Source organism: Baekduia sp. (genome assembly GCF_035318805.1).
Classification (GTDB): domain Bacteria; phylum Actinomycetota; class Thermoleophilia; order Solirubrobacterales; family Solirubrobacteraceae; genus Baekduia.
In genome coordinates this window covers 1-93,174 of the sequence record NZ_DATHDY010000017.1, presented here as the reverse complement: position 1 = coordinate 93,174, position 93,174 = coordinate 1, and the positions used below count along the sequence as shown (strand labels likewise).

At 73.8% G+C, this 93,174-nt stretch carries 83 protein-coding genes; 57 read left to right on the top strand and 26 right to left on the bottom strand.

Annotated elements, in window-relative coordinates:
• The first annotated feature begins 386 nt into the window (after nt 1-386).
• The 23 genes from VK501_RS04335 to VK501_RS04225 all read left to right on the top strand — a co-directional run bounded on the left by VK501_RS04335 (nt 387) and on the right by VK501_RS04225 (nt 22,471).
• A complete protein-coding gene (locus VK501_RS04335; protein WP_324335003.1) occupies nt 387-2,381 on the top strand; it encodes a chemotaxis protein CheA in 1,995 nt (664 codons plus the stop codon).
• Between the two features lie 13 nt (nt 2,382-2,394).
• Entirely contained in the window at nt 2,395-2,979 is a 585-nt protein-coding gene (locus tag VK501_RS04330) for a chemotaxis protein CheC (protein ID WP_324335001.1), read from the top strand.
• A gap of 2 nt (nt 2,980-2,981) precedes the next feature.
• Nucleotides 2,982-3,497 carry a chemotaxis protein CheD gene (locus VK501_RS04325; protein ID WP_324334999.1) on the top strand — a complete coding sequence of 172 codons (516 nt, stop codon included), beginning with the start codon at nt 2,982-2,984 and terminating at the stop codon, nt 3,495-3,497.
• A gap of 102 nt (nt 3,498-3,599) precedes the next feature.
• Complete coding sequence (locus VK501_RS04320; protein WP_324334997.1) at nt 3,600-4,577, top strand: flagellar motor switch protein FliM; 978 nt, start codon at nt 3,600-3,602, stop codon at nt 4,575-4,577.
• Nucleotides 4,578-4,623: 46 nt separating this feature from the next.
• The gene (locus VK501_RS04315; RefSeq protein ID WP_324334995.1) at nt 4,624-5,493 is read left to right on the top strand and encodes a FliM/FliN family flagellar motor switch protein; all 870 of its coding nucleotides are present in this window, start codon (nt 4,624-4,626) and stop codon (nt 5,491-5,493) included.
• Entirely contained in the window at nt 5,493-5,852 is a 360-nt protein-coding gene (locus VK501_RS04310) for a response regulator (RefSeq protein ID WP_349260970.1), read from the top strand. The genes VK501_RS04315 and VK501_RS04310 overlap by 1 nt, the downstream gene beginning before the upstream one ends.
• Nucleotides 5,853-5,952: 100 nt before the next feature.
• Nucleotides 5,953-6,777: a flagellar motor protein gene (locus tag VK501_RS04305; RefSeq protein WP_324334993.1), complete on the top strand. Its 825-nt coding sequence runs from the start codon at nt 5,953-5,955 to the stop codon at nt 6,775-6,777.
• A gap of 9 nt (nt 6,778-6,786) precedes the next feature.
• On the top strand, nt 6,787-7,677 hold the full coding sequence (locus VK501_RS04300) for a flagellar motor protein MotB (RefSeq protein ID WP_324334991.1): 891 nt from the start codon (nt 6,787-6,789) through the stop codon (nt 7,675-7,677).
• The gene (locus tag VK501_RS04295) at nt 7,677-8,120 is read left to right on the top strand and encodes a flagellar basal body-associated FliL family protein (RefSeq protein WP_324334989.1); all 444 of its coding nucleotides are present in this window, start codon (nt 7,677-7,679) and stop codon (nt 8,118-8,120) included. Before VK501_RS04300 ends, VK501_RS04295 begins: the two co-directional genes overlap by 1 nt.
• 20 nt (nt 8,121-8,140) lie before the next feature.
• Nucleotides 8,141-8,521 (top strand): flagellar motor switch protein FliN, encoded by a 381-nt coding sequence (gene fliN / locus VK501_RS04290; protein WP_324334987.1) that lies wholly within the window; start codon nt 8,141-8,143, stop codon nt 8,519-8,521.
• A gap of 129 nt (nt 8,522-8,650) precedes the next feature.
• Nucleotides 8,651-9,214 (top strand): flagellar biosynthetic protein FliO, encoded by a 564-nt coding sequence (locus tag VK501_RS04285; RefSeq protein ID WP_324334985.1) that lies wholly within the window; start codon nt 8,651-8,653, stop codon nt 9,212-9,214.
• On the top strand, nt 9,211-9,876 hold the full coding sequence (fliP, locus tag VK501_RS04280; protein ID WP_324334983.1) for a flagellar type III secretion system pore protein FliP: 666 nt from the start codon (nt 9,211-9,213) through the stop codon (nt 9,874-9,876). The genes VK501_RS04285 and fliP overlap by 4 nt, the downstream gene beginning before the upstream one ends.
• Nucleotides 9,876-10,145, top strand: coding sequence for a flagellar biosynthesis protein FliQ (gene fliQ, locus VK501_RS04275; RefSeq protein WP_324334980.1), 270 nt, complete (start codon nt 9,876-9,878; stop codon nt 10,143-10,145). The genes fliP and fliQ overlap by 1 nt, the downstream gene beginning before the upstream one ends.
• Nucleotides 10,146-10,952, top strand: coding sequence for a flagellar biosynthetic protein FliR (locus VK501_RS04270; protein ID WP_324334979.1), 807 nt, complete (start codon nt 10,146-10,148; stop codon nt 10,950-10,952).
• A gap of 3 nt (nt 10,953-10,955) precedes the next feature.
• Nucleotides 10,956-12,023, top strand: a complete 1,068-nt coding sequence (gene flhB / locus VK501_RS04265; RefSeq protein ID WP_324334978.1) for a flagellar biosynthesis protein FlhB — start codon at nt 10,956-10,958, stop codon at nt 12,021-12,023.
• 12 nt (nt 12,024-12,035) lie between these two features.
• On the top strand, nt 12,036-14,099 hold the full coding sequence (gene flhA / locus VK501_RS04260) for a flagellar biosynthesis protein FlhA (protein WP_324334976.1): 2,064 nt from the start codon (nt 12,036-12,038) through the stop codon (nt 14,097-14,099).
• Nucleotides 14,099-15,811: a hypothetical protein gene (locus VK501_RS04255; protein WP_324334974.1), complete on the top strand. Its 1,713-nt coding sequence runs from the start codon at nt 14,099-14,101 to the stop codon at nt 15,809-15,811. The genes flhA and VK501_RS04255 overlap by 1 nt, the downstream gene beginning before the upstream one ends.
• The gene (locus VK501_RS04250) at nt 15,808-16,449 is read left to right on the top strand and encodes a PilZ domain-containing protein (RefSeq protein ID WP_324334972.1); all 642 of its coding nucleotides are present in this window, start codon (nt 15,808-15,810) and stop codon (nt 16,447-16,449) included. The genes VK501_RS04255 and VK501_RS04250 overlap by 4 nt, the downstream gene beginning before the upstream one ends.
• 2 nt (nt 16,450-16,451) lie before the next feature.
• Complete coding sequence (locus tag VK501_RS04245) at nt 16,452-16,847, top strand: hypothetical protein (RefSeq protein ID WP_324334970.1); 396 nt, start codon at nt 16,452-16,454, stop codon at nt 16,845-16,847.
• Between the two features lie 11 nt (nt 16,848-16,858).
• Nucleotides 16,859-17,050 carry a hypothetical protein gene (locus VK501_RS04240; RefSeq protein WP_324334968.1) on the top strand — a complete coding sequence of 64 codons (192 nt, stop codon included), beginning with the start codon at nt 16,859-16,861 and terminating at the stop codon, nt 17,048-17,050.
• A 129-nt stretch (nt 17,051-17,179) separates the two neighbouring features.
• Nucleotides 17,180-17,986, top strand: a complete 807-nt coding sequence (locus VK501_RS04235) for a flagellin (protein ID WP_324334966.1) — start codon at nt 17,180-17,182, stop codon at nt 17,984-17,986.
• Between the two features lie 113 nt (nt 17,987-18,099).
• Nucleotides 18,100-18,726, top strand: coding sequence for a CHAP domain-containing protein (locus tag VK501_RS04230; RefSeq protein ID WP_324334964.1), 627 nt, complete (start codon nt 18,100-18,102; stop codon nt 18,724-18,726).
• A 49-nt stretch (nt 18,727-18,775) separates the two neighbouring features.
• Nucleotides 18,776-22,471, top strand: a complete 3,696-nt coding sequence (locus VK501_RS04225; RefSeq protein WP_324334962.1) for a glycosyltransferase — start codon at nt 18,776-18,778, stop codon at nt 22,469-22,471.
• Between the two features lie 128 nt (nt 22,472-22,599).
• Here the strand turns inward: VK501_RS04225 and purM are convergent, their stop codons facing one another.
• Genes purM through VK501_RS04210 form a run of 3 tightly spaced genes read right to left on the bottom strand, consistent with a single transcriptional unit; the run spans nt 22,600 to nt 25,146 of the window.
• A complete protein-coding gene (gene purM, locus VK501_RS04220) occupies nt 22,600-23,667 on the bottom strand; it encodes a phosphoribosylformylglycinamidine cyclo-ligase (protein ID WP_324334960.1) in 1,068 nt (355 codons plus the stop codon).
• A gap of 47 nt (nt 23,668-23,714) precedes the next feature.
• Nucleotides 23,715-24,488: an undecaprenyl-diphosphate phosphatase gene (locus VK501_RS04215; RefSeq protein WP_324334957.1), complete on the bottom strand. Its 774-nt coding sequence runs from the start codon at nt 24,486-24,488 to the stop codon at nt 23,715-23,717.
• Nucleotides 24,478-25,146 (bottom strand): DedA family protein, encoded by a 669-nt coding sequence (locus VK501_RS04210; protein ID WP_324334955.1) that lies wholly within the window; start codon nt 25,144-25,146, stop codon nt 24,478-24,480. Before VK501_RS04210 ends, VK501_RS04215 begins: the two co-directional genes overlap by 11 nt.
• A gap of 84 nt (nt 25,147-25,230) precedes the next feature.
• Here VK501_RS04210 and VK501_RS04205 point away from each other — a divergent pair, with 84 nt between their 5' ends.
• The gene (locus tag VK501_RS04205; protein WP_324334953.1) at nt 25,231-26,616 is read left to right on the top strand and encodes a glycosyltransferase; all 1,386 of its coding nucleotides are present in this window, start codon (nt 25,231-25,233) and stop codon (nt 26,614-26,616) included.
• Here VK501_RS04205 and VK501_RS04200 read toward each other — a convergent pair.
• Nucleotides 26,600-27,943 (bottom strand): glycosyltransferase, encoded by a 1,344-nt coding sequence (locus tag VK501_RS04200; protein WP_324334951.1) that lies wholly within the window; start codon nt 27,941-27,943, stop codon nt 26,600-26,602. The two genes, VK501_RS04205 and VK501_RS04200, sit on opposite strands and share 17 nt — an antisense overlap.
• Before the next feature lie 74 nt (nt 27,944-28,017).
• Here VK501_RS04200 and VK501_RS04195 point away from each other — a divergent pair, with 74 nt between their 5' ends.
• Nucleotides 28,018-29,730 carry a glycosyltransferase family 4 protein gene (locus tag VK501_RS04195; protein ID WP_324334949.1) on the top strand — a complete coding sequence of 571 codons (1,713 nt, stop codon included), beginning with the start codon at nt 28,018-28,020 and terminating at the stop codon, nt 29,728-29,730.
• Nucleotides 29,731-29,784: 54 nt separating this feature from the next.
• On the opposite strand, the gene VK501_RS04190 is transcribed toward VK501_RS04195, so the two are convergent.
• From VK501_RS04190 to rfbH, 3 genes are read right to left on the bottom strand one after another with little or no spacing between them, the layout of a single operon-like run.
• Entirely contained in the window at nt 29,785-30,513 is a 729-nt protein-coding gene (locus VK501_RS04190) for an NTP transferase domain-containing protein (RefSeq protein WP_324334947.1), read from the bottom strand.
• The gene (locus tag VK501_RS04185) at nt 30,510-32,189 is read right to left on the bottom strand and encodes a hypothetical protein (RefSeq protein WP_324334945.1); all 1,680 of its coding nucleotides are present in this window, start codon (nt 32,187-32,189) and stop codon (nt 30,510-30,512) included. The genes VK501_RS04190 and VK501_RS04185 overlap by 4 nt, the downstream gene beginning before the upstream one ends.
• Nucleotides 32,190-32,202: 13 nt before the next feature.
• A complete protein-coding gene (gene rfbH / locus VK501_RS04180) occupies nt 32,203-33,531 on the bottom strand; it encodes a lipopolysaccharide biosynthesis protein RfbH (protein WP_324334943.1) in 1,329 nt (442 codons plus the stop codon).
• A gap of 97 nt (nt 33,532-33,628) precedes the next feature.
• Here rfbH and rfbF point away from each other — a divergent pair, with 97 nt between their 5' ends.
• Genes rfbF through VK501_RS04150 form a run of 6 tightly spaced genes read left to right on the top strand, consistent with a single transcriptional unit; the run spans nt 33,629 to nt 39,796 of the window.
• A complete protein-coding gene (gene rfbF, locus VK501_RS04175) occupies nt 33,629-34,516 on the top strand; it encodes a glucose-1-phosphate cytidylyltransferase (RefSeq protein WP_324334942.1) in 888 nt (295 codons plus the stop codon).
• Entirely contained in the window at nt 34,513-35,313 is an 801-nt protein-coding gene (locus VK501_RS04170; protein ID WP_324334941.1) for a transketolase, read from the top strand. The genes rfbF and VK501_RS04170 overlap by 4 nt, the downstream gene beginning before the upstream one ends.
• Nucleotides 35,310-36,254, top strand: a complete 945-nt coding sequence (locus tag VK501_RS04165) for a transketolase family protein (RefSeq protein ID WP_324334939.1) — start codon at nt 35,310-35,312, stop codon at nt 36,252-36,254. Before VK501_RS04170 ends, VK501_RS04165 begins: the two co-directional genes overlap by 4 nt.
• Nucleotides 36,251-37,300 (top strand): NAD(P)-dependent oxidoreductase, encoded by a 1,050-nt coding sequence (locus VK501_RS04160; protein WP_324334937.1) that lies wholly within the window; start codon nt 36,251-36,253, stop codon nt 37,298-37,300. The genes VK501_RS04165 and VK501_RS04160 overlap by 4 nt, the downstream gene beginning before the upstream one ends.
• Nucleotides 37,293-38,480, top strand: coding sequence for a class I SAM-dependent methyltransferase (locus tag VK501_RS04155; RefSeq protein ID WP_324334935.1), 1,188 nt, complete (start codon nt 37,293-37,295; stop codon nt 38,478-38,480). Before VK501_RS04160 ends, VK501_RS04155 begins: the two co-directional genes overlap by 8 nt.
• Complete coding sequence (locus tag VK501_RS04150; RefSeq protein WP_324334933.1) at nt 38,477-39,796, top strand: glycosyltransferase family 2 protein; 1,320 nt, start codon at nt 38,477-38,479, stop codon at nt 39,794-39,796. The genes VK501_RS04155 and VK501_RS04150 overlap by 4 nt, the downstream gene beginning before the upstream one ends.
• 7 nt (nt 39,797-39,803) lie before the next feature.
• On the opposite strand, the gene VK501_RS04145 is transcribed toward VK501_RS04150, so the two are convergent.
• Nucleotides 39,804-40,931, bottom strand: coding sequence for a class I SAM-dependent methyltransferase (locus tag VK501_RS04145; protein WP_324334931.1), 1,128 nt, complete (start codon nt 40,929-40,931; stop codon nt 39,804-39,806).
• Between the two features lie 101 nt (nt 40,932-41,032).
• Here VK501_RS04145 and VK501_RS04140 point away from each other — a divergent pair, with 101 nt between their 5' ends.
• Complete coding sequence (locus tag VK501_RS04140; protein WP_324334930.1) at nt 41,033-42,079, top strand: glycosyltransferase; 1,047 nt, start codon at nt 41,033-41,035, stop codon at nt 42,077-42,079.
• Nucleotides 42,066-43,598: a hypothetical protein gene (locus VK501_RS04135; RefSeq protein WP_324334928.1), complete on the top strand. Its 1,533-nt coding sequence runs from the start codon at nt 42,066-42,068 to the stop codon at nt 43,596-43,598. Before VK501_RS04140 ends, VK501_RS04135 begins: the two co-directional genes overlap by 14 nt.
• 93 nt (nt 43,599-43,691) lie before the next feature.
• Here VK501_RS04135 and rfbG read toward each other — a convergent pair whose 3' ends face one another.
• On the bottom strand, nt 43,692-44,771 hold the full coding sequence (gene rfbG, locus VK501_RS04130) for a CDP-glucose 4,6-dehydratase (RefSeq protein ID WP_324334926.1): 1,080 nt from the start codon (nt 44,769-44,771) through the stop codon (nt 43,692-43,694).
• Nucleotides 44,772-44,876: 105 nt separating this feature from the next.
• On the opposite strand from rfbG, the gene VK501_RS04125 reads away from it, so the two are divergent.
• Together VK501_RS04125 and VK501_RS04120 are read left to right on the top strand one after the other, a co-directional pair.
• A complete protein-coding gene (locus VK501_RS04125) occupies nt 44,877-45,968 on the top strand; it encodes a DegT/DnrJ/EryC1/StrS family aminotransferase (protein WP_324334924.1) in 1,092 nt (363 codons plus the stop codon).
• A 4-nt stretch (nt 45,969-45,972) separates the two neighbouring features.
• A complete protein-coding gene (locus VK501_RS04120) occupies nt 45,973-46,971 on the top strand; it encodes a DUF354 domain-containing protein (protein ID WP_324334922.1) in 999 nt (332 codons plus the stop codon).
• A 237-nt stretch (nt 46,972-47,208) separates the two neighbouring features.
• On the opposite strand, the gene VK501_RS04115 is transcribed toward VK501_RS04120, so the two are convergent.
• Complete coding sequence (locus VK501_RS04115) at nt 47,209-48,198, bottom strand: Gfo/Idh/MocA family protein (RefSeq protein WP_324334920.1); 990 nt, start codon at nt 48,196-48,198, stop codon at nt 47,209-47,211.
• Nucleotides 48,199-48,314: 116 nt separating this feature from the next.
• Between VK501_RS04115 and VK501_RS04110 the strand changes: the two genes are divergently transcribed.
• Genes VK501_RS04110 through VK501_RS04080 form a run of 7 tightly spaced genes read left to right on the top strand, consistent with a single transcriptional unit; the run spans nt 48,315 to nt 57,421 of the window.
• Nucleotides 48,315-50,261 (top strand): nucleoside-diphosphate sugar epimerase/dehydratase, encoded by a 1,947-nt coding sequence (locus VK501_RS04110; protein ID WP_324334919.1) that lies wholly within the window; start codon nt 48,315-48,317, stop codon nt 50,259-50,261.
• Between the two features lie 13 nt (nt 50,262-50,274).
• Nucleotides 50,275-51,381 carry a LytR C-terminal domain-containing protein gene (locus tag VK501_RS04105; protein ID WP_324334917.1) on the top strand — a complete coding sequence of 369 codons (1,107 nt, stop codon included), beginning with the start codon at nt 50,275-50,277 and terminating at the stop codon, nt 51,379-51,381.
• Nucleotides 51,382-51,395: 14 nt separating this feature from the next.
• Nucleotides 51,396-52,148 carry a phosphosulfolactate synthase gene (locus VK501_RS04100; RefSeq protein ID WP_324334915.1) on the top strand — a complete coding sequence of 251 codons (753 nt, stop codon included), beginning with the start codon at nt 51,396-51,398 and terminating at the stop codon, nt 52,146-52,148.
• Complete coding sequence (locus tag VK501_RS04095; protein WP_324334912.1) at nt 52,145-52,678, top strand: histidine phosphatase family protein; 534 nt, start codon at nt 52,145-52,147, stop codon at nt 52,676-52,678. Before VK501_RS04100 ends, VK501_RS04095 begins: the two co-directional genes overlap by 4 nt.
• The gene (locus tag VK501_RS04090) at nt 52,675-54,537 is read left to right on the top strand and encodes a FlgD immunoglobulin-like domain containing protein (RefSeq protein ID WP_324334910.1); all 1,863 of its coding nucleotides are present in this window, start codon (nt 52,675-52,677) and stop codon (nt 54,535-54,537) included. The genes VK501_RS04095 and VK501_RS04090 overlap by 4 nt, the downstream gene beginning before the upstream one ends.
• Complete coding sequence (locus tag VK501_RS04085) at nt 54,516-56,030, top strand: O-antigen ligase family protein (protein WP_324334908.1); 1,515 nt, start codon at nt 54,516-54,518, stop codon at nt 56,028-56,030. Before VK501_RS04090 ends, VK501_RS04085 begins: the two co-directional genes overlap by 22 nt.
• On the top strand, nt 56,027-57,421 hold the full coding sequence (locus tag VK501_RS04080) for a hypothetical protein (RefSeq protein WP_324334906.1): 1,395 nt from the start codon (nt 56,027-56,029) through the stop codon (nt 57,419-57,421). The genes VK501_RS04085 and VK501_RS04080 overlap by 4 nt, the downstream gene beginning before the upstream one ends.
• A gap of 35 nt (nt 57,422-57,456) precedes the next feature.
• Here VK501_RS04080 and VK501_RS04075 read toward each other — a convergent pair whose 3' ends face one another.
• Nucleotides 57,457-58,512 (bottom strand): hypothetical protein, encoded by a 1,056-nt coding sequence (locus VK501_RS04075; protein WP_324334904.1) that lies wholly within the window; start codon nt 58,510-58,512, stop codon nt 57,457-57,459.
• Between the two features lie 55 nt (nt 58,513-58,567).
• Here VK501_RS04075 and VK501_RS04070 point away from each other — a divergent pair, with 55 nt between their 5' ends.
• Entirely contained in the window at nt 58,568-60,010 is a 1,443-nt protein-coding gene (locus tag VK501_RS04070) for a lipopolysaccharide biosynthesis protein (protein WP_324334902.1), read from the top strand.
• Between the two features lie 407 nt (nt 60,011-60,417).
• On the opposite strand, the gene VK501_RS04065 is transcribed toward VK501_RS04070, so the two are convergent.
• Nucleotides 60,418-61,593: an AfsR/SARP family transcriptional regulator gene (locus VK501_RS04065; protein ID WP_324334900.1), complete on the bottom strand. Its 1,176-nt coding sequence runs from the start codon at nt 61,591-61,593 to the stop codon at nt 60,418-60,420.
• Between the two features lie 296 nt (nt 61,594-61,889).
• Between VK501_RS04065 and VK501_RS04060 the strand changes: the two genes are divergently transcribed.
• From VK501_RS04060 to VK501_RS04020, 9 genes are all read left to right on the top strand, one after another.
• Nucleotides 61,890-62,486 (top strand): sigma-70 family RNA polymerase sigma factor, encoded by a 597-nt coding sequence (locus VK501_RS04060; RefSeq protein ID WP_324334898.1) that lies wholly within the window; start codon nt 61,890-61,892, stop codon nt 62,484-62,486.
• On the top strand, nt 62,483-65,713 hold the full coding sequence (locus VK501_RS04055; protein ID WP_324334896.1) for a hypothetical protein: 3,231 nt from the start codon (nt 62,483-62,485) through the stop codon (nt 65,711-65,713). The genes VK501_RS04060 and VK501_RS04055 overlap by 4 nt, the downstream gene beginning before the upstream one ends.
• Nucleotides 65,714-65,837: 124 nt before the next feature.
• Nucleotides 65,838-66,290 carry a hypothetical protein gene (locus VK501_RS04050; protein ID WP_324334894.1) on the top strand — a complete coding sequence of 151 codons (453 nt, stop codon included), beginning with the start codon at nt 65,838-65,840 and terminating at the stop codon, nt 66,288-66,290.
• Between the two features lie 100 nt (nt 66,291-66,390).
• Nucleotides 66,391-67,830 (top strand): DUF3492 domain-containing protein, encoded by a 1,440-nt coding sequence (locus VK501_RS04045; RefSeq protein ID WP_324334891.1) that lies wholly within the window; start codon nt 66,391-66,393, stop codon nt 67,828-67,830.
• Complete coding sequence (locus tag VK501_RS04040; RefSeq protein ID WP_324334889.1) at nt 67,827-69,146, top strand: hypothetical protein; 1,320 nt, start codon at nt 67,827-67,829, stop codon at nt 69,144-69,146. Before VK501_RS04045 ends, VK501_RS04040 begins: the two co-directional genes overlap by 4 nt.
• An 8-nt stretch (nt 69,147-69,154) precedes the next feature.
• Nucleotides 69,155-69,919 (top strand): spherulation-specific family 4 protein, encoded by a 765-nt coding sequence (locus VK501_RS04035; RefSeq protein ID WP_324334887.1) that lies wholly within the window; start codon nt 69,155-69,157, stop codon nt 69,917-69,919.
• Nucleotides 69,916-70,629: a hypothetical protein gene (locus tag VK501_RS04030; RefSeq protein ID WP_324334885.1), complete on the top strand. Its 714-nt coding sequence runs from the start codon at nt 69,916-69,918 to the stop codon at nt 70,627-70,629. The genes VK501_RS04035 and VK501_RS04030 overlap by 4 nt, the downstream gene beginning before the upstream one ends.
• A gap of 90 nt (nt 70,630-70,719) precedes the next feature.
• Complete coding sequence (locus tag VK501_RS04025; protein WP_324334883.1) at nt 70,720-71,652, top strand: hypothetical protein; 933 nt, start codon at nt 70,720-70,722, stop codon at nt 71,650-71,652.
• A 66-nt stretch (nt 71,653-71,718) separates the two neighbouring features.
• Nucleotides 71,719-71,898, top strand: a complete 180-nt coding sequence (locus VK501_RS04020; RefSeq protein WP_324334882.1) for a hypothetical protein — start codon at nt 71,719-71,721, stop codon at nt 71,896-71,898.
• Here the strand turns inward: VK501_RS04020 and VK501_RS04015 are convergent, their stop codons facing one another.
• From VK501_RS04015 to acpS, 9 genes are all read right to left on the bottom strand, one after another.
• Nucleotides 71,899-72,459: a hypothetical protein gene (locus VK501_RS04015; protein ID WP_324334880.1), complete on the bottom strand. Its 561-nt coding sequence runs from the start codon at nt 72,457-72,459 to the stop codon at nt 71,899-71,901.
• Nucleotides 72,456-74,030 (bottom strand): PKD domain-containing protein, encoded by a 1,575-nt coding sequence (locus VK501_RS04010; protein ID WP_324334878.1) that lies wholly within the window; start codon nt 74,028-74,030, stop codon nt 72,456-72,458. Before VK501_RS04010 ends, VK501_RS04015 begins: the two co-directional genes overlap by 4 nt.
• A 112-nt stretch (nt 74,031-74,142) precedes the next feature.
• The gene (locus tag VK501_RS04005) at nt 74,143-75,081 is read right to left on the bottom strand and encodes a glycosyltransferase (protein ID WP_324334876.1); all 939 of its coding nucleotides are present in this window, start codon (nt 75,079-75,081) and stop codon (nt 74,143-74,145) included.
• A gap of 8 nt (nt 75,082-75,089) precedes the next feature.
• A complete protein-coding gene (locus VK501_RS04000; protein WP_324334874.1) occupies nt 75,090-77,510 on the bottom strand; it encodes a glycosyl hydrolase 2 galactose-binding domain-containing protein in 2,421 nt (806 codons plus the stop codon).
• Complete coding sequence (locus VK501_RS03995; RefSeq protein WP_324334872.1) at nt 77,494-78,474, bottom strand: DUF1839 family protein; 981 nt, start codon at nt 78,472-78,474, stop codon at nt 77,494-77,496. Before VK501_RS03995 ends, VK501_RS04000 begins: the two co-directional genes overlap by 17 nt.
• A complete protein-coding gene (locus tag VK501_RS03990; RefSeq protein WP_324334870.1) occupies nt 78,471-79,415 on the bottom strand; it encodes an amino acid--[acyl-carrier-protein] ligase in 945 nt (314 codons plus the stop codon). Before VK501_RS03990 ends, VK501_RS03995 begins: the two co-directional genes overlap by 4 nt.
• A gap of 1 nt (nt 79,416) precedes the next feature.
• Nucleotides 79,417-80,592 carry an acyl-CoA dehydrogenase family protein gene (locus VK501_RS03985; protein WP_324334868.1) on the bottom strand — a complete coding sequence of 392 codons (1,176 nt, stop codon included), beginning with the start codon at nt 80,590-80,592 and terminating at the stop codon, nt 79,417-79,419.
• The gene (locus VK501_RS03980) at nt 80,589-80,834 is read right to left on the bottom strand and encodes an acyl carrier protein (protein WP_324334865.1); all 246 of its coding nucleotides are present in this window, start codon (nt 80,832-80,834) and stop codon (nt 80,589-80,591) included. The genes VK501_RS03985 and VK501_RS03980 overlap by 4 nt, the downstream gene beginning before the upstream one ends.
• A 48-nt stretch (nt 80,835-80,882) precedes the next feature.
• Nucleotides 80,883-81,260 (bottom strand): holo-ACP synthase, encoded by a 378-nt coding sequence (gene acpS, locus VK501_RS03975; RefSeq protein ID WP_324334863.1) that lies wholly within the window; start codon nt 81,258-81,260, stop codon nt 80,883-80,885.
• 118 nt (nt 81,261-81,378) lie between these two features.
• On the opposite strand from acpS, the gene VK501_RS03970 reads away from it, so the two are divergent.
• From VK501_RS03970 to VK501_RS03955, 4 genes are read left to right on the top strand one after another with little or no spacing between them, the layout of a single operon-like run.
• Nucleotides 81,379-82,506 carry a glycosyltransferase family 4 protein gene (locus VK501_RS03970; RefSeq protein WP_324334861.1) on the top strand — a complete coding sequence of 376 codons (1,128 nt, stop codon included), beginning with the start codon at nt 81,379-81,381 and terminating at the stop codon, nt 82,504-82,506.
• A complete protein-coding gene (locus tag VK501_RS03965; protein ID WP_324334859.1) occupies nt 82,503-83,606 on the top strand; it encodes a glycosyltransferase in 1,104 nt (367 codons plus the stop codon). Before VK501_RS03970 ends, VK501_RS03965 begins: the two co-directional genes overlap by 4 nt.
• Nucleotides 83,603-84,205: a sugar transferase gene (locus VK501_RS03960; protein ID WP_324334857.1), complete on the top strand. Its 603-nt coding sequence runs from the start codon at nt 83,603-83,605 to the stop codon at nt 84,203-84,205. Before VK501_RS03965 ends, VK501_RS03960 begins: the two co-directional genes overlap by 4 nt.
• Nucleotides 84,202-85,203 carry an ATP-grasp domain-containing protein gene (locus VK501_RS03955; RefSeq protein ID WP_324334855.1) on the top strand — a complete coding sequence of 334 codons (1,002 nt, stop codon included), beginning with the start codon at nt 84,202-84,204 and terminating at the stop codon, nt 85,201-85,203. Before VK501_RS03960 ends, VK501_RS03955 begins: the two co-directional genes overlap by 4 nt.
• A gap of 54 nt (nt 85,204-85,257) precedes the next feature.
• Here VK501_RS03955 and VK501_RS03950 read toward each other — a convergent pair whose 3' ends face one another.
• The 4 genes from VK501_RS03950 to VK501_RS03935 all read right to left on the bottom strand — a co-directional run bounded on the left by VK501_RS03950 (nt 85,258) and on the right by VK501_RS03935 (nt 89,626).
• Nucleotides 85,258-85,974 carry a DUF3105 domain-containing protein gene (locus VK501_RS03950; protein ID WP_324334853.1) on the bottom strand — a complete coding sequence of 239 codons (717 nt, stop codon included), beginning with the start codon at nt 85,972-85,974 and terminating at the stop codon, nt 85,258-85,260.
• A 160-nt stretch (nt 85,975-86,134) separates the two neighbouring features.
• Complete coding sequence (locus VK501_RS03945; RefSeq protein ID WP_324334851.1) at nt 86,135-86,983, bottom strand: alpha/beta hydrolase; 849 nt, start codon at nt 86,981-86,983, stop codon at nt 86,135-86,137.
• Between the two features lie 13 nt (nt 86,984-86,996).
• On the bottom strand, nt 86,997-87,584 hold the full coding sequence (locus tag VK501_RS03940; protein WP_324334849.1) for a PadR family transcriptional regulator: 588 nt from the start codon (nt 87,582-87,584) through the stop codon (nt 86,997-86,999).
• 56 nt (nt 87,585-87,640) lie between these two features.
• Nucleotides 87,641-89,626 carry an FAD-dependent oxidoreductase gene (locus VK501_RS03935; RefSeq protein ID WP_324334847.1) on the bottom strand — a complete coding sequence of 662 codons (1,986 nt, stop codon included), beginning with the start codon at nt 89,624-89,626 and terminating at the stop codon, nt 87,641-87,643.
• Nucleotides 89,627-89,709: 83 nt separating this feature from the next.
• Here VK501_RS03935 and VK501_RS03930 point away from each other — a divergent pair, with 83 nt between their 5' ends.
• Nucleotides 89,710-90,594 carry an SDR family oxidoreductase gene (locus tag VK501_RS03930; protein ID WP_324334846.1) on the top strand — a complete coding sequence of 295 codons (885 nt, stop codon included), beginning with the start codon at nt 89,710-89,712 and terminating at the stop codon, nt 90,592-90,594.
• 187 nt (nt 90,595-90,781) lie between these two features.
• Here VK501_RS03930 and VK501_RS03925 read toward each other — a convergent pair.
• Nucleotides 90,782-93,174: GAF domain-containing sensor histidine kinase (locus VK501_RS03925; RefSeq protein ID WP_324334843.1), on the bottom strand; the 2,393-nt coding region annotated here is incomplete at its 5' end.

Sequence of the window (93,174 nt, the reverse complement as noted above, 5' to 3'; positions counted from 1 at the left end):
CTCGTCGCCGCCGGGTGCGGCGGCCAGATTCAGCCGGGCGAGGAACAGTCTGTGACGACGGCGCCGCCGTCCACGACCACGGCGACGACCACCGCCGCCATGATGACGCCCGCGAGCGGCCGGAGACGTCGCCCCGCGCGGCGGCGTCCCGGTTCGAGGACGCTGATGCGTGGCGGCGGCTGGGCACGGCGGGGCGGCAAGGCTGTGAGCGATCTTATGTTGCCGGCGCAACCGATCCAACTGGCGAAAGGCTCAGTTCGGCCCCGCGAAGTGCGCTCTGACGCTCGATTTCGCGGGTTCGCGGACCTTTTGTCGTGAAACCGTTCCAGTTCTTGCCGACTCCGGCCGATGCTCGGAACGTGGACCAAGTTTCCGAGTATCTCCCGATGTTCCTGGCTGAGGGCCGCGAGCATCTCCAGGAGCTCAACCTCGCGGTCGTGCGCATCGAGGAGACCCCGGATGACCGACAGACGGTCGACGAGATCTTCCGCATCGCGCACTCCCTCAAGGGCATGAGCGCGACCATGGGATTTGCCGGCATGGCGGCGCTCACACACGAGATGGAGGACGTCTTCGAACTCCTCCGTCAGCGTAAGCACGGCCTGCAGCGGGCCGAGATCGACGTCTGCCTGGAGTGCCTCGACGCACTCGAGGCCGCAGTCGACGCGATCGAGACCGGCGGCGCCGAGGAGATCACTCCCGAGCCGCTGATCGAGCGCCTGCGGGCGCTCATCCGCGACGACCACGAGTCACCCGAGGAGAGCGCTCCGCCCAGCGCCCTCGATCCGCCGACCGACCTGAGCGAGATGGCCCAGGGCCGCCGCGTGGTGCAGATCGCCGTGACGCTGCGCGCCGACGTCGACATGCCGTCGGTGCGGGCGTACATGGTGCTCGCCGCTGTGGCCAAGCTGGGGGAGACGCTCGCGTGCGTCCCGTCGCCCGCCGACGTCGACACCTTCGTCGGCCGCGACGTCATCGCGTGGGTCGTGAGCGAGAACACCGACGGTGAGCTGCACTCGGCCGCCGTCGGCGTTCCGGACGTCGCGACGTGCGAGGTCACCGAGGCCGTCGCCGACGCCGCCGTCGACGGGGTCGAGGAGTCCGACGCCGTGGCCGCCAGCGCCGCCACGCCCGCGAGCAAGCCCGACAACACCAACCGTCCGCACCACGGCTCGTCGACCGTCCGCGTCGACGCCGAGCGCCTCGATCAGCTGATGCACGCGATGGGCGAGCTGGTCCTGAACCGCACCCAGGTCGAGGTGCTCGCCACGCAGGCTGATGTCCCGGGCCTGCAGCAGGCGATCCAGGGCCTCACGCGCACCTCACACGCCCTCCAGTCGATGGTGATGCAGGTCCGCATGATCCCGGTCGAGGCCGTGCTGCTGCGCTTCCCGCGGCTCGTCCGCGACCTCAGCGTCAAGCTCTCCAAGCAGGTCGAGCTCGAGCTCATCGGCAAGGACACGGAGCTCGACCGCAGCGTCGTCGACTCGCTCGGCGACCCGCTCGTGCACCTGATCCGCAACTCGCTGGACCACGGCCTGGAGCCGCCCGCCGACCGCATCGCCGCGGGCAAGCCGCCGACGGGCACGCTGACGATCGCCGCCCGCCACGCGGGCGGGTCCATCGCCATCACCGTCAAGGACGACGGCCGCGGCATCGACCCCGCCCGGGTCGCCGCGGTGGCCGTCGACCGCGGGCTGATCACCCGCGAGCAGGCGCAGCTGATCGACATGCGCGGCGCGATCGAGCTCCTCTTCGCGCCCGGCTTCTCCACGGCCGCCGAGGTCGGTGCCCTGTCGGGCCGCGGCGTCGGCATGGACGCGGTGCGCGAGAAGATCCGCGAGCTGGGCGGCGAGGTCACGGTGACCTCCGTCCAGGGGGAGGGCACGGTCAACGAGATCCGCCTCCCGCTGACGCTGGCGATCATGTCCGCCCTGCTCGTCGAGGCGGGCGCCCGCCCGTTCGGCATCCCGCTGCAGCGGGTCGAGCGCACGATGCGCCTCGACGACCACCCCGTCCGCTCGGTCGCCGGGCGCAAGATGCTCGTCCTCAAGGACGAGGCCCTGCCGCTGCGCCGCGCGGTCGACGTGTTCGGCGCCGCCGCCGGCACCGCGGCCGACGCCGAGGCGCCCGACACACACGTCGTCATCGTCCGCGGCGTCGAGGGCTCGATCGCCCTCTCGGTCTCCAAGCTCATCGGCCAGCGTGAGCTGGTCACCCGCCCGCTGCCTCCGAACGTCGCCCAGAAGGCGGCGGTCTCGGGTGCCGCGGTGCTCTCCAACGGCGACATCGTCCTGCTCGCCGACTGCGACGCCCTGACCCTGAACACCCATCCGGCGCTGTCTGCGGGTGAGCGTCCCACGCTCGCCGCCGCCGTCTGAACCGTAGGAAGCCATGAACGCCTTCACCGACATGCAGCTCGACGCGCTGCGCGAGCTCGCCAACATCGGATCCGGCAACGCCGGCACCGCGCTGGGCTCGATGCTCGGCAAGACCGTCGACATCTCCGTCCCGACCGCCGCGGTCATGCCGCTGGCCGACGCCGTCGCGGTCGCCGGGCGGCCCGACGAGCTGCGCCACGGCGTCGTCGTGCCGGTCGCCGGCGAGATGGAGGCGGTCGTCGTCCTGCTGTTCCCCGACCCCGACGCCCGCACCCTGTGCGGCATCTACGGCATCGAGCCGTCGACGCCCGACGGCAAGTCGATGCTCGGCGAGGTCGGCAACATCCTCGGCACCAGCTACATCAACGTGCTCGCCCAAATGGTCGGCATGGAGCTCGAGCCGCGCCCGCCGCAGGTCGTCGAGGACATGCTCGGCGCCATCCTGGAGTCGGTGCTGCTGGGCCGCGGCGAGGACGTCGACCAGGCGCTCATCCTCGACTCCGACCTGATGGTCGAGGACGAGGAGTGCTCGCTCTCCTTCCTGCTGCTGCCCAACCACGGCGGGATCAAGCTGCTGCTGGAGAAGCTGGGCCTCTGACCATGGAGACCGTCGTCCGCATGGGCGAGGCCTCTGCCTCCAACACGCCCGCCGACGTGCTGGCGTGCATCGGCCTGGGCTCCTGCATCGGGCTGGCCCTCGTGGACCGCTCCAAGGGCGTGGCCGCGCTGGCCCACGTCATGCTGCCCGAGTCGGCGCAGCCCGATCCGCCGCAGCCCCACAAGTTCGCCGACCTCGCCGTCCCGGCGCTGGTCGACCTCGCGCTGGCGCACGGCGCCGCGAGCCGGCGCCTCGAAGCCGCCGTCGCGGGCGGCGCCGCCATGTTCCAGCTCGGCGGCAGCGGGCAGGACATCGGCGCGCGCAACGCGCACGCCGTCGCGCGCCTGCTCGACGCCGCCGGCATCCCCGTCCGCGCGACCGCCACGGGCGGGAGCACCGGCCGCACCCTGCGCATCCACGTCGGCAGCGACATCGCGATCACCGTCCGCGAGGCCGGAGGTCGCGAGGAGCAGCTGCTCGGCGACACCACGCACACCGGAAGGCTCGTGATCGCATGAGGTCGAACGTTGCCGTCGCCGTTGGTACGTCATGCCTGAGGCACGTTCGATGAGGTCGAACGTTGCCGTCGCCGTTGGTACGTCATGCCTGAGGCACGTTCGATGAGCGGTTTCCTCGACGCAAACGAGATCGAGAAGCTCTTCGCCCGCGCCAGCGAGGGCAACATGCCGGTCGAGTCCGAGGAGCGCCAGGGCCGCCGTGCCCGCTGGCTGCGCACCGTCGACTTCACGCGGCCGACGAAGTTCTCGACCGACCAGGAGCGGCGGATCCGCCGTGCCATGGACACGTTCACGGAGCGCGCCGCGACCCGGCTGGTCGCCGAGCACCGCACGTCGATCGAGCTCGAGGTGATCGACGTCGGGCAGTTCACGTGGGCCAACGCGTTCGCCCAGGTCCCCGACCACTCGGTCCACATCCAGATCGACACGGCGCCGCACGAGGCCCGGATGCTGCTCAGCGCCGAGCTGCCCGTCGTCCTCGTGGCGCTCGAGCGCATGCTCGGCGGGCGCCCCGAGACCGCGTCGCGCGACCGCGAGCTGACCGACATCGACCTCATGGTCGTCCAGCGCCTCTTCGGCACCATCGTCGAGACGCTCTCCGCGGTCTGGTTCGACGTCGCGGAGATGACGCTGGGCATCGCCACCGTCGACACGCAGTCAGAGACCGTCCAGGTCGCCGCGGGCTCCGAGCCGACGCTCGCCCTCACGCTCGAGGCGCGCCTCGACGGCCTGTCCTCGACGATGACGCTGCTCGTGCCCTACGCGGCCATCGCGCCCGTCGCCTCCGCGTTCTCGCGCCACGACGATGCCGAGACGACGCGCGACGCGCGCGTGGCCGCCGCGGTCAACCACGGCCTCAGCATGGTCGACGTCTCGCTGCGCGCCGAGGTGGCCGACTGCCACCTCACGCTGGCTGAGGTCCTGGCGCTCGCGCCGGGCGACGTCGTGCGCCTCGACGCCGAGGCCGACGCCGAGGTCACGCTCTTCGCCGACCGCACGCCGGTCCAGCGGGCCCGCGGTGGTCGGAGTGGGAACCGCCGCGCGGTGCAGATCGTCGCGCCGGTGCAGATCGAGCCGTGATGGCCGACAACCGGGACATGAGCAATCCGTCCACGGGGATGGAGCGATGAACGCCGAGCAGGCGCTGCTCCGCCTCGGGTCGTCGACCTCCGAGGCGGTGCAGGGCGTCCTGGCGATGTTCTCGCCCGACGGCGTGGCTCCCGGCTCGGTCCGGGTCGTCCCGCCGGACGAGTCCCCGTTCGCCGAGGCGATGATGCCGGCGATCGCCGCCGACGTCTCCTACGTCGACGGCGTGACCGGCGGCAACGTGCTGGTCATCGGCATCGAGGGCGCGCGCCGCATGGCCGCGGCCATGATGGGCATGGATCCCAACGCCGTCGAGGCCGGAGGCGACCTCTCCGAGCTCGAGTTCTCCGCCGTCGGCGAGGCGATGAACCAGATGATGTCGGCGGCCGCGATGGCCACCAGCAAGGTGCTCGACGAAGAGGTCGAGATCGCGCCGCCCGACGTCCGCCAGATCGCCTCCGTGCAGGAGGGCGGCGCCGCCTGGGAGCACCCGGGCCACGCCACGGCCGTCACCTTCACCTTCTGCGGCGCGCCGTGCCTGCTCGTCCAGCTCGTGCCCAACGCGTTCATCGTGCGGATGACGCGCGCGCTGGACGAGATGACCGAGTCGCACGACGACACGCCGCTGGGCGATGCGCTGCGCGACGTGACGATCCGCGTGTGGGCCGAGCTCGGCCGCACCCGGATGTCCTCCGGGCGCGTCGTGTCCCTGCCGGGCGGCGCCGTGGTCGAGCTCGACCGCGAGGTCGACGCCCCGATCGACCTCTACGCGGACGGCATGCGGTTCGCCACCGGGCGCCTCCTCGTCACCGAGGACGGCGGCCTGGCCGTGCGCATCGAGCAGGTGCTCGGCACGTCGTCCCCCGCTTCCCCTTCCCCTGACCCGACTCCCACGGAGGTTGCAGTCTGATGGCTCGCGTGCTCGTCGTAGATGACGCCGCGTTCATGCGCAAGATGGTCGGCGACGCCCTGAGCGGCGGTGGCCACGAGATCGTCGGCGAGGCCGCCAACGGTGCCGAGGCGGTGCAGCGCTTCCACGAGCTGCGCCCCGACGTCATGACGCTGGACATCACCATGCCCGAGAAGGACGGCCTCACCGCCCTGCGGGAGATCATCGCCGTCGACCCGGGCGCGAAGGTGATCATGTGCTCGGCGCTGGGTCAGGAGTCCAAGGTGCTCGAGTCGATCAAGCTCGGCGCGAAGGACTTCGTCGTCAAGCCGTTCCAGGCCGATCGTGTCCTGTCTGCGATCGAGAAGGCGCTGGGCTAGGGACCCAGCGCTTCGCTCGTCCGGCGCGCGACCAGGAGGTCAAACGGGGCTTCGGTGCCCCTGAAGATCGCGCGCGCACAGCCGACTTACGAGAGAGACCATGAAGGCCGCTTCCGCCATCGGCATCGTCATCGCCCTGCTCGCCATCGTGGGCGCGGGGATCATGGAGGGGGTCGCCCCTCCGGCGCTGCTGAACGTCAACTCCCTGATCATCGTGTGTGGCGGCACGGCCGGCGCGATCTTCGCCGGCGTGGGCATGAAGCGCTTCATGTTGGTGCCCAAGCTGTACGTCAAGGCCTTCACCACGGCCCCGCCGGAGCTCGGCGAGCGCGTCAAGGCGCTCGTCATGTTCGCCGAGCGGGCCCGCAAGGACGGCCTGCTGGCGCTCGAGGAGGAGATCGAGGCGATCGAGGACCCCTTCATGCGCAAGGGCATGCAGCTGGTGGTCGACGGCACCGACCCCGACCTCCTGCGCGAGATCCTGGACGCCGAGATCGACAGCATGGCCGCGCGCCACAGGCAGGGCTACACGGTCTTCGAGAAGGCCGGCGGCCTGGCGCCGACCATCGGGGTGCTCGGCACCGTCGTGTCGCTCATCCACGTGCTCGGCAACCTGAGCGCCCCCGAGACGCTCGGGCCGGCGATCTCCGGTGCGTTCATCGCGACGCTCTACGGCGTCGGCTCGGCGAACGTGATCTACCTGCCCGTCTGCTACACGCTCCAGATGCTGAGCGGCCAGGAGGTCGACGAGCGCACGCTGATCGTCGAGGGCATCCTCGCGATCCAGGCCGGCGACAACCCGCGCATGGTCCAGCAGAAGCTGCTCAGCTACCTGGCGCCCGAGGACCGCGAAGCGGTCGAGAACCCCGGCAAGTCTCCCGAGCTCAAGGCCGTCCCCGAGCCTGAAGCGGCCGAGGCGGCCTAGGTCTCCGCGATGGCCGGCCACGGCAAGAAGAAGACCCGCGAGCAGCACCCCGAGCACGTCGACGAGCGCTGGCTGCTCACCTACTCCGACCTGATCACGCTGCTGATGGCGCTGTTCATGGTGCTGTTCTCGATCTCCTCGGTCAACACGTCGAAGTTCGAGGGCCTGCAGCACTCGCTCCAGGAGGCGTTCTCCGGGAAGGTCATGACCGGCGGCAAGTCGATCCTCGAGTCCGGCGGCGCCTCCGAGGTCGTCACCCCGTCCTCGGCTCCGCCGATGACCAACCTGCAGCCCTACGTGGGGGCCAACCCCAAGGAGTCGACCAAGGCGGACGCGGCCAAGGCGGCTGCCGCGAAGGCGGCCGAGGAGGACCAGTTCCGCAAGCTCAAGCAGAAGCTGGACAGCGCCGCGGCCGCCAAGGGGCTGTCGACCAAGGTCAAGACGACCATCACCGACGAGGGCCTGCTGATCCGGCTGCTCACCGACGACCTGCTGTTCGACAGCGGCTCGGCCACGGTGCGCCCGGGCTCGCTGCCGCTGCTCAAGCAGGTCGCGGCGCTGCTCGGCACGCAGTCCGGCCACCAGTTCCTGGTCTCCGGCAACACCGACTCGCAGCCGATCCACAGCGGCGCGTTCCCCGACAACCTCGCGCTGTCGGGCGCGCGCGCCGAGTCGATCGTCCGCACGTTCCAGGCCGACGGCCTCTCGCCCGGCCGCATGTCGGCGATGGCGCGCGGCCAGTACCGGCCGATCACCTCCAACCGGACCGCGGCGGGGCGCAGCCTCAACCGCCGCGTGGAGATCCTCGTGCCCCGCGTGGCCACCGCCACGGCCGCGCAGGCCCCCGCCGACCCCGTCTCCATCCCCTCGATCAAGCCCGACTTCGCGAAGACCCCATGATGGCCAAGCTCAAGTTCGTCCTGCCCGTCCTGCTGGTGGTGCTCGGAGGGGTCTACAAGTTCGTCCTCGCCAAGCCGGCGCCGGTGCACAAGCCCAAGATCGCCGGTGAGGTGTACATCCTGCAGAAGGACTTCCTCATCAACCTCAAGGGCGGCCGCTTCGCCAAGCTCAACGCGGCGCTGGTCCTCAAGGAGGGCTACGCCGTCGCCGGCGCGGCCGGCCACGGCGCGGCGCCGGCCGCGCCGCCCGACGGCTACGGCGCCATGCCGCAGGAGGCGGTGGTCCGCTCGATCGTCACCGACACGCTCACCGACGCCACGGCGGAGAAGCTCCAGCGCGAGAAGTCGCGGCAGAAGATCCAGAAGGCGATCCTCAAGCGGATCACCACCGAGACCGACGTAGAAGCCGAGAACGTCCTGTTCACGGACGTGGCGATCCAGTAGGCCGACAGGAGATTCTTGCGATGAACGACGTCGAATTCACCCACCTTCCCGACGATGCGGGCGCCGGCGCCGGCCACGTGCCGGACGCCGACCTCACGCGCCTCACGGCCGTCACGGTCGAGCTGACCGTGGAGGTCGGCCGCACCCACATGTCGCTGGGCGAGACCATGAGCCTGGGCCAGGGCTCGGTCGTCACGCTGGACCGCCTCGCCGACAAGCCCGTCGACCTGCTCGTCAACGGCCGGCCGATCGCCCGCGGCGAGGTCGTCGTCATCGACGAGCAGTTCGGCCTGCGCATCACCGAGGTCATGGGCGCCGAGCGCAGCACCGCCGCCGCGCCGGTCGCCTTCACGCCGGAGGCCATCCCCGGCGACCCGGCCGCGCTGGACCACGCGGCGTAGCGCGCGAGGCAGACGTTCGGGTCCGGACCGCTCGTACCGTCGTCCAGACTCGTCCCTCAAGTCCCCCGGCCGTGCGCCGATCTAAGGGACTGGCTGGTCGCCCCTCCCGACCTACCGAGTCCCTCCACAGTGAAGCCACATCGTGCCCTCACGGCCGCTCTCGCGGTCGCACCCCTCTGCGTCCTCCTGGCGCCGGCCACCGTGCTGGCCGCCGCGAAGGACCCCTACGGCGAGAACCAGGCGCTGAACCTGCCTGCCGACTCCGCCGCGCACACCGCCAACGTCGGCGGCAGCGGGAGCGGATCGCTCGCCCGCACCTTCATCGGCCTGGCCGTCGTGGTCGCCGTCATCTACGGCCTCACCTGGGTCCTGCGCCAGATGAAGAAGTCGTCGGCCGAGGACGCCCGTGCCATGGGCTTCGGCCTGAGCACCGAGGCCAGCATGCCGCTCGGCCCCGGCCGCTCGGTGCACCTCATCCGCGCCGGCCGCGAGCTCGTCCTCGTCGGCAGCGCCGAGCACGGGATCGTCCCGATCCGGACCTACACCGAGGACGAGGCGCACGCGCTCGGCCTCCTGGCGCAGCCCGGCGACGACGTCGACGCGCCGGCGCCGCGCGGCACCGGCCCGGCCGACCGCGTCAAGTACGCGCTGGTCGACGTCGTCGACAAGCTCCGCGACCGGACCGCGCGATGATCCTCGCGCAGGCCGCCCAGAACGGCCTCAGCCAGGACGGCAGCAACGCCGTCCAGCTGCTCGTGCTCGTCGGCGCCGTGACGCTGATCCCGGCGCTGCTGTTCTGCGTCACCGGCTTCACGCGCATCCTCGTCGTGCTCGGCTTCATCCGCACGGGCCTGGGCACGCCGACCGCGCCGCCGAACCAGGTCCTCGTCGGCATCGCGCTGTTCCTCACCATCTTCGTGATGGCGCCGACGTTCACCAAGGTCAAGACGGACGCCATCGACCCGCTGTCCAAGAACGAGATCTCGCAGGCCGAGGCGTTCAAGCGCGGGCAGCTGCCGCTGCGCGAGTTCATGTTCCGCCAGACGCGGACCAAGGACCTGGCGCTGTTCGTGAAGCTCTCCAAGCTCGAGCGCCCCAAGACGCGTGCCGACGTCCCGACCTACGTCCTGATCCCGGCGTTCATCATCTCCGAGCTCAAGACGGCGTTCCAGATCGGGTTCCTGATCTTCCTGCCGTTCCTCGTCATCGACCTGGTGGTCAGCTCCACCCTCATGTCCATGGGGATGATGATGCTGCCTCCGGTCTTCATCTCCCTCCCGTTCAAGATCCTGCTCTTCGTCCTCGTCGACGGCTGGGATCTCGTCACCCGATCGCTCGTGGAGTCCTTTCACTGATGAACCAGGACGTCGTCATCTCCCTCGCGACCCAGGCCATGAGCCTGGCGCTGAAGATCTCCCTGCCGCTGCTCGGCGTGGGGCTGCTGGTCGGCGTGGTCATCTCGATCATCCAGGCCGTCACGCAGATCCAGGAGCAGACCCTGGCCTTCATCCCCAAGGTGCTGGCCATGGCGGCCGTCCTGGTGATCGGCGGCCCGTGGATGCTCAACCAGCTGCTCTCCTACACGTCCGAGCTCTGGCTGTCGATCCCGAGCATGGTCGGGTAGGTGGGACCGCAGCTCCAAAGCTCGGCGCAGCAGCTGATCTCCGAGTTCGGGGAGCAGCGGGTCCTCGCCTTCTTCCTCGTCCTCGCGCGCATCTCGCCGCTGTTCATCCTGGCGCCGCTGTTCTCGAGCAAGCTCGTGCCGATGCGCGTGCGCGGGATCTGCGCGGTCGGCCTGGCCATCGGGCTGTCGCCCGTCGTGACCGCCGGGCACGCGGCGCTGCCCACCGACGTGATGGGCATCGGCTCGCTGATCGTCAAGGAGCTGCTCATCGGCTCGGCGTTCTCCTACGCCCTGGCCGCGACGTTCGCCGCGCTCGCCGTGGCCGGCTCGCTGCTGGACACCACGATCGGCTTCTCCTACGGCGGGCTGGTCGATCCGGTCAACGGCAACCAGTCCGCGGTCCTGAGCACGGCCTACTCGATGATCGGGTTGATGGTGTTCATCGCCATCGGCGGCGAGGCGTGGGTCATCCAGGGGATGGCGCGCACCTACGACATCGTCGGCCTGCTGGACTACCCGTCGCTCGGCCACCTCGTCGCCGGCACCGGTGCCGCGTTCGTGCAGATCTTCGCCAGCGCGATCGAGGTCGCGGGCCCGGTCCTCCTCTCGCTGATCCTCACCGATGCGGCCTTCGGCGTGCTCACGCGCGTCGTGCCGCAGCTCAACGTCTTCCAGGTCGGCCTGCCGGCCAAGGTCGTCATCGGCCTGGTGCTGATCGGCGCGACGATGCCGTTCGTCGCCGGCTGGATCGCCGATCAGCTGCAGGCCGACGTCGGCGCGGCGCTCCAGACCCTGCGGGTGGCGTGAGCCATGTCGCAGTCCGACAAGACCGAGAAGGCCACACCCAAGAAGAAGGAGGAGGCGCGCGCGAAGGGCCAGGTCGCCCGGTCGACCGACCTCAACGGCGCGGTCATCCTGCTGGCCGGCCTCTTCACGCTCGGCCTGACCGGCTCCACGATCGCCCAGCGCCTCGGCGACGCCCTGCACGACGCGCTGGCCGCCGGCGCCGGGCGCGACCCGGTCACGGTCGACTCCGTCGGCCAGCTCATGTTGAGCTCGGGCAACACCGCGGTCGCGTGCCTGGCGCCCGTCGTCGCGGTGTGCGCCGCGGCGGCGATCGTCGTCAACGTCGCCCAGGTCGGCATCAAGACGAAGAACAAGGCGCTCAAGCCCGACGTCAAGCGTCTGAACCCGGTGCCCGGCATCAAGCGCATCGTCGGCAAGGAGGGGCTGGTCGAGCTCGTCAAGAATCTCGCCAAGATCGGCGTCGTCGGCTACGTCGTGCTCAGCGCGCTGATCCCCCACATCACCGACTACGCGGCGATGGTCGGGATGTCGCCGCTGCAGTTCGGCGGCTCGATCGCCGTGCTCGTCAAGAGCATCGCCATGCGCGCGGCGTTCGCCTACCTCTTCATCGGCGTCATCGACCTCTTCTACCAGCGCCACAAGATGGAGAAGTCGCTGCGGATGGAGAAGCAGGAGGTCAAGGACGAGTCCAAGGGCCAGGACCTCCCGGCCGAGGTCAAGAGCGCCATTCGCCAGCGCCAGCGCGAGGCCGCGCGGGCGCGCATGATGGCCGACGTCCCCACCGCGGACGTCATCGTCACCAACCCCACCCACTTCTCCGTCGCGCTGAAGTACGACGGCGTGTCGGCCGCCCCGATCGTCGTCGCCAAGGGGCAGGACCTCATCGCGCTGCGCATCCGCGAGCTGGGCGCCGACGCCGGCGTGCCGATCGTGCCCGACCCGCCGCTGGCGCGCTCGCTGCACGGCTCGGTCGAGGTCGGCCAGCAGATCCCCGAAGAGCTCTTCGAGGCCGTGGCGCAGATCCTGGCCTACGTCTACCGCGTCGCCGGCCGTCGCCGGCTGGCCGCCTAGGAACCCCCTCCGATGAACGTGTTCGCCAAGCTGGGCAAGTACACCGACCTGATCGCCGCCGGCGTGGTGGTCCTGGTCGTGGTGATGTTGATCATCCCGCTGCCGCCGATGTTGCTGGACCTGTTGATCACCCTCAACATCTCCTGCGCGCTCGCGATCGTCGTCACCACCCTGTACGTCAAGAAGGCGCTGGACTTCTCCGTCTTCCCGGCGCTGCTGCTGATCACCACGCTGTTCCGCCTGGCGATCAACGTCAGCGTCACGCGCCTGATCCTGCTGCACGGCGACGCCGGCCACGTCGTCGAGGCCTTCGGGCACTTCGTCGTCGGCGGCAACGTGGTCGTCGGCCTGGTCGTCTTCCTCATCCTGGTGGTCATCCAGTTCGTCGTGGTGACCAACGGCGCCGGCCGCGTCGCCGAGGTCGGCGCGCGGTTCACGCTCGACGCCATGCCGGGCAAGCAGATGGCGATCGACGCCGACCTCAACGCCGGGCAGATCACCGAGGAGGAGGCGCGCCGGCGCCGGTCGGAGATCTCGGAGGAGGCCGACTTCTACGGCGCGATGGACGGCGCCTCGAAGTTCGTCAAGGGCGACGCCATGGCCGCCGTGCTGATCACGGCGATCAACCTCATCGGCGGCATCGTCGTCGGCGTGCTGATGCAGCACCGCCCGTTCGGCGAGGCCGTCTCGCACTTCTCCCTGCTGTCGGTCGGCGACGGCCTCGCCGCGCAGATCCCGGCGCTGCTGATCTCGGTCGCCACGGGCATCATCGTCACCCGCGCGGCGAGCAGCGAGGACCTCGGCACGCAGGTCGTCAGCCAGATCGGCGCCCAGCGCCGCGCGCCGATGGTCGCCGGCGCCGTGATCGCCTGCTTCGCGCTCATCCCGGGCCTGCCCAAGATCCCGTTCCTGATCATCGGCGCGGCGTTCTTCTTCGGCGGCCGCGCGATGGCCAAGGCCGCCGACGCCACCGCGGCCGTGGAGGCCAGCGAGGCCGCCGCCGCCCTGGCGCTGCCCGCCGTGCCCACCTCGCCGCGCGACCAGGTGCAGGACGCGCTGAGCCTCGACCCGCTCGAGCTGTGCATCGGCTTCGGCCTGGTGCCGCTCGTGGACGGCTCGTCGGGCGGCTCGCTGCTGCAGCGCGTCAGCGCCGTGCGCCGCCAGATCGCGGCCGAGGTCGGCACGATCATCCCGTCGGTCCGCATCCACGACGAGGTCGGGCTCCAGAGCCACGAGTACGTCGTCAAGGTCCGCGGCACCGAGGTGGCGCGCGGCACGATCATGGCCGGTCACCAGCTCGCGCTGGACCCGGGCGACGCGGTGGGCCAGCTCGACGGCATCCCGACGCAGGACCCCGCCTACGGCATGGCCGCGGTGTGGATCACCGACGCCGGCCGTGCCGAGGCCGAGGCGCTCGGGTACACGGTCGTGGACGCCGAGAGCGTCGTCGTCACGCACCTGACCGAGACGATCCGCAAGCACACCGCCGACCTGCTGACCCGCCAGGACGTGCGCACCCTGCTCGACAACCTCAAGGAGCACAACGCCGCCGTGGTCGACGAGGTCGTCCCCGACCTGCTCTCCGTCGGCGAGCTGCAACGCGTCTTGCAAGGGCTCCTGCGCGAGGGCGTGTCGATCCGCGACCTCGGCGCCGTCGTCGAGGCGGCGGGCGACCGCGCCCGCGTCACGCGCGATCCGGAGCTGCTGGCCGAGTACGCGCGCCAGGCGCTGGGCCGCACGATCGTCTCCCCGTACCTCGACGCCGAGCGCACGCTGCGGGCCATCACGCTGGATCCGCACCTCGAGCAGGAGGTGTCGGACGCGATCGCCCAGACGCCCGACGGGGAGTACCTCGCGATGGATCCGTCCCGCGCGCAGGCATTGGTGGCCTCGTTGTCGAACCATGTCGAGCAGGCCGTGACGCGCGGCCGGCGGCCGGTGCTGATCTGCTCCTCTCGCGTCCGGCGGCATCTTCGCCGGCTCTGCGAGCAGGCGCTGCCCCAGCTCTCGGTGTGCGCTTACAACGAGATCGCACCCGGGATCGGCGTGGAGACGATCGGAGTGGTGACCGCCTGATGACCCCGCAAGACGACTCGGAGACCTTCACCTACCGCGGGCGCTCGCTCGAGGAGCTCGTGCCGCGCATCCGCCAGGATCTCGGCGACGACGCCGTGATCGTGTCGCGGCGCGAGACCACGTCCGGCGGCGTGGGCGGGTTCTTCGCCAAGCGCGAGGTCGAGGTCGAGGTCCGGCCCGGCCAGTCGGCGCCGAACGTTGCCGCCGCCTTCGCGCAGCAGCTCGCCCAGGCGCACGAGCGCCAGCAGCAGGCCGGCCAGTCCGGCCAGTCCGGCGGCGCGGACGCGCTGCGTCCGGCGACGTCGCCCGAGGTCGACGCGCTGCCCGGCTCGTCGGACGTGACCGTCGACGACCTGTTCCCGCATCCCGCGCCGTCGCAGTCGCAGGGGCTGGCCGCGCTGTTCAACGCCGGCCTGGCGCCGGCGCCCGACGAGCCCGCCGCCGCGCAGGCCGAGGCGGCGTACGTCTTCGAGGAGGACGAGGTGGGGACTGTCCCCCTCGACGAGGACGAGGGTGACCCCGAGGTGGGGACTGTCCCCCTCCCCGAGGACGAGGGTGACCCCGGCGCTGCGAAGTTGGGGACTGTCCCCCTCGACGAGGACGAGGACGAGGGCGGGATGGTGACTGTCCCCCTCCCCGAGGACGAGGGCCACCCCGAGGTGGGGACTGTCCCCCTCCCCGAGGACGAGGGTGACCCCGGCACTGCGAAGTTGGGGACTGTCCCCGCCGTCGAGGCGCCCCAGGCTGACGAAGTCCCCGCCGTCGAGCAGCCGACCGGCGGCTTCGACTACCTGGGGGGCGGTCCGGTCGAGCCCGAGCCCGAGGCGGCTGCCGAGGTCGCCGAGGCGCCGGTGGCCGAGCCCGACGGCGTCCCCGCGCCCGAGCCGACCCCCGAGCCCGAGCCCGCGCCCGTCGCCGCCGTCGCCGCCGACGCCGCCGCGCCGCAGGCCGGCCTGCCGCCCGCGGCGCGCGAGGCCGCCGACCGGCTCGTCGCCCGCGGCCTGCGGCCCGGCCTGGCGGAGGCCATCGCCGAGGAGGCCATGGCCGGCCTCGCGCCGCTCGTCCTCGGCGCGGATCCCAAGGACCTCGTCATCGACGCCCTCGCGCGGCGCATCCCCATGCACCCGCTGCGTCGCGGCCCCGGCGTGATCGGCTTCGTCGGCCCGGGTGGCGCGGGCAAGACGCGCTGCGTCGCCCGCCTCGCGGCGGCCCACGCCCGGCACGGCGTGCTGCCGGTCGCCGTCGTCGCGCTGCGCTCGCCCGACGGCGGCGCCGAGCTGCGCCGCCTGCTGGCGCCCTACGGCGTCGCGCTGCACGCGGTCGAGAGCGGCGCGGAGGGCGCCGCCCGCATCGCGACGCTGCGCAGCGAGGGCCTCGTCATCGTCGACACGCCGGGCGTCAGCCCGCGGTCGGCGGGCGAGCTGCGCGCGCTGGGCTTCGAGCTCGACTCGCTCGCGCCCGACGAGCTGCACCTGGCGGTGCCCGCGACCATCGGGCCCGACGCCGCGCGCGAGCTGGTCGGCGGCGTGCGCGAGCTCGGCGTCGGCGCGCTCGTGCTGACCCACACCGACGAGACCGAGATGCTCGGGACCGGCATCGGCCTGGCGATCGACTCCGGGCTCCCGCTCTCCTACCTGGCCCGCGGCCAGGCCGTCGAGGCGGGCCTGCGCCCGGCGTCGGCGGCCGAGCTGGCGGCCGACCTGGTGCCATGAACCGGCTGCTGCCGTGCGTCGGCGACGAGCTGCTGCTCGCCGTCCCGCACACCGAGCATGTGCTCGTGCGCGTCGCGTCCGACGGCCCCGGCTTCTTCGACCTCGCGCTGCTCGAGCAGCCGCTCACCCCCCAGCCGCAGCTGGAGCGCAGCGCGCTGATGATCGAGTTCATCAACGACGACGGGATCGCCCGCATGCACGGCCGGCTCGACGTGCCGCAGCACCGCCGCGGTCGCGGCAGCGGCTACGGGCACGAGGACACCGTGCGCTTTGCGCACCGCGGCAGCCCGCAGCTGCTGAAGCGCCGCGAGTTCGTGCGGGCGACCGTCGAGCTGCCGCTCACGGTCGGCGGGGCCGAGGCCGATGAAGAGGGTGTGACCGCACACGCCCAAGCCCTCGATCTGTCCGGTGGCGGCATGCTCGTGCGCGGGCTGCCCAACCCCGTGCTCGGCGACGAGCACGACTTCGCCCTCGAGCTCGCCGACGGCGAGCCGATCCGCGGCCGCGGGCGCGTCGTGCGCATCGTCGGCATCGACCGCGCCGGGCTGCAGTTCACCGACGTCGAGCAGGAGGACCGCGTGCGGCTCATGCACGTCGCCTTCGCGATGTCGCGCGATCAGCGCCGGAGGTTCGGCTAGCCATGGCCCGCGGCAAGAAGGGCGCCGAGGGCGCGCCCGAGCCCGGCGGCATCCGCCTCAGCTCCCACCCGCGCGCCCGGCGACAGATCCGCATGGCCAAGGGCTGGAGCGGCCTGCTCTGCTTCGGGCTCGTGCTGTACCTCTCCCGCGGGGCCGGCCTCCCGTTCGCCGACGCGCTGCTGCGCGGCGTGTTCGGTGGGATCGCCGGCTACCTCGCCGCGTGGATGATCGCCGTCACGGTCTGGCGCCACCTCGCCCTGGCCGAGCTCGAGGACCTGCGACTCCGCCTCCTGGCCAAGATGGAGGCCCAGGCCGCAGCGGCCGAGGCCGCCGCCGCGGAGGCCGCCGCCCGCAGCGGCGACGCCACGAAGCCCCCGACGATGGTGTCGCAGCGCTAGGCGGCTGACCCGTGGGCGATCGCATCGACCCGATCACCCCGCGTCCGCCCACCGCTGCGGCGATCCACTCCATCCGCCGCAGCGACGGCTCTCCCGAGAAGCGCGACCGCGACGGCTCCGAGCCGCGCAGGCGCAAGCCGCCGCCGCCCCCGCCGCCGCCACCACCGGACGACGGCCGGCCGCACATCGACGTCCGCGTCTGACACCCGTCCAGAGCGCCATGGACAGCCCTCAAGCGCACGGAGGGCCCCGCCGATCACCGGCGTAGAAGCAAGGAGCGACATGGAGTCGCTCCGGGACCAAACACCCATCGTCATCAAGGAGATCGACGCATGTCCCTTCGCATCACCCACAACGTGGAGGCGTTCAACGCCTACCGCAACCTCAACGCGACCTCGACGCAGATCAGCAAGTCGATGGCGCGTCTGTCGTCCGGCTACCGGATCAACTCCGCTGCCGACGACGCCGCCGGCCTGGGCATCTCCGAGGGCATGCGCTCGCAGATCCGCGGCCTGGCCCAGGCTCAGCGCAACACGCAGGACGGCATCTCGATGGTGCAGACCGCGGAGGGCAACCTCGACGAGGTGCACTCCATGCTGCAGCGCGTCCGTGAGCTCGCCGTGCAGTACAAGAACGGCTCGCTCGACGCGACCGCCCGCACCGCCATCCAGGGCGAGGTCAACCAGCTGGCGTCCGAGATCAGCCGCATCGGCTCCTCGGCGCAGTTCAACGGCCTCAACCTGCTGAGCGGCGCGAGCACCGTGTCGTTCCAGGTCGGCGCCAACGACGGCCAGCAGATCGGCGTGGGCCTGATCGACCTGGCCACCAAGGTCGGCACGTCCTACTCGTCGCTGTCGACGACGGGCGCGTCGGACATCTCCGAGATCGACGGGGCGATCGCCAACGTCAGCGCGGCGCGAGCCGACTTCGGCTCGGTCCAGAACCGCCTCGAGCACTCGCTCGCGGTGTCGGCCTCCTACCAGGAGAACCTGACGTCGGCCGAGTCGCGGATCCGCGACGTGGACATGGCCGACGAGATGGTCTCGTTGACCAAGAACCAGATCCTCTCGCAGGCCGGCACGGCCATGCTCTCGCAGGCCAACCAGGCCCCGCAGAGCGTGCTGCGCCTCCTGGGCTAGCACGCCAGGATCTCAGTACCAGCATCGGCGCGGGGCGGTCTTCGGACCGCCCCTTCGTCGTTCTCATGACCCGCCGCTGAAGGATCGGCGAAGGAAGCCGATCACCTTGGGGAATGAGCGTCGAGAACGTGATGGCTCGCATCGCCGAGCTGGACCGCTCGCTGGTCCGGCAGCCGGCCCCCGCCACCGGGGCCGGATCGACGTCGTTCGCCACGATGCTCCAGGGCCAGGCGCTCTCCTCCACGCCCGCCGGCGCGGCGGGCGCGACCGGCGCCGCCCTCGGGTTCTCCGGCGGCACCGCCGGCCAGCGCGCGCTGGCCTTCGCCCAGGCCGAGGTCGGCGTCACCGAGCAGCCGCCGGGCTCCAACGACGCGCCGCGCATCGCCCAGTACCGCCAGGCCACGGCCGGCAGCGGCATCGGGCCGTGGTGCTCCTACTTCGTGTCCTGGGCCGCCCAGCAGGCGGGCGCGCCGCTCGGCGAGGCCGGCCAGGGCTTCGGCTCCGTCGACGCCGTGGCGTCCTGGGCGCAGCGGACGGGGCGCTTCAACGCGGCCGGCTCCGGCGTGCCGCCGGCCGCCGGCGACCTCGTCGTGTGGGGCGGCCGGCACATCGGGATCGTCGAGTCCGTCGACCCCGACGGCACGATCCACACCATTGAGGGCAACAGCTCCAACATGGTGACGCGCCGCACGCACGGCGCCGACGGCGACGGCGCCACGGGCTACGTGCGCCTCGGCTAGGACATCCGTCCTCAAGCTGGGCCGGAGCGCGACCGATCCACTCGTCTGGATGACTCCCTCCCCGCGCGTGACGCTCGGTGTCGCCACCTACTCCCGCGACACCTACCTCGCCGAGGCCGTGGCCTCGTGCCTGGCCCAGGACTACGAGGACCTCGAGGTCCTCGTGGTGGTCGACGGCTCCGTCAACCCCCGCATCGACGAGATCCTCGCGACGTTCGACGACCCGCGCCTGCGCGTCGTGCGCCACGAGGTCAACCGGGGGATCGCCGAGGCCTACAACACGATCATCCGCGAGGGGCGCGGCGAGCTGATCGCCATGCTCGGCGACGACGACGTCAGCCTGCCCGACCGCATCAGCCGCTCGGTCGCGATCTTCGACGCGCACCCCGACACCGGCATCGTCCACGGCAACGCCACGATCGTCGACGAGCGCGGTGTGCAGCGGGGGCGGTGGCAGAGCCGCGACTTCACTCCGGCCGAGCTGATGCGCCACCTGGTGCGAGAGCACTGCACGCTCGTCGACCCCTCGCGCATGGTGCACCGTCGCGTCTACGAGGCGGTCGGCGGCTATGCGGCGGAGTACACCGTGGCCCAGGACTTCCACTTCTGGCTGCGCGCTGCGCCCGAGTTCCGCTTCCGGCACGCGGGTGCCGAGCCGCTCATCCACCTGCGCCGCCACGGCGACAACGGGTCGGGCGACGACACGATGGCCGAGCAGGTCGAGCAGGTCGGGTCCGCGCTGCTGGAGACCGTCGACCGGATCGGCCTGCGCCGGCTCGTGCCGGAGGTCGACTGGGCGATCCTGCATCCGGACGCCGCGCGCCGCCGCGCGCTCGAGCTGCTGGCCGGCGCCGTGGAGCGGCGCGCGCTGCCGCTGCCGCGCCTCGCGCGCCGGCTGCGGCGTCAGGCCGCCGGCGTACCCGCCGCGCCGGCGCCGCGCCGCGACAAGGGCCGCCTGCTGATGACGGCGTTCGGCTGGAACGACAGCGGCGGCGGCACGATGCTGCCGCGCTTCGCCGCCAAGGAGCTCGTGCGCCGTGGCTGGGACGTCACCGTCTTCCACGCCGCGGTCGCGGCGGACCCGTCGGGCGTGCCCTACGCCCTGCGCGAGTGGGAGGAGGACGGCGTCCGCCTCGTCGGCGTCCACAACCGCCCCAGCGCGCTGTACGACACGAGCCGCCCGGACCGGGAGCTCGACGACCCGCCGATCACGACCGCGTTCGCCGACGTGATGGACCGCCTGCGGCCCGACGTCGTGCACTTCCACAACCTGCACAACCTCGGCGCCGAGCTGATCGACGTCGCCGCGGCGCGGGGCGTGCCGTCCTACTTCACCACGCACAACTACTGGCTGGTCTGTCCGCGCGCGTACCTGCTGCGCGGCGACGGCGCGCTGTGCGACGGCCCGGGCGACCGCGGCGCCGACTGCGCCACGTGCCTCGGCAGCCACGACGCCGCGGGCTACCAGGCCCGGCTGGCGGGCATCCGCGACCGGGCGTCGCGCGGCCTCACGACCGTGCTCACGATCTCCGACGCGGTCCGCCGCGTGCTGATCGACCAGGGCTACCCGGCCGACATGCTCGACGTCGTCCGCCAGTCGGTTCCCGCGATGGACGAGGCGTGGGAGCGCGTCGGCCGCGACCGCCGTCCCGGACGCCGCGACGGCGGGGCGCTGACCGTGGGCTTCTTCGGCTCCGCCTACGCGCACAAGGGTCCCCAGCTGCTGGTCGAGGCCGCGCAGCGCACGCAGCACCGGATCTCCGTCCGGATCCACGGCGAGCTGCCGGCGCCCATGCGCCAGCGACTCGAGGAGCTCGACGGCCGCGGGGCTGCCGAGCTGCACGGGACGTTCAGCCCCGACGAGCTGCCCGGCCTGCTCGCCGGCGTCGACGCCGCCGCGCTGCCATCGGTGTGGTGGGACTGCGCGAACCTCGCCGCACGGGAGTGCCTGGCGGCGCGCGTGCCGCTGCTGGCCCCGCGCATGGCCGGCCTGGCGGAGGCGATCACCGACGGCGTCGACGGCCTCGCGTTCGACGGCGGCGACGTCGACGGGCTCGCCCGCCAACTCGACCGCCTCGCCTCCGAGCCCGGGCTCCTCGAGCAGCTGCAGCGCGGCATCGAGGCGCCGAGAAGCTTCGCGCGGTTCATCGACGACTACGAGGCCTACTACGCCGGCGCGCGCCCCGGCCGCGTCGGACCTGACGGCGAGCCCCCGCTGGCGGTCGCGTGGACCGGCGACCAGGACGCGCCGACCAGCCTCGCGCACATCAACCGCGAGGTCTGCGACGTGCTGGAGGCCGATCCCTCGTTCGTCGTGCGCCGCCGCGCCGCCGACCGGCCGGCGCCGCCCGCCCCGCTGCCGCACACGGCTGACGTCGAGGTCCGCCACGCCTGGCCGCCCGACCTCCGTCCGCCGGCATCCGGCCATCTCGCGCTCGTCCAGCCGTGGGAGTTCGGGTCGATCCCGGCCGCCTGGGTGGAGCCGCTGAAGACGGTCGTCGACGAGCTGTGGGTCCCGTCGGAGCACGTGCGGGCCATGTACCTCGACGCCGGCCTGGACGGCGACCGAGTGGCGGTCGTGCCCAACGGCGTCGACCTGGAGCGCTTCGCGCCGGAGGGCCCGAAGCTCGACCTCCACGCGCCGGGCCTGCGCCTGCTGTTCGTCGGAGGCGCGATCGCCCGCAAGGGCATCGACCTGCTGCTGGACGCCTATGGGGAGGCCTTCGCCGGCCGCGACGACGTCACGCTGGTGGTCAAGGACTTCGGCGCCGACGGCGTCTATCGCAACGCTGACCGCGCCCAGCTGGAGCGCATGGCGGCCGGACACGATCCCGCCCACCCGCGGGTCGTGCACCTCACCGAGGTGCTCAGCGCCGACGACGTCGCCGCGCTGTACCGGTCCTGCGACGTGCTCGTCCATCCCTACCGCGGCGAGGGCTTCGCGATGCCGGTGCTGGAGGCCATGGCCTGCGGCCTGCCGAGCGTCGTCACCGCGGGCGGCCCGACCGACGAGTTCTGCCCCGCCGAGGCCGGCTGGCGCATCCCGTCGGTCCGCGCGCTGGTGCCGGGACGTCGCATCGGCGACCTGCCGCTGGCCGGCGAGGCGTGGATGCTCGAGCCCGACCGCGACGCGCTCGTGGCGCTGTTGCGCGACGTCGCCGCCGCGGGCGCCGACGAGCTGCGCCGCCGCGGCGCGATCGCCCGCGCGGCCGCCGAGGCCTACGGCTGGGACGCCGTGGGCCGGCAGTACGCGCAGCGCCTCCACGGGCTGGCCGCGCGGCCGCCGCGCCTGGCGGCCGAAGGCCCGTACGGGATCCCCTTCGACGGGCAGGGCACACGCCTGCTCGCCCTGCCCGCCTTCCGCGGCGCCGACCGGCTGGCCGAGCTGTTGGCGGCGTGGGCATCGGCGGTGCCGGCGGGCACGCCCGCCACGCTCGTCCTGGTCGCCGATCCCGACCGCGACGGCGCCCCCGAGCAGATCGAGGGCCACGTCGTGGCCGCCGCGCAGGCCGCCGGCGTCGACCTGGACGCCTGTGCCGACGTCGAGATCCACCTCCTGCCCGCGACCGCCGGCCGCGACGCGGCGCTGCACGCCGGCGTCGACGGCTTCGTGCCGCTGCACGGCGCGTCGGCGGGCCACGCCCGGCGCGCGCGTGCCGCCGGCACGGCCGTGGTGGAGCCGGACGCGGCGAGCATCGCGGCGTTCCTGGCGGCGGCGGCGCGCGCGCCGGCCCTGGCGACCTGAGCGATCCGTCCCTTTTCGCAGCACCACCGCAAATAGGGGCCTGACCCCTTGACGCAGTGTGTGTGCGAATAGGGGTCTGTCCCCTTGACGCAGTGTGTGTGCGAATAGGGGTCTGACCCCTTGAGGTGCTACCGGGTGGGGTAGCTCAGGCCGAGAGGCGGGACGTCGACGCGGCCGGTGCGGTCGGTGACGGTGCCGATGCGGCGGGAGCCCGTGTGGTGGGATGCCAGCAGGGCCGCTGCCTCGTCGGCGTGGGCCTCGGGCACGGTCGCCACGAGGCCGCAGCCCATGTTGAAGACCTCCCACATCTCGGGCGCCTCGACGGCGCCGAGCCGGGCCACCAGGTCGAAGATCGGCGGGATCGGAAGCGGATCCTCGATCGCGTAGCCGGCCCCGAGGCGCAGCAGGTTGGTCACGCCGCCGCCGGTGATGTGCGCGAGACCGTGCACGGGGATGCCGGAGCGCAGGAGGTCGAGCACCGCGCGCACGTAGATGACCGTGGGCTCCAGCAGCGCGTCGGCGACCGAGGCGCCGTTCAGCTCGGCGGGGCGGTCGTCGAGGGCGAGGGACGGGTGGGTGGGTCCGGGTTCCTGCAGCGCCCGGCGCGCCAGCGTGTAGCCGTTGGAGTGCAGGCCGCTGGACGGCACGCCGATCAGCGCGTCGCCGGGAGCGATGCGGTCGCCGAGGACCAGGGCGTCGAGCGAGACCGTGCCGATGGCGGTCGCGCAGAGGTCGAAGCCGTGCGGCGATGGGTGGCCGCGGATGAGCTCGGGCAGCACGGCCAGCTCGCCGCCCGGGATCTCGCAGCCCGCCGCCTCCGCGCCGACCTTCAGCCCCTGGCCGATGCGTGCCAGGGCGCTCGGGTCGACCTGCTCGACGGCGAGGTAGTCGACGAGCGCGATCGGCTCGGCGCCGACGCAGATGAGGTCGTTGACGTTCATCGCGACGCAGTCGATGCCGACGGTCTCCAGCCGGTCGGCCTGCTCGGCGACGACGAGCTTGGAGCCGACGCCGTCGGTCGAGATCGCGATGCCGAGGTCGTCGGTAACGCGCAGGACCGAGGCGTAGTGGCCGCTCGGGACCACCGAGCGCGACGGGCGGCCCAGCTCGATCGTGCGCAGGACGCCGACCAGGGCGCCGACGCCCTCGTCGGCGTGGTCGGTGTCGACACCCGCTGCGGCGTACGCGTCGCTCATGGGCGGATCGTCGCAGACAACCCCGCCTGGCGACGTGGCCGCGTCGCTCATGCGCGGGATCGTCGCAGATGGCTCAGCGCCGCGGCCGCGAGCACCACGCGCTCCAGCGCGGCGGGGCGCACGGAGGTCGACGACCGCAGCGGCGCGGCGGCGAGGGTGGCGGCCAGCGCGGCGGCCGCGCCCGCGGCGAACGGCGCGCGCAGGTCCGGCGCCAGCCCCCGCCGGGCCAGGCGCCAGGCCTTGAGCCCGGTCGCGCCGGCCACGATCGGCAGGCCCGCCTCGCGGCCGAGGGTGAACGCGGAGCCGCGGTCGAAGCCCCGCAGGCGCGCTGCGGCCACCGTCACGCCCAGGCGCGAGAGCCCCGGCCACAGCGCGAGCGTCTGGGCGAGCCCGAGCGCCAGCGCGTCCGTCGCGGTGGCGTCGGCCGCGCCGCGGCGCTCGCCGCCGACCGCGTCGGCCACCAGGAGCAGCACCGAGCCGGCGATCAGCCCGGCGGCCGTGGCGCGCACGCCGCCCAGCCGCCGCTCGATCGTGTCCTCCAGCAGGAAGCCGACCGCGGCGGGCGGCCCGGTCGTGATCGCCGCGAAGCAGGCCGCCGGACGGTCCACCAGGACGAGCAGGCCGGCCAGCGTGCCCGTGTGGAGCGCGACCTCGAACGCCTTGCGCACGTCGGCGGGCAGCCGCGCCGACGGCCAGTCCATGAGCTGCGGGATCAGCGCGACGTGCGCCGAGGACGACACCGGCACGAGCTCGGCCGGGCCGTGCAGCGCGCCCAGTGCCACCGCGTGGGCGAGCGGCAGGCGCGGCGGCTCAGGCGGCATCCTCGGCGGCCGCGGCGGTGCCGTCGGTCCCGCGGTTCTTCCACCACCGGTAGCCGAGGTAGCCGGCGCCCGCGACGATCAGCACGACGACCGTGTAGTCGACGAAGTGCAGGTAGTTGCGCAGGTCCTCCCAGTTGTCGCGCGCGGCGTAGCCGGCAAGCACGAGCCCGGCGTTCCAGGGCAGCGCGCCGAGGAAGGTGAGCACCGCAAAGCGCTGGAAGGGCATGCGCGCGATGCCGGCGGGCAGGGAGATGAACGTGCGCACGATCGGCAGCATGCGGCCGAAGAACACGGCCTTGTCGCCGTGGCGCGCGAAGAAGGTGTCCGCCCAGGCCAGGTGCTTGGGCGAGATGTGGACGAGCTTGTTGTGCTCCAGCAGCTCGATGCGCCCGTAGTAGCCGGCCGCGTAGGCGACGCAGGAGCCGACGAGGTTGGCGAAGGTCGCCACCAGCGCCGCGGCCCACCACGGGTAGGCGCCGTCGCTGGCGGCGAAGCCGGCGAACAGCATCGTCGGCTCCGACGGGATCGGGATGCAGGCGCTCTCGGGCGCCATCAGCAGGAAGATCCCCGGGAGCCCGATGTCGTCGACGACGTTCGTCGTGAGCTCCGCGAGCTTGTCGGTGACGGAGGCGAGGACCAGGGCGGCGGCGAGGAACACGGTGCACAGGCTATGCGTTGCACCCCGGCGCCGTGGTCCTGCGCGCTCAACCCGAGGGGACGCGATGCCGATCACGAAGACTGTATGTCCTCCGTGCCGCGCGTCACCGTCGTCGTCTCCGCGTACAACCTCGCGCGCTTCCTGCCCGCCGGGCTCGACAGCGCGCTCGCGCAGGACTGGCCCGCCGACGCGCTGGAGATCGTCGTCGTCGACGACGGCTCGACCGACGAGACGCCGCAGGTCCTCGCACGCTACGCGGGCCGCATCACGACCGTGCGCCAGCCCAACGCCGGGCTGGTCGCAGCGGTCGACCGAGGCCTGGCCGAGGCGACGGGCGACTACATCGCGCTCCTCGACGCCGATGACGAGTGGCCCGCCGACCGCGTCCGCCGGCAGGTCGAGTTCCTCCAGGCGAACCCTGCCGTCGGACTCGTCCACGGCGACATGGAGGTGATCGACGCCGACGGGGCGGTCATCACCCCGTCGTTCTTCGCAGACCGCGGCTACCAGCCCACGAGCGGTCGGGTCCTCGGCCGGCTGCTGGCCGGCAACTTCATCTCGGGCGGCGCTTCGATGTTCCGGGCCGCGCTCCTGCCCGCGCTCCTCCCCATCCCGACGGACGCGGCGTACCCGGACTGGTGGCTGGCGGCGAACGTCGCGGCGATCGCCGAGATCGCGCATCTGCCCGGCGTCTTCAACCGCTACCGCTTCCACGGCGCGAACATGGGCCTCGGTGCGAGCCCGGAGCGCATCGACGTGACCCTCGCCCAGGAGATCCCTTGGCGGCGCTGGATGCTGCGCCATCTCGTGGACGACGCCACCGTGACCTCGCACGACCTGCTGGCGGCGTTCCGCTCCTGGGAGCATGGGCTCCTGCGGGCGACCGCGTCGGCGCGGGGCGGAGCGCGTGCGCTGGCCCCCGTGGACGCCGACCAGCGCGAGCGGGCAGGCCGGCTCGCCGCTGAGGGTGCCGGCGCGCTGCGGGCCGGCGCGGCCGGGGCCGCCGTCCGCCTGCTGCTGCAGGCACTGGCCGAGGATCCGTGGGACGGCGCCGCGCGCTTCGATCTCGAAGCGGCGCTGCGCGCGGTCGGCGAGGCTGAAGCCGCCGCTTCCGCGCCCGCGGCGGCGGTCTCTGCGCTTCCGGTCCGTGGCCGTGTCACGCTCGCCTGGGCGGCCGAGCTCGTCGCCGATCCCTCGCTGCTGCGCGGCTACGGCGCGGCCGTCGACGGGGCCGACGACGCGACCCTGCTCGTGCTGACCCGCGACGATGCCGAGGTCGAGCCGCTCGTGGCGCTCGTGGAGGCGCTCGGCCTCGACGGACCCGACGCGGCGGACATCCTGGCTGAGTCCGAACCGGCCACCCGGCCGGCGCAACTCTGGCTCGCGGCGCGGGCCGAGGGCGTGCTGGGCGCGGCGCCGGAGGGCTGGACCCTGCCGGCCGTGAGCCTCGGGGCTACCGCGCAGGGCTGAGCGCGCCCTGGGCGCGCTGCACCGACAGCCGGCACGCCTCGTCGTCCGGGGCGACGACGGTCGCACGCTGAAACCACCGCAGCGCCTCGGCGTGGTCGCCGGCTCGCTCCGCCGCCTGGCCGAGGACCTCGAGCGCCTCGAGACGGTCGGGGTCGCGCCGGAGGGCTCGGCCGGCGGCTGCACGGCAGCCGGCGACGTCGCCCTGGGTGAGCGCGATCACCGCCAGATCGGTGCCGGCCAGCGCGGCCAGGTCGTCGTCCTCGACCGTGTCGGCGACCGCGCGCAGGGCGGCGGCGGCCGCTGCGAGGTCGCCCTCCTGGACACGCTCCTCGGCCCACGCCACGCGCTCGGCGGGCGGGAGCGTCTCGCCGTCGAACGCCCGGCGTGCGTCGGGGTCCAGCGGATCGGCGGTCAGCGCCGGCAGGACCCGGCCGTCGGAGAGCAGTGCCCGGCACGCTCCGGGGTCACGCCCCTGGCCGGTGATCTCCTCGAGCCAGCTCTGCCCGGCGATCTGCGCCGCGTAGGCCGTGTTCTGCTCGAACCGCACCCAGGCGCGGCGCACGTCGAATGGGGTGACGCCGGAGAGATCGAGGTGGCCGAGCATCCAGCGGCGGAAGCTGTTGTCCTGGCGCAGCGTCGGCAGCAACCGCTGTCCGCTGGTGCCGCCGTTCATGTTGTCGCTGTGGATGCGGTAGCGCACGAGCGGCTCGTCGACGACCTCGATCTCGGCCACCTCCGCGGTGCGCAGCGCCAGCCACCAGTCCTGGCACCAGGCCTCCGGCGGGAACGGCAGGAGGTGGTTGACGAGGGACCGCCGGAAGATGATGGACGGGGCCGGCGCGAAGTTCTGCTGGAGGAACGCCCCGAGGGCGCGACCGCGCGGCGGATCGAGATCGTGGTGGCGGAAGTAGGACGGTGCCGTCTGCCGCCCGTCGGCGTCCATCAACTCCATGTCGGAGTAGACGAGCCCCACCTCAGGGCGCGCCAGCAGCACGCCGACCTGGCGACGCAGCTTCTCGACGTGCCAGATGTCGTCGGCGTCCAGGATGGCGACGTACTCTCCGCGCGCCTCGGCGATGCCGCGCGTCGTCGCGGCGGTGAGCCCCGCGTTGGCCTGCGTGACCACTCGCAGCCGCTCGCCATAGCGCGCGAGGACCGCCGGCGTGTCGTCGGTGGAGCCGTCGTCGACCACGACGACCTCGACGTTCTCGTGGCTCTGGGCGAGCGCGCTGTCGATCGCGAACGGCAGGAACCGCGCGTAGTTGTAGGCGCACACCACGACCGTCACCAAGGGCGCGGCCGGGCACGCATCGGAGGGAGGCGTCACCCCCTCTTGGTCGGCCGGCGAAAGGGCCGGCTTGAGGCGGCTCAAGCCGCGCGGTGGGCGGCCGATCCCCCGGGGTGGTGATCCCTTCCGCGCTCCAGCACGGCCACGGCATCGCGGCCGCGGTCGCGCCGGACGAACGTCCCGAGACGCTCGCTGCCGCGCTCGACGAGGCCGAGGCGCGCTTCGGCGTCGACGAGCCGCGCGCCGTCGCGGCGCTGATCGCCGCCCTGCTGCCGCGGCTGGAGGGCCATCCCGCGTTGCTGGCGCGGGCCTATCACGACGTCGCGGTCATCGCGCATGCGATCGGCGATCTCCCGCAGGCGGCTGCGCTGTTCGAGCTCGCCCTGGCCGCCGAGCCGGAGAGCACCGATGCCCTGGAGGATTTCGCCGCCATGCTCACCGAGGCGGGCGAGCCGGTCCAGGCCATCACGCTGTGGTCGGCCGCCGCCCGGATCCGCGGTGACGCGCCGGAACCCTGGCTGGGGTGGGCCCGGGCGGCGGCGGCCGCCGGCGAGTGGCCGCAGGCGCTGGCGGCCGCGCGGCGGGCAGGCGCGCTCGGTGCGCCGGGACCCGAGGTCGCGGCGCTCCAGGAGCAGGCGCTCCAGGGCGGAGCGTCCGCCACCGAGCCGGCGGCGGCCACGCGGCCCGGGCGCCTGCTGATCGCCGTCGAGCAGTTCCATCCCACCAGCGGCGGGACCGAGCGGCTGGCCGAAGATGCCGCCATCGCGCTGCGCGATCTCGGCTGGGAGGTCGAGATCGTCACCAACAGACTCGAGCAGCGCACGTTCGCCGAGCATCGTGGTCTGGCCGTCCACGAGCTCGATCCCGCCCAGGCCGGCCGGCAGCTTCCGGCCCTCATCCGCGAGCGGGGCTACGACGCCGTCCTGTCGTTTCCGGCGCCACTGCGCTGGCCGATGGCCGCGACCCTCCAGGCGCCCCACCCGCGGCCGCGCGTCGTGGTGGTGCCCTGCATCAACGAGATGGTCGACCGCGACCTCCGCGCCGATCGCCGGCGCCTTCGCCTCCACGGCGGGCTGCTGGCCGGCGCCACCGCGATCGGGCATTCGTCGCTCCAGGGCCTCGACGCGCGGCTGTGCGAGGACCTGGGCCTGGCGTCGGCCTATGTGCCGAACGCCGTGCACCGCCGGGCGCCGGACACCGAAGCGCCGGCACGGCTGGGTCTGGCCGCCGGCGAGCCCTTCCTGCTCGTCGTGGGCAACCAGTGGCCGGAGAAGGACCACCTGGGACTGCTGGCGCACCTCGCCGCGCACGACGACGACGTCCGCGTGGTCCTGGTGGGCCATCCGGTCGACGAGCATCCCGACCTGGCGGCGGAGATCGCCCGGCGCGCCACCGCTGATCCACGCGTCGTCGCGGCCGGCGGCGCGACCCCCGAGGAGGTTGCCGGACTCATGGCGGCCGCGTCCCTGCTGCTGCTCCCTTCCGCGGCCGAGGCCACGCCGCTGGTCATCCTCGAAGCCATGAGCCACGGCCTTCCGTGGCTCGCGACGCCCCACTGCGGTGCCGTCCACGACCACGCCGGCGGACTCATCGTCGCGCTCGACGGGTTCCTGCCCGCCGCGCGACGGGTCCTGGCCGACGGCGCGGCGCGCGCGGCGCTCGGCGCAGCCGGGCACGACCACTGGGCGGCCTGTTACACGTGGGAGCAGATCGCCACGCGCTACGACGCGCTGCTGCGCGGGGTGCACGATCTCCCGCCGCTGCGCGCCCCCGAGCACGCGGTGGCGGCGACCGCAGCGGTCCGGGCCGCCGTCCGCGGCGCCTGAGCCGCGGGCTGATCGCGATCGCGTCGCCGCCGCCCACGGGCGGGCTGCACCACGTCAGACGGCGATGGGACCGACGCGGCGCGCCTCGTCGGGGGTGCCCAGCGCGACCACGTCGGCGGCGTCGATGGTCACCAACCGGATGTCGTGGCCCTGCTCGATGAGCGTCGTGTAGAGGGGCGCGACGTAGCGTTCGCCGCGGCCGCCGCCCGCGGTGCTCAGCGGCGTGGCGTCGTAGGCGGCGCGGTAGGTCGCCAGGTCGCGGAAGGCGTACAGGCCCACGGACGCGTGCGGGGAGATGCGCTCCTTCTCGGCCACCGCGGTGACGCGGCCCGCGGCGTCGGCGGCCACGAAGCTCCAGCCGTCGCCCTGCCCCGGGAAGCATGGGATGCAGCCGTCGGCCCGCACCGTGGCGGGGCCGAGCACGCCGGGCCGCACGTGCGTGTCGATGTTGTAGATGACGAGGCGCTCACGGTCATCGACGTGCTCGGCGGCGGCGAGGACGGTCTCGGCCTGGCCCGACGTCACGCCGTCGAGCTGCACCACGGTCGGGCGACCCAGTCCCGACTGCGCGCACTCGCGCCGCGCGAAGTCCGCCAGGCCGGCGTCGTCGCGCCGGCCGACGAGGACGAGTCGCGCGCCGTCCTCGACGTACCAGCGGAGGCTGTCCATGGCCCAGTGAAAGAGCGTGCGCCCCCGGACGCGGAGGCGATACTTCGGAACGGCGTACCCGGCCTCCCGGAAGCGCCGGCTCTCGCCGGCCATGGTCACGACGACGGCGGTCACGCAGCCACCGACTGCGGCGCGCGAGCGTCGGCGGCGCGGCGCGCGAGCGCCGAGACGATGCCGAGCCCGCGTACGACGAAGGCCAGCTGCGAGAGCGGCCGATCAGGGTGCAGCGGTGCCATCGTGAGGAACAGCAGCGCCTGGATCAGCGCCACGCGCGGCGCGTCGGCGCCGAGCAGCCGGTCGGCGCGGCGGCGGTGCAGGGCCTTGACCGCCCGCTGGGTGGCGGTGAGCCGTACGTCGAGGTGCGCGGCACCCGGCGTGAGGTCCAAGGTGAACAGGCCGCGCAGCAGGTGGTCGTAGTCGCCCTCGATGCTGTGGGCGAGCTTGGCATGGTCATAGAGCGGGTCGCCGTGCAGATCCAGCTCGCCGAACGCGCCCCGCGGATCGACGAGGCGCACGATGCCGTTGCGGCGGTCGTACAGGATGTTCGACAGGCAGAGGTCGCCGTGGATGATCCCCATCGCCCGTGGCGCGCAGAGACCGAGTGCGTCGCCGAGCTCGGGCAGGATGGCCAGGGCGCCGTCGAGGCCGAGTCCCGGGCGTCCGTCGAGCGCCAGGTGCTCGCCGCGCAGCGGATCGAAGGCCGGGTCTGACAGCACCGACGCGAGGCGCTCCTCGGTCTTGGTCACGTACATGGCGCGCAGGGCCCGTGTGCAGTCGGCGTCGCTCAGCAGCAGGCGCTCGCCGTGCAGCCGGCGCGAGGCATCCTCGACGGAGGCGAGCGCAAGGTCCCACCCGCCGACGTCCCAGTCGCCGTGCAGATACGCGTCGGCCAGCGGCGGATAGCCGTAGTACTCGAGGTCGACGAACGCCTCGTCGGCCGTGCCGCCCTGGTCGAGCACGCGCGGGGCGAGCATGGCGACGGGCGGCGGGAGCCGTTGGTACCAGGCCACCTCCCGCCGCAGCTTCGCCGCATCGGTGCTGCGCTTGCGCAGGACGCCGCTGCGCGCGTCGACCTCGATGTCGTTGAACACGCGGCGGTCGATGAACAGCCGCTGGCGCGTGCGGTAGTAGGTGTCGACGTGGCCGAAGTCGTGCCAGACCTCGGCGGCGTACAACGCGGCGGCGCCCCGCGCGGCCACGTAGCGCCGGACGGCCACGTAGAGCGGCTCGACCCCGTCGACGGCGGCCGCGACGGCCGCGGCGAGCTCGTCGCGGAACGCGGCGGGATCGGCGAAGGCGAACGCGCCGACGAACACGGGAAGGGGATCGCCGCCCTTGTCGGTGTCCTTCTCCACGACCCGGGCGATGCCGCCCTCGGCGTCGGTGTGGAAGGCGGTCCAGCGGTAGGCGTCGGCCTCGAGGCGATAGGCGATCGCGTCTCCGGTGACCGGCAGGCCGGGAACCAGCGTGTCGGCGAAGTTGACGACGAGCCGGGAGGCGGCGCCGAGGTCCTCGGCGGCCACCGCGTGAAGCACGGTCTGCCCCAGCGAGGAGGTGGGGCCGACGTCGACGACCGAGATGCCGCCGACGTGGGCGGCGGCGGCGAGCAGGAGGTCGAAGCGCTCGTGCCCGGCGACGATGGCCCGGGAGCTCTGCCGCGCGGCATCGAGGATGTACTGCATGGCCATGCGGCCGTCGAGCGGGATGAGCGCCGGCGGGATCGTGCCGAAGTCCGCCTGGAGCTCGGGTGCGACGAGTCGCGCGCTGGGGATGACGATGAGATCCGACACGGGCGCCGCTCGCCTACGCGGCGATGCCCGTCGAGCGGCGAGCCGCGGCGCGAAACCGCTGAAGCTGCGTCACGGTGTGATCCAGGTGGCCTTCCCCGAGCCCCGGGTAGCAGCCGATCCAGAGGGTCCGCGCCGCGACGAGGTCGGTCGTCTCCAGCGAGCCGATCACGCGGTGCCGCACATCGCGGTAGGCGGGCTGGCGCAGGAGGTTGCCGGCGAACAGCAGGCGGGTCGCGATCCCCGCGGACTCGAGGTGGTCGACGAGCGCGGCGCGGCCGAACGGCGCGTCCGGGCGTACGGTGACGGCAAAGCCGAACCACGACGGGTCCGACCCGGGGGTGGGGTCGGGGAGGATCAGGACGTCCTCCAGGTCGGTGAGCGCCTCGCGCAGGTAGGCGTGGTTGGCGCGCCGGGCGGCGATGAAGCCGTCGAGCCGGTTCAGCTGCGCGATGCCGACGGCGGCCTGCATGTCGGTGGCCTTGAGGTTGTAGCCCAGGTGCGAGTAGACGTACTTGTGGTCGTAGCCCTCCGGGAGCGTCCCGAAGCGCTGTGAGAAGCGCTTGCCGCAGGTGTTGTCGCACCCCGGGTCACACCAGCAGTCGCGCCCCCAGTCGCGCACGATCTCGACGATGCGCTTCATGAGTCCCCGGTTGGTGAGCACCGCGCCACCCTCGCCCGTGGTGATGTGGTGAGCGGGATAGAAGGAGAGCGTTGCCAGATCGCCGAACGTTCCGACCGGCTGGTCGTCGTAGGTCGCGCCGAGCGCGTCGCAGCAGTCTTCGACGAGCATGAGGCCATGGCGGCGGCACAGCTCGGTCACGGCGCCGACGTCGAACGGGTTGCCGAGCGTGTGAGCGAGCACGACCGCGCGCGTGCGGTCCGAGATCGCCGCCTCCAACTGCGCGGGATCGATGTTGTACGTCGGCAGCTCGACGTCGACGAAGACGGGGACCAGCCCGTTCTGCACGATCGGGTTGACCGTCGTGGGGAACCCGGCCGCGACGGTGATCACCTCGTCGCCGCCGACCAGGCGCCGGTCGCCGAGAAGGGGGGAGGTCAGTGCGGTCACGGCGGCGAGATTCGCCGACGACCCCGAGTTGACCATCATCGCGTGGCGCAGGCCCGCGCGGCGCGCGAGCGCGCGCTCGAACCGCTTGGTCTCGGGGCCCGCGGTGAGCCAGAAGTCGAGGCTGGTCCGGACGAGCTCGACGACCTCCTCGGGGCCGAACACCTTCCCCGACACCGGCACCGACGGGTCCGCCGGATCGAACGACCGCGCCGGATGATGCTCGGCCGCGTACTGCGCGACGAGGTCGAGGATGTGCTCGGCGGAGGGGGCCATGCCCTGGCAGTCGGTCGTCTGCACACGCAACTTGAGACGCCCGGTGCCGCTCCGACCGCCGTTCAAGCGCCCTCGGCGGGTGCCGATAACCGGAGGGATGTCCCTCCCTCCACCCTGGGATGCCCCCAAGGTCGTGCTGCTCTGCGGCGGCATGGGCTCGCGCATGCGCGAGGAGACCGAGTACCGCCCCAAGCCGATGGTGGAGGTCGGAGGCCGGCCGCTGCTCTGGCACATCATGAAGCTCTACGCGGCGCACGGCCTCACGGACTTCGTCTGCTGCCTCGGCTATCGCGGGGCGATGATCAAGCAGTACTTCCTCGACTACCACGCGCTGCGCTCCGACATGACGGTGTCGCTGGCCAGCGGCGACGTCGAGTACGCCTCGGGCGAGGTCGACGACTGGCGCGTCTCGCTGGTCGACACGGGCCAGGACGCGATGACCGGAGCGCGCGTCAAGCGCGTCGAGCATCACCTGGGCGGCGCCGACGTCTTCCTGTGCACCTACGGCGACGGTCTCGCCGACGTCGACATCCGGGCGCTGGTGGACTTCCACCGTTCGCATGGCCGGCTCGCCACGGTCACCGGCGTCTATCCGCCCTCGCGCTTCGGCGAGCTGGCGACCGATGGCTCGCAGGTCACGAGCTTCGTCGAGAAGCCGGCCGGCGAGGCCCGGATCTCGGGCGGGTTCTTCGTCTTCGACCGGGCGGTGCTCGACCGCCTGTCGCCCGCCTCCGGCTGCGTGCTGGAACGCGAGCCGCTGGAGGGCCTGGCCGCCGACGGCGAGCTGTGCGTCTTTCCCCACGACGGCTTCTGGCAGTGCGCCGACACGGTGCGCGACGTCGAGCACCTGCGTGGCCTGTGGGATCGCGGCGACGCACCGTGGCGCGTGTGGGACGACCGCACCGAGTCCGCAGCGGCGCCGCATCCGGGCCGCCGTCAGAGCGACCGGGTGGACGCCCTCCTGAGGGCCGCCGGGACCCGATGAGCGCGCTGAGCGCCGCTCGCGCCGAGCAGGGCCGCAGGATCGTCATCGAGGCGGCCCTGGCCGCCGGCACCTGTCACATCGGCAGCTCGCTGTCGATCGTCGACGTCCTGGCCGTGCTCTACGCCGATGTCCTTCCGGCTGCCCCCGGCGGTCGTGACCATCGGTTCCTGCTCTCCAAGGGCCACGCCGCCTCGGCGCTGTACGCGACGCTCGCCACGGCCGGCGTGCTCGATCCCTCCGAGGTCGTCGCGGGCTACTGCGCCGACGGCGGCTCCTTCGCGGGCCATCCCGAACGCGGCGTGCCGGGCGTCGAGATGACCGGCGGCTCGCTGGGGCACGGCCCGGCGATCGCGCTCGGCATCGCGCTGGCCGAGCGGGCCGCAGGCACGGGGCGGCGAACGTTCTGCCTGGTCGGCGACGGTGAGCTCAACGAGGGCTCGGTGTGGGAATCGCTCGCGCTGGCGGGATCGCTGCGCCTGGCCGGTCTCACCGTGGTCATCGACGCAAACGGCCTGCAGGGGCTCGGCCCGACCGCCGAGGTCCTCGACCTCGAGCCGCTGCGCCCGAAGCTCGAGGCGTTCGGATGGGAGACGCGCGAGGTGCCCGGCCACGACCATGAGGCCCTGGCGGCCGCGCTCGGCGATCCCGCTGCCGGACCGTGCGCGGTGATCGCCCGTACGACCAAGGGGTACGGCATCTCGTTCATGGAGGACGAGCTCATGTGGCACTACCGCTCGCTGCGCGAGGCCGATCGTGAGCGGGTCCTGGCCGAGCTCGACGCGCGAGCCATCGCATGAGGGACGCGTTCTTCGAGGCGCTGGTCGAGGTCGCGCGCGACGACGAGCGCGTGTGGGCGCTGACCGGCGATCTGGGCATCGGCCTCTTCGACGAGTTCGCGCACGCCGCACCAGGGCGGTACCTCAACGTCGGCATCGCCGAGCAGAACCTCGTCGGCGTCGCGGCCGGCCTGGCGTACGCCGGTCAGGTGCCTTTCGCCTACTCCATCGCGCCGTTCGTCACGTCGCGCCCGCACGACCAGATCCGCGTCGACGTCGCCATGGCACGCGCCAACGTGAAGCTCGTGGGCGTCGGTGGCGGGCTGGCGTACGGCCATCTCGGCCCGACGCACCACGCCATCGAGGATCTCGCGCTGATGCGCGCGCTGCCCGGAATGACCGTGCTGGCGCCCGGCGACCCGAGCGACGTCCGGCGCGCCGCGCGCGCCGCGGCGGCCATGGACGGCCCCGTCTACCTGCGGCTCGGCAAGAACGGCGAGCGCGACGTCCTCCCGGACGGCACCCCCTTCGTGGTCGGCCGCGCCACCACCGTCCGCGAGGGCTCCGACATCACGTTGGCCTCCACCGGCGCGATCCTGCCCGAGGCGTTGGCCGCCGCCGACGCGCTGGCCGCGACGGGCATCCGGGCCGCGGTGCTGCATTTCGGCACCGTCAAGCCCTTCGACGGCGAAGCGCTGGCCGCTGCGTCGGCGAGGACGGGCGCCGTCATGACGATCGAGGAGCACTCGATCATCGGCGGTCTCGGCTCCGCCGCCGCCGAGACGCTCGCCGAGCACGGAACGGGCGCCCGCCTCCGCCGCCTCGGGCTGCCGGATGCCTTCGCGCACGCCGTGGGCAGCCGCGAGCATCTGCTCGCGCACTTCGGGATCGACGCGGCCGGCGTCGTGCGTGCCGCGCTGGAGCTCCTGGAGCGCCGGAGCCCCCTGCGGGCGGCCGCATGAGCCGGGCCGCCCTCGACGCGGCGGCAGGGATCGCCGCGCAGCTGCTCGAGCCGCTCCGGGGCCGCGCGATCCACATCAGCGGCGCCTCCGGGTTCCTGGCGGCGAACCTCGTCGCCCTGCTGCACGAGGCCGACCGCGCCGGCGACCTGGGTCTGCGCCTCTACGCGTCCGCCCGTCGCCCCGTCGCGGACGTGGCGCTGTTTGAGTTCCTCGAGGTCACGCCCGAGGTCGTGTGGGAGGTGGCCCCCGTCGAGCGCGCGGCGCTGCCGTCCGAGCCCGGGCTGATCGCGGTGCACGCCGCGTCGTTCGGGGCGCCCAAGGACTACCTGCGCGAGCCGGTGGCGACCTTCCGCGCCAACACGGACGGCCTCGTCGAGGTCTTCGCCCAGGCAGCACGCCACCGTGCCGGGCACGTCGTGTACTTCAGCAGCGCGGAGGTCTACGGCCAGCCGCCGGCGGCGGCGATCCCGACGGGCGAGCGCTTCGCCGGGGGTCCCGACCTCGGCTCGCCCCGGTCGATCTACGCGGAGTCCAAGAGGATGGCCGAGGTGCTCGGCGTCACGCTCTCGGCCGAGTACGACCTCCCGTTCACCGCCGTGCGGCCGTTCAACCTGTACGGACCCGGCCAGCGCCTCTCCGACGGGCGGGTCCCGCTGGAGTTCATGCGGCTCGCCGTCGAGCAGGGCGCCGTCGAGCTCGCCGGCGACGGCACGCCGACACGGAGCCCGTGCTTCGTCTTCGACGGCCTGCTGCAGGTCGTCGCCTGCCTGTCGCCCGCCACCGAAACCAGGGCCTACAACATCGGCGATCCGACCAAGGAGCTCACCATGGGCGAGCTGGCGCGGCGCTGCGCCGCCGTCGCGGGGCTGGACGCCGAGGCGGTCGGCATGGCCGCCGAGCCGGCGAACGCCGGTCTGGCGCGGGCGGTCCCGGACGTCTCCGCCGTGATGGCCCTGACCGCCCGTGCGCCGGCGCCGTTCACGCCGCTCGACGACGGGCTCCGGGCACTGCGATCGTGGGTGCAGTGGGCGGGCGTCCATGCTTGAGCTCGCCGCGCAGCTCACCTGCCGGCTGTCCGGCGAGCCGCTGAACGACGCGCGCGTCGTGCTCGACCTCGCCGACTGCCCGTTGCCGGGCGTCTACCCGCCCACCGCCGAGGCCTCGGTTCTCCTGCGATCACCGCTGCGCGTCGTGCAGGCCGCCGGCAGCGGGCTGGTGCAGCTCGCTCATCGTTTCGATCCCGCCATCTATGGCGAGTACGGCTTCGCCGCCGACACCAGCGTCGCCTATCGCCGTCATCTGCGGTGGTTCGCCGATCAGGTGGCCGGCGCCTGGCCGGCCACGGCGGCGGTGCTCGAGGTCGGGTGTGGCGACGGCCTGCTGCTCGACCTCCTGGGCGTGCACGGCTTCGCCGACCGCACCGGCGTGGATCCCGGGCGGGCCGCCGGCCGGCGGGCACCGGGAGAGATCGTGGGCGGGTACTTCCCCGACGCATTGGACGCCGCGGCGCCCGACCGCCGCTATGACCTGATCGTCCTCCGCCACGTGCTCGAGCACATCGAGACGCCCGTCGCGTTCGCGGCGGCGCTCGCGCAGCGGCTGGCCCCCGGCGGCGAGGTGTGGATCGAGGTGCCCGACCTCGACGCGACGCTCGAGCGCGAGCTCTGGAGCAACCTGTACCAGCTGCACTGCAACTACTTCGACGCCGCGACGCTCGACGCGCTCGCCGGCACGGCGGGGCTGGTGCGCCTCAGCGGCGAGCTCGTCGACGTCTTCGGTGGGTCATTGCTGCACCGCTACGGTCGCGGCACCTCCGGTCCCATCGCGCAGCCGCCCGACCGGGACGGCCTGGCCGCGAGCATCGGAGCCTTCCGCGACCGCCTCGCCCGCCTGGCGGCGTGCCTGCCGGAGGACACGGTCGGCTACGGGGCAGCCGAGCGCACCGCGATGACGCTCGGGGCCGCCCCCGAGCTCGCAGCGCGCCTGCGGGCCCTCTTCGACGGCAACGCGCTGCTCGGAGGCCGGTTCCTCGCCGGCACCGCGCTGCCGATCGCCCCGCCCGAGGCGCTCTACGCGTCCGCTCCCCGGGCGGTCGTGCTGTTCGCGGTCTCGCACCGCGAAGAGATCCTGCGTGAATGGAGGACCCGCCTCCCGGTCGAGACGCTGGTCGCGGTCGCGGGGCAGGACACCGAGTGCACGCCCCTCGGTCGGCTGGTCGCCCCATGACGCAGCGCGGCGTCTGCGTGGCGATCCCGGTCAAGAACGGCGCGGCGTACCTGGCCGAGGCGATCGAGAGCGTCCTGGCGCAGGATGGGGTCGACCTCTCGGTGCGCGTGATCGACAACGGCTCCGACGACGCCTCGCGGGCGATCGCCGAGCGCTACGCGGCGGCTGACCCGCGGGTCACCACGGCGCGCAATCCGGTCGACGTCTTCTACTACGGCAGCCTGAACCGCGCGCTGGCCGAGACCGACAGCGAGTTCTTCGTCCCCTTCGCCGCCGACGACGTCATGCACCCCGGCAACCTGGAGCGCAAGGTCGAGGCGCTGGTGGCGTCGGGGGCCGGCTTCGCCCACTCGCCGGCCCGCGTGATCGACGCCGACGGCGCGCCGCTCGACGTCTGGCCCGATCATCGCGAGACCCCCGCGCTGCTGCCCGCCCCGGAGTTCTTCGCCCGGCTGATGCCGCGCAACGCCGTGGCGTGCCAGTCGGTCGTGGCACGCACGACCGCGCTGCGCGAGATCGGCGGGTTCGACGGCCGGTCCTACTACGCCGCCGACTGGCTGGCGTGGATGCGCCTCTCGCTGCGCGCGCCGGTGGTCACGGTGCACGATGCGCTCATCGACAACCGCGTCCACGCGCAGACCGGGACGAACACCGCGGGCGCGGCGGGTCTGAACGGCCGCGACGTTCCGGTCACCCTGGACCACGCCTTCTCCGACGAGCGGCTGCCGGCCGCCTACGCCGACCAGCGCGATCCGATGGTCGCGCTGGCGTTCGTCGACGCGGCCAACACGCTCAGCCGCTCGGGCATCCTGCGCCTGGCCCAGGGCTGGTCGGGCTACATGGCCATGGGGCGCGCGCTCCAGCGCCGTCCCGATGACGCCGGGCTGCGCGCGCAGTACGCGGCCAAGGTCACCGAGGCGGGGCTCGTGGCACCGGAGCTGCCCTGGGCGGGGGTCGCCCGGGCGCCGCAGGACGCGGCGGACGCCGCCGCGCTCGGCGAGGCCGTCGAGACCCTGGAGGGTCTCCTGGCCAGCCTGACGGTCGCCGTGGAGCCCGACGCGCTGGACGGTGCGATGGCGCTGCTGGAGCCGGTGTTCGGCGAGACCGCGCTCCCCGTGGCGGTGACGCCGGGCGTGAGCGACGCCGACCTGCTGGTGCCCGGCCGGTTGACGCTCGCACGTTGGGGCTCCGAGCTGGTGAGCGCCTCGGAGGCCGCGGGGGTCCCGGTCTTCCCCTACGCCTTTCCGCAGCCCTTCGCTCGCCGGCCGGACCCAGGGCTCTGGGAGACCGTCGACCCGGCGGGCTGCCTCGCCTGAGCGGCGCTCAGCGGTTGCCCCACAGCACGTAGGACTCGCCGGGCAGCGCCCGGCTGCGCCCCGAGTCCTTGGTGTCGCTCTCGCCGATCTTGCGGAGGTCCTGCACCCATCCGTAGTGGCGCAGGAAGACGTCGTCGTCGAGCTCCATGGGCTCCTCGAGCGTGGGCTCGTGGTAGTGGACGTGCATCCGGAAGGCGCCGCCGGGACGCAGAACGCGGCGGATCTCCTGCGCCGTCGCGGCGAAGTCGTCGACGTGGTCGATGGCGTTGACCGACACCACCGCGTCGAAGTGGGCGTCGGGGAAGGGCATGCGCTCGGCGCGCGCGTTGTGGTAGGTGAAGCCCATCGTGCTCCACAGCTTCAGAGGGAAGCCGACCGAGGCGTAGCCGTCGGCGAGCGGATCGATGCCGTGGAGCTCCGCCCCGCGGAACGCCAGCATGCTCGGAGCGGGCCCGCAGCCCACGTCCAGCACGCGCATGCCGCGGAACGCATACGGGTGCAGCGCCAGGTCGGTGAGGTACTTGGGCTCCTGATAGACGCGGGAGAAGGTGACGGCGGCGTTCGTGCGCAGGTCGTAGTGGGTGGTCCGCTCCTCGGCGGCGGGCGGCTTGACGTCGCCCTTCAGCGCCTCACCCGCGTACCACCGCTCCCACGAATCCAGCGTCTCGCGCCAGAAGCGCAACTCGGCGTCGTACTTGGCGCCGGAACCCGGCTCGGGCGGCGCCGTGACGGGGGCCGAGGCCGACGTTCCGGCGAACAGCAGCGTCGGGACCGTCACCGGCGCGCCGACGGTCGCCAGCAGCAGCACCTCGGAGACCAGGAGCGGGGTGACGTCGGCGGCGCCGACGAGATCCACCTCGACGTCGGAGCCCTGCATCGCGACGGACAGGAGCTCCGCGGCATGCGACAGCCGCTCCGGCGGGACGGCGATGATGAACTCGTCCGCCACCGCGGCGGCGGCCAGCCGCTCGATCTGCGCGACCAGCGCCGCGGCCGTGGAGGCGTCGAGCGCGACGGTGGACACGATCCGGCAGGGCGGCCGGACGCCGAGGCGGCGAAGCTCGGCGTCGAGTCCGTCCGGACCCGTGACGGCGAGATGGCCGGGGGCCGCGAGGACGAACGGCGGTGCGGTCATGCGGGCAGGCTATGTGACCTTCCGGCGCCGCGGCTCAATGCCTGGTACGGGTGGACGACCACCCAGGATGTGACGTCCCTTCTCCGCACCAGGGCGGCCGCGTGAGCCGCCGTCTGCGCATCGGCGTGCTCGGGCCCCCGCCCGTCGAGGACGAGCTCCATGCCCAGCAGGTGACCTACCAGGACGCCCAGTTCCTGGCCATGCGCGAGCACGCCGACGTGGTCTTCGGCCCCGAGGCGCTCGCGGGCATCCAGGACCACGACGCGGTGATCGCCTTCGACGAGCGCCAGCTGCTGATCGACCTGGCGCCGTCGCTGCCGCGCCGGCTGCAGCCGCTGCTCGTGTTCGTCACGCATGACTACTGGTGCCATCCCGTCGCGGTGGCCGAGCTCCTGAGCGGCTACGAGCGCGTGCTGAGCGTGGTCCGGCACGCCGGCGCGCAGCGGCTCTACGGCCTCCTGATGCCCGAGGTCCCGTGCAGCGTCCAGCGGCCCGGCGTCGACACGGACCTGTACCGCCGCGCCACGACGCCCAAGCAATGGGACATCCTGATCTCCGGCCGCGAGACCGACGACTACCCGGTCCGCCGGCGGCTCAACGCCGTGGTGCGCGACCAGGCGCAGCGGCGAGGGTGGAAGGTGCTCGACCTGCCGCGGCAGGTCGGGGCCCCTCATGGCGGCTATGCCGAGACGCTCGCCTCGGCGAAGGTCTCACCCACCGGCACGCCACGCGGCGGCCTCGGGGCCCAGCTGGTCCTGCAGTACGTCGACGCGTCGACCGGCCGGCTGGACCTGGCCGCCGACGCCCCGGGTCTCGCGGGCGACCCGTTCTACTCCTACGACCTGCCCGCCGTCGCGGTGCGGAGCTTCCCGGTCGGCGGCCCGCCGCCGCGCTACCTGGAGTCCATGGCGTGCGGGACGCTGCTGGTCGGCGACCTGCCGGCGGGCGACGACTGGTACCGCGACAAGATGGTGCCCGTGTCGCTGGGCGACAGCGACGAGCAGCTCGGCGACCTCATCGACCACTGGGTGCGCAGCGACGCTGAGCGCGAGCGTCTCTGTGACCACGCCTATACGGAGACGATGCGCACCGAGACGACGCGCCTGCGCGCCGCCGAACTCGTGGAGCTCATCCGTGGGCACTGCTGAGCTCGGCCTGGCGGGGCCCGGGCAGCACGCCTTCGCCGGGGCGTTCGAGCCGGCGTCCGCTGCCGGGGTGAGCGCCGGCTGGATCGCCTTTCCCGCCGGGCGGCGCGCGCGGCACGCCGGCGCCCCACCGAGCATGACGCTGTGCCTGGTCCTGCAGGACGGAGGCGCTGCGGCGCAGGCCCGGCTGGAGCAGGCACGCGCGCTGGCGCCGGAGGACGGCGAGATCCTCGCGCTCGATGCCGGGTCGCGCGACTGGACGCTGTCGCGGTGCCTGCGCGCCGCGGTCGAGGACGAGCGCGTCGTGGTCCTCCGGGCGCCGGCCGGCCGAGGCAGCGGTGAGCTGGTGGCCGACGCGCTGGTGCTGGCGTCCGCGCCGTTGGTGCTGATCGCGGGCCCGGACGTCCAGCTGCTGCCCGACGCGGTCGCGGTCCTCTCCGACGCGCTGACGGCCGCGCCGGCGGCTGTCGCGGCGGTCGCGGGCGTCGTGCGGCAGCGCCCGGGTGACGCGCCGGTCGCCGGGCCACCGTGGAGCGGCGCCGGCTACGTCGCCGGGCCCGACGCGGTCGCGGCCGCGCTGACCGCGTCCGAAGAGGCGTTGGCCACGTGCCCCGCGCTCGTCCGCACGGACGCGCTGGAGCCGCTCCGTTGCCGTGGGATACGAGACGTGCTGCTCGGCGTGGCCCTCGCCGGCGACGTCGTCGGCGTGCCGCAGGCCCTGGCCGTCGGCCCCGGCGCCGATCCTCACCCGCGCCCGGCGGGGCCCTGCGTCGCGGCCGCCGTCCGCACCGCGGATCTGGTCGCCGGGCGCTCCAGCGACCGGCTGGTCCTGGCGGTCGCCGCGCGGGCGCTGGCCGCGGAGCTGGCCGGAGCCCCCGCGCTCGCTCCCGCAGACCTCGCGCTGGCCGCAGGAGCGCTCGGCCGTCTCGGTCGGGCCGCCGCCGATGCCGGCACCGGTGCCGTCGACGTCCGGGGGTTCCGCCCGGGCCTCGTGCCCCTGCCGCTCGTCGTCCGCACGTTCACCATCCTGTGCCGGTTCGCTTGGAGCGGCGCGCCCCCTGCCGGGCTCGAGGGCCTGCTGCAGGCCTACCTCGAGGTCTTCGACGCCGACCGCGACGTCTCGCTCCTGCTCGCGCCGGTCTTCGAGGGCGACGCCGGCGGTGCGAGCCTCGAGGGCTGGCTCGTCGGGCTCATCACGGGCCGACTGGGCCGAACGCTGGAGGACATCCCCGACATCCTCGTCGAGGTCGCGCCGCTGGATCCAGATGGCCGGGCGGCCCTGATCGCCGTCGCCGACTGCGTGGCGATCCCGAAGGACGCCGGATCGTCCGACGTGCTGGAGGCGCTGGCCTGCGGGCTCGCGGTGCTCGGCGCGCCGGACGGCTGGGTGACCGAAGCGACGGGCTTCCCGGGGACCGATGACGATCTCGGGTCGCGGCTGCGCGCGGCGGCCGCGGACCCGGCCGGATGCGCCGCCCGCGGCGCCCGAGGACGCGCCCGCGTCCTCAGGAACTCCACGTAGGAGCGTGGGTCCCTAACCCGCCGCGGGTTTCGCCCCCTGGGCGAAGACCCGCAAGGGAACCTGGCCCTCTGGGCCAGTGTTCCCCTCAGCGCCTCAGCGCCCGAACGCCCGGATCTGCCCGAGCGTCGTGGCTCGCACGTCCTCGCCGTCGCGGTAGGCGCGGTACCAGTCGGCGGTGCGCCGCAGGCCCTCGGCGAGGTCCCAGGGCGGGCTCCAGCCCAGGCGCGCGCGGGCCAGCGACGAGTCGAGCTTGAGCCAGTGCGCCTCGTGCGGATGCGGCCCGGGATCGACCTCGCGGGGCAGGTCTCCGTCCCACAGCTCGCCGATGCGGTCGACGATCCACCCCACGGGGCGCGCGTCCTCGTCGGCCGGTCCGAAGTTCCAGCCCTGCGCGGCGCCGCGGTCCTCCCACGCGCGCTCGGCCAGGCGCAGGTACCCGCTGAGCGGGTTGAGGACGTGCTGCCACGGCCGGACCGCCGCGGGGTTGCGGATGCGGATCGGCGCGCCGGCCAGCGCGGCGCGGAAGATGTCGGGCACCAGGCGGTCCTCGCCCCAGTCGCCGCCGCCGACGACGTTGCCGGCGCGGGCGCTGGCGACGGCGGGCGCGCCCTCGGCGGCGAAGTACGAGGAGCGGTAGGCGGCGGTGACGAGCTCGGCCGCGCCCTTGGAGCTCGAGTACGGGTCGTGGCCGCCCATCGGCTCGTCCTCCCGGTAGCCCCAGACCCAGTCGCGGTTCTCATAGCACTTGTCCGAGGTGACGACGATCGCCACGCGGAGGTCGTCGCCGGGGGCGCGGCGCACGGCGTCGAGGACGTTGACCGTGCCCATGACGTTGACCGCGTAGGTCTCCACGGGGTCGCGGAACGAGCGTCGGACCATCGGCTGCGCGGCCAGGTGCAGGACGACCTCGGGGCGCGCGTCGGCGACCGCCGCCGCGACGCGCCCGGCGTCGCGCACGTCGGCGGTCACGTGCTCGACGGCATCGCCGACGCCGGCCAGCTGGTAGAGCGAGGGGGAGGTCGGGACGCCGTCGGCGAGGCCGACGACCTCGGCGCCCAGCTCGGCGAGCCAGAGCGACAGCCACGCGCCCTTGAACCCGGTGTGGCCGGTCACGAGCACCCGCCGTCCCGCCCAGAAGCGGGCATCGGGAAGGGCAGGGTGCGACGCGGGCATCCGTCGTGTCTTCGCGGCGGGCGCGGGAAGTCCTGGCCCGCCGGAGAGCGCCCGACCTCGACTCTGACCGGGAAGGCGCCCAGAGCGGCAGCTAGGCTTGGCGCCGTGCCGGTACCTCTGTTCGATCCCACCTCGCCGCTCGGACCGCTGCGCGCGGAGATCCGCACCGCGGTGCACCGCGTGCTCGACGCCGGGCAGTTCATCCTCGGTCCGGAGGTCGAGGCCTTCGAGCGCGAGTGGGCGGCCTACCTCGGCGCCGGCCACGCGATCGGCGTCGCGAACGGGACCGAGGCGATCACGATCGCGCTGCGCGCCCTCGGCGTCGGACCGGGCGACGAGGTCGTCGTCCCGTCGTTTACCTTCTGGGCCAGCGCGGAGGCGATCCCGCCGACCGGCGCCACGCCCGTCTTCTGCGACATCGATCCCGACACGATGTGCGTCACGGCCGACACCGTGAAGGCCGCGATGACGCCGCGCACGAAGGCCGTCGTCGCCGTGCACCTGTTCGGCAACCTCGCGCCGGTGCGCGAGATCGAGGCGCTCGGCGTGCCGGTGCTCGAGGACGCCGCGCAGGCCGCGGGCTCCACGTCGGTCGACGGGCGCCCGGGCGCGCTCGGCACGATCGCGACGTTCTCGTTCTACCCGTCCAAGAACCTCGGCGCGTTCGGCGACGGCGGGGCGATCACGACCCGTGACGCGGAGCTCGCCGAGCGCGTCAGGACGCTGCGGTTCCACGGCTCCAAGGACAAGACCGACTACGTCGACATCGGCTACAACAGCCGCCTCGACGAGATGCAGGCCGCGATCCTCCGCGTCCAGCTGCCGCACCTCGACACGTGGGCCGAGGCGCGCGTCGCCGCGGGCGACCGCTACGCGGAGGCGCTGGAGGGCGTCGTCACGCTGCCGGTCGCGGCGCCGGGCTGCCTGCCCGCGTGGCACCTCTACGTCATCCGCCATCCCGATCCCGACACGCTCCTGGCCGCGCTGGCGCAGCAGGGCATCGGCGCGCGGCAGTACTACCGGGAGCCGGTGCACGCCCAGCCGCCGATGGCGCAGTGGGCGCCCAAGCACGAGCTGCCGGCGACCGCCGAGGCGGCGCGCACGCACCTGGCGATCCCGATGTCGGCCGCGCTGGACGGCGAGCAGGTCGCCGCGGTCGCCGCCGCGATCCGCGGCGCCGTCCCGGCGGCGCGCTGACGCGTTGAAGGTCTGGTTCGACCTCACCAACAGCCCGCACGTCCTCGTCCTGCGGCCGCTGATCGAGGCGCTGCAGGCCGACGGGGCCGAGGTGGCGGTGACCGCGCGCGACTTCGCGCAGACGGTCGCGCTGTGCGAGCGCTTCGGGATCGACTGCGAGGTCATCGGCCGCCACCGGGGCGCGCGCCTGGGCGCCAAGGCGATCGGCCTGGCGGATCGCTCGGTGGCGCTGGCGCGCTTCGCCCGCGGCCGCGGGTTCGACCTGGCGATCGGCCACGGCTCCAACGACGTGACGGTCGCCGCGTTCGCGCTGCGCATCCCGCGCTCGACGATGTTCGACTACGAGTGGGCGACGGTGCAGCACACGGTCAACTGCCGCCTGGGCAACGCGGTCGTCGTGCCGGAGGCGATCCCGCCGCAGCGGCTGGACCGCTACGGCGCGCGCGGCAAGCTCCAGCGCTACGCGGGGCTCAAGGAGGAGTACTACCTCTCGGACTTCACGGCCGACCCCGCGGTGCTCGACGAGCTCGGGCTCGACCCGGCCCAGCCGGTGGCGGTCGTCCGCACGCCGCCGTCGGTGTCGCTCTACCACCGCTTCGAGAACGACCTCTTCGGGTCGGTGCTCCTGGCGCTCCGCGACCAGGCGCAGGTGGTCGTGCTGCCCCGCGTCGCCGAGCAGCGCGCCGAGCTGGAGCGCGCCGGCGGCTTCGTGATCCCCGAGCGGGCCATCGACGCGCAGTCGCTGATCGCGTTCTCCGACGTCGTCGTCAGCGCGGGGGGGACGATGAACCGCGAGGCCGTTGCGCTCGGGACGCCGGTGTACACGACCTTCGAAGGACGCCTCGGCGCGGTCGACGAGCGGCTGATCGCCGAGGGCCGGATGCGCAAGCTCGAGTCGGCCGACGAGGTCCAAGTGGCCAAGCGCGCGCCGGGCGCGGCGACCGACCGCGTCCGCCGCGATCCACGGGAGCTGCTGGCGCTGGCGATGGCGCCGCTGGGCTGAGCGCCCGCGCCCGCCCTACGCGGCCTGCGGGCGTCTGTGGCGTTCCGCTCGGGCGCTGGTCGTGCCGCGGCGCGCGGTCCGTTGGCAATGACGGAGAGGCAGTGAGCGAGGGCGCCGGCGCCGCGGGTCGTCCTCGGCGCCTCTTTGGGATCCGGGTCGCCTGACGCTGAACTATTCATCACGAAGCGACCCGGACCAGTGGCGCGCGGCAATTCACGCCCGAACGATCCCCTCGCCCTACGCCGCCTGCGGGCCCCGGCGCAGCGCCGGGCGGTGCGCGACGAGCTCGATGCGCTTCAGGATCGCCAGCGCCGCCTCCTGGCAGGCGATCGCCATGCCGATGCCGACCTCGGGGGCCGTGCGGCGCTCGTGGTAGCGCAGGAAGGCCGCGGCCTGGGTGACGGCGGGATCCTCGAAGGGGAGGGCGACGCGCTGGGCGATCGACTCGTGGCGCCCGGCCGTGGTGTCGGTGCTGCGGACGGCGACGATCGTGCCGGCGTCGAGGTCGGCGGTGATCTCGGCCTGGGTCGTGGTGACCCGGAGGCGGCGCAGGCGGGTGCCCCCGGCCCGGGAGGCGACGAGCGAGGCGACGAGGTCGTCCTCCATCACGAGCAGGGCGTGGGCGTGGTCGAGGGGGCCGCTGCGACGCACGCGCCGGCCGGCGGCCTGCGTGGCGGCGATCGGCTCGCCGGTCAGGGCGAGCACGAACTGCAGGTCGCGCTGCATGAGGTCCTGCACGACGTCGAGCTCGGGCGTCGGGCCGCCGACGACCACCGGATCCATCCGCTCGGCGTGGACGGCGACCAGCGTCTGGTTGGCGACGAGCGTGCGCAGCTCGCGCACGGTCGGGTCGAAGTGCTCGTCGTAGGCCACCATCGCGACGGGCCGGCGCGGGGCGCGCACGATCGCCGACAGCAGGCCGTGGGCCAGGTCGACGGTGGTCGCCAGCGGCGGCTCGATCAGGACGTCCAGGCCCTGCTCCAGCGCGGCGCGGGCCAGCGAGGGCCGCGATTCGACCGTCCCGGCGACGATCGCGACGTGGGCCTCCTGGAACGCCGGCTCGAGCTCTTCGAGCAGCGGGACGCCCAGGGTCATGGCGAGCTTGCGGGCCGCTTCGGGGTCCGGGTCGTAGACGCCCGCGACGAGGCAGCGGTCAGCGAGCACCCGGAACGCGCGCGCGTGTCGCTCGCCGGCCAGGCCGGCGCCGAGGACGATGGCCCTCACCATGTCCCGAGTGATCGGTTTGGCGTCCGGTGCCTTGAGACCGGGCGTCTCCCTACAATGCGGCCGATGCGGCGCGCTGCCGGCCCGGCACGGCCGAGGCCACTTCTACCATGAGCCGGATGCGCCAACGCGTGCGTTCGGCGGCGCTCCCCCTCCATCGCCATTCGCTGCCCCAGCTGGGCATCGACGCGGCGCTGGTCGCGCTCGCCTACCTCCTGGCCTTCCGGCTGCGGTTCGACGGCGGGATCCCCGACGACTTCGGCGATCTCCTCGCCGCGACGCTGCCCTACGTCGTCGCCGCGAGCCTGCTGATCTTCACGCTCTTCGGCCTGTACGAGAAGTTCTGGCGCTACGTCGGCCAGCGCGACTACGTGAAGATGCTGCAGGCCGTCGTCGTCACGACGCTGTTCGTGCCGGCGTTCAACGCGCTGGCGCATCCGAAGACCATCCACTCCGGCCGCGGCGAAGTCACGCTGAGCGTCCCGACCGGCGTCCTGGGCTCGTTCTTCCTGCTCACGCTCGTGTTCATCGGCGGCAGCCGGTTCATCGCGCGCACGGTCTACGAGCGCCCGCTCAGCGGCTTCCGCCCGCGCCCCGGCGCCCGCCGCGTGCTGATCATCGGCGCCGGCGACGGCGGCCGCCTCGTCCTGCGCGAGATCATCCGCAACCCCGAGCTGGGCCTCAGCCCGGTCGGCTTCGTCGACGACGACCCGACCAAGCACCGCATGCGCATCGACGGCGTGCGCGTCCTGGGCCGCACCGACGAGCTGGCGCGCATCCTCGACGAGGCCGAGCCCGACGAGGTCACGATCGCGATCCCGTCGGCCCCCGGCACGCTGCGCGCCCGCGTCGTCTCGGCCTGCCGCGCGCGCGGCATCGCGGTCCGCACGCTGCCGACGGTCTTCGAGCTGCTGCAGACCGGCGGCGTCAACGTCGTGCGCCAGGCCCGCCCGGTCGAGGTCGAGGACATCCTCGGGCGCGAGCCCGTGCGCATGGAGCTCGATCGCGTCGGGCGCTACCTCGAGGGCGAGACCGTCATGGTCACCGGCGCCGGCGGGTCGATCGGCTCCGAGCTCTGCCGCCAGATCTCGCGCGTCGCGCCGCGCAAGCTGATCCTGCTCGACCACGCCGAGGACAACCTCTTCCGCATCCAGCGCGAGCTGGAGGACGACCGCCACGTCCATCCTTCGACGCTGGCCGTCGTGCTCGCCGACTGCAAGGAGGGCGAGCGGATGCGCGAGGTGTTCGCCGAGCACCGCCCGACCGTCGTCTTCCACGCCGCCGCCTACAAGCACGTCGGGCTGATGGAGCTCAACCCCGTCGAGGCCGTCCGCAACAACGCGCTGGCGACCCGGCTGCTGGCGCGCGTCGCCGGCGAGCACGAGGTCAAGCGCTTCGTGCAGGTCTCGACCGACAAGGCCGTCACGCCCGCGACCGTGATGGGCGCGTCCAAGGCGCTGGCCGAGTTCGCCGTCGAGGCCGCGCAGACGCGCTGGCCGAACACGCGCTTCGCGATCGTGCGCTTCGGCAACGTGCTCGGCTCGTCGGGCTCGGTGGTCCCGATCTTCCGCCGCCAGATCGCGCTCGGCGGCCCGCTGACCGTCACCGACCGGCGCATGACGCGCTACTTCATGACGATCCCGGAGGCCGTGCAGCTGGTCATCCGCTCCGGATCGCTCGGGACGGGCGGCGAGATCTTCGTGCTCGAGATGGGCGAGCCGGTGTCGATCTGGCAGCTGGCCGAGACGATGATCGAGCTGTCGGGCCTGCGGCCCGGCGAGGACATCGCGATCGAGGAGGTCGGCCGCCGGCCGGGGGAGAAGCTCCACGAGGAGCTGTTCAACCCCTACGAGCGCACGCAGCCCACGCCGGCCGACAAGATCCTGCGCGCCGACCGCGACCGGCTCGACACCGACACGGTCGAGACCATGTTCGACGAGGTGGGCCTGCTGGTCCTCGAAGGCGACGCGGCGGCCCTCGCGGCCAAGGTCGCCGAGCTCACCGAGATGCGCGGCGTGGCCGCCGACGACAGCACCACATCCGGAACGAACCGGGCCGTTCTCTAGCATGGCGCCCTGCATGACGTCGATCCTCGCTCTGTCGGTCACCGCCAAGATCGAGCAGTACGGCGCCTACGCCGGCTTCGCAGCGGTGCTCGGCCTCGCTGTGCTCTCCCTCCTGTACTTCGCGCAAGCGCGCGAGGTCAAGCGCCTGCGCGAATGGGCCGGCCGTGCGCCCGAGCGCGCCGCCGACCTGCAGGATCGGGTGCAGAGCGCGGCCCAGCAGCGCGTCGCGCAGCCCCCGCCCGCGCAGCCGCGTCCCGTGGGCCCGGTGCCCGCCGCGGGCGCCGCGGCGCGGCCCGCGGCCGCCACGCCCGCCGGCCAGGCCCAGGGCCTGCCCGCCGGCGCGCCCGCCGCAGCGGCCGCGGCAGCGACCGCCGCCGGAGCCGCCGGCACGGCCACCGCGACGCCTGGCGCTCCCGCCGCGCCCGCGCCCGGTGCCGGCCAGCCCACCACCGTCCAGCCCGCGGCCAACGGCGCCGGCACGGGCACCGCCGCCCCGCCGCCCAAGCCCGGCCAGCCGCTGCGCGTCCCGGGCTCCGCCGCGACGCCGCCGCCGCGCGCGGGCGCGGGCGCGGGCGCCGTCCCCGAGCCCGAGAAGCACCGCCGGTCGATCTGGGCGATCCTCGGCGCGGTCGCCGCGCTCGTCGTCGTCGGCGTCGGGCTCGTCGTCGTCGTCTTCGGCGTCGGCGGTGGCGGCAGCGGCACGGTCGCCAACACGATCGGCACGCCCGGCCAGAGCGCGTCGACGACCGCCGGCAGCGGGTCCAAGACGACCAAGAGCGGCACGCCGACCGCGACGCCCAAGCCCGGCACCTACACCGTCGCCGTCCTGAACGGCACCGCCGTCCCCGGCCTGGCGCGCGGCGTCGCCAACCGCCTGCAGAACGCCAAGTTCAAGATCGGCAACGTCACGAACGCGGCCGACCAGAGCCGCTCGGCGACGCTGGTCGAGTACGCGCCCGGCCACCTGGCGGAGGCGCAGGCCGTCGCCAAGGCCATCGACGTCGGCAAGGACGCGGTCCAGGCCGTCGACCCGGGGTCGCGCGCGATCGCCGGCGACCAGGCCAGCGTGGTCGTCATCGTCGGTGCCGACCAGAACACCTCGCCGCAGACGCAGCCCTAGTCGCGCTCTGAGCCGTGGCCGGGTTCCTCGACCTCCCCGAGCGCAGCGTCAAGCCGCGCGACCGCGGCCTGACGCACGTGCTCGACAAGGGCCTGTCGACCGCGCAGGTCGACGGCCTCATGGAGGTCGCCGGCGCGGCCGTCGACATCGTCAAGCTCGGCTGGGGGACGGCGCTGGTCACCGGCAACCTCGAGGCCAAGCTCGCCCGCTACCGGGCCCACGACGTGCCGGTCGTCCTCGGCGGGACGCTCACCGAGATCGCGCTGCGCGACGGGCGTATCGAGGGCCTGATCGCGTGGTGTCGCGAGCTGGGCATCGCCCACGTCGAGGTCAGCGACGGCACGATCGACCTCGACACGGCCCGCAAGCGCGAGATCGTGGCGCGACTCTCGCGCGAGTTCACGGTCTTCTCCGAGGTCGGCTCCAAGGACGACGAGCGGATCATGGCGCCCTATCGCTGGGTCGAGGAGATCCAGGCCGAGCTGGAGGCGGGCGCCTGGAAGGTCATCGCCGAGGCGCGCGAGTCCGGCACCGCCGGGATCTTCCGGCCCGACGGCGAGGTCCGCATGGGCCTGATCGACGAGATCGCGCACGCGATCGATCCCGCGCAGCTGATCTTCGAGGCGCCGCAGCGCGCCCAGCAGGTGTGGTTCATCCGCCGCTTCGGCAGCGAGGTGAACCTCGGCAACATCGCGCCCGACGACGTCCTGTCGCTCGAGACCCTGCGCCTCGGCCTGCGCTCCGACACGATGGACCGGGGCACATGATCGCGCTCGCCCGCCACGGCGAGACCGACTACAACGCCGTGCGCCGCTTCCAGGGCCACCTCGCGGTGTCGCTGAACGAGCGCGGACGCGAGCAGGCGCAGGAGCTCGCCCGCCTCGCCGCGCAGCACGAGTGGGCGGCGCTCATCTGCTCGCCGCTGGCCCGCGCCCGCGAGACCGCCGACATCGTCGGCGCCGCGATCGGCCATCACCCCGAGGAGGACGCGCGCTTCGCCGAGACCGACCGCGGCGACTGGACCGACCTCTCGTTCGACGACGTCGCGGCCGCCGAGCCCGAGCTCTTCGCGGCCTACCAGCGCGCCGATCCGGCCTTCACGTTCCCCGGCGGCGAGTCGTTCGCCCACCAGCAGCTGCGCGTGATGGAGGGCATCGACGCCGCCCATCAGGGCCCGCGCCCCGTCCTGATCGTCACCCATCGCGGGTCGATCCGCCTCGCGCTGGCGGTGCTGCACGGCGACGAGTCGCACCGCAGCGCCGAGGTCCCGAACGGGTCGCTCGTGGAGCTCCCATGAGGCGGGCGGGCGTGATCGTCTTCGGAGTCCTTGTCGCCGCGACCTTCGCGGCGTTCTTCGTGGCGCAGCGGCTGAAGAGCAGCCCGAGCGTCGTGCAGTCGCTGAGCTTCGAGACCCGCGGCACGGGCAACGTCTTCTCGCCCAACGGCGACGGCCGGCGCGATCGCGTCCGCGCGGGTCTGACGCTCGAGGACGCCGACCACGTGACGCTGACCTGGATGGACAGCAACGGCGACCCGGTCAGGACCGTCGTCGACGACCGGCCGGTCGCCGCCCACAAGCGACTGTGGGGCGTGCCGTGGGACGGCACCGACGACGACGGCAAGCCGGTGCCCGACGGCCGGTACAAGCTGCGCATCACGCTGCGCGACCAGGGCCGGACGATCGTGCCGACGACGTCGGTGCTCAAGGACACCAAGGCGCCGCAGCCCAAGGTGCTGTCGATCGGCCCGCGCAGGGAGTACGGGCCCGAGCTGATGCCCGAGCCCGGCGGCGCGCTGGCGCGCGTGCACTTCGGCCCGGCGCTCGACCACGCCAGGATCCACGTGTTCCGCACGGCGCCCGGCACGCCGCGCGAGGTCCTGGTCGCCGACCTGCGCCCGGGCCAGAAGGAGTGGGACTGGGACGGGACGACCGCGGCCGGACGGCGGGTCTCGCCCGGCACCTACCTCGTGGTGCCCGAGTGGCGCGACCTGGCCGGCAACGTCGGCACGGGCGTCCCGCTGGACCGGGCGGGCCTGCCGATCCTGAAGCCCGCCACCCGGCTGCCCGGCCGCGGGGGCATCACCGTGCGCTACATCGGCGCGCAGCCGCCCGTGACCCCGGCCAAGGCGCGCGAGCGCGTCGAGGTTCAGGTCGACGCGCGCCAGGAGCGCTACTCGTGGCAGCTGCGCCGCCTCGGCGAGTCGGAGGTGCGTGCGCAGTCGACCAAGCCGAAGACCAAGACCAAGGTCGTGTTCCAGGCGCCCGGCGGCAACTCGGGGCTCTACGTCTTCGAGGCGCACACGGGCACCCACAGCACGCGCATCGTGCTGCCCGTGCAGGCGCGCCGCCCGGTCGCCGGCACGGTCGCCAAGCCGCGTGGCGTGCTGGTCGTGCTGCCCTACACGACCTGGCAGGGGCTCAACCCCGCCGACGACGACGGCGACGGCGCGCCCAACACGCTCGCCCTCGGCGGCCCGGCGCGCTTCTTCCGCGTGATGGCCGGCAACGGCCTGCCGCAGGGCTTCACCGAGCAGGAGGGCCCGCTGCTGGGCTGGCTGGACCGCAGCGGCCGCCGCTACGACATCACGACCGACCTCGCGCTCGTGCTCGGCAAGGGCCCCCGGCTGACCGGCCACCAGGGCGTGCTGATCCCCGGCGACGCCCGCTGGCTGCCCGCCCGGGTCCGGACCGACCTGCGGACGTTCGCGCGCCGTGGCGGCACGGTCGTCTCGACCGGCACCGACAGCCTGCGGCGCTCCGTGCGCGTCGACGCCGCCAAGGCGCGGTTCGAGGCACCGACCGCCGAGCGCGCCACCGACCTCTTCGGGGCTCGCCTGCGTCCCGTCGTGACCCACAAGACCGACCTGGAGGTCTTTCAGGAGGACCCGAAGGTCGACCTCTTCGCCGACGGCCCCGGCCTCTTCGCCGGCGTCCCCGCCTGGGAGCAGACCGACCGCGTCGGCGCCGACGCCGACCTGCTCACCAACGCGGTGACGCAGGATCCGCCCGGCAAGTGGGTCGTCGTCGCGTCGAGCTTCGGCAAGGGCCTGGTCATCCGGCCCGGCTTCCCGAGCTTCGCGCAGCGCCTCGCCTCGGACACCGACCCCGCCACCAATGCGTTGATGGCCCGGATGTGGACGCTCCTCTCCCGCTGATCCTCTGCGCCCTGCTCGCCGCCGGCGCCGTGCTGCTGCCGGCCGCCCGCCTGCGCGCGCTCGCGACGCTCGGCGCGCTGATCCTCGCGCCCGTCCTGCTGGTCGCAGACATCTGGGACACCGAGCAGGTGCGCCCGCTGCGCGACCATCCGTCGGTCGCGGTGGCCGGCGCGGTCGCGGCGATCGGCGCCCTCGCGGGGCTCGCGCTGCTGATCGACCGCAGGCCCGCCGCGTTCCCGATCGCGGCCGCGGCGGCGCTGCCGTTCCGCGTGCCGATCGCCTCCGGCGGCTCGACCGCGAACCTGCTGGTCCCGCTCTACCTCGTCGTCGGCGCGGGCGCGCTGGCCTACGCGATCCCCCGGCTGCTCGGCGCCAAGGGCGACGAGCGCGAGCGCCGCCCGACCTTGTTGGAGTGGTTGATCGCCGGCTCGGTCGTGCTGTACGCGGTGCAGTCGGCCTACTCCGACGACTTCGGCAAGGCGCTGGAGAACGTCGTCTTCTTCTACGTGCCGTTCGCGCTGCTGTTCGCCCTGCTGGCGCGGATCCGCTGGACCACGCGCCTGGCCGTGGAGGTCCTCGGCGTGCTGGCGGCGCTCGCGCTGGCGTTCGCCGGGATCGGCTTCGTCGAGTACGCGACGCGCCACCTGCTGCTGAACCCCAAGGTCATCGCGTCCAACCAGTTCGAGTCCTACTTCCGCGTCAACTCGCTCTTCTTCGACCCCAACATCTACGGGCGCTTCCTGGCGATCGTGATGCTCGGCGTCGCCACCGTGCTGCTGTGGGCCAGGCGCCCGCGCGAGGTGTGGGGCGCCGCGATCGTGCTGGGGATCCTGTGGGCCGGCCTGGTCCTCACGCTCTCGCAGTCGAGCTTCGCGGCGCTGCTGCTCGGCCTGCTCGTCCTGGCCGGCGCGCGCTGGAGCCCGCGCTGGGCGGTCGGCGTCGGCGCCGCGGCGCTGGTGCTCGGCGCGGTCTTCGTGCTCGCCGCGCCGTCGGTGCTGCACCTGGACCTCAACAGCTCGAAGTCGGCCGACAGCGCCACCAGCGGCCGCTACGACCTGGTCAAGGGCGGCGTCAACCTGTTCGCCGACCAGCCGCTGGAGGGCCACGGCTCCGGCTCGTTCTCGCGCGCCTACCGCCGCGCGGAGAAGGGCTCGGCCGAGAAGGCGGTCTCGGCGTCGCACACGATCCCGGTGACCGTCGCCGCCGAGCAGGGGCTCCCGGGCCTGCTGGTCTACCTCGCGCTGCTGGTCGCCGGGCTCGTCACGCTCTTCCGTGGGGTGCGGGGCGATCCGGTGCGCGCGGCGGTCGCCGCCGCGTTCGCGGCGCTCGTGCTGCATACCTGGAGCTACGCGTCGTTCCTGGAGGACCCGCTCACGTGGGCGCTGCTGGGCATGGGCCTGGCGCTCGCGCTGCGCGCGCGGTCCGGCGAGCGCGAGGGCGCCGCCGTGCGGGTGGGCCCGAGCGCGGCGCCCGCGCGGACGCCCACCGTATGAGCACCCGCCGGACCGAGCTGCTCGCCGTGGGCGGGCTGGCGCTGATCGGCGTGCTGTTCTGGGCGCTCGTCCCGACCTATCCGAACTACGACGCGTACTACCACCTGGACTGGGGCCGCGAGATCGTCGGCGGCCGGCTGCCGACGTTCGAGGCCTACCAGGCGCCCACCGAGCATCCGCTGTACCTCGCGCTGTGCGCGGTCCTCGGCCTGCTCGGGGAGCACGCCGATCGCGCGCTGGTGCTCTTCACCGTGCTGTGCCACGTCGCGTTCACGTACGCCGTCTACCGGCTCGGGGCGGCGATCTGGGACCGCCGCGCCGGCGTGGCCGCGGCGCTGCTGGCCGGATCGTCGTTCGCGCTGCTGCTCTACGCCGCCCGCGCCTACGTCGACGAGCCGTTCCTGGCCCTCGTGCTGTGGGCCGGCGCGCTCGAGGCCGAGAAGCCGCGCCGCGAGGGGATCGTCTGGGCGCTGCTGGTCCTCGCCGGCCTGCTGCGCCCCGAGGCCTGGATCCTGGGCGGGCTCTACTGGCTGTGGCTGGGCCGCGGGCGGGCGCCGGGCCCGCTGAGCCGCCTGCCGCTGGTGGTCGCCGCGCCGCTGGTCTGGTGCGCCGTCGACGCCGTGGTCACCGGCGATCCGCTCTTCTCGCTGCACAGCACCTCCGACCTCGCCGACGAGCTGAACCGCACGCGCTCGTTCTCAGAAGTCCCGGGCGACTTCGTCTCGTTCCTGGTCGACACCGCGCGCCTGCCGGTCGCGGTCGCCGCCGTCGCCGGCGTCTGGTGGTCTTGGCGGCGGCGCGACGCACGCTCGGTCCACGTGCCGCTGGCGCTGTTCGCCGCCGGCTCGTTCACGTTCTTCGCCACGTCGGTGGCGGGGCTCAGCGTGCTGCCGCGCTACCTCACGGTCCCGGCCGTCGCGCTCTGCCTGCCGGCCGGCTACCTCGTGACGCGGTCGCGCGCGCTGCTGACGGTCGCCGTCGTGGCGGGCCTCGCGTTCGTGGTCGTGCGCGCCGACGCGTTCGACCGTCTCGCCACCGAGCTGCGCTTCATCCGCAGCACCCACGACGACCTGACCGCCGTGCTGCGGACGCCCGCGGTCGCCGCGGCGCGGCGCTGCGGGCCGGTCACGCTGCCCAACTACCGCCTGGTCCCCGATGCGCGCTGGATCCTGGACGCGGGCCAGAAGCAGGTCGGCTCGCGCAGCGCCGTCGAGCGGACGTCCGGCGTCGCGCTGCTGCTCGTCGGCGACAAGCTCCTGCGCCGCTACGGCTTCGCCGACGGGGCGAGCCCGAAGACCAACGCCCCGCCCGACGGCTTCCTGCGCGGACCGATGCGCGGCGGGTTCACGGCGTACGTCGCGTGTCCCGCAGCACCACGAACGTCGGGCTGAAGCCCTCGCCGCCGCCGCGGACGATCTGTAGGTCGTCAGACACGGGCGATCCCCAGCGCGACCAGGCGGTCCCACAGCGGCCCGTTCTGCGCGACCGCGGTCTGCTGCAGCGCCCACTCGCGCAGCGCGAGGTCGGGGCTCGCGCGCCGGCCGGCCTGCTCGGCCAGCGCGGCGGCGAACGCGCCGGCGTCGGGCGCGACGGTCACCGCCTCCGACCACGTCCGGACGCCGGCGAGGTCGGGCGTGACGGTGCGGCGCCCGAGGCGCGCGTACTTGAGGATGCGGTACGGCAGGCCCGCGTCGTTGAACGGCTCGACCTTGAACGGGACGATCCCGACGTCGGCGCACAGGATCAGGCGGGCGGCCTCCTCGTCGCTGCGCTCGCCGAGCCAGACGAAGCCGGGGTGCTGCCGGCACCAGGAGTAGTCGGGGTCGCTGCCGCACTCGTCGTCGTGCCACGCGCCGACCAGCAGGAGCACGAGCTGCGGCATCCGCTGCGCGACGGCGCGCAGCAGCGTCCAGTCCGTGCGCCAGCCGAGGTGGCCGAGCGAGATCGCGACCACGGCCTGCGCCGGGTCGGGCGCGGGGAACGCGTCGGCCGAGAGCGGCACGAGCGTCGCCTCTCGCCCGGCCTCGGTCTCCAGGCGGGCGAGCTCCTCGCTGGCGACGAAGGTCAGCGACGACAGGTTCGCCGCGGCCTCGTGCATCTCGGTCAGGCGCTCGCGCAGGTGCGGGCCGGCGTCGTAGGCGTGCTCGTAGCGGTCCCAGCGGCCGTACCAGAGCTCGCAGTCGGGGACGCGCTCGAGGATCGCCCGCGCCAGCAGCACCTGGACGGGGTGGAAGATGACGATGGCCTTGGGCCGGTCGCCGTTGCGGCGCAGCGCCCGGATCAGCCGCTTGGCGACGCCGCCGGCGAGCACGTCGGCGACGGCGTGCGGCAGGCGGGCCATCGCGCCGTACGGGACGCGCGGCGGGTCGACGGCCACGACCCCGTCGGCGCGCAGCAGGTCCTGAGCCTGGTCGCGCAGGATGAAGGACTCCAGCTCGCGCGGGAGCAGCAGCAGGGCGAGGGGGCGAAGTTCGTCGGCCACGGCGTCGTGCAGCCTACGAGGTGCGGCCACGCGGGCCGGTAGCGTGCCGTCGCTGATGGCCGGACTCCTCCGCCGACTCCTGGCCAGCACGGCCGCCTACCAGACCCCGAGCATCGTCTCGAGCGTCCTGGCGCTCGTCACGCTGCGCCTCTACACGAGCCATCTCACCACGGCCGACTACGGCTACGCCGAGAACCTCCTCACAGCGATCATCTTTACGAGCATCCTGCTGCGGTTCGGGATCGGCGAGGCGTTCGTGCGGTTCTGGTTCGACGACGAGGACCATGCGCGCCGGCTCGACCTGGCGCGTACCGCGACGGCGTGGACGTTCTACGTCTCGACCGTCGTCGCGCTCGTGGGCCTGGCGTTCGCCGGCCCGCTGTCGCGCCTGATCCTCGACCTCGACGACGCGACCCTGATGGGCTTCGGCCTGCTCGGCCTGTGGGCGTTCACGAACCTCGAGATGGCCTACGCGCTGCTGCGCGTGGAGGAGCGCCGGCGCGAGTACGTCGTCACCGGGATCGTCAACATCCTGCTGACCGTCGCGCTCACGGTGACGCTCGTCGTGATCCTCGACGAGGGCGCCCGCGGCTACGTCCTGGGCAACTACGGGGCGTCGGCGATCGTGCTGCTCGGCCTCTGGGTGCTGCATCGCGACCGCGTGTCGTTCCGCCCGCCGCGCCGCACCGTCGCGCTGCTGCGCTTCGGCGGGCCGACGGTCCCCGCCGACGCCGCGGCGTTCGCCCTGAACGTCGTCGACCGCACGTACCTCATGCATTCCCAGGGTGCCGACGCGGCGGGCCGCTACGCCTTCGCCGCGAAGCTCTCGACGGTGGTGATCGTCGCCGTGCGCGGCTTCCAGGCGGCGTGGCCGCCGCTGGCCTACTCGGTCGTCGACGAGGCGCAGGCCGCGCGCCTGTATGCCCGCGTGACCACCGCGTACGTCGCGGTCACCGGCATCGTCGTGTGCGGCGTGACGCTCGTCGGCCGCTGGGCCGTGCGCGCCCTGACCGACAACCCGTCGTTCTACCCGTCCTCGGAGGCGCTGCCGTGGGTCGCGCTGGGCTGGGCGCTCTACGGGCTCGTGCTCGTGCTCGTGACGGTCGCCGGGCGCGCGAAGGTCACGACGCGCAACTTCCCGGCGACGGTCGCCGGCCTCGTCGTCAACGTCGTGCTGCTGGTCACGCTCGTCGGCCCGCTGGGGATCGCCGGCGCCGGCATCGCGCTCTGCGGCGCCTACGTCGTGATCGTCGCGGTGCTCTACCTGCTCACGCGCGACCTGTTCCGCGTGCCGTTCGAGTGGGGTCGCCTCTGCGCGGCGGTGGTCGTGCTCGCCGTGCTGGGTGTCGGCGGGGAGCTGCTGCTGCCCACCCACGGCGCCGAGGGGCTCCTCAGCCGCCTCGCCCTGCTCGCCGCCGCGCCGCCGCTCCTGGTCGCCGCCCGCGTCGTGACGCCGGCCGAGCTGCGGGCGCTGCGACGCATTCGTTCGGCGGCGTAGTTCGGTTCCGAAACACGGGTTCACGGTGCACTGCGACAGGCCGCATTCTCCGGGTTTTGGTATCCCCCAAAGCGGGTCGGGTCCCGGACAAATGTTGGATCGCAGCATCGCCCGCGAGGACGCGCGGAGGGCTATGGTCGAACCGACGCCGCACACGGATCGGCACGCAGGCCGGGTCCTCGGGGATGGAGTTCAGCGCGGCGCCGACTGCGACCCGCAGCGTCTCGGTCGACGCTGCGGGCCACAGTCTCCGGTCGCCGTTTGCGGGCCGCTCGCCCGCGCCTGACGGCCGCCGGCTTTCCCTTGACGTACGGCCGTACGCCTGCGGGCGCCGGCGGCCGTCAGCCACGACCGATCGGGCCGCAAACGACGACCGGCCCGACAACCGCCAAACCCAGCCCTTCGGGCTACGTCAGTTGCGACAGCGAGAAGTCGAGGGGTTCGTCGAAGGTGCTGAGCATGCGGCGGCGGAGGGTCTCGTAGCGGCGGAGGGCCTCGCTGCGGCGACCGCGCCGCAGCAGCAGGGCGAAGAGCTCGCGATGGACGTCGACGTCGAACGGCTCCAGCTCCGCGAGGCGGGTCAGGGTGCTGGTCGCACGCGTCAGGTCGCCGGCGTGCTCGTCGAGGGACGCGAGGGCGCGCAGGCCGTCGCTGGCGATGTCGCGCAGCCGATCGCGCTCGTGGAAGGCCCACTCCGCGTAGGGCTCGTCGGCCAGGAACTCGCCGCGGTAGAGCTCCACGCCGCGCCGCAGCAGCTCCGCCGCGCGGTCGTCGTCGGCCTCGTAGGCGGCGAGGCCCTCGGTGACGAGCTCCTCGAACGCGTCGGCGTCGACCCACACGCGCTCGGAGTCGATCGCGTACCCGCCGCGCGTGGCGCGGACGAACGAGGACGGCGGGGTCGGCGAGCCGTCGGGCTCCAGCTGCTCCCGCAGGACGTGGACGAAGTACCGCAGTCCCCGGGTGTCGAGCGAGGCGGCGGCGGGCCACAGCCGGGCGACGATCTCGTCGGAGAACACGCTGCGGTGGCGCTCGGCGACCAGCAGCTTGAGGATGTGCCCGGCGCGGTTGTCGATCCAGCGGCCGCCCAGCAGCCGGTCGCCGTTCATCACGCACGTGCGCCCGAGGACGAACACGCGCAGGCGCGGTCCCCCGGTCCATGGCGGGCCGCCCGGCTCCTGTGGAGGATGGACGATCTCGGGCCGCAGCTCGGTGACGATCAGCTCGCGGCCCGGTGCGAACGCCATGACGGTGGCCCAGGCGGCCTCGGCGCCCGCCCCACCCGGGAGGCCGATGCGCAGCTCGGGCAGCGGACCCGCGTGCCGCGCCGCGCGCTCGTGCAGGCAGACCTCCTGCAGCCGGCCACCGGGGCGCCGGCAGCCGATGATCAGGCACCCCACGCGGCTGCCCACCTCGAGGGCCACCCAGCGGCCGAGCATCCGGCGGGCCGCCTGGTTGTAGGCCACCAGCCGGCCCTCCCGGTCCTGGACGAGGATCGCGTACGGATAGCGGTCCACCAGCTCGACCGCGAGGCCGGCATCCGTAAACGCGCGCACTTCCGAATCCGTGGGCTCCAGCTCTGACATCCGGCCTCCGTTCCAGCGTCGATTGTCCCGCCGTACCCACGTCGGTTGCGCCAAGCATCATGGATTCACGACCAATGGTCAGTCCTCCCACATCTTCTTAACCGCGATCCGAAGGTCCGTCCGACAGCCGTTCCCTACCGTCAGGCACAAGTTCCGGGTGCCGCGGGGGGCGCAGCACCAGAGGTCCGTAGGCGGACCGAGGGAATTCGGGGATGTCGATGTTGTTGAACCGCCGCGCGCCGTCCCAGCGCGCCGCTGCAGATCGCTGCAAGGACGCAGGACCGGTCCCGCTTGACATGGAGGAATGGCGCGTCCGGCGCCTGGTGGTGGCCGCCAGGTCCGGCGACCGGGAGGCGATGCGCGAGCTGTACGTGCTGCACGCCGCCGCCGTCCACGCCCACGTCCTGCGCGTCGTCGACGACGTGCACGACGCCGACGACGTCACGCAGCAGGTGTTCGCCAAGCTGCTGACCGGGCTCGATCGCTACCGCCCGGGCGAGGCGCCGTTCGTCGCCTGGGTGCTGCGCGTCGCCCACAACACCGCCATCGACCACGTGCGCCGGGCGCGAACGGTCTCGGTCGACGAGGTCGACGAGCCCGAGGCCCGCGACGACCGCCGCGCCGAGGAGGCGCGGACCTCGCTGCACGCCGCGCTGGCCTCGCTGCCGCAGGCCCAGCGCGACGTCCTGCTCCTCACCCACCTCGTCGGGCTCTCGCCGCAGGAGATCGCCGATCTCCTCGGCCGCTCGGTCCGCGCCGTCCACGGCCTGCACTACCGCGGCCGCGCCGCGGCGCAGTCCGCGCTCAGCGATCTCGGCTCGGCCCCCACGGTGGCGGCGATGCCACACCGGCGCCCGCAGCCGGCCGCCCGCGTCCACGCGCTGTCGGCATGAGGCGCCGGGTCGCCCTGCTCGTGGTGGGCGCGGCGCTGGCCGCGGTCGTGCCCGTGGTGCTCGCCGCCACGCCGAACCGCATCCTGCCCTCGCAGCGCCTCGACGCGAAGGTGCTCCTGCTCTCGGCCGACGGCACGGAGCCTGGGTTCGAGGCCTGGAAGTACCAGCTGGCGCGCGAAGGCGTGCCGTTCGACGCCGTCGTCTCCTACACGGGCGCAACGAAGACCAGCACGCTGACCGACGCGCGGCTGGCCGACTACGCCGGCAACCACGCCAAGTACTCCGCGGTCATCCTCGCCACCGGCGACCTCGTGCACGAGGTCGCCAACGCCGACGCGAGCAAGTCCTACGTCTCGGCGCTCACCGACGCCGAGTGGGCTGCGCTCGCCAAGCTCGAGCGGACCTTCGGGATCCGCCAGCTGAGCGACTACACGGCGCCGAGCCCCGCCCACGGCCTCACGGCCGTCGCGACCGGCGCGAGCCAGGACGGCCAGGTCGGGACGCTGACGGCAGCGGGCAAGGCCGCCTTCCCCTACCTCAAGGGGCCGATCCCGATCCCCAACGACGACCCGAGCACCACCTCGAGCGAGGCCTTCGGCTACCCCGGGACGCCGACCGACCCGCAGAACTGGCAGACGCTGCTGAGCGCCCCGGGTGGGGCCGCCTACCTGGGCATCTACACGCACCCCGAGGACGGGCGCGAGGAGATGGTCATGACCGTGGCGAGCAACCAGTACCAGAGCCACGCCCAGCTGCTGCGCCACGGGATGCTCAACTGGGTCACGCGCGGCGTGTACCTGGGCTATCAGCGCAACTACTTCGAGGTCCAGGTCGACGACCTGTTCCTCGGCGACGACGCGTGGAACCCGACCACCAACGTGACGAGCTACGACCCCGCCGACGCGAGCCGGATGACGGCGGGCGACGTCGCGCAGGCCGTCGCCTGGTCCAAGGCCCGCGGCATCCGCGTCGACTTCGCCTACAACGGCGGTGGCAGCCAGCTGTGGCTGGACCAGGTCAACACGGATGCGGACACCACGAACAACACGACGACCGATCCGTTGGTCACCGCCATCCAGGCCAACAAGAGCGCGTTCGGGTTCGTCAACCACACGTTCGACCACCCCAACATGGACTGCTCGTCGGCGTCGTTCATCACCAAGGAGATCAAGGACAACATCGCCTGGGCCGGCGCACACGGCATCCCGATCGACCCGACCGAGGTGGTCACCGGTGAGCACTCCGGTCTGGCCAACTCACGGCCCGGCAACCCGGGCACCATCGACCCGCCCGGCATCGACGACGTCGAGCCGGTCACGGGCACCGCGCCGCCGAGCACGACGGTGCCGCCGAGCACGACGGTGCCCGCCACCACGGGCGTGCCGTCGGGGACCTACGACTACGCCGTCACGGCGAGGTCGGCGGCGGGCGAGTCGACGGCCTCGGTCACGCCGAACGTCACCGTCGGCGCACCGGGCACGGTCGGCAACACCGTCGTCGTCTCGTTCAACGCGGTCTGCCATGCCGTGACCTACAACGTGTACCGCCGCACGGCCACGACGGGCGCCTGGAGCCTGGTCGGCACGAGGACGCAGCTGCCCACCGCGGCGACCGACGACGGCACGCTGCCGCTGTCGCTGTCGATCACCGACGACAAGCCGGCCCAGGGCACGGTGGCGCTTCCGACGACCAACGGCGCCGCGATCGCCCCATACGGCCAGAACCCCAACTACCTCCCCGGGGTGCTGGGGGCGGGCATCCGCTACGTGGCCACCGACGCGTCCAAGACCTACCCGCTCAACCCGGCCGACGTCGCCGGCACGCAGGGCCTGCTCGGAGCGACGTTCACCCAGGGCACGCCGCCCGCCGGGTTCCAGGCCGTCCCGCGCTATCCGAGCAACGTGTACTACAACACGTCCAAGCAGGGGCAGCAGCTCGACGAGTACAACTGGATCTACGTCGCGCCGGCCAACGGCGGCGGGTGCGTCGCGATCCCGCTGGTGACCACCTGCCGTACGACGCCGGCCACGTGGCCCGAGTACGTCGCGAGCGAGAACAACATCATGTTCCGGCACCTGATGGGCAACGACCCTCGGCCGCACTTCATGCACCAGAGCAACCTCGCCGACTACAACGCGGCGCTGCCCGAGACCGATCCCGGCCAGGGCGGCATCATCTATCCGGTCCTCGACGGGCTCCTCGCGCGCTACGACGCGGCCATCGACCGCGCCAAGGCGCCGCTCGTGCAGCTGACGAGCGCGCAGATCGCGGCGAAGCTGTCCCAGCAGGACGCATGGGCGGCCAACGTCGCCGCCGGCCGGGCGTCGGCGTGGATCGAGGACGGCCGGCTCCACGTCAAGAACAACGGCACGACCGAGATGGACGTGCCGCTGACCGGGACCACCGTGGGCGACCTCTACGCCGGTCAGAAGTCCGGCTGGAAGACCCTCGCGGCGGGCGCGGAGGAGGTCTTCTCACCCAGCGACCCGGTGAACGCCGCGGCCCCGACCGTGACGGGAGCCGTGCGGGTCGGTGAGACGCTCACCGCCCACGACGGGACCTGGACCGGGACGCCGGGGATCGACTTCGGCTACCAGTGGCAGCGGTGCGACGCGGCGGGCGCGAGCTGCGCGAACATCGCCGGCGCCACGCGCTCGACGTACACGCCGAGCGGCACCGAGGACGGAGCCACGTTGCGCGTGGTCGTGTCCGGCGGCAACTGGATCTCGTCGGTGAGCCAGGCCCGCTCGGCCACGACCGGCGTCGTGGCGTCGCCGCTCGCCACGCCCGGGGAGAGCCCGGCGCGCGGCGGCTCGGGGTCCGCGGGATCCGGCGGCGCGTCCGGCCAGGGCCGCAAGAGCGGGGTCAACTCCGTCGCCCTGCGGCTGACGAAGGTGACGATGAGCCCCAAGCGGTTCCCCGTGGCCCATCGCCGCCGCCCGAAGGGCGTGCGCCCCGACGGCTCCCGGATCACGTGGAAGCTCACCAAGGCGGCCACGGTGCGGCTCACCTTCCAGCGCCAGGCCGGCTCCAAGGGCCACCGCCGGTGGGTGACCGTCGGCACGATCGCGCGGTCGGCGAAGAAGGGCACGGGCGTCGTGCGGTTCACGGGCCGGTTCCGGTCCAAGCCGCTGGCCCCGCGCACGTACCGCCTGGCGATGACCGCCAGCACGAAGACGGAGAAGTCGGGACCCAGGCGCGTGACCTTCCGGGTGGTGAGCGGGTGACCGGCGGCCCGGCGGACCCGCAGACGCGACCAGACCAGAACGACACACGGACAGGGACGACGATGTGGACAGGACACGGAAGGACCGACCAGGCGGCTCCCCGAGCAGCGGAGGTGACGCGGCGATGAGCACCGACGCCCAGCACGGCACGGCGGCCGACGACGCGGACGAGCCCCGCCGGCGCTTCCGCCGCCGCAACGACCGGATCGAGGACGGGGCCGGCGAGGCGCTCGCCGCCGTGCACGCCGAGATCCTGCTGCTGCGCGAGGAGAACGCGCGGCTGAAGGCCGCCCAGCACCAGCGGGTGGACATCAGCCGCCTCATCGGGCGGGCCCGGTCGCTCTCGTCGGCCGAGATCGACCGCGACAGCGTCGGCGACGACACCGAGCAGCTGCTCGTCGAGGGCCTGCTGATCCGCGAGTCGCTCGTGGAGATCTGCCAGGAGATCGAGCGCTCGATGGTCGCCTTCGAAGCCAAGCTCAACGCCCTGGCCGCGGTGACGGCCGGCCGATCCCGCCCGCAGGAGGCGCGGAGCGGCCGGTGGAACGGGAAGACCAATGGCCATGGCGTTGCCTGAGCTCCAGGACCCAATGCCCTCAGCGCGGTCCTGTGGGGGTGCGCGGGCGCGGAGCAGCGGGAGGTCCCCGCTCCGCCCCGCGCGCCCGAAGATCCTGCTCATGACTGAGGGAACGTACCCATACGTGATGGGCGGCGTGAGCTCGTGGTGCAACCTGCTCGTCGAGAGCCTCGCCGAGTTCGACTGGCAGGTCCTGCCCATCGTGGCGCCCGACGGGCGGCCGCGGACGTTCGCGCTGCCGGCCCACGCCGAGGAGGTGGCGCGCATCGAGGTCTGGTCCGAGGAGCTGCCCAAGCGCGGCCGCGGCCGGTCGGCGGCGCGGCGCTCGGGCGTGGACCTGCCTTCGATCCTGGTTCGCCACCTCCTCGGCTGGGAGGGCAACACCGACGCGGTGGTCTCGGCCTGGGTGTGGTGCCGCCGGCACCCCGCCGGCGTCCGCCGCGCGTTCCGCTCGGCGCGCGGGTGGGCCGCGTTCCTGGCGGGGCTGCGGGAGGTGCTCGCCGAGCGCGTGCCCGAGGCCGGGACGCCCCCGACGCTGGACATGGTCGAGGCGGCGACGCTCTACCAGACGCTGTACTGGGTGGCGCGCACCGCGGCGGTGCCTACGCCGCAGACCGACGTGCTGCACGTGACGGCGGCCGGCTGGGCGGCGATCCCCTCGCTGGTCCACAAGGCGCTCCACGGGACGCCGATGGTGCTGACCGAGCACGGGGTGTACGTGCGCGAGGCGTACCTGGCCGCGGCCCGCAACGGCGACTCGCCGGGCAGCCGCTTCGCGGCGACCCGGCTGGCCCGCGGCCTGGCCCGCGCCGCCTACGCGGGCGCCGACGTCATCGCGCCCGTGACCGACGCCAACGCCTACTGGGAGCTGGGGCTGGGCATCGATCCCGGCAAGATCCTGGTGCTCTACAACGGCCTGCAGCCGCCGGCCGAGCCGACGCCGCCGCCCCGCACGCAGACCGTCGTGTCGGTGGGCCGGCTCGACCCGCTGAAGGACGCGCACACGATGCTGCGGGTCGCCGCCGAGACCGTGGGGTACATGCCCAGCGCGCAGTTCCTGCACTACGGGCCCGTGCCGCGGGGTGAGGAGGTCTACGGGCGATCCTGCGTGGCGCTGCACCAGCGGCTCGGGCTCCGCGACCGCTTCCGCTTCATGGGGCCGACCGGTGATCCCAACGGCGTGGTCCGCGCCTCCGACGTGGTGCTGATGACCAGCATCTCCGAGGGGCTCCCGATGGCGATCCTGGAGGCGATGGGCCAGGCGCGGCCGGTCGTCTCGACCGGGGTCGGAGGCGTCCCCGAGGTGGTGCGCGGATGTGGCCTGGTCTGCCCGCCCGGCGACGACCACGGGCTGTCGATGGCCGTGCTCATGCTGCTGCGCAACCCGGACCTCGCCTGGCGGCTCGGCCGGCGCGGGCACAGCCGCCTCGGGCGCCTGTTCAACGAGTCCGCCTGCCTGGAGGGCTACCGCGAGCTGCTGCAGACGCTGGCCGGCAACGCGACCGAGCGCGCCGTGCCGGCCCTGGGGCTGACGGCATGACCGGGGCGACGCTGGACGCCCGCGAGGCCGGGCTCGTCGTCGAGGCCCGTCTCGGGCGCGCGCCCCAGGACATGCTCGAGGCCGCGGTGGTCCTGGAGGCCTGGGCGGGCGTGCCGGCCCAGGCGGCGCTCGCGGCGGCGCGCACGATGATGCCGCCGGTGGCCGCCGCGCCGCAGCGCAGCGTCGGTCGGCTCCCGCGCCCGCGCAACCAGGAGGGCGTCCTGCTCGACGGGGCGGCGTTCGTCGTCACCGTGATCGCGATCGCCTGCTGGGCGGCGCCGCTGGGCTCCAGCGTCGGCGTCGCGGTCGTCGAGCACGCGTTGATGCTGGCGCTGCCGCTGACGCTGGCCCTCCAGTGGGCGCTGGGCAGCCGGTTCCTGGACCGGCCGCACGGCGTCGCGCAGCTCGCCGACCACCGCGGGACGCTGATCCTCGGCGCGGTCGCGGTGCTGGTCCTGCCGTCGCTGGCGTTCGGGCTCGGCGGCACGCTCGCCGGGCTGCTGACCATCACCTGGACGGGCGGCACGCTGCTCATGCGGCGGCGCTGGCCGGCGGTCTACGTGCTGGCCATCCTGCTGGCGACCGTCGCGATGGTGGCCGACGCGGAGGCACTGGCCGTGGTCGGCGTCACCGCGGCGGTCACGACCTTCGCCGTCGTGGCCGCGCTGTGGTCCTCGGTCCCGCCGGTCCGGCGCTCGCTGGGGCGCTGGGAGCGGGCGGTCATGGCCGGGGCGATCGGCGTGGGGCTGGGCCTGATGCTGATCCTCGACCGCACCGTGAGCTGGACCGACGGCGCGGTGCCCGCGCTGGCGCTGCTGCCGTCGGCGGTCGCGGGCTTCTGGGGTGGCTACCACCTGCGCCACCTCGACCAGGCGATCCCGAGCGCGCTGTCGGGGGTCCCGGTGGGCGTCGCGAACGCACGCGGGCTCGGCCGGGCGCCGGTGCGCGTCCTGCTGGAGACCCTGGGACGGTTCCTGCTGCTGTGCGGCGCGCTGTCGGCCACGCTGCTGTCGCTCACGCCCTGGCTCGGCGACAGCGCCCGCGGCGCCGGCGTGCTGGTGGGCTTCGCCGTGCTGGCGCTGGCGAGCATGCTGGTCGGCCTGCTGGAGTCGATGGGCCGCGGCCGCTGGGCGCTGCTGGCCGTCGGCGTCGCGGCCGGCGCGGAGGCCGCGATCCGGTTCACCGGCGCGGACCCGTTCCCCGGCGCGGGCCTGGTCGTCGCCGGCACGCTGTGCGTCGTCCTCGTGCTTCCCGCCGTGCTCGGGCTGCTGCGGCGTCCGGCGCGCACCCTGGCGACGGCGCTGTGGATCCCGTGAGGTCGGCGGTGTCCCACCCCGGCATCGCGATCGCCTCCATCGGCGTCACGCTGGCGATCGTCCTCGTCACGCTCGTGGTCGGCCGGGGCTCCGAGCGGCGGGCGAGCTGCCGTGCCGCGCTGATCCCCGCCTACCTGCCGCCGCGGGGGATCGCCGACCTGGTCCGCAGCACCAACCGCCCGCGGATCGTCGTGATCAACCCCAACAACGGTCCGGGGCTGGCGGAGCACGAGGCCTATCGCCGGGCGGTGCGCGAGGTGCGCGCCACCGGCACGCGCGTGCTCGGCTACGTCGCGACCGGCTACGCGGCGCGCCCCGCCGGTGACGTGGTCGCCGACGTGGACCGGTACCTGTCGTGGTACGGGGTCGACGGCATCTTCTTCGACGAGGCCGCGTCCGGCGAGGCGGCGCTGCCCTACTACGCCGCGCTGGCCCGCCACGTCCGCAGCGGCGCCGACCGCCTCGTCGTGGTGAACCCGGGCGTCGCGCCGGCGCGCGGGTACTTCGACGTCGCCGACGTGGTCGTCACGTTCGAAGGCGCCTACGTCGAGTACGGCGCCGCGGTCCGGGCGATGCCCGACTGGCTGCGCCAGGAGCCCCCCGGGCGCGTCGCCCACCTGGTGTACGGCGCCTCCCGCGCCGAGGCGCTCCGCGCGGTCGCCGACGGTGCGGCGGGCTACGTCTACGCCACGTCGGGGGCGATGCCCAACCCGTGGCGCACGCTGCCCGACTACCTGTCCGAGGAAGCGGAGGTGCTTGCGTCATGCCGGTGAGGTCCGCTGTCGCCGTCGGCCTGCTGGTCGTCGCCCTGCTGAGCATCGCCGCGCCGTGCGGCGCCCTGGCGGCGCAGGCCCGCCCCGAGACCCTGTGGCAGGCCGATCCGCTCGCGCAGGGTGGGTCGCCGGTCGCCGCGTCGACCTCCGGCGGCTCGAGCGGCACGACCACGGTCATGACCGCGAGCGACTCGCGGTGGGACGCCCGGTCGGCGCCCGTGATGGTGCTCCTGGTCGGCGCCGGCGCGCTGCTCGGCGTGATCGTCGGCCTGCTGCCGGCGCTGGTCGTCAGCAGGCTGCTGGGGATCGCGCCGCGGCGCGTGCGGCGCCCGCGGTGGCGGACCCGGGCCGAGGACGTGCTCGTCGAGCCGCCCCGCCTGCCGCGCCCGGAGCCAATGCCCGTGCCCGTGCCCGTGCCCGAGCCGTTGGCGCTGGCCGCGGCGCCCGAGCCGCCCGGCGTCGCCGGCCGCTCGCCCCGATCGCCCGTCACGGCGAGCTCCGAGGCGGCCGCAGGGCCGGCGGACATCGCCGAGGCCCGCGGCCGCCACAAGGGGCTCTACGACGCCGAGTACGCCAAGCAGCTGCACCGGCTCGGGTCGCTGCGCGAGGCGATCAGCTCCGAGCGGTCGGCTGCCGCCGGCCAGCGATCCAGGCATCCCGCGGGCTTGCGCCGCGACGGCGGGCCCCCGCCCCACCCGCCCCAGGACTGAGTCCGCAGCAACGCCCTCGTGAAAGGAACGTCGAAGATGCACGTGACACCGCCGCGCCCACCGCAGAGCTCAAGTCCTCGTCGATCGCGCGTGCGGCCCGCGAGGGCCGTGCTGCCGGCGCTCCTGGCGCTCGCGGTCGGCCTGCCGGCGACGGCCGCCGCGCAGGCGCCGGCCGCCCCTCCGGGCCCGCCGCCGGGCAACGGCGGCGAGCTGCCGGCGCCCCCGGGCACGGCCCCGTCGTTCGTCCCGGCGGGAACGCCCGGCGCGATCCCGGGCGGCGCGAGCGGGCCCGGCCTGCTGGGCAACGGCACCGTCAACTTCAACCGGGCCGAGCACACGTTCTCGTTCCCGCTGGCCTGCCAGCAGAGCGGCTCGGTGCGGGCCACCGCGCGCGTGGTGTCCAAGGCGCCGATCGCACGCGCCGGCTACCGCTGCGCCGGCAACCGGACGACGGCTCGCCTGCGCGTCTCGGGCAAGGTGGCCAACAAGCTGACGCGGCGCCGGGCGGTTGCGGTCACCGCGACGGTCACCCAGGCCGGCCGGCCCTCCAAGGTCTACTTCACCCTGCGCGCCGGTGGCGGGGCCGTGGAGAAGAAGGGCTTCTGGACCGACGGTCACCTGCAGTGCGCCGACAGCTCGGGTGCGCCGCAGGCCTACCTGGTCGAGCCCGACTTCACGACGGCGTCGCCCACCCCGATCAGCACCCGCGGCTGGGTGGCGTGGTACACGCCCGCCGGCGGCTGGCACTGGTACGGCGCAGGCGGCGAGAACGCCGGGCGCTGGGACACGTGGACGGCGTCGGTCACGGGCATCACGCAGTTCCACCCCGAAGGCGCGGTCACGCCCGTGCCCTGGACCTGGGGTCCGATCGCCGTCCCGCCGGGCCAGGGCATCACCGCGGTCGGCGTCTACGAGATCGTCTACTGGGTCGGCGGCAAGCCGGATCACCAGTGGCAATACGTCAACGCCGGCACGGCCGGCGCGGCCGCGGCCGGCGGGGGGAGCCTCTACTGCGCCTACTGACGACGCGCCATGGTCAGCAGGCCTGGCGCCACGCGTCGAGGTCGAGCTCAGACGACGGTCAGCGGGGTGCCCACCGGCATCAGCCTTCCGAGTGCCCGGATGTCGCCGGCGCCCAGATCGACACAGCGCCACGGCGGCGCCGATTACGCGCAGCCGGTGAATGGTGGCGATCCCTTCGTGTCGGTGTCGACGACGAAGGGCGTGGCGGCGACGATCCTGGTCGTCGACGTCAGGGCAGAGCGCTGATCAGCCGGAGTCGTCGAAGGCGCCGATGGGCTGCTGCGGCTGCGGCTGCGGCCGCGGCCGCGGCTGGGGCGCCGGCTTCGGGGCGGGACGCCGGACGGCAGTCGGGGCGGGGGCCGGAGCCGGGCGTGCGACGGCGGGGGCCCGGCGCACCACGGGCCTGGACACCGTCCCGGTTCCGGCTCCCGCGCCCGCCGGCGCGACCTGGCTGGTCCGCGCCGGGACCGCCGCCGCCGTGCGCACGCCGGCGGCCGGCGCCGGACGCACGACCCGGCGCGTCCGGTGCGCCGGCCGGTGGGGCCGCGGCCGCGTGGCGCCGGCGGTGACGCGCCACGGCGGCGTCGACCAGCGCAGCGCGCTCCCGGCCGCCACGGCGGCGATCGTGTCGCCGCTCCCGGCCGTCCACGCCGAGGGGATCGCCTGCCCGGCCACGGCCGACGCGGGCACCGGCTCGCCGGGGTAGAGGTTGCCCGCGACGGTGACGCCCGTCACGGCGCCGGTCGCGACGCCCGCGCACGCCAGGACGGCCAGCGCGATCTTGGCCAGCATGCGCTCCCCGGTCATCGCGTCGGGCACGTCGTCGGCGTCTTCGCACCTGGCTGCAGGCAGAGGTCGCTGCGGGCGGGGGCCGCGTCGGCCCGCACCTGGAACCGCGTGTACTTGCCGACCCGGTCGGGGGCCGTGATGAACACCTCGATGACGGTTCCCGGGCGCAGCGGCCGCCGCTCGAGCGCGTGCAGGCGCACGGGCGCGCGCGCCACCTTGACGCGCAGATCGGCGCGCTTGCCCGAGCAGCTGCGGCCGTGGCAGCGGACACGCAGGGTCGCGCCGCGCGGGGCGGTGATCTTCAGCAGGCTGATCCGCACCGTGCCGTGGTAGATCAGGCCGCGGATGCGCACGAGGGGGAACGGCGCCATGAGGGCGGGGCGAGTGGAGCTCGGCGCCGGGGCATGGGGGACGGGTCCCGGCGCCGAGCTCGGCGATGGCGGAGGGGCCGACGATCCGGTCAGCGGCTCCGTCACGCTGGTTGTCGGGACGACGGCCGGCGCCGCCGTCACGTTGATGGTCCGGAACGCGATCGTCGGCGCGCCGTGGTCGTCGGTCGCGCGGACGGCGACGATGCGTGATCCGGGTGCGGGGAAGGTCCAGGTGGCGGTCGGCCCCGCCGCGTCGTCGAACTGGCCGTCGTCGTCGAGGTCCCACTCGACGCGGGCGACGGTCCCGTCGGGATCCGAGGCGGTGGCGGTGAACGTCACCGGCGCGCCGACCGCCGGCTGCTGCGGGGCGTTGGTGAAGCTCACGACGGGCGGCTTGTCCACCAGCACCGTGACGAAGCCGGTCGCCGTCGCCACGCCGCCGTGGCCGTCGCTGACCTGGACGCCGACGCGGTAGCTGCCCGGTGCGGGATAGCTCACGGACTGCTGCGCTCCCGTGCCGTCGCGGTAGACCTGGTCGCCGTTGAGGTCCCAGGAGTAGGTGAGCGCGTCCCGGTTGGGGTCGGTCGATCGCCCGGCGTCCAGCAGCACGGGGGTGCCGATCCCGGTCGGGCTCGACATGACGTTCAACAGCGCCACCGGCGGTCCGTTGACGACGACGGGGAGCGTGATGGTGCTGTTGCCGCCCGGGTTGGTCACCTTCAGCGTCACGTTGGTGGTCCCCGCGGGGAAGGACTGCGGCGGGGGCGTCCTGTCCTTGAACGGGCCGCTGGGCAACGTCCAGTTCCAGCCGGTCGGCTCGCCGGTGGAGGCGCCGGCGAGCTGGACGGTGCCGTTGGCCAGCACGGTGTACTTGAAGTCGGCCACCGGCTTGGCGTAGACGTGGAACGTCGCCTGCGCGTGGGCCGGAGCCTTGAGGACCGGGTCGTCGTCGGTGGCGTCCACGGAGGCGGTGTAGTCGCCGGCGGCCGGGAAGGCGTGGACCGTGCCGTTGACCGTCGACGTGCCGACGACGTTCTTCGCCGCGTCGAGGAAGGTCCAGGACCAGTGGGTGCCGGTGCTGCTCGTCAGCCGCGCCTTCAGCGCGGCGGTCTGCTGGACGGCGATGGTCGGCGTCGCCGGCGTGGCCTGCGCCACGGCGGTCAGGGCCAGGCTCGCGGTGGCCAAGAGGGCCACGATGGCGCACCTGGTCTTGAGCATGGAGGCCCTTCCTTGATCTACGACGTTGACGTCCGTGCCGGATGTCCCTTCACCGGGTTAACGGCGGGGACGGCAAGGCGTTCACGCCGCCGATGCAGAACTGTCGCCGCCGCTACAGCGTCGGGCCACCGCGGTTGAACTCGTGGGCGGCCTCGCGCAGGCCCTCGCCGCGGGCCGGGCGCAGCGTCGCGGTCACGTGGCGCCAGTAGCGCTTGGGATCGTGGCCGGGGACGACGGTCGCGGCGGCGGCGCGCACGGCGTAGGCCCAGGCGGTGAGGACGCGGACGATCAGCGCGGCGGCGAACGAGTGGTGCTTGCGCATGTAGCGGTCGCGGTTGCGCGACAGCTCGACGATGCGCCGCTCCGGCACCGCACCGGTCGACAGCTGCTCGTGGTGGACCGCCTCGGCGGCCGGCACCCAGAGCGTGCTCCAGCCCGCGTCGGCGAGCCGCCGGCAGAAGTCGACCTCGTCGGAGTAGACGAAGAACTGCGGGTCGAACCACCCGACGTCGCGGGCGGCCTCGCGGCGTACCAGCAGCGCGGCAGACTGCGCCCAGTCGACGGTCCGCGTGCCGCGCCCGCGGCTCTGCACGGTCAGCCGCCGGTGCAGGAACAGCGCGCCGATCAGCGCGGTCGCCGGCGTGGGGAAGCGCCAGGCCGAGGCCTGCACCCGGCCGTCGGGGCGCAGCAGCTTCGCGCCGGCCGTCGCGGCCTGCGCGTGCTCCTGGAGCGCGGCGAGCAGCGTGGCGGTCGCGCCGGGGCGCAGCTCGGAGTCCTCGTTGAGCAGCAGGCAGAACCGGCCGCGGGCACGCTGCAGCAGGTGGCTGTCGTTCTCGCCCTTGCCGCGGCGCTGGTCCAGCGCGACGACCTCGGTCACCGTCGGATGGCGCCGCGCCGCGCCGGCCGAGCCGTCGGTCGAGGCGTTGTCGAGCACCAGCACCTCGGTCGGGAACGGCAGCGCCTCGCGCTCGGCGGCGATCGCGTCCAGGCAGCGGACCAGCAGCTCGCGCTGCTGGGTGTTGACCACGCAGAAGGAGACCTCGACGCCCAAAGGAGCCGTCAGGCTCGCACATCCGCGGCGAGGATCGGCGGCTCACCGATGAGGTTCAACGCGGTCACGGTCCCGCCCCCGAACGGCGCCTCGCCGATGGGGTGCAGGAGCACCGTCCGCGCGACGCCGGGCGCGAGGTCGAACGCGTCGTCGGCGGGCACGAAGCCGGGCGCCACGACCCGCACGCCCCACGCCAGCCGGTCGCTGCAGAGCTCGATTGTTAAGGGGACTGACCCCTTAACACTCGCGTCCCCAGTCGTTGCGGGGGTTGAGCCCTCACCACACGCCCCGCCGATTGTTAAGGGGACTGACCCCTTAACAATCGCGCTGAGGGCGAACGGCTCCGGCGTCAGGGGTGGGCCTTGGGGGAAGTGCGTGGCCTGGGCCAGCAGCGCGCCGTCGGCGGTGCGCAGCGTCGCGACGACCGTGTCGTGCGCCGCCGGGCCGAAGCGGTAGGCGTAGGCGGCGTCGGCGAAGCGGCCGAGGATCCCCTCGACGTTGCGGTGCGCGCTGCCGTGCGCGGGCACGACCAGCGGGGCCGAGGCGTCGGCGATCGGGTGCGCGCCGCCGGCCAGCAGCGCGACGTGCAGCTCGGCCGCCAGCGGGTGCGGCCCGTCGTTGGCGACGTGGACGTCGAGCCCGTTCATCCCCTCGTCGACGATCCACAGCGCCTGCGGCGCCAGCGCCCGGCGCAGGTGCGCGAAGGCGACCTTGGGCGCGCCGCGGTGGTCCAGCACGCCCCAGCCCGCACCGGCCTGCAGGTCGCGCAGCCACAGCACGATCGCCCCCGCGGTCGGGGACGCGGCACGGCGCCACTCGCCGAACGTGCGGGCCATGACCTCGCCGGTGACCTGCCGGCCCAGCGCCAGGTAGCGGTCGCGGTCGGTCAGCGCCAGCGCCACGACGTCCACGCCGTAGAGCGCGGCCAGGTAGTGGTCGCGCACGTCGGCGAAGTCCCAGTCGGCGCCCACGTCGCGCGCGACGCCCTCGCCGTCGGCCACGTCGCCGTCGGGCAGGTTGGCGAACGCCAGGCACTCCGAGGCGAAGCGCACCGCCGCGCGGCGCGCGTCGGTCAGCGGGCGCCGGTAGCCGCCGACGCCGAAGTAGTTGGCCACGCCGTGGCCGGGATGGAACGGCAGCGCGCCGCCGCACGGGGCGGACGGGACGTAGGGCACGTCGGCGCCCGCCTCCCGCGCCAGCGCGGGCAGCAGCTCGCCGAACAGCTCGCCGCGGCCGGCGCCGTCCCCGCCGACCCCGAACATGGCCGCCTGCTGCTCGACCTCGCTGTTGCCGCAGAGCACCGCGAGGCTCGGGCGCCCGGCCACCTGCGCCAGCGCCGCGCGGGCCTCGGCCTCCACGGCGGCGCGGAAGCCCGGGTCCTCGATCGGGTAGTCGAGGTTGGCGAACATGAAGTCCTGCCACACGAGCAGCCCCAGCTCGTCGCAGAGGTCGTGGAACGGCGCGCCCTCGTAGGCCCCGGTCCCGGGGAGCCGGACGAGGTTCATCCCGCCGTCGCGCACGGTCGTCAGCGTGGCGCGCACCTCCGCCTCGGGGACGGGCGTCCACACGGCGCCGCGCGCGAAGACGTCCACGCCGTTGACGGCGAGCGCGAGCGCGTCGCGGTCGGCGTCGTACGCCCCGTTCGGCGTCAGCGCCCGGAACCCGGTGCGGCCGACGCGCACCTGCACCGCACCGTCGAGCAGCAGCGCCACGTCGTGCAGCACGGGCGTCCCGTGCGTGTGCGGCCACCAGCGCGCCACGGCCGGCAGCCGCAGCGTGCCGGAGACCATCCCGTCGGGCCCGACCGCCAGCGCTCCGCGGTGCTCGCCGACGACCACCGCCACCTCGCGCGGGATCGCCGCACCGGCCACGGCCCGCAGCCGCGCCCGCACCGCCAGCACGCCGTCGTCGCCCTCCAGCCGCGGACGCAGCGCGACGTCGTGCACCGCGACGCCCCGCCGGCGCACGAGCCACACCGGGCGGTAGGGCCCGACGGTCGGCGGCCCCGGAGCGAAGCCCGGCGCCCGTCCGACGATCGCGGTGCGCACGAAGCGCAGCGCGCCGTCAGCCACCACCTTGGTCCGCCAGCGCTGGCGCGGGCGTCGCGGCGCCTCGGCGAGCACGTCGCTCAGCGCGCGGCAGCGGATCTCCAGCACGTTCGGCGCGCCGGCCCGCAGCAGCGCGCCGACCTCGACCTCGGCCGCGGCGAACATCGACGCACCACTGAGGATCTCCGACCCGTTCAGCGAGACCTGGTAGGCCGTCGCGATCCCGTCGAAGGCCAGCGTGACCTCCTCGCCGGCGGCCGGCGGCGGGGCGTCGAGGCTCAGCGTGAACGAGCACGCCCGCTCGTCGTCGGGCGGGCCGTCGGCGACGAAGCCGTCCAGCCGCGCGACGTCCAGCCCCGCGTGCTCAGGCCAGCGCGGCATCGAGGCCGCCGGTGGCGCGCTCCCACGCGCCGGCGAGGCCGGCGATCACGGGCGCGGGATCGAACGGCCGGCGCCGTGCGAGCTTCAACGACAACAACTTGGTCCCGTCGACGATCTCGTCCATCGCCGCCACGATCTCAGGCGCCTCGGACTCGCCCAGCAGCCACGTCGCCTGGGCGGCCAGCAGCTCGAAGCCCGAGCCGACCATCCGCACCGTGGCGAACGCGTAGGCGTGGTAGTTGGCCGCGTCGCCGGCGAGCAGGTCGGGCAGGTCGCGGGCCAGCGCGTCGCCGAAGCGCTCGAACGGGTTGGTCTGCGGGCGCCGCGCGAGATGGTGGCGCAGCAGGTCGCGCGCGGCGCAGCGCAGCGCCTCGCCCTCCAGCCGCGGCCCGGCGTCGAAGCGCACGAGCTCGGTGTAGGGCGGCAGGAGCGCCGGATCGATCTCGCCCTCGAGCCGGAAGATCCCGCGGTAGTCCTCGCCGCCGAGCTCGTAGAGCCCGGCGTTGTGGAAGTAGCGCAGCATCTGCGCGTCGCGGTCGATCGCCTCGGCGATCACCGACGTCTTGACGTGCTCGGCGCCGTAGCTGGTCGCCGCGGTGTCGGGCAGGTGGAACGCGTCGAGCTCGACGATGATCGTGCGGCCGGCCGCGAGCTGCTCGGCGATCTGGTCGGGCAGCGCGCGGTAGGGCTGCATCTCGTGGACGTCGAGCCCGTAGAGCTGCTCGAGGTCGCCGGGCGCCGGCTTGAAGAACGTCCACTGGTCGCCCTCGAAGTCCAGGCGCACGGTCGCGCCGAGCGCGGCCAGCGGCTCGTCGCCGCGCGCGTGCAGCAGCTCGATCAGGACGTCGGCGTAGCAGTTGGTCTCGCGGTAGGTGCGGTCGGCGGCCGCATGGACCGGATGCGGGCGGTACGTCGCCGGATCGGCGCCGAGCAGGCAGACGAGGCCCGTGCCCGCGGTGCTCACGCCGCGACGCCCCACAGCGCGTCGCAGACCTCCGGCGGCCACGTCGACACGTCGAGGCCGTGGGTCTTGAGCAGCGCGATGACGATCCGCTCGTGGCCGAAGCCGAGGCACGCGGTGTGCGCCGGCTGGCCGTCGGCGGTCGTGATCCCGTACAGCCCGGAGAAGTGGTCCTGGTGGTAGTTGAACGACGCGACCGCGGTCGGCTCGGGGCCGGCGATCTGGACGAGGATCTCGAACTTCAGCGCCTGCTCGCGCTGGCTGGCGGCCATCATGCGGCCGCTGCGGCCGAAGAACGGATCGGACGCGACGTCGAAGTCGGCGTCCAGCCCCAGGCCGCGCAGCAGCTCCAGCGCGCGGTCGCGCCAGCCGTCGCGCCACGCCTGCACGGTCTCGGGCTCGGCGATGCGGACCAGCTCGCGCATGTGGAACATCTGCAGCCGGGCGGGATCGCCGGAGGGCTCGTGGCGGAACGCGTAGGACCCGCCCGGGTCGATCGTCACGCCGCCGGCGGGCAGCGTGCCGCGGCGCGCGACCGCGGGGTAGACGGGGTAGCAGACGGCCGGCATGAGCACGAGGTCGGTCATGCACTGGTGCTCGGTCCAGTCCTCGTGCCCGCCGGCGCGCTCGGCCTGCGCGCGGGCCTGCGCCTCGGTGCCCTCGAACGCGAACACGGTCCCGGCCAGGTGCGGGAAGCTCTCCAGGTAGCCGAGGTCCTCGAGCTGGCGGCGCGGCAGGACGGGCGGGAAGCGCAGGGTCTCCGGCGTCTCGCCGGCCGCGGTCGCCACGCGGGTGACGTGCCCGTCGAGGCCCAGGCGGACCTTCTCGAAGTCCGACCCGCGGCCGTAGACGCCCGGGACGCCGGACGGGATCAGGTGCCCGGCGGCGACCAGCGCGTCGAGCAGCTCCGCCTGATCGGGCGTCGCCTCGCGGTACGCGGCCATGTCAGACCTCCTTGGCGATCAGCAGCAGACCGGCGTTGGTCTGGTGGATGCGGTCGTTGGCGACCATCAGGCAGGCCGACATCGTGTCGCGCAGGTGGCGGCCGACGCTGAACGGCGTGTCGTTCTTGAAGCCGACGATGCCGGTGACGTTCAGCGCGCCCTGGCAGACGCGCGGCGCCTGCTCGGAGGCCGCGAGCTTGAGGTTGTTGAACCGCAGCGCGAAGGCCATGGTCGCCATCCGCTCGCGGTCCTCCTCCGCCACGAACTCGTCGAGCGCGCCGCGCACCTCGGCGCGCAGCAGCGACAGATCGCTCATGACGTGCGAGAGGCGCAGCGCCGCGGGGATCGGCTCGCCGGGCTTCTGGCGGGCCGCCGCGCGGACGAAGGCCCGGGCGCGGTCGAAGGCGTCGGTGGCGACGCCGAGCCACAGGTGCGACCACAGGATGTGCGAGACCGGCACCATCGACTCGGTCATGATCGTCGCGAACGGCGCTGCAAGGACCTGGTCGGGCGAGAGCGTGGCGCGCACCGTGTAGCCCGGCGAGCACGTGCCGCGCATGCCGAGCGGATCCCACGTGCCGTTCTGCTCCAGCGTGTGCTGGTCGCTGCGGGTGAGCGCGGCGACCTGGTCGCCCGGGCGGGCCTCGGGGTTGGCGCGCAGCGTCGTCAGCAGGTCGTCGGCGTACGCGCCGTAGCTGACGGTCGGGGCCTGCTTCTCGAAGGTGGCGCCGCCGTTGCCGTCGGGCGTCAGCGCCGCGACCGAGCGGCCCATGTCGCCGCCGGTGCCGGCCTCGGAGGTCACCGACGCGATCAGGCGCTGGTCGGCGGAGACGGCGCGCAGGTGCTCGTGGAAGAACGAGTCGGCACCCTGCGCGTCGAGGTGGCGGACGATCGTCGCGACCTGGATCTGGTGCATGGCGAAGACCATGCCGCTGGCGCCGCAGCGGCGGCCCAGCTCGAAGCAGGCGGTCGCGATCGCGCGCAGCGAGACGCCGTCGCCGCCGAGGTCCTCGGGCACGAGCGCCGAGAGCGCGCGCTGCTGGCGCAGCGCGTCGATCGTCTCGACGGGAAAGCGCGCGTGGCGGTCGACGTCGTCGGCGTGGACCTTCGCGATCGCGTCGGCGGCGTCGACGACGCCCGCCAGGAACGCGGCGTCCCGATCGGCGAGGACGCTCATGCGGCCTGCGCTTCGAGCTGCTGGAGCGCGGAGCTGATCGCCGCGACGGACTCGAAGACGCTGCGCTTGAGCATGTCGTCGGGGAACTCGACGTCGAAGGCGTCCTCCAGGGCGAGCATGACGTTCACGCTCGCGTGCGAGCTCATCCCCGCTTCGTAGAGGCTGGCATCGTCGGCCAGGGTCGCGATGTCGACCGCGAGGCGGCCGTGCTCCTGGACGATCTGTCGGACGGCGGCGGACACAACCCTGATTATCGGTGCTGGGACGGCGCCACTTGACCGGTGGGCGGCTCATGCCTCGGCGATGACGACCGCGGAGGCGTAGTCGCGCTCGTGCGTGAGGCTGACCGCGAAGCCCGTGAGGCCCGTCGCGGCGGCCAGCTCGGCGGCCGGACCGTGCAGCGTCAGCTCGGGCGCGCCGTCGGGCCCGCGCACCACCTCAATCGCCGAGAACGGCACGGCGGCATCGCCGGCGCGCAGGACCTTGAGGGCCGCCTCCTTGGCCGCGAAGCGCGCGGCGAGGCGCAGCGGATCGGGCGCCGCGGCGCCGCCGCAGTCGGCGATCTCGCCCTCGCGGTAGACCCGCGTGAGGTAGTGCTCGCCGTGCGCGGCCAGCGCGTCGGCGACCGTGACGGCGGCGACGAGGTCGATGCCGACGCGGAAGGGCACGCGCCGATCCTGGCAAATCGAGCGGCGTCCCGAACCCTCGACCACCCTCGACGGGGTCTGACCCCTTCATGAAGGGGTCAGACCCCTGGTCGGGACCCCGCTAGGTTCAAGCGCGCCCGTGCGCGTCGATCTCGTCGATCCCTCCGCCTTCACGCCGCCGTATGACCGCGCGCTCGCCGCGGCGCTGGCGCGCGCGGGCGTCGACGTCGCGCTCGTCACCAGCCGCTTCGGCTACGGCGACGTGCCGCCGGCCGAGGGCTACGTCGTCGACGAGCGGTTCTACCGCCGGGCCGCCCGCGTCGGCGCGCCCGGCTCCAAGGGGCGGCTCTTCGCCAAGCTCGCCGAGCACGTGCCCGACATGCGGGCCTACCGGCGGGCGGTGACGGTCGCGGCGCCCGGACAGCCCGACGTCGTGCACTTCCAGTGGCTGACGGTCCAGCCGCTGGACGTCCACCTGCTGCCCCGCAGGCGGCCGACCGTGCTGACGGCCCACGACGTGCTGCCGCGCGAGCCGCGCGCCGGCCAGCTCCGCGCGCAGCGCCGGCTCTACGAGCGTGTCGACCACACCGTCGTGCACTCCGAGCACGGGCGCGCGCGTCTGACCCAGGAGCTCGGGCTCGATCCCGCGCGCGTCACGACGATCCCGCACGGAGCGTTCACGCATCTCGCCGGGCTCGCCGCGCGGCTGCCGCCCGAGCTCACCGACCCCGGGCCGGACGTCCCGGTGGTCGCGCTCACCGGCCTGCTGCGGGCCTACAAGGGCATCGACGTGCTGCTCGACGCCTGGCGGCGCTTCGGCACCGACCCGCCGGGCGAGCTGTGGATCGTGGGGCTGCCCCGCATGCCTCTGTCGGATCCCGCCGCGCTGCCGCCCGGCGTCCGCCTCGTGCCGCGGTTCGTCGCCGACGCCGAGCTGGCCGGGGTCCTGCGGCGCGCCGACCTCGTCGCGCTGCCCTACCGCGAGATCGACCAGTCCGGCGTGCTCTACGCCGCGCTCGGCCTCGGCCGCCCGCTGCTGCTCAGCGCGGTCGGCGGCTTCCCCGAGGTCGCCGCGACCGGCGCGGCCGAGCTGGTCGCCCCGGGCGACCCCGAGGCCCTGCACGCCGCGCTGGCGCAGCTGCTGGCCGACTCCGAGCGCCGCGCCGCGCTCGCCGCGGCCGCCGCGCATGCGGCCGCCACGACGTACTCCTTCGACGCCGCCGCACAGCGCCACATCGAGCTGTACGGCATGCTGAGCGCTTCTTGAGGCGGGCGATCTTCTGGACCACGGCGGGCCTGCTGGCCTGGGCGCAGGCGGGCTACGGCCTCGCCCTCGGCGCGCTGCGCCGCCACCCGCGCCAGGCCTTCGCGCCCATCGCCGACGACGCCGCGCTGCCGACCGTCTCGCTCGTCGTCGCGGCGCACGCCGAGCGCGACGTGATCGCCGCCAAGGTCGCCGACGCCCTCGCCCTGGACTACCCGCGCGCGAAGCTGGAGATCGTCGTCGCCTGCGACGGCTCGGCCGACGGGACGCCCGCCGCGGCACGCGCCGCCGGCGCCGACGTCGTGCTCGAGCTCCCGCGCGGCGGCAAGGTGCGCGCCCAGGACGCCGCGGTCGCCCGGTCGACCGCCGCCGTCGTCGCGTTCTCCGACGCCAACGCGCTCTGGGAGCCCGGCGCGCTGCGCGCCCTCGTCGCGCCGCTGGCCACCGACCCCGAGATCGGCTACGTCTGCGGGCGCGTCACGTTCGTCAACCCGGACGGGGGCACGAACCAGGAGGGCGTCTACTGGCGCTACGAGATGTTCCTCCGCGCCCGCGAGAGCGACCTCGCCTCGGTCACCGCCGGCAACGGCGCGATCTACGCCACGCGGCGCGACGCCTACGTCGAGGTCGACCCGGTGATGGGCCACGACCTCAAGTTCCCCTTCACGCTGGTGCGCGCCGGGTGGCGCTGCGTCGAGCAGCCGCTGGCGCGCGCCACCGAGCGCATGGTGCCCGACGTCGAGGGCGAGGCGGCCCGCAAGCGCCGCATGATGAGCCACGCCTGGGTGATCGTCCTGCACGGCGGCCTGCTGGACCCGCGCGGCTGGCCGGCCAAGTACACCATCATGATCGCCAGCCATCGGTGGCTGCGCTACTTCGGCCCGCTGCTGCACGCCGTCGCGCTGGTCACGGCGCCCCGCGCGCTGCGCCGCCTGCAGCTCCTCGGGCTGGCGGTGGCCCTCGCGCCCCTGCCGAGCAGGCCCAAGGCCCTGCTGCTCGCCCGCTACTACGTCCTGACCCAGGGCTCCATCGCCCTCGGCCTGGTCGACCACCTGCGCCACGGCACCGAGGCCGGTTGGGATCCCCCGGAGGGCACCCGATGAGCGGGCCGCTGCGCCGCGCGTTCGACGTCCTCGTCAGCGCCACCGTGCTCGCGCTCACGTCGCCGGTCGTCGCGCTGGCGATCCTCGCGATCCGGCTGGAGTCCAAGGGGCACCCGGTCTACCGCCAGCGGCGCATCGGCCAGGACGGCGCGGCGTTCGACGTGCTCAAGCTCCGCACGATGGTCTCCGGCGCGGAGAAGATGGGCGCCGGCCTCGCCGTGGACGACGGTGACACGCGCATCACCCGCGTCGGCGCGCTGCTGCGCCGCACGTCGATCGACGAGCTGCCGAACCTCGTCAACGTCCTGCGTGGCGAGATGTCGGTCATCGGCCCACGCCCGACCGTGCCGGTGCAGGTGGCCCAGTACACCGACCGCCAGCGCGGTCGCCTCGCGCTCAAGCCCGGCATCACCGGCTGGGCGCAGGTCAACGGGCGCGCGTCGCTGCCCTGGCCGGAGCGCATCGAGCTCGACCTCTGGTACGTCGAGCACGCGACGCTCGCGCTCGACCTGAGGATCCTGTGGCTGACCGCCCGCATGCTGGTCACGGGTCATGGCCTCTACAAGGGCGAGACCGGCGGCTGGACCGACCCATCATGAACACCAAGAAGGCCGTACTCCTGACCGGCACGGGCAAGCGCTACGACATCGTGTCCGCGTTCGCCCAGCACACCACCGTGGTCGCGTGCGACCCCAACCCGCTGGCGCCGGCGCAGTACGCCGCCACCGTTCGCACGTCGGTCCCGATGATCAGGGACCCGCAGTACGTGCCGGCGCTGCAGGAGCTGTGCGAGCGCCACGACGTCGGCGCGATCGTCCCGCTGACCGACCTCGACATCGACGTGCTGGCGCAGGCGCGCGCCGACGGCCGGCTGCCGCAGGCGCTCGTGCCCGATCCCGAGATCGCGCGGCGCACGTTCGACAAGCACGAATGCCACCTGCTGCTGGCCGAGCACGGCCTGCCGTCGCCGCCGACGGTCCTCCCGAGCTTCGAGCCCGACGGCTATCCCGTGATGGTCAAGCCCATCCACGGCTCCGGCGCCCGCAACATCTTCGCGGCCGCCGACGCCCGCGAGGCGGCGTTCTTCGTGGACTACATCGACGAGCCGGTGATGCTCCAGCGGCTGATGGACGGCCCCGAGTTCTCCATCGACTGCCTCAGCGACCGTGACGGCCGCTGCCTGAACGCCATCCCGCGGACCATGCTCGAGTCCCGCGGCGGCGAGTCGATCAAGGGCACCGTGATCGCCGACCAGGAGCTGATCGACCTCGGCCGGCGGGTGGTGGAGGCCTTCGGCGTCCGCGGGCCGGCGACCGTGCAGGCGTTCCGCGACAAGGACGTCGGCCTGGGCATCACCGACGTCAACACGCGCTTCGGCGGCGCGTTCCCGGCGCCGGTCTACGCGGCGCGCCCCGGGCGCAGCTACCCCGAGCTGATCGCCGCGATGGCCGCCGGCCGGCCCGTTGAGCCGCACGTCGGCGAGTTCGACGCCGGCCGCACGTTCACGCGGTACTTCTGGCAGCTGGAGCTCGACGAGCAGCTCCGGCCGACCGGGCGCGACATCGTGTCGCCGCCCGGCCCGCCCGCGCCACGCTGACCGCGCCGCGCCGCACCACGGCCGCGCCACGGCCGCGCCGCCGGCCACGAAGGCCTACGGGATGATCTCCGGGCCCTTGTTGACGAAGCGGTCGCGGAAGGCGCGCATCGCGTCGAAGACCTGCGGGTTCATCGTCTTGCAGCCCAGGATGTGGGTCCACGCGACGGCGGCCACCTCGAACGGCATGTTCGTCTGGTTCTGGAACAGCAGCTGGTGGTAGCCCTCGACGCCCTTGAGCTTCTCGTTGAAGAGCGTGTTGAGCTGGTCCTGGACCTGCTTGGGCGCGCCCTGCTTGTACTCGAGCTCGATCCGGCCGTGCTCGAGCGCGTGCACGGCGTTCTCCTTGGCCGGCGAGTTGCCCGCGGCGTACACGCCGTCCTGCGCCGGGGTCGGGCGGTGCGTGCCCGAGGTCGGCGGGTTGGTCTTGTAGCCGTCGAAGTTCGCGGTCTCGGACGTGAGGTGGGTGCGGCCCTCGCTCGAGTACGCCTTGAACGTGCAGCCCGAGGCCTTCACGGCCGCGTCGAAGTCCGAGATCTTCTTCGCGGGGATCGCGGCGCTGCCGTAGCCGGACGAGGCCTGGCTGTCGCTCCCGCTCCCGCCTCCTCCGCTGGAGGCGACCGCGGCGATGACCGCGGCGGCGGCGGCGATCGCCAGCACGCCCCCGGCCACCAGCTGCAGCCGGCGGCGGTTCGCCGCCTTGCCGGCCTCGGCCTGCTCGCGCTGCTGGCGCTCCAGGCGCCGGCGCTCCTTCTCTTCCTGACGGCTCGACACGCGCGAGAGCGTACCGGCGCGGGCATGAACCCTGCGTGAAGCCGCTTGCCGGAGCGTCAGCGAGAACTAGAGACCGTGTCGCTATCGCGACGGGGGACCCACCTCCGGCGCGACGGCTGGCCGTCGTGGGCCTCGGCCTCGATGGCCGCCTACGGCACCCCTACGCGGCGCCGGCGGCGCGCGTGCGCGGGGCGCCGCCGCCGGCCTTGTGGCGCGGCTTCCAGCACTCGTCCAGGAACTCGCCGATCTCGGTCGTCAGGCGCTCGGGGGAGAGGCGCAGCTCCAGCAGCGAGTCGGCCCGTAGCAGACGAGCGTGGGGCAGCTCGGTGACCAGCGCGTCGCAGTCGCTGAACGGGTGGACGGGGTCGCGGTCGTGGCCGATCACCAGCGCCGGCGCCTCGATGGTCTTGCGGACCTCCCGGTGCGGCGCGACGCGGCCGAAGAACAGGCCCTGGAGCACCGCCGCGCTGGGGCCCGGCTGCTGGCGCACGGTGTCGAGCAGGATGTCGGCGCCCCAGAAGCGGCCCGTCGGGAGGCGGCGCGTCAGCCACGAGACGCCCTTCATCGCGGGCGCGCCGAACGTCAGCGCGACCATCAGCGGCGTGAACGCGATCGCGCACCCCAGCAGCGCGTTGTCGAGCACCGGCATCTCGACGACCATGCCGCGCACGCGATCGGGGTGCGCGGCGGCGGCTTCGAGCGCGGCGTTGGCGCCGAGCGACGTGCCGGCCAGCACCGCCTCGTCGACCTCCAGGTGGTCGAGCAGCGCGATCGTCTGCTCGCCGAAGAACGGCATCGAGTAGGCCGCCATGTCGTGCGGCCGGTCCGACTGGCCGTGGCCCAGCAGGTCGAGCGTGATGACGCGGTTGCCGCGGCGGGCCAGCGCCTTGGCCAGCGGGCGGTGCATCTTCTGGGAGAGCAGCAGCCCGTGCAGGAGCACGCACGTGCGCGGGCCCGTGCCGTACACGGTGTAGGCGAGGCGGTGGCCTTCGTGCGTGAAGTCGGGCATCGGGTGCCGCAGGCTACCCCGGGTCGGGGTCGCCTGGCCCCGTCTGATCGTCAAGTCGCTTCGCCTGATCGTCCAGGCGCTCGAGGGCCCATCGCGCCCATCCCACCCGGGCCTGGGTGGCCCGCAGGCCCGCCTCCAGGGCGATTCGCTGGGAGCGCTCGGCCGGCGTGGCGGGCCGCCGGCGCGCGGCCAGGGCGCGCAGGGACTCGAGCGACGCCTCGGCGGCGTCGAGCTCGCCCTGCACGTGCGCGCGGGCGGCCGCGGGCTCCATCAGCCACAGGAAGAACGTGCGCAGCGCCGCCTCGTCGCGGACCGTGCGGTCCGGCGCGGCGGACGCCAGCCACGCCTGCACGGCCTCGAGCCCGTCGCCGGTGATGGCGTAGGTCTTGCGGCCGCGCGGGCCGGGCTCGCCCGCCTCGACGAGCCCCTCGTCGGCGAGCCGCACGAGCTCGGGGTAGATCTGGCTGTGCCCCGCCGACCACGTGCTGCCGACCGACGCCTCGAACCGGCTCGACAGCTCGTACCCGCTCATCGGCTGATCGGCGAGCAACCCCAGCAGCGCGTGGCGCAGGACCTGACGGCGGGGCGCGGCCGGGGACATGTCGGCATCCTGACATGTCGAAGTCGACCGGTCATGAAGAGGCCGTGAAGCGCGGATTACGCCGCCGCGATCGCCTCCGCGGTCCGGTGCGCCAGCGCCATCGTCGTCAGCATCGGGTTGGTGCCGCTCGCGGTCGGGAAGGCCGAGGCGTCGCCGATCCACACGCCCGGGGTGTCGTGCAGCTCGCCGAACGGCCCGGCCACCGACGTCTGCGGATCGCGACCCATCCGGGCCGAGCCCATGTGGTGCAGTGAGAACGTCGCGTGCTCGTAGGGCTCCAGCGGCGCGGCGGCCATCCGGTCGGCGAAGGCCTCGATCGACTCGCCCGCGTCCCGCACCCAGTGCTGGCGCTTGCGGTGCAGCGACTGGACCTCGTGCGCGCCGGCCGCCTCGTGCATGAGCGCCATCGTCCGCAGGCCGTGGCGGAAGGTCGCGACGTCCAGCGGGTCCGAGAACGGGTAGGTGTGCACCGGGTTGCCGGCGGCGTCGACCGTCACGCGTCCGTGGCCGCGGTCGCGGATCAGGAACACCATCGCCGAGGAGATCGGTCCGCGGGCCATGTCGGCCTTGTGCTGGGCGCCGGACTCCCACGGCACCGACGTCCCGGTCACGCCCGGCGACGCGTGCGACGTCTCCACGAGATATCCGTAGCCGTCGGTGAGGTCGGCGTACTCCATCGACAGCGCGCTCTGCGGCGGGCCCCACCACGCCTGCTGCGCCCCGTCGTAGATGCCGTTGACCGCCGTCGCGGGGTGCAGGCGCAGGTAGTCGCCGGCCGCCGGGCCGCCGATCCCGGAGCGCAGCAGGAGCGCCGGCGTGTCCAGCGCGCCCGCGGCCACGACGACCTGCGGCGCCCGCACGGTCACGCGCGCGACGCGCCCGTCGGCGTCGAGGTAGGTGCCCTCCACGCCCGCGGCGCGCCCGCCCTCCATCAGCACGCGCTCCACGCGGCAGTGCACGACGAACCGCGCGCCGGCGTCGGCCGCGTCCTGCAGGTAGGTCTTCAGCGTCCCCTGCTTGGCGCCGGTGACGTCGCCGAAGCCCATCAGCCCCGCGAGGTCGGCGTCGTACTTGTCGGGGTCGGCGTTGCGCGTGATCGCCCGGCCGTCGATCCCGAGCCTGGCCGCCGCGTCGAGCACGCGCTGATTGGGGCCGTTGCAGTCCGAGCAGGCGTCGGTGACGCCGATCCGCGCGCTGACGGCATCGAGATGGCGGTCGAACTCGGCGCCGGCCAGGCCCTCGAGCCCGTGGTCGCGCTCCCACTCCTCGCGCACCCAGTCGTAGGTGCGCAGGCAGTTGGTCCAGTTGATCGTCGAGCCGCCGCCGAGGTTCGCGCCGGTCATGAGCGCGATCTGGCCCTCGGCGGTCTGCGCGAGGCCGCCGGCGCGGTAGAGGTTCTGGTAGGCCCACAGCTCCAGCTGGTTGAAGTCGGCCTCGTTGTAATAGCCGCCGGCCTCCAGCACCACCACGTCCTTGCCGGCCTGGGCGAGCCGGCCGGCGATCACGCCGCCGCCCGAGCCGGAGCCGACCACCACGACGTCGGCGGTCAGCTCGAGCACGTCGGCGTCGGGCCGGGTGAGCGCGATCGTCTTGGGCGCCTCCTCCGGCGTCGGCGGCACGGCGCGCGGCCCGGGGTACCCGATGGCCTCCCAGTTCGGGTTGCGGCCGGTGGCCGGATCCGGGATGGCGTAGAACAGCAGGAACGTGAGCGCGCGCAGCGCGCTCAGCCCGGCGAGCGCGGCCGGGTCGCCGTCCATGAAGCCGTGCAGGAGCTGCTCGCGCACCTCCTGGGGAGCCTCGTCGAAGCCTTGGGCCTGCAGCGCCTCGAGCAGCTGGCGCAGCCCCTCGACCTGCTCCTCGGGCACGGCGCCCGACGAGAGCTGCTCGGCGATGGCGAGATCCACCCCGAGGTCGGAGCCCTTGCGGCCCCAGAAGCCGGTCGGGTCGTCGTCGACGGCGACCTCCGGCGCGAAGGTGTCGACCAGCCGGCGCAGCGTGGCCAGCTGGAGCTCGGAGAGGACGACGGCGACTGGCGTTGACACGGTGTCAGCCTAATCCCACGGTCAACCCCGGTGGTGGTACGGTGACGCCCCCGTCATCTTTGCTCCGGAGGTCTTGAGTCCCCATGGCCAAGCAGCACCGCATCCTGACCGGCCAGGTCGCCGCCATCACCGGCGCCGCCCGCGGCATCGGCCGCGCGACGGCCGAGGCGTTCCTGCGCGAGGGGATGAAGGTGGCCATCGGCGACCTCGACCACGCGACCGCGCAGCAGACCGCGCGCGAGCTCGGCCACGGCACGATCGCGCTGCCGCTCAACGTCACCGAGCGCGCGTCGGTCAAGGCGTTCCTCGACGGCGTCGAGGAGCAGCTCGGCCCGGTCGACGTCCTCGTCAACAACGCGGGGATCATGCAGATCGGCCACCGCATCTGGGAGGAGGACGACGCGACGACCCAGCGGATGATCGACATCAACGTCAACGGCGTGATGTTCGGCGTCAAGGAGATCGTGCCGCGGATGCTGGAGCGCGGCCGCGGCCACGTCGTCAACGTCGCCTCGACCGCCGGCAAGGGCGGCTTCCCCGGCGGCGGGACCTACTGCGGCACCAAGCACTACGTCGTCGGCCTGTCGGAGGCGCTGCGCGCCGAGCTGCGCGACACGGGCATCGAGGTCTCCTGCGTCATGCCGGTGGTCGTCAACACGGAGCTCGCGGCGGGCCTGCAGCAGACCCGCGGGGTCAAGCAGGTGCAGCCGTCCGACGTCGCCGAGGAGATCGTCAGCGCCCTGCGCGAGGCGCGCTTCGACGTCTTCGTCCCGCGCTCGGTCGCCGGCATCACCAAGGTGATGAACGTGCTCCCGCGCGGCGGCCGCGAGGCGATGAGCCGCGCGCTGAAGGCCGACCAGGTGCTGGCGCAGGTCGACGTCGGCCGGCGCGCCGCCTACGAGCTGCGCGCGTCGCAGTCCGACGCGGTGCTCAACGGCGGCGAGCAGGCCAAGCAGCTCACGCCGTAGGAGACTGTGTCGCTATCGCGACTGGGACCCACCTCCGGCGGGGACGGCTGGCCGTCGTGGGCCTCGGCCTAGCTGGCCGCCTACGGCACCCGTAGGAGACTGTGTCGCTATCGCGACTGGGGACCCACCTCCGGCGGCGACGGCTGGCTGTCGTGGGCCTCGGCCTCGCCGGCCGCCTACGGCACCCCTAGTGGGGGACGGGGAGGTCGGCGGCGACGAGCGTGCCGCCGTCGGCCGTGCTCTCGACCCGGAGCCGTCCGTCGAGGACGGCAAGCCGGTCGGCCAGCCCGAGGAGCCCGCTCCCGCCGGGTCGGGCGCCTCCGACGCCGTCGTCGCACACCTGCACGCGGAGGGTGCCGTCCGCGACGCTCGCCGCGACGCGGGCGCGTCGGGCGCGAGCATGTTTGGCGACGTTGGTCAGCGCCTCGGCGACGACGAAGTACGCGGTCGCCTCGACCGCGGGCGGCAGCCGGCCCACCGCCACGTCGATCTCGACCGGCACCGGCATCCGCGAAGCCAGCGCGTCCACGCCCGCGCGCAGGCCGCCCCCGGTGAGTGCCACCGGCAGGATGCCGTGGGCGAGCTCCCGCAGCTCGTTCGTCGCTTGCTTGGCGTTGTCGAGCGCCTCGGTCAGCAGGGCGGGGAGGTCCTCCTCTCCGTTGTGCACGGCGCGCTGTGCCATCGTCAGCGTCACGACCATGTGCACCAGCCGCTGCTGCGCGCCGTCGTGCAGATCGCGAACCACGCGACGGCGCTCGTCGTCGGTCGCCGCGAGGATCCGCGCCCGCGACGCCGCGACCTCGGTGCGCGCCTCGGTGTTCGCGATCGCGGTCCCCACGAGCTCGGTGAACTCGGCGATCTGCGACTCGGTGTCGGGCGGGAACGGCGCTGCGCTCTTGGACGAGGCGGCGATGACGCCCCAGAGGCGGCCGTCGACGACGATCGGGCAGCCGACCGACGAGCGGATCCCCAAGGCCTGCGCTTCCTGTGCGATCGGGCCGTGAGCGTCGGCGAAGCTCTCCACCCGAACGGGACGGCTCGCCCCGTGGACCATGGCGGCGATGCTCGCGCCTTCGAGCGAAAACCGCGTGCCGACGGCCAGTTGCGGGCCGTCGCCCCTGCTCCAGCCGGCGACGCCGATCACGCTGTCGCCCGACTCGTAGCGCTCCATGCGCGCGAGGTCCGCACCGCAGAGGATGCCGACCTCCCGGATCACCGTCTCGAACACCTCCGACGGCGCTGCCCCGTGCGCCACCAGCGTCGCCACGCGACGCAGCGCGGCCTGCTCGTCAACGAGCCTCCCCACCTCCGCTCGCGCTTCGGTGTTCGCGATCGCGGTCGCCACCAGCTCCGTGAACGAGCCCAGGCGCGCCTCGGTGTCCGGCGGCAGGGGCTGCTCCTGGCTGGAGCCGGCGGTTATCAAGCCCCAGAGGCGGCCCTCGACGATGATCGGCGTCCCGACCGCCGAGCGGATGCCCTCCTCGCGGATGTCCTCGGCAAGCGGGCCGGTTGCATCGGCGTAGTCGTCGAGCCGGGCCGGACGGCCCGTCTCGGACACGAGCGTGGCGAGGTTGCGCTGCCCCGCAAGGGGCCATCGGCTGCCGACGGGAAAAAGGTCCCCTGCGCTGGCGACGAGCGTGACCGTGTCTTCGGACTCGTAGCGGATCACGTTCGCCAACTCGGCCGAAAGCAGCCGTGCGACCTCGTTGGCGACCGCCGCGAACACCGCCTCCGGCCGCGCCCCACCCGCCACCAGCGTCGCGACCCGCCGCAGCGCGGCCTGCTCCTCGGCCAGCCGAGCGAGCCCGCCACGGCTCTCGGCATTCGCGATCGCCGTCGCCAGCAGCTCCGTGAACGAGGCGAGGCGCGCCTCGGTGTCGGCCGGGAGCGGCTGCTCGGCGGTCGTCCCGGCGATCATCACACCCCAGAGGCGGCCGTCGACGACGATCGGCGTCCCGACCGCTGAGCGGACGCCCACCTCGCGGAAGGCGGTCGCAGCGCCCGGGTCGGAGAGATCGGCATAGCTGTCGATCCGGGCCGGTCGGCCGGTCTCGAAGACCACCGTGGCGACGTTCTTTCCCCCAAGGGGCCATCGGCTGCCAACGGGAATGTGGTCGAGTCCCCTGCCCGAGCGAGCGACCATGCTCAGCACACCGTCGGGCTCATAGCGGCTGAGGCCCGCGTACTCGACCGGAAGCAGCCGCCCGACCTCCTCGGCGACCGCCGCGAACACCTCCTCCGCCGCCACCCCCCGCGCCACCAGCGTCGCGACCCGCCGCAACGCCGCCTGTTCCTCGGCCAGCCGGGCCAGGGCAGCCCGGCTTTCGGTGTTCGAGATCGCCGTAGCGAGCAGCTCGGTGAAAGCGACGAGCCGCTCCTCCATGCGGTCGGGTACCGGGCCACGACCGGCGTTGACCATCATGGCGCCCCAGACCTCGCCGTCCACGATGATCGGGGCGCCGGCGGCCGCACCGAACCCGGCTTTGCGGCCGGCGGCGGCGATCGTGCCGGGGATCCCGGTGAAGTCGTCGATCCTCGCCGGGCGACCGGTCTTGAGAACCTGGAACAAGAGCGTCGGTC

Coding starts and splice junctions, on each gene's coding strand:
- VK501_RS04215 (WP_324334957.1), bottom strand. CDS start 24,488: ATGCCGCCTGAGCCGCCGCGCCTGCCGCTCGCCCACGCGGTGGCACTG.
- VK501_RS04095 (WP_324334912.1), top strand. CDS start 52,145: ATGATCGCGCTCGCCCGCCACGGCGAGACCGACTACAACGCCGTGCGC.
- VK501_RS04000 (WP_324334874.1), bottom strand. CDS start 77,510: ATGCCGCGCTGGCCTGAGCACGCGGGGCTGGACGTCGCGCGGCTGGAC.
- VK501_RS04230 (WP_324334964.1), top strand. CDS start 18,100: ATGAGCGTCGAGAACGTGATGGCTCGCATCGCCGAGCTGGACCGCTCG.
- VK501_RS04310 (WP_349260970.1), top strand. CDS start 5,493: ATGGCTCGCGTGCTCGTCGTAGATGACGCCGCGTTCATGCGCAAGATG.
- VK501_RS03930 (WP_324334846.1), top strand. CDS start 89,710: ATGGCCAAGCAGCACCGCATCCTGACCGGCCAGGTCGCCGCCATCACC.
- VK501_RS03960 (WP_324334857.1), top strand. CDS start 83,603: ATGAGCGGGCCGCTGCGCCGCGCGTTCGACGTCCTCGTCAGCGCCACC.
- VK501_RS04315 (WP_324334995.1), top strand. CDS start 4,624: ATGAACGCCGAGCAGGCGCTGCTCCGCCTCGGGTCGTCGACCTCCGAG.
- VK501_RS04150 (WP_324334933.1), top strand. CDS start 38,477: ATGACGCAGCGCGGCGTCTGCGTGGCGATCCCGGTCAAGAACGGCGCG.
- VK501_RS04170 (WP_324334941.1), top strand. CDS start 34,513: ATGAGCGCGCTGAGCGCCGCTCGCGCCGAGCAGGGCCGCAGGATCGTC.
- VK501_RS04045 (WP_324334891.1), top strand. CDS start 66,391: ATGACTGAGGGAACGTACCCATACGTGATGGGCGGCGTGAGCTCGTGG.
- flhB (WP_324334978.1), top strand. CDS start 10,956: ATGTCGCAGTCCGACAAGACCGAGAAGGCCACACCCAAGAAGAAGGAG.
- VK501_RS04055 (WP_324334896.1), top strand. CDS start 62,483: ATGAGGCGCCGGGTCGCCCTGCTCGTGGTGGGCGCGGCGCTGGCCGCG.
- rfbH (WP_324334943.1), bottom strand. CDS start 33,531: ATGGCCCCCTCCGCCGAGCACATCCTCGACCTCGTCGCGCAGTACGCG.
- VK501_RS04165 (WP_324334939.1), top strand. CDS start 35,310: ATGAGGGACGCGTTCTTCGAGGCGCTGGTCGAGGTCGCGCGCGACGAC.
- fliQ (WP_324334980.1), top strand. CDS start 9,876: ATGAACCAGGACGTCGTCATCTCCCTCGCGACCCAGGCCATGAGCCTG.
- VK501_RS04325 (WP_324334999.1), top strand. CDS start 2,982: ATGGAGACCGTCGTCCGCATGGGCGAGGCCTCTGCCTCCAACACGCCC.
- VK501_RS04070 (WP_324334902.1), top strand. CDS start 58,568: ATGGCCGGACTCCTCCGCCGACTCCTGGCCAGCACGGCCGCCTACCAG.
- fliN (WP_324334987.1), top strand. CDS start 8,141: ATGAACGACGTCGAATTCACCCACCTTCCCGACGATGCGGGCGCCGGC.
- VK501_RS04335 (WP_324335003.1), top strand. CDS start 387: ATGTTCCTGGCTGAGGGCCGCGAGCATCTCCAGGAGCTCAACCTCGCG.
- fliP (WP_324334983.1), top strand. CDS start 9,211: ATGATCCTCGCGCAGGCCGCCCAGAACGGCCTCAGCCAGGACGGCAGC.
- VK501_RS04320 (WP_324334997.1), top strand. CDS start 3,600: ATGAGCGGTTTCCTCGACGCAAACGAGATCGAGAAGCTCTTCGCCCGC.
- VK501_RS04295 (WP_324334989.1), top strand. CDS start 7,677: ATGGCCAAGCTCAAGTTCGTCCTGCCCGTCCTGCTGGTGGTGCTCGGA.
- VK501_RS04305 (WP_324334993.1), top strand. CDS start 5,953: ATGAAGGCCGCTTCCGCCATCGGCATCGTCATCGCCCTGCTCGCCATC.
- VK501_RS04080 (WP_324334906.1), top strand. CDS start 56,027: ATGAGCACCCGCCGGACCGAGCTGCTCGCCGTGGGCGGGCTGGCGCTG.
- VK501_RS04155 (WP_324334935.1), top strand. CDS start 37,293: ATGCTTGAGCTCGCCGCGCAGCTCACCTGCCGGCTGTCCGGCGAGCCG.
- VK501_RS04235 (WP_324334966.1), top strand. CDS start 17,180: ATGTCCCTTCGCATCACCCACAACGTGGAGGCGTTCAACGCCTACCGC.
- VK501_RS04015 (WP_324334880.1), bottom strand. CDS start 72,459: ATGACCGGGGAGCGCATGCTGGCCAAGATCGCGCTGGCCGTCCTGGCG.
- purM (WP_324334960.1), bottom strand. CDS start 23,667: ATGAGCGACGCGTACGCCGCAGCGGGTGTCGACACCGACCACGCCGAC.
- VK501_RS04245 (WP_324334970.1), top strand. CDS start 16,452: ATGGCCCGCGGCAAGAAGGGCGCCGAGGGCGCGCCCGAGCCCGGCGGC.
- VK501_RS03940 (WP_324334849.1), bottom strand. CDS start 87,584: ATGTCCCCGGCCGCGCCCCGCCGTCAGGTCCTGCGCCACGCGCTGCTG.
- VK501_RS03985 (WP_324334868.1), bottom strand. CDS start 80,592: ATGAGCGTCCTCGCCGATCGGGACGCCGCGTTCCTGGCGGGCGTCGTC.
- VK501_RS03945 (WP_324334851.1), bottom strand. CDS start 86,983: ATGCCCGACTTCACGCACGAAGGCCACCGCCTCGCCTACACCGTGTAC.
- VK501_RS04105 (WP_324334917.1), top strand. CDS start 50,275: ATGACGTCGATCCTCGCTCTGTCGGTCACCGCCAAGATCGAGCAGTAC.
- VK501_RS04050 (WP_324334894.1), top strand. CDS start 65,838: ATGAGCACCGACGCCCAGCACGGCACGGCGGCCGACGACGCGGACGAG.
- VK501_RS04225 (WP_324334962.1), top strand. CDS start 18,776: ATGACTCCCTCCCCGCGCGTGACGCTCGGTGTCGCCACCTACTCCCGC.
- VK501_RS03955 (WP_324334855.1), top strand. CDS start 84,202: ATGAACACCAAGAAGGCCGTACTCCTGACCGGCACGGGCAAGCGCTAC.
- VK501_RS04010 (WP_324334878.1), bottom strand. CDS start 74,030: ATGCTCAAGACCAGGTGCGCCATCGTGGCCCTCTTGGCCACCGCGAGC.
- VK501_RS04250 (WP_324334972.1), top strand. CDS start 15,808: ATGAACCGGCTGCTGCCGTGCGTCGGCGACGAGCTGCTGCTCGCCGTC.
- VK501_RS04115 (WP_324334920.1), bottom strand. CDS start 48,198: ATGGTGAGGGCCATCGTCCTCGGCGCCGGCCTGGCCGGCGAGCGACAC.
- VK501_RS04205 (WP_324334953.1), top strand. CDS start 25,231: ATGTCCTCCGTGCCGCGCGTCACCGTCGTCGTCTCCGCGTACAACCTC.
- VK501_RS04145 (WP_324334931.1), bottom strand. CDS start 40,931: ATGACCGCACCGCCGTTCGTCCTCGCGGCCCCCGGCCATCTCGCCGTC.
- VK501_RS04040 (WP_324334889.1), top strand. CDS start 67,827: ATGACCGGGGCGACGCTGGACGCCCGCGAGGCCGGGCTCGTCGTCGAG.
- VK501_RS04065 (WP_324334900.1), bottom strand. CDS start 61,593: ATGTCAGAGCTGGAGCCCACGGATTCGGAAGTGCGCGCGTTTACGGAT.
- flhA (WP_324334976.1), top strand. CDS start 12,036: ATGAACGTGTTCGCCAAGCTGGGCAAGTACACCGACCTGATCGCCGCC.
- VK501_RS04110 (WP_324334919.1), top strand. CDS start 48,315: ATGCGCCAACGCGTGCGTTCGGCGGCGCTCCCCCTCCATCGCCATTCG.
- VK501_RS04255 (WP_324334974.1), top strand. CDS start 14,099: ATGACCCCGCAAGACGACTCGGAGACCTTCACCTACCGCGGGCGCTCG.
- rfbG (WP_324334926.1), bottom strand. CDS start 44,771: ATGCCCGCGTCGCACCCTGCCCTTCCCGATGCCCGCTTCTGGGCGGGA.
- VK501_RS03990 (WP_324334870.1), bottom strand. CDS start 79,415: ATGGCCGCGTACCGCGAGGCGACGCCCGATCAGGCGGAGCTGCTCGAC.
- VK501_RS04160 (WP_324334937.1), top strand. CDS start 36,251: ATGAGCCGGGCCGCCCTCGACGCGGCGGCAGGGATCGCCGCGCAGCTG.
- VK501_RS04090 (WP_324334910.1), top strand. CDS start 52,675: ATGAGGCGGGCGGGCGTGATCGTCTTCGGAGTCCTTGTCGCCGCGACC.
- VK501_RS04300 (WP_324334991.1), top strand. CDS start 6,787: ATGGCCGGCCACGGCAAGAAGAAGACCCGCGAGCAGCACCCCGAGCAC.
- rfbF (WP_324334942.1), top strand. CDS start 33,629: ATGTCCCTCCCTCCACCCTGGGATGCCCCCAAGGTCGTGCTGCTCTGC.
- VK501_RS04060 (WP_324334898.1), top strand. CDS start 61,890: ATGGAGGAATGGCGCGTCCGGCGCCTGGTGGTGGCCGCCAGGTCCGGC.
- VK501_RS04330 (WP_324335001.1), top strand. CDS start 2,395: ATGAACGCCTTCACCGACATGCAGCTCGACGCGCTGCGCGAGCTCGCC.